Genomic DNA, 81,549 nt, shown 5'->3' on the forward strand with positions numbered 1-81,549 from the left:
TTTCCTGTGAGTCCTCTTCGGAAAACCGGAGGGTAAGTTTGTGTGGCGGGGCACGTCGCGACCGCCCCGCCACACGACCTCGGCACCTCTTACTGGATGCCTTCTTTCACGAGCCGCCACTGCTGGCAGGTAGCTCCGGTCGGTCCCCACTGCCGAGCCGCCGCACCGTCTGCGGTCGAGCACCCGGCTATCTCCAGGAGCTTCCCGCTGTTCACGTTGGTGATGGTCCAGAAGCCCGCACTGTTCGGTGCGAGGTTCCAGCGCTGCGTGGCATTCCCCGTCGGCCCCCACTGCGCAGCGCCCACTCCGTCGCCGGTGGCGGCGCCGGGGATCTCGAGCAGCTTCCGGCTGTTCTTGTTCACGAGTTGCGTACTCCCGCCGGTGGCCGGGTCGAGCTTCCAGATCTGCGTCGCGTTCGCCGTGGGTCCCCACTGGCCCGCGGGAGCCCCGTCGGTGAGGAGTGCCGACGATATCTCGAGGAGCTTGTTGCTGTTCCTGTTCTGGATCCTGAACGTCGGCGATAGCGAGGTTCCCGTCTGCGAAACCTGGATCTGGTCGATCTCTGCGAACGTCCCCTGGTAGGCGAACCGAATCGTGTTGGAGCCGGCGTTCAGCGAGGCCGTCGTCTGAGCCCAGAGGTATCTCCCCCAGTTCGCCGTCGCCGGGTAGCTCACCGAGGTCGCCGAACCCCCGTTGACCGACACGGCATGGCTGCTGGTCGCCCCGGTGCCATCGGCGTACCGCACGTTGACGGTGTAGTTGCCTGCTTGGGGAGCCTCGACGGTGAAGGTCACCGTACTGTTCGCGAAGTTGATGTTCCCGATCTTCGATCCGTTGGATGCGTCGCCGTGAGCGACCACCGCAGTGTTCACGTTCGCGGCGTTCTCGGCCTCGTACGCCGTCGCGGTCAGCGGGATGGTGCCGACCCGGATGTCGTTGTACAGGTACGTCTGACTCGGGTTCGAAGGGTTCGGCCGATAGTTGTCGACGTTCGTCGCCTGGTACAGGGTTCGCCCGTCGGGGCTGTAGTCGATGCCCTGCGCGAAGCCGGTGATGGAGCTGGGCCCGTTGAAGGTGACCGCGAACGGAAGCCTTTCCCACGGGCCGACGCCGAGGTTGTAGTTGACGAAGAAGTTCTGCCCGCCGTCGAGGTTTCCGGCCGCATCCAGACCCCATTTCGAGGCAACGACGACCATCCCCTTCGGCCCGCCGGTGGGGACCCACTTGAGGGTCGGGGAAGAGCCGATTCCTCGACCGTCGGCCAGCTCGACCGGCGTACCGAGGCTCGTGGTCGTACCCCAGTTGAGCCCATCGGGCGACTTCTTGAAGAACACCGGCGATGCGTTGGAGAACGCGTAGCCGGTCGCGTTCACAACCTCGTAGGTGGCGATGTACGAACCGTCAGGGAGTTTGTCGACGGTGATCATTCCGGGCCGGTGGTTCTGGTCGGTCGGCGCCGAGACGTTCGCGAGCGCCCCCCAGGTTTGCCCCCCGTCGAGGGAGCGGCGGTACGAGACGGCCTGCAAGACACCGTTCGCCTTCTGCCTTTCGTCGGAGAAGTAGGCCACGAGACCTCCACCGCCGTCGACGGCCAGCGTCGGCTCCCACACCGTGGTGGTGGTGGAAGTCGATGAGGGGTCGTAGACAGCGGGGCCGCCCGTGTCGATCGTGCTGACGTAGGTCCAGGACGCCCCCTGATTCGTGCTCTTGTAGACGACCAGCTTGGTGATCGACGAGGGCGCGTCACGGTCGGCGGCGCGCACCTGGCCAGTGAGAAGCAATGTGCCGGCGCTGAGATTGCCCACGGTCTGCGGCACCTCGAAAAGGAACGGCTGCGCGAGCCGGTCGAGCTGGGTGACGTCCTCTTGACCGGGCGTACCCGGAAATTGCAGGCCGGGGTTCACCGCCGAGATCTTCGACCAGCTCGCACCCTGGTTGGTGCTGCGGAAAATGGGCCACTCTTGGTGACATGCCAGCGCGGGGTTCGCCAAGCACGCCTGAGTATCCGTCGTCGGGTTTGTGCTGGGGTTCACGTCCTTGATGAGGCGCCCGTCGTCGAATGTCGAGATGAGGGTGCCGTTGGAGGATCCGGAGTACTTGAGAGCGACGATTTTTGCGTAGGCGGTTCCCGTGGCGTCACCGCCCTCGTCGTTGAACGACGATCCGTTCGGCGGCGCGTAGACCAATGCACCGTTCCCCGTCGTCACTGCCATCGCCGGTGCTGCGCTCAGGCCCGCGACAGCCATACAAGCCGTCGCAGCCAGGGCCGCGAGGCCGGTGAGCCTCTTCCGCACGTGCCTGTTCTCGTTCCGCGTCATTGCGTCCTCCGTTGGGTTGTGGCGGTGATGCACAACCGCGCAACGCGGCATTTGCATCGTTGTAAAGGAGGGTTGCACAACGTTGTAAAGGCGTCAAGCAACGTTTCGGCTCAGCGTCGCGCGTGCTGAAGGAAGGCGTCGGCGACGGGCGTGCGGTGCCGCTGAAGGACTCCGTTCGCGTCTTCCCGGAGCGCCCAGAGTCCCATGGTCAGCAGGTAGTCCATCGGCGGGCCGTCGCCAGGCCGGTAAGACCACTCCATCATGTCGGTGATGCACCACCAGGTGTACCCGATGACGTCGACTCCGCGGGCCCGGAGGTCGTGGACCTCAGCCACGGATGCGTTCATCCACGCGATTCGTTCGTCGACCGTGCCGGTGTAGCTGGTCTCGGTGAGGAAGACCGGCTTGTCGTAGCGCTCTGCGAACGAGGTCAGCACGTCCGACATGCCCGCGACGCCCGCGTTGAGCCGCGGCCGGAGATCACGCGGACCGCCGGATCGCACGACCCCCTCCTCGAAGATCTCGGTCGAATGCTGCGGGTAGTAATTGACCCCGACGACATCGGGCTGAGCCGTGTGACTGCTCGCCCACTCCAGGTCATTGTCCGAGAACCCGTGCCGACGAAGGTAGGGCTCGAGAGCGTGTCCCGGCCCGACGCGCCCCATCACCAGATCCTGGACGAGGAAGGCACGTTCGCGGAGGTGTTCGTGGGTGGCGGTATGGGCGTGCGTAGCGCCCGCGAAGCGGAAGGATGCCTCGACATGGACGAAGTCGGCAGCCGCGTCGACCTCGGCAATGGCCTGCTGGGTCGTGACGATGCCGCGGGAGATGCCGCGAAGAACGTCTACGAAGCCGGTGTCGCCCGCGCGGTAGGGAGGCCACTGGGCGAACTCACCGCAGTACATGATGTTGAGGAGCGGCTCGTTCAAGGGCGTGTAGTGGGCGATGCGCCCGGCATACCGTTCGGCAACCGCTGCCGCGTACTCGGCGACGCGTTGGGGGTAGTCCGGGTTGACGAACTCGTCGGTCAGCCAGAGCGGGGTGCCGTAATGAACGAGGTCTGCGACGAGGTCGAGTCCCAACTCGTTGAAGCGGTCTACGACCTCGTCGAGCCAGCCCCATTCCCACTGGCCCGGCTGGGGGTTCACCTTGTACCAGGGGATTCCCCATCGCACCATGTCGCTGCCGACCTCGGCGCAGTAGCCGAGGTCTTCTCGCCAGAAGCGGTAATGCTGCATGAGCTCGTATTCGTCCAGAGCCCGCTCCCCCGGGCGGATCTGGGGAATGAAAGTATCCTCGACCCCCATCGCGAACCGCAGACGGCCGTCCTCGTACCACTTCACTTCATCACCGTTTCATCTCGTTGTCGTTCGTACCGGCACACGTCGCCGGGCAGCCCACGACCCGCATCGAGTGCGCACTCGATGCGGGTCGCGAGGCTTCCATCGTCAGCCGGCGAGGGCGGCTTCCATCTCGGACTGAGCCGTCGCCAGCAGTTCGGCCGGGTCGCCACCGGCGAGTGCCTTCTGCGTTGCCGTATCGAGCGCGGTGAGCACGTCCGTCGACGCAATGACACCCGGCAACAGCGCGACACCGTATTCAGACTGATCGGTCAGTGCGGCGACGACGGGGTTCTCCGCCACGTCTTCCGAAGTGACGTCCGATGTGAGGGGCGGCCACCCGGAGGCGAGCGACCACGTCACCATGTTGTCTTTCTGGTAGAACCACGTGAAGAAGCTCTCAGCCGCGGCCTTCTCCTCGTCGCTGGCCTGCGCGGTGACACTCATGTCCACGGCGAGCGCAGACGCTTCGACGCCCGAAGGACCCGCGGGGATGGTCGCGATGCCGTAGTCGATCCCGGCTTCTTTCGAGACCGTCGCCATCCACGGACCACCGAGGGTCATCGCGACCTTTCCCGCGCTGAAAAGACCGTCCGCGTCAGCCCCGGTCACCCCGGTGGGCGAGAACTTCCCGGCTTGGACCGCGTCCGCCCAGAAGGCGAGGGTCTCCACGTTCTCCGCCGAATCGATGACGACCTCGCCGTCACCGGTGACGACGTCACCGCCGCCGCTCTTGAACAGCGACGGCCACACGCCGTTGCCCACCGTCACATTGTCTTGCAAGGCCAGACCGTACTGCTCGGGCTCGCCGTCTCCGTTGGTATCGACGGTGAGGGTCTTCGCCGCGTCGACCCATTCATCCCACGTGGTGGGGACGGAGACTCCCGCCGCCTCGAACATCGTCTTGTTGTAGAACATCGTCAGCGGCGTGAAGCTGAGCGGCACGCCGTACCTCTCACCGTCCACCACACCTGTTGCGACGGCGCCCTCATTGAGGACGCTGGCCCCGCTGTCTTCCCGGTCGTACCAGTCATCGAGTGGCTGGAGCGCATTCTTCGAGGCGAAGACCGGAATGTTCTCCGGCGGGATGGCCATGAGCTGTGGTCCGTTACCCGAACTGAGCGCAGGCAGGGCCGAGTCGAGGAGTGTGGCCCACGGCTTCACGGTCGGCGTGATGACGACGGCGTCCTGCGAGCTGTTGAACTCCTCCACGAGGTCGTTCAACACGTCGCCGTCCGCCTCCGTGTAGCCGTGCCAGAAGGCCAGCTGCACGGGGCCGTCCGACGATGGCGCGGACGCCGCGCACCCGGACATCGCCACGGCCGCGACGCCGGCTATTGCCAGGGCGGATAGTGCTTTCTTCATCAGGGGAATCCCTCCACAGGTCGACTTCGCTGTCGGGTGTCGAGACGGAGTCTCGCTCACGCTTATACAACGTTGTAAGTTACGTACTGAAGCAAATATTCATCGATGCGTGCGTCGTTGTCAAGACGGCCGGAACATCTGCGGGTGGAACATCCTCCACTGCTCGCCTCGCCGACTTGACGACTGTCGGCCGGCGTATCTACTCTGACGTTACAACGTTGTAAGAGAGAAGCAGCAATGACCGCTACCGCCTCCCGGCCCGTCCGCAAGTACCGGCCCCCCGCGCCGCTCGGCGGCCGCGCCCCGATCGGAGGATCCGCGAAGCGCCGGCTCACCGTGGTCGCGTTCCTGCTCCCCGCGGTGACGATCCTCGCGCTCTTCGTCTTCTGGCCGATGCTCTCGGCGCTGCAGCTGTCGTTCACGGACGCAAGCGGGTTCGGCAACGCGGAGTTCGTCGGCCTGTCCAACTACATCGAAGTGTTCTCCGATCCGGAGATCATCCGCGCGATGGGAAACACGGTCGTCTACACCGTCCTGTTCACACCCCTGGCGGTCGGGGCAGCGCTGCTCTTGGCACTCGCGCTGAACAGCCCGTTCCTTCCTCTGCGCGGCGCATTCCGCACCTGGCTTTTCCTGCCGTTCATCGTTTCGCTCGCTGTCGCCGCTTTCGCGTGGCAATACCTGCTGGACCCCCAAGTGGGCCTGCTGAACTACTGGCTGCAGATCTTCGGCATCCGCATCGGCAACGTACTCCAGGACCCCGTCCTCGCCATGCCGACTGTCGTTCTGGTAGCCGTCTGGAAAAGCTTCGCGTTCTACATGATCGTGTTCCTCGCCGGGCTCCAGGACATCCCGGCGAGCCTGTATGAAGCAGCTCGCATGGACGGCGCGGGACCCATCGCGCGATTCCGTCACGTCACCTTGCCCCTGCTGGGCAACACCACGGGATTCGTCCTCATCATCGCGACCATCGCGGCACTGCAAGCCTTCGACCAGATCTACGTTCTCACCGGCGGCGGCCCCTACCGCAGCACCCAGACGGTCGTCATGCAGATCTACCAGTCCGGCTTCCGCGATCTCGAACTCGGGTTCGCGTCCGCGCTCTCCTATGTTCTCCTCGTTGCGACGCTGATCCTCAGCCTGGTCCAGTTCGCTCTCACCGGTCGCCGTGCGAAGGACGCAGCCTGATGACTCTCACCGTTCCTCGTCGCCCCACGCCGGCCTCCGTGCAGGTCGGGCGAGGCCTCTTCTTCGTCGCCATGCTGGTCGTGTCGGCGCTGATCCTTCTGCCGATCCTCATCATCGCCTTCACGGCGTTCAAGCCGGTCGGCGAGGTGAACGCGTTCCCCCCTTCCCTCCTCCCCGCGCAATGGACGCTGGACAACTTCGCGCGGATCTTCTCCGATCTCCCCTTCGGGCGACTCATCCTGAACAGCTTCGTCTTCGCGGGCGGTGTGACGCTGTGCGCCTTGGTCTTCGATTCGCTCGCCGCCTACGTTCTGGCCCGCATCGATTTCCGGGGCAGCCGGCTGCTTCTCGTCATCATCGTCGCGAGCCTCATGATCCCGTTCCAGGCGACCCTGATCCCGATCTATCAACTCGTCTCCGACCTCGGGTGGGTCAATACGTTCTGGGGCCTCATCATCCCGAGGGCCGCCGATGCCTTCGGCATCTTCTTCCTCCGACAGTTCTTCCTGTCCCTCCCCCGCGATCTCGACAGCGCCGCACGAATAGACGGCGCATCGGAGTTCCGCATCTTTCGGAGCATCGTCATCCCCAACGCGGTGCCCGCCCTGATGACGCTGGGCATCTACACGTTCGTCAACAACTGGAACGACCTTCTCTGGCCGCTCGTCTTCACGACCGAACAAGACATGGGAACCATCACCTCGGGGCTGACGCTTCTCACCGGACCGAGCGGCATCATCCCTTACGGCGTCATGATGGCCGGCTCGCTCATCGCCGTCATCCCGCTCGCGGTCATGTTCCTCTTCGTACAACGCCGCTTCATCGAGAGCGTCGCCAGCACCGGCCTGAAATAGACCGAGCGCCCGCGCCGTCGCCGGCCGACCCACCTCACTTCGCAGAACCTGACCACGAAAGGCTGACATGGCCACCGCACGACTGATCTTCGACACCCGCCGACCCGTCGGCCCCGTCAACCGGCGCGTCTTCGGATCCTTCATCGAACACCTCGGACGAGCCGTATACGACGGAATCCACGAGCCCACCCACCCCACGGCCGATGCCGACGGATTTCGGAACGACGTCAAAGACCTCGTCCGCGAACTCGGGGTGAGCGCCATCCGCTACCCCGGCGGCAACTTCGTCTCCGGATTCCGGTGGGAAGACAGCGTCGGCCCCCGAGAAGACCGGCCGCAACGGCTCGACCTCGCCTGGCACTCCACCGAGAGCAACCACGTCGGTCTGCACGAGTTCGCGAGCTGGCTCGAAGCCGTTGACAGCGAGCTCATGCTCGCCGTCAACCTCGGGACACGCGGCACCTCGGAAGCACTCGACCTGCTCGAGTACTCCAACCTCGCCACCGGTTCCGCCCTCTCGAGCGAGCGCGTCGCCAACGGTCGGACTGCCCCGTTCGACGTGCGCATGTGGTGCCTCGGAAACGAAATGGACGGCCCGTGGCAGCTCGGCCACCGATCCGCCGACGACTACGGAAAGCTCGCCGCCCAGACCGCCCGCGCCATGCGCATGTTCGACCCGACCCTGGAACTCGTGGTCTGCGGATCATCCGCGCGCGACATGCCCACGTTCGGCGAGTGGGAGCGGGTGGTCCTCTCCCACGCCTACGACGACGTGGACTACATCTCCTGCCACGCCTACTACGCAGAGAAGGACGGCGACTTGGGCAGCTTCCTCGCCTCCGCCGTCGACATGGACTCTTTCATCGAATCGGTCGTCGCGACCATCGATCATGTCAAAGCCGTGAAGAAGAGCGACCACGAGGTCTTCATCTCGTTCGACGAGTGGAACGTGTGGGACACCGCCCGGTTCGAGAACGTCGACAAGATCACCGGTGTCGACAACTGGCCTGTTGCTCCGCGCCTCCTGGAAGACGCCTACACCGTGGCTGACGCGGTCGTCGTGGGCAACCTGCTCATCTCGCTGCTGCGCCGCGCCGATCGCGTGACGAGCGCCTCCCTCGCGCAGCTGGTCAACGTCATCGCGCCGATCATGACCGAGCCGGGTGGCATCGCATGGAAACAAACCACCTTCTTCCCCTTCGCGCTCACCTCGGCACTCGCGACGGGGCAGAGCATCCCGACCGAGGTCACGTGCGATGTCTACGAGACGCAGAGGTACGGCGCAGTCCCCCTCGTCGACGCGGTGACCACCGTGGACGAGGAGCTCGGACGAGCGAGCATCTTCGCGGTGAACCGCTCTCAGACCGATGTCGTCCAGCTGCGGATCCCCGTATCGGACTTCGGCGACATCACCGACGCCTCCGCGCAGACCCTCTCCGATGACGACCCGTACGCCGGCAACTCCCTGACGGCCCCGGAGCGGGTCGACCTGCACGCCAACGCGACGCTTCGCACCGAGGGTGACGAGATGATCATCGACCTTCCACCTGTCTCCTGGTCCGCGATCTCGCTGACCCGCGGGGCCCAGGCACGCTGACCTCCGGGGTTGGTCGTGGATGACCCACACGGGCCACCGGTCGGCTCAGCGCCGCGATAGGGACCACGTCGGCAGCTCCACCTCTGCACGGAGTCCTGCGGCGATCTGTGCGCACGCGACGCCCTGGTCGAAAAGGGATTGGCGGATGCTGGTGAACCCCAGCGATTCCGCGATGTCGCTGTCGTCCCATCCGGTCACGGTGATCGCGTCTCCCATCGCGTCGAGGGCGCCCGCGGCCAGTTGATCGCTCATCGTGATCACGACATCGGGGCGAATGAACTCCGATGCTCTCGAGAGGGCTCGCTCGCCGTCATGCCGGGTATTGCGGGACACGACAGCCACGGGGATGTCGTTCCATCGGCGACCCGTCTGTTCGACCGCGTCGCGGAAACCCGCGAGCCGCGACCGCGTCACGGGGTACGTCGCCGCTGCTTCGGGCCCCCAGAAGAAGCCCTCCTCGCGATCTCGAGCGAAGGGCAGAGAGACCACGAGCGGTGACAGCGCTCGTGCGAGAACGTGAGACGCGATGCTTCGCGCGGCTTCGCGATCGTCCGCCGAGACGGCGAGTATTCCGGCGCTCGCGGGCCCTCCCTGGATGGCGGCAGGCCGACCGGTTGCCGCGACGGCGTCCAACACCGGATCACCGACCACCGTGGTCCAGAGCACGAACCCGTCCACCGCTGCTTCTCTAACACGGTCCGCGTCGTCCTGCGCTCCCGTGGCGGGGATCAATACGAGGCCCAGCCGATTCTCGACGCACACCCGCGAGACACCGGCGAGAAAACGGGAGGCCTGCGCGTCTTCGAAGGCGTAGGTGAGGTGCTCACCGAGAATCACCCCGAGGTTGCCGGTCGATCCACTGCGCAAGGAGCGGGCCACGGGGTCGGGGCCGCGGTATCCGAGTCTGGCGGCAGCATCCAGCACCTTCGCCCGGGTGCCGGCGGCGACCCGGTCGGGGCGCGTGTAGGTATAGCTGACAGTCATCGGTGCGACGCCCGCTTCAGCAGCGACTTGTCGCATCGTCACCTTGGGGTTCGCCACACGGAGAGTCTACCTGTGTATCGTTACACACATGCGCGCCACCTCTGCTCCGTATATTGCATTCGCCGGATTCGGCATCTTCTGGGGCGCCTGGGGGGCGAGCCTTCCCGGTCTGCGAGATGCGGCGGAGCTCTCCGACGCGCAGCTCGGCACCGCGCTCCTGTACGTGGGGATCGGTGCAGTCCCCGCGATGGCGCTGACGGGGCGGGCAGTGGATCGGTTCGGCGTACGGGTGGCGGGGCTCGCACTCGTCGCGCTCGCACTGAGCGGGGTCGGCCTGGCCGCGTGGGGACGCGATTTCGCCGCCCTCGCCGTGGGGATGCTTCTCGTGGGAGCCACGTCCGGCGCCGCCGACGTCGGCGCGAACTCTCTTGCCGGGTTGGCCGAACGGCGCTCAGGGAGGCGAGTGATCACACTCGCCCACGCCGTCTTCTCTTCCTTCGTCGTGGTCGGCAGTCTGGGGGCCGGAACGATGACCGCAGCGACCGGCGGGACCGTGCCCACCTTCACCCTCGCCGGCCTGCTGATCGCAGCATCCGGCGTGTGGGTGTTCCGGTTCGGAACCGGCCCGCTGCCTCGCCATCGAGAACAGCCGCCGCAAGAACGCCGCCGACTATCCGCCGTGCTGCCGTTCGCGGCGGTGGGCGTGGTCGGAGCTCTCGGCTTCGCCGCGGAGAACGCCCACCAGAGCTGGGGCGCGGTCTTCTTGACCGACGAGCTGCAGGCCACTCCCCTCGTCGCCGCCTTTGCCCCCGCCGCGTTCGCCGCATTCGCCGCGGTCACCCGCTTCGGAGTGGGCACGTCGACACGGATTCCGGAGCGCGCGATCCTGTGGGGAGGGGCGGGCACTGCGGTGATCGGCACGGTGCTTCTGGCAGGGGCACCGACCATTCCCGTGGCTCTCGCGGGGCTCGCGATCGCCGCGGTGGGGACGTCCGTGTTGTTCCCTACGCTCCTCAGCCGGGCGACCCGCGACGTCACCGACGTCGCGCGGGGACGAGCAACATCGATCATCGGAACGACCGCATACCTCGGATTCGTCCTCGGGCCGGTGTACGTGGGGTATCTCTCGAGTTCCCTCGGCCTCCGCGGCGCCCTGATCGGCGTGGCCGCGCTCTGCCTCGCCTTCGGCATTCTCGCCCCCCTCCCCACTCGGAAGACGCCTTCGGCAGGCCCCGCGACCGCGCCTGTTTCTCAGAACGGGGCCGCGTGATGATCTTGCGATGAGATTCGCGCGCGGCGCGCTCGCCCCTGAACGTGCGGCGGGAAACGAAAAAGGCCACCGGAGTCCGGTGGCCTTTTTCGATGTCGTCGTTCTCGTACAAGCACGAGCACTGAGTTCTGGTGGCGAGTGAGGGATTCGAACCCCCGAATGCTGAGCAGTCTGATTTACAGTCAGATCCCTTTGGCCGCTTGGGTAACTCGCCAGGTGCGCACCCGCCCGGCTTTTTCAGTCGACCAGAGGCGCGAGAAACCATATTACTCTGACGCGCGCGCCGCACCGAACCACCTTCGACGGGGCTCGGACTCGCGGGTTCAGGATGCTGTCGAGCCGCCCGCGCCCGACACTTCGGCACCGGCGTGCTCCAGCACTCGCTCCACGAAAGCCTCTGTGCGGCGACGGGTGCCGTCGATCCGCAGGTCGACGCTCGCTCGCAACTCGCTGGGCGCGAGGGGCATCGCGAGCCGCACGTTCTCGTGGCATGAGAGGTCGGCGCAGATGTAGGTGCCGATACTGTCGCCCGCCTCTCCGGACCGCCCGGCCTTGCGGGCGGTGAAGAGCGTGACCTGGTCGGCGGGCTGCATCGTGTGGCACAGGTTGCACAGCGCCGAACGCGCCCGCGACGACCCCTCGGCCCCGCGCAGCACGACGCCGACCGACGCGCCGTCACTCTCGACGACGATGTACCCGCGGCCGCGGGTGTTCGGGTCGCGCCAGGCCAGAAAGTCGAGGTGGTCCCAGTCGAGCAGCATGAAATCCACGGGCATCGCCGCGATCCGACGCTCGTCCGTCGTCGCATTGACGAAAGAATCGCGCACTTCTTCTTCGATCAGGGCTCGCACGGCCACTAGTCTACGAACCCCCTCGGGAGCCGGGGCCGCAGCATCCGCCTCTCCCCGCCTTCTCCGCACTAACTCAGGCTGGTTGACCACAGCCCTCGCCAGACCCGCGTGATTCCGCCCGACGTCCCCGCCCGTTTCGGATTCAGCCTGAGTTGGTGCGGCCTAGGCTGAGCGAGTGGTTGACGCAGCGGATGCCGACGACTGGTCGGACGTCGCAACCGGCTGGGCCGAGCTGTGGGGAGCTGTCGCCCGGCCCGCGCAAGACGCCATCGTCGCCGCTGCGGGCATCGGCCCGGGCACCCGTGTCCTCGACGTCGGATGCGGCACCGGCGAGTTCCTCCGGGTCCTGCGCGACGCGGGCGCGACGCCGATGGGGGTGGACCCCGCGCCGCACATGCGCGCCCACGCCCGCGGCGGAGGCTTCGACGTCCGCGAGGGCGATGCCGAACACCTGCCGTTCCCCGACGCGTCGTTCGACGTCGTCACCGCCGTCAACGCCCTGCAGTTCGCCGACGACACCGCCGATGCGCTCCGCGAGTTCGCCCGCGTACTGATTCCGGGTGGCCGCATCGCCGTCGCGAACTGGGCCGAGGGCGCGCGCAACGACATCGACGTGATCGAGCACGCGATCGCCGAGGCCGACGAGTCCGACCCTCTGCCCGACGGCCCGCTGCGGCCGCCGGGAGGGCTGGAGGCCGCTCTCGCCGACGCCGGCCTCGCGGTCGTCGCTTCGGGGCACATCGCCGTCCCGTGGACCGCGCCCGACGCCGACACCCTCGCCCGCGGCATCTTGCTCGGCGAAGATCCGGCGACCATCGACACCCTGCGTGCCGCCGTGATCGAGGCGGCCGCGCCGTTCCGCAGCGGCGACGGCTATCTCCTGCGCAACGTCTTCCGCTGGGCCGTCGCCGAGGCCTGACCCGCCCCGCAGCCGCCCGCCGTCGCGGCTAAACTCTCGGCATGGCTGATTCCTCTTTCGACATCGTGAGCAAGGTCGACCACCAGGAGGCCGAGAACGCCCTCAACCAGGCGCACAAAGAGGTCGAGCAGCGCTACGACTTCAAAGGCACCGGCGCCTCGATCGAGTGGAGCGGCGAGGCCGTGCTCATCAAGGCCGGCACCGAAGAGCGCGCGAAGGCGGTGCTCGACGTCTTCCAGACCAAGCTCATCAAGCGCGGAATCTCGCTGAAGAGCCTCGAGAGCGGCGAACCGACGCCGAGCGGTAAAGAGTTCCGCATCACCTCGACCCTCAAAGACGGCATCTCGACCGAGAACGCGAAGAAGATCGGCAAGATCATCCGCGACGAGGGGCCCAAGGGCGTCAAGTCGCAGATCCAGGGCGACGAGCTGCGCGTGCAGTCGAAGAGCCGTGACGACCTGCAAGAGGTCATGCGCCTGCTGCGGGCTGCCGACCTCGACCTCGACCTGCAGTTCATCAACTACCGCTAGGATAACCCTGTGACCTGGGCTTTTGTGGTCTGAGTCCGCCCAGAGTCCGTCGAAGTCAGCACGGAGCTCATGAACTCCGCCGTCGCGGCGCGCGTCTTGTCCTCCGCAGAGGGCCACAGGTGCGCGTACACGTTGAGGGTGATCGACGGTTGAGCGTGCCCCAGTGCCCGCTGCACCGTCACGACGTCGCACCCTGACGCGATCAAGTTTGAGGCGTACGTGTGCCGCAGCGTGTGAATCGTGACATCATCGCCGACGCCCGCAGCGGCCCGGATGCGCCGCCACTCCCCCGCCGCGCTGTTCCGGTTCCACATCTGCCCGAGCGGCGTCGTGAACAGCATCTCGTCGTGAGCCTTCACGGCGTGCCGTGCGACGTGCGCCGCGAGGATCTTCGTCAGCTCGTCAGGCACGAACACCGTGCGCTCCGAACCGCACTTCGGAGGAACCAACGTCGAGGCCTTGATAGTCGAGCCCTGCACCTGTCGCTCGACCCGGATTGACCGGCCGAGGAAGTTCACATCGCGAAGCTGCAGGCCGGCCGCCTCGCCGAGGCGCAGGCCCGCGAACGCGCACACTGCGATGAACGCACCGAAGTCCCCCGCACCCTCGAGCGCAGCGCGGACCTGCTCAGCGCTGAGCAGCTTCATCGCCGCCTCAGCCTTCCGGGTCCGCGGCGCCTTCACGCTCAATACCGGGCTTGTCGGGATCACCCTGTCGATCGCCGCGGCGCGGAACGCCATCTGCACGTAGTTGAGACGGGTCTTGATGGTGGAGGCGGCGAGGCCACGCTTTGACTCCCCCGTGACCCAGGCCTGCACGTGCGAGGCCTTCACCGACGCAATCGGCTTTTCGCCCCACGGTACTGACGAGAACGCAGTAGACGCCGCTTGACGAGTCCCTTCGACCCACGTCTGCCGGTCCATCCACGACTTCACCCAGACCGACCACGTCACCTTGCCGGCGCGCGGGTCCGCGTACTGCCCAGTGACAACCGCCGCCGTGACCTCATCGAGCCACCGCTGCGCGTCCCGCTTCAGGGGAAAGTGGCGGGCATGCTCGTGTCCGTCAGCATCCTCGTACCGAGCGCGCCACGAACCGCTAGGCCTCTGCTGGATGCTCGCCACGTTTCACCTCGCCCAAGTAGCCGCCCCCCGTGACGTATCTCCATTTATCGACGTCGGCGAACAGGGCACGCATAGCGACCACTTCGCTGACGAACCGCTTGTAGCTGGCCACGGCCGCGGGATCAACGCCCGGCGGGTGGTCCAGACCAAGCCCCAGAAGGTGCTCGACCCCCGCTGGGATGGACGGGCCATCCTCGTGCCAGTGCGGTCGGTGCAGCTCAATTCGCTGCACTAAATTGCCCGCTGTCCATCGGGCCCGGTTCACGAACGTGATTGCCCCGGCAGGCTTCTCAATCTCGCTCTGGACGAAGACATCGGGGCCCTTCCTTCTGGTGTCGTAGGCAAAGAGAAGTTGGACAATGTCCTGCTCGAGTTCGTGGACGAGCCTGTCGATTTCAAGGCATGAGATCGCGCGGCTGGTGAGCACGAAGCGGTCGGATGATATCTCTTGTCGCTCGGGAGTGAGCGTGGCCATGAGCGCGTCCGCGCTGCGAACCGAGGCGCCGGGGCGTACCTCGACGATCTCGCCGGGGGGATAAAGAAGATCCAGAACGTTCGACCCGAGCGCCGAAGCGTAGGTCTCTAGTTCGGACGTTGAGAGCGACTTGCGCTTCCCCGCGAACAGGCTGTTGAGGCTTGCGACAGTGACCCAGTCCGCGCCAGGCATCACCTCGTTGCACCGTGCTGCCAGCTCCTCCGTCGGGAACAGCAGCCCTGGGTGCATCCCGGAAGCCCTGTACTTCGACGTGCCACTTCCGGAGGTGGACCGTCTTCTGGCGCAGGCCGATGAGAAGCAGCGCCACGGTACTCCCTGACGGAAGCACACGAGAACGCCCTCTTGGTCTCGCTACGGCGGGGTTCGAGGGGGCGCTTTTCTCGTTCATCACCGACACGGCCCCGACCAAGGCGGATCTGTCATACTCGCTGCATGGAAAACGGGGAATTCGCGGCGCAGCTTCAGTGGGTCGGAGACATGGTTTCGCCGCCTGCTCCGGTGAATCAGATTCTGGTGCTCGCCGATTCGCCGGTCCAGGGCTCGGACAGGCCAGACACTCACGTGTTGGTGTTCGGGTACGTATCACCGCCAGCGATTATCGGTGAACTCACGCCGGAGCAGATCGCTCAGATCATCAGCCAACCGCTTCCGGTCATACCGCAGGGGCGTTTCGTGCTGTCGACCGCGCGACTGCGCGAATTCCGCGACGTAATCAACACCCACCTGCATCGCGCGGGCATCGAGCAGTGACTTCCTTCCGGCTGATCGCCGCGGAGGTGACTGCCCTCGCCCTGGCGGGGACGCCGAACGGTGCTCCAACCCCGAGGTTCGACATCTCGCACGTGCGTCTCATGGACGAGCGAGGCCACATCGGTTCGACTTCGGAGCACGCATCCGCAAGGGTCTTGCCGCCAGCTGCCAGGTGGGGGAGGATCTCTGCCATGGTCGCTCGTGCACTGGCAGCCGCTCGCGACGATGGGTCTCCCATTGCGCTGTCAGCTTGCCGTCTGGGATACGGAGTCGCTGCTTCGTTGAATGCACCGGGCGCGCCCGCGCCGACCATCACCGACAACGAGCTCGGCGGCATCGTCTTCTACTGGAAGGGGATGCACCGAGAGATCCAAATCGAAATCGACGCTGACAGCACGTACTTCATTCGCGTTCGCGGAGCCGAAGGCACAGTGGAGTTCGCTCGAGAAGGGTTTGGATCGGTGCCCATGGACGAGATCAACGCTTCTCTTCAGAGTTGGGCAGCGGAACGCCGCAGCAAGTCCCTGTCGTTCCGGGCATGAGCCCACGCCCCGACATCGCGCCTCTTCCAGACGGGGACCCAACTCACGTCTACGTGCGCCGCCTGCTGCCCTCCTGCGTGACGAGGAACGCGGATACTGACGCTGTCGAGATGGTCCCGCACAAAGCGTTCGTGTTCAACCCAGACCTGTCAATCCATAGCGAGGGCATCATCATCCGGATGGGTTCCACCGTGCCGGTGGAATACGTCATGCCCCCGAACGGTGCGATCGTGGTGCCCGTACGCGCGCTGGTGTCGGGCGGAGCGCACTTGAAGCACACTCCTCATTCGCTCGAACCAATTCTTGGGCCAGCCCACCACTCGCTCTACGGGGCAACGCTCACGCCAACGAAAGCGGACAAGGCAGACATGCGCGACGCGCTCATCGCGCAGAGCGAGTGGGTTGGGGACCCTCCGCAACCTGAACCCCCGCTGGACTAGGTGGTTCTGCGGCGGGTAACTGCATTCCTCCACACGGTGATCTCCCAACCACCACCGGGCCCGTCGACCCAGACGAGCGCGACCGCCGGTTTGGGTGTGGGTGCAGTTCCCGCACCGGGTGGCCGATGCAGATGCGATCGTTGTAGCCCTTCACGTAGCCGTGCACCCGCTCGCGCGGCTGCGGAATACGATTGGTGCTGTGATGGGCGATCGTAGCGGGACCGGCGTAGACGACGTCAATGGCGTCGGTGCTGTGTCCTGGTCTGTGCGATACACGCAAGCCGGCAGCGGCGCCTGGTCCAAGCAGTTCGAGACCGCGGCGCACGCAGACGGCCGCGCACTCACTCCCGACGAACTCCGGATCGTGAAGGCCTTCCTCCACGTGAACTGAGGGAACAGCGGCTCCGGTATTCCAGGTAGCCCTTCCAGCACGGAACAACGCCCCCTCGGGCTCGCCATCACGGCGAGCCCGAGGGGGCGTTTTTCGTTTCAGCCGCGGCCGTCGGCGGCAAGATCTTCGGGAGAGATGCCGGCCTCTTCGTCGCCGAGGTCATCCGCTTGGGCGTGCAGGTCCGAGTAGCTCGGAGGACGAACGTACATGGTGTCGTCGCTGACCTCGGGGTGCTTCGATTGCCCAAGTCTTACGAGCGATGACTCGTCCGTCCCGACGAACCCGTAGATCGTGTAGCCGTACTCGTCTCTATGAACGACGTCGCCGCCCCATCGGAGGTCGTAGTTCTCACGACGGTGCGTGTCGAGGTGGTTCTGTACGCGATCGGGGAGCTCTTCAACATTGAGATCGTGGATCTCGCCAGAGCGCTCTCCCCTTCCATTGGTGCTTCCTTGCAGTCGGATAGTGATCGCCATGCCGCAGATCGTACCCGTTCACCATTCAGACGGTGAGGATCGCGGAGAGCTCGACCCTGCTGCGCGAGGCGTCATTGGGGACACCATTTGGTTGGATCAACGTCGGGAAGTACGTCGCCCGCCGGCGCGAACTGACGCGATCTCAGACATATGGAAGGCCTCTAGGGGACGACCCGGCGCCCCCGGGAGCATACTGACCACATGCGATTCACTCCGGACGAGATCGTACAGATCGCCGACATGGTGTCCCAGCGCGTTCTCGGAACCGTGCACAAGAACGGCTTCACCCGAGATCAAGCTGCTGAGTACACGGGGCTCAGCATCTACAAGATCAAGACCGCGATCCGCGACAACACTTTGCCTGCACGGCAGCACGGGAAGGACATCATCATCCTCCGCGGCGACCTCGACTTGTGGATGAAAACCTGGCCGGTTGCCTAATGGCCAGCAGCCCAGCGTGATCGGTCTACGGGCTTGGGCTACCCCCACAGGTCGAAGGATTCCTGCGGCACCTCGTGCGGGTGGTGCGAGAGGTGTGTCATGGCCGACGTCCCACTTGCGTGGAGGTGGCTCGCAGTCCGCCGAAAGTCCGCCGTATTTCCCACCCGGCACAGTCAACGCCAACCCGTTGCAATCGCCTCTGGCCTGATCAGGAGTCAAATGCCGATCAATCTGAATTCTGCCCAATCACTATGTTGCAGTTCATCAACTACCGCTAGAAGGCGGGCGGATGCTGCGGATCGGTCGCTGAGCCGACCGCGCACAACGGCCATCGGCACGCAGCTCCGCACGCGCGAAGAACCCCCGAGGATTTCCCCGGGGGTTTCTCACGCGGTGCGAATCAGACCGGGGTGTTCTCCGGGTCGACCGTGAAATTCTGGCCGCAGTACACCGGGTCTGAGCCGTGCTGCTGCTTTCCCGTCGGCACGGTGCGCTGCGCGCCGTTGATGTAGTGCGTGTCGGTCGAGACGTAGTCGCTGCCGAAGCTGTCCATGATGTCGACGCGGATGCGCCCCTCTTCCACAGCCATCTCGGTGCCGACGGTGGCAGCGTTCTTCTGGCCGGTCTGAGCGACGATCTCGCGGTTCACTCCAGAGGTGGTCGTCGTCGACTCGGAATACGAGGCGTTGCCCTCGAGTCCCATGCCCCCCCACGAGATGCCGAACTTGCCGCCGGCGGTCCAGGTCTGCGTGAACGAGCGTGACGCGACGATGGTCAACTTGACCTCGCCGAACGGGTTGTCGCAGTTGCTCACCGGGTCGCCGTAGCGGTTCCAGATCATGTTGTAACTCGACACATGGTCGGCCTCGAACGTGCAGTGCACGCTAACGCCGACCTCGTTGATGCCATCGGCACAGGCCGAGGCGAGCTCTCCCTCGGAGGTGCCGTATGCGCTCGCGGGGCTGGCGGGGCCTGCGAGGCTGAACAGTGCCAAGCCGGCCACGACGGTGGCGGTGCCGATTCCGAAACGGGTGCGTGTGGAGGTCTTCATCGTCTACCTTTTCTCTCGCTCATTCGGTTTCCGCCCCCGCGTTCAGGCGGCATACGTCCACGTTGGCAGGGGTCGGGTACGGGCGAGAGGGGCTCCGCGCAGCCGTTAGACCTTCGTCTAGTGGTCGTCGCGAGGTGGTGTTCGTCGGGCGACGAGAAAGCCACGCAAAAACGCGGCGGTGACGAGGGCCGCCCGGTTCTCAGCGTTCCAGCGGCGCATGAGTCGTCCGAGGTGCCATTTCACGGCCTGGGTGCTGTAATCGGTGGCGGCCGCGATCTGTTCCGTCGACTGCCCGATGGCGGCGAGCCCCACCATCTGCAGCGCCGGGTCGGCTTCCCCGTCGACGGCGACGACCGCGACGGTCTCGGTCGAGGGCGCGGCGAGTTCGGGTGCCTCCCACGCCTCCATCCAGTGGGCATGCGCTTCTTGCACGAGGATCGCCGCACGACCGACGAGCACCGTGCATTCCTGCGCCGTCCATCCGGGGTCGGCCGTCTGCAGCAGCGTCGCGAACGCGCGGATCGCGGGAGCCTGGGCGCGCAGCACCACGGCGCGATCGACGTCGTCTCCCCTCGCGCGTTCCGCCAGCTCACGGATGCGGTCGAGCACCGCAACGCTCATCGGCCGCCCCTCGCCGATGGCGCAGAGCATGTCAGGCAACACCGCGGGCACCAGCTCGGCGTACCGCTCCCGCAACCAGCACTCATCGGCGGTGAGCACGGGGCGGTTCTCGGCGGCGTAGATCGCCGGCGAGGCGAGCACCTGCATCACGTGTTCCGCACACGGCGACAGATCGACGAAGACGGCGGGCTGCTCCGTCGAAGCTCGGTTCAGGATGCTGCGCCCCCTTCGACGTCGCGTCGACGTAGCATCCACGTCACAGACGACCGTTTGCTAGCGCTCGGGCGTACGGCGGGTGAACCGGGCGAGCGACGACGCGCCGCGGACCCCTCGACAAGCTCAGGAACGGCTCCCCCGCGGCAGGTCGCTCAGCCTGTCGAAGCGTCCGGCGACACCCCGGGTCACGCGCGGGGTAGGCCCGACAGGGCCACGCGCAGCGCCGCCACCGTCGATTTCGCGCGCGGGCCCCACACCTGCCCCGACACCATGACGACCCGCCCGTCGAGCACGACCCACACCGAGCGGGCACCTCCCGGTGCAGCGTGAACATCGACGAACTCCAGGTCGGTCGCCCGCGCGAGCATCTCGACGGCATCACGGCGCGCCGCCAGCGCGTTCACGAACGACGCGGCCCGCAGTGCGACGGTGAGCCCGTTCTTGCTCTGCAAGCCCCAGAACGCCCCCTCGCGCACGCCCACCGCGCCCATCGGACCGGGGAGCAGAAACTGCTCGCCCGAGACCGGTGTCATCGCGAGCAGCGCACGCCGCACCGCTCCGCGACCGGCGTGCCTGCCGGGGTCGGTCGTCGGGTCGAAAACCTCGACCGGCAACGGCTTCGGCGAGACCATCGCCGGGCGATCACCGGCAGGCGGCGGGTTCGTCAGTGAGCTCACGCGCGTCCTCCTGGAATGAGCCGCATCCGCGCCCCTCGGCGCGGTGCGGGGTATATCGGTGCCATACCTGCGCGCAGCGACAGCGCCCAGTGTTCGGCGCGGCTGAGAAGCGGCGATGACAGAACGGATGCTGCGGCCCCGCCGTCGGCGAGCGACGACGGGTCGGCCGCCGCCTCCGGCACAGGCCGGGAGTGCGCCCAGAGCCAAGCTTTCTGCCATTCGCGCTCTTCGACGTCGGTCTCGGACAGCACGAGAAACCAGGTCGCAGACGGGTCGAACCGGCGTCGGTTCAGACGTTCGAGCTGGGCGCACGTGGGCGCAGCGAGCACGATGCCGAGCCCGGGGCGTTGCGCGACCGGCCCGGGGTGGGTGCCGTCGAGCGCCAACACGGTTTCGAGCAACGCCCGCGCGTGCACCGAACGATTCGCCTGCGCTTCGGGTCCGGCGATGAGTGCACCGAAGCCGAGATCGATCAACCAGAGGGTGGCAGCGAGGTAGGGGTCGAGGTCTGCCGGGGGCAGCACGATCGGCCACGGTCCCGGCGGCAGCGGGCTGGGCGCTGCCCGAGCCCGCAGACGCGCGATGAGGTTCTCGGGCCGCCGGTCGCTCATGGCCTCGACTCCGCGGGTGGGGTCGCAGCCGGGGTGGTCGGCACCGGCGACGGAGGTGTCGGCGAAGGGACGGCGATGACGAGGGTGAGGGTCACTCCGACCCGCAGCACGGTACCCGCCGCCGGCTGGGTTGCGGTGACGGTGGCGTCCGGTGACGCGCCAGCGCGGTCGGGGGTCGGCACGAAGCCCGCCGACTGCATGAGCGCGATCGCCGAGGCCTGGCTCATGCCGATGACCTGCGGCACCACGTTGCTCCCAGATGCCACCGTGAGGTTCACGGTGCTCGCGAGCTGCACGCGTTCGCCCGCAGCGGGGTTCTGCGCCAGCACCCGGTCCAGGGCGTCGGCCGACTCGACGCGTGTGACGGTTCCGAGCGTGAGGCCCGCCGCGCGAAGGGCGGCGTCGGCCTCGGCGAGGCTTCCGCGCAGGGCCGGCACCGCCGCATCCGTCACCGTCGGGGGGACGACCGGAGGCACGGATGCTGCGACGGTCGGAGTGAACGAAGGGGTCGGGGTGCTGCTGGCCGACGCCGAGACCGAAGGCACCGGCGGCGATGTCGTCGTATCCGCCGCCAACGGGGCACCCGGTGCGGCCGCCGCGGCGACGACCGCCCAGCCCGCCAGCGCGAGGATGATGAAACCCGCGACGCCGGCGGCCATGCCACCGTTCGCGCGCGACGACCCGGCGTTCGTGGCGGGCTCGGCCAGCGCTGGGGAGAGGTAACCGAGCGGCTCTCCGCTGGCCCACGGAATCATGCGCGTCGCGGGGTCAGCACCGGGGCCGTCGCCCACCCCGACGGCCCCGGGCAGGTCGATGTCCCCCCGGGCATCGACCTTGCCGGAGGCGTCCGACGCGCCTCCAGCAGTCCATACATCGCGCACTGCGGCGCGGAATTCTTCGGCATCGCGAAAGCGATGCGCCGGCGTCTTCGCCATCGCCCGCGTCACGACGCGGTCGAAGGGGCGCGCGGCCGGGTTCAGTGCCGACGGCACCGGCGGCGGCGCCGAGACGTGCGCCTGCAACACCTGCTCGGTCGTTTCCCGCGGGAAGGGCGCACGGCCGGTGAGGGCGAAATACAGCACGGCTCCGGCCTGGTACAGGTCGCTGACCGCACGCACCGGCCGCCCCTGCGCCTGCTCGGGCGACATGAACGCCGCGTTGCCGACGACTCCCTCGTTCGCGGAATCGGAAGAGCCAGTCGCCGAACCGCCCACTCCTGTCGCCAAGCCCCCCACCCCGGTCGCTGAGCCCGCCGAAGCGTCCGGACGCCGAGCGAGCAGCACATCTGACCCCAGAGTCGAGCGCCCGGTGACGTCGGCCAGGCCGAAGTCGACGATCCGCACCATCTCGGGCGTCAGCGCTTCGCCGCGCTGCCGATCCTGCACCCCGTGGAGGATCACGTTCTGCGGAGAGATGTCGCGATGCACGATGCCTGCCGCGTGGGCCGCCGCGAGTCCGTCGAGCATGCCGTCGGCGACGGCTGCGGCATCCGCGGGCGAAAGCCGCCCGACCGAGTCGACCCACTCGCGCAGGGTGGGTCCCTGCAGCAGGTCGAGCGCGATCCACGGCATGATCACGCCCGCCGCATCGTGCAATCCGGCCGCGTGCACCCGCACGACGTTCCGGTGCGACAGCGACATCGCGTGCGCGGCTTCGCGAAGAAAGGCGTCGCGGGATGCTTCGTCGGCGCACAGGTGCGGATGCAGCAGCTTGACCGCAACCTCCCGCGGCACGCCCGCAGCCCCGGTCCCCGCAGAGCCGGTCCCTGAGCTTGTCGAAGGGCCCGGCACCCGAGCCGCTTCCCGCGCCGCACGTCGAGACCCGGTGCCGTCGACCGCTCCGCCAAGCTCAGGGGCCGGTTCGGCACCCGTCTCCGTAGACCCTGAGCTTGGCGGAACGGCCGCCGCCTCATCGAACGAGTAATCGACGGCGGCGAACACCGAACCGGTGCCGCCCACGCCGAGCAGCTCGCCGAGCGCGAAGCGCCCGCCGATCAACTCGCCCGAGGTGTGGTCGCTCATCGTTATCCGAATCGACCGTTCACGTAGTCGTACGTGCGCTCGTCTTGGGGCTCCGAGAACATCGCGTCGGTGTCGCCGTGCTCGACGATCGAGCCGGGCGTGCCCTGCGACGCGAGAAAGAAAGCGCACTGCTGCGACACGCGCTGCGCCTGCTGCATGTTGTGCGTGACGATCACGATCGTCACCTCTTTCTGCAGCTCCCCCATCGTCTCTTCGATCACGCGCGTCGAGGTGGGGTCGAGGGCCGAGCACGGCTCGTCCATCAACAGCACCTTGGGCTTCACCGAGAGCGACCGCGCGATGCACAGGCGCTGCTGCTGGCCACCCGACAGCCCGCCGCCGGGGGCGCGCAGACGATCCTTGACCTCTTTCCACAGACCGGCGGAAGTCAGCGACCGTTCGACGAGCTCGTCTTTCTCGTCGCGCGACGCGCGCACACCGGTGAGCTTGAGACCCGCGATGACGTTGTCGTAGATCGACATCGCCGGGAACGGGTTGGGCTTCTGGAAGACCATGCCGATGTGCTTGCGCGCATCCTGCAGCTTCTTCTTACGGTCGTAGATGTCATCGCCGTCGAGCATGACCTCGCCCGCGAGCGAGGCCGACGGCACGAGCTCGTGCATGCGGTTGAGAATGCGCAAGAAGGTCGACTTGCCGCATCCGGACGGTCCGATCAGCGCGGTGACCCGGCCCGCGTGCATCGTGAGCGAGACGCGTTCGAGCACCTTGTGGTCGCCGAACCATGCGCTGATGTCTCGGGCGTCGAGGGCAGAGAGCGGATGCTGCGGGGCCAGAGTCTGTTCCCACGCCTGCGCGATCTCGGCCTGAGCGAAGCGCTCGGTCTCGGGCCGGGCGGGAGGCAGCACGGTCGTCACCTCGCGGTCGTCGGTCGGGAGGGACAGCGAGGTCGTCACGTCGTCCATCGGCATTCGCGCGGAGATGAGCTGCGCTTCGGCCGCGACGATCGACGTCTCTTCGCGTCGACGCGTGCGCTGCTCGCCGGCCGCGGGCGAAACCGGGTGCAGTTCGGTGATGTCGTCGGACGGGGTCGCGGTGTGGACGGTGGTGATGTCGTCGGGCTCAGTCATGGTGTTTTCCTCGGGGTGGGGATCAGAGAAGGTTCGGGAGCGCGCTCATCACGAAGTCGGCGGTGACGACTCCGAGTGCGACGAGGACAGGAAGGCCGACGAGCCAGGCATGCCAACGACCCCAGTTGCGCCAGAGCCACCACATGCCGATCGCGGCGGCAACCAGAAAGACGAACGAGAAGAAGGCGGTGAACCAACTGTCATCGTTCTGCCCCATCGCTCGTTCTTCGGGGGGCAATGCGGGATAGCCGAGCACCCGCGAGGGGGTCGACTGCACCTCTGAGACCAGTTCGGCGTCGACGTGCAGCACACCAGACGGGAACAGCGCGAGGCCGTCGGCCGTCTGGAGCTCGAGTCGGCCCTCTCCGGGGTCGAGCGCCTCGGGCAGCGGGTCGCCCTCCCGGCGAAGACTCACGACGCGGAAGGTGCTGGTGGCCTGACCCGTCGTCACGGTGATCTCGTCCCCCGGAACGAGCCGGTTGATCTGCGAGAAGGGCCCGCCGTAGGCGAGTTGTCGGCCGAGGATGACGGCCGTGCCGCCCTGTCCGGGAATGACACTGTCTCGGCGGTGGCCGACACCCGACCGGAGCACGTTGGACGTCGACCCCTCGAGGATCACCTCTGACAGCCCGATCGCCGGAGACTCGATCAGTCCCAGCGGCGTTCCCAGGGGCGTCATGACGTTCTCGCCCTCGCGCCCGTCCTCGCCCTGCTCCAACCGCAATTGCCCGACGGGGATGGATGCTTTCGCCATCGTCTCGCGCATCTCGTTGTACGCGAGCGTCTGCGCCCGGTGGTGCTGGGCGGCAGAGAACACCGCGACGTGCGCCACGAAGGAGAGCAGCAACACAGATACGGCGAGAAGCGCGGCACCTGCCCACCACGTGCCCTCGCGCGGAGCCTTACGCCGCGGCGCGGGTGCGGGTAGCCGCGGCTTCTTCGGCCGAGTGGCTCGCGGCGGCCGCACTCCGCCCCCCGAAGAGCGGGGAATGCGAGGCGCACCGGCCCGGGGGATGACCTCGGTGACGGCCGACCGCGACCGGTCGCTGCCGGGGCGCGGTGCGGCGTGATTGTCGTCACGCGAGGGCGGCGCGGTCACATCCTGCACTTCGGGGAGCGCTCGCTCAGCGGCCTCGACACTCACGCGGTCACAACCTCTGGCCCGGTGTCGGGCATGCGCATCGTACGAATCGCCCACCACGCCGCGGCGACGAGAAGGAGCAGGCCGAGTCCGCCGCCGATCCACCATGCCCAGAACGGCACGCCCTGCGGCCCTGCCGAGCTGGCGCCGTTCGTCGAACCGACGAGTACGTCGACCGCCGAGATCGCCCCGCACCACCCGGTGAACTGCAGCGTGTGGCTGCCCGCGAGGGTTTCTTCGGCGATCGCGAACTGAGCGGTCACGGCGCCCGTCGTATCGGCGGCGAAGGTGCCGACGAGCGCGGGTTCGCTGAAGAGTACGAGCTGCACCTGCTCGCCCGGCCCGAAGCCGGCCGCGGTCGCCGTCACACTGTCACCGATCACGTAGACGTCCTTATCGACGGTTGCGTCGCCCCCACCGGTCGTAGGAACCGTCGGCACGGCCGGCTCCTTCGGCACGCACGGCGCCGACGTCGTTGCTCCGCCCGCAGGACTCTCGACGCCGGTTGCTGCGCCGCCGGTGCCGCTCGAGCCCCCGGGAGCGACGCCGGGATTCCCACCGGGCGCGGTCGCACCGGTGGTGTCGGTGCTTTCGGGCACGTTCGTGGGGTTGGGGGTCGTCGAAGGCTCGGCCGTGGGAGTCGCGGCCGGCACCGAAACGGTCACGTCGGTGTTCTCGGTGATGGGCTGGGCGACGGCGGTCGTCGGGCTGAGCCAGATGACGGCGGCGAGCGCCGCCGCAGCGGCTGAGCCCAGGGTGCGTGCGGTCGGCGATGTCATCGCAGTACCTCGCTTTCATGTTGCGGGGTGGATTCGAGAAAAGGATCATGGGCGACGCCGGCCGCACGCTCTTCGGCGCGGATCTGCTCGGCGTACGCAGCCAGGTCTTCGGCGAGCAGCGCACGCGACCGTCGGCGCCGCCAGACGAGCAGCGCGATGGCCCCGCCGATCGCGCCGAGAGCCGCCAACAGCATCCACGGCACCGCCCAGGCCACCGCCGACGTGTCGACCGCCGGCGGAAGCGGATCGGCCGCGGCGATGCCGTCCGCAGCGATGGGCGTGAGGGTCACGTCGGCGGTGACGAGGAAGAGGGGCGGGATGCCGGGCAGCTCGGCCTCGACATGGGCGACCCCGCCGGGCACGATATTGCGCACCGGTTCGAGCGCGAAACTTCCGAGACCCATGCCGAACGGGCCGGTGAGGCGCACCTCGGGTTGCACGGATACCCGCGTGTTGCCGAGGTTGCGGACGTCGAAACCCGACCGGGCAGTGCCGCCCGCAAGGGGATTGAGCGATCCGGTGTACCCCGCGACCGCGCCCTGCACTCCGACCCCTGGCGAGAGCGGGCCGTCGATGCGCAGGTAGATGCGGGTGCCGACGCGCTGTTCGAGGGTGACGCCCGTGCCGCCTTCGGTGGCGGTTCCGGAGACCAGCGAGGCGACGATACCCGCGGCGTGGTCGCCGGGGGTCGCGTCTTGCGGAACGGTGAGGGTGAAGGGAACGTCGACGCGCGCGCCGGGCTCGAGGGTGACCGAGGTGCCGAGGGTCGCCGCGCAGGCGCGCTCGGCCTCGTCTTCGGTGTCGGCGCAGACCGCGGGCCCGCCGTCGATCGTGGTCCACGCGCCCGCTCCGGTTGACGCTTGATCGGCGTTGATCAGGGTGAAGGCGGCCGTGTCGTAGTCGGTCATGGCGTCGGCGGCGTAGACCCGAAACGTTGCCGAGACGGGAGAGTAGTTGGTGACGGCGACCCAGTCGGTGATGACCGATCCCGGTGCGACCTGGAAAGGAAGGTCGGCGCGCCCGTCGGGTCCGGTGGGACTCGAGGGCTGCACGCCCCACGAGAGGTCGCCCTCAGCAGCGGAGGCGGGCGGTGTGAACCCCAGGGCGACGGCAGCGACGGATGCTGCGGCGCACGCCATGGCGAACCGCACACACCGCCCGGTCGTCGAGCGCGACGCGAAGCGACGAGACGAGACGCTTCCCGAGCCCGCAGGCCGGGTCGGCATCGAAGTCGAGGCGTTCATGTCGGACTTTCTTGATCGAGACAGCGAAAGAGAGAGGTTCTGCCACGGTTCCCCGTCGGCGAGTCGCCGACGGGGAACCGCCTCGTGCAGGTTGCGTTAGATCAGCGTGAGCGTGAGCGTCGACGTGTAGTCGCCCGCGACGGCACCGCTCGGAACCGTGAGAGAGAGCTGCGCACCCACCGTCGTCTTCACGTTCGACTGACCGGTCGCCGCGGTACCCCGAGCGAGTTCCTTGGCTGCAGAAAGGTTCGTCGCGGGGGCGCCTGCGTCGCCGTGCGTCGTCCCGACCTCAGCGGGAGCCCAGCTGAGCTTGTCGGCACCGATCTCGTTGGTACCGGCTTTGAACGCCGACGCAGAACCGCTGAGAGTCCAGCCCGTGGTGGCGGTGCGGCGGTCGTCGTTCACCGTGACGGCCTCGAGCGAACCGGTCGCGACCCAATCCTGACCCTCGGTGCGGGGCGAGCCGTTCGCGAGAGTGACCTTCGGCACGGGCTTCGTTTCGATCTTGAGGCCCGTCGGTTGGGTGCTCGGAACCGGGGGCACGTTCACGCCGATCTCGGTCGTCACCATCTCGACGGGCGTCACGGCCGGCAGAGTTGTCACCGCGTATGCGGCCGAGGCCGAGGCCTGGTGGGTGGTGTCGCCCGAGTACTGCGCAGTGAAGCTGTAGGCCGTCGCCGCCGTCAGCCCGGAAACCGAGATCGACGCGGTTCCGGCGGCGGTGACGGGCGCCGGCGCCTGAATGTTCACGCCATTCTGCGCGAACTGCACCGAGCCCGTGACGCCGGCCGGAGCGACAGTCGCCGTCAGAGTCGTGGAGTTGGCCGTGGTGCCCGCGGCGGCGAGGGTCGTCGTCGTCGATTCTTTGGTCGGCGGTGCCGTGCGGTCTTTCACATGCCACGCGTTCGGGATGACGCCACTACCCGCGCCCGCGATATCGAGCACGATGGTCTCCGAGAAGTAACGGTCATCGCCTACCGGGCGCTTGGTGGCGTTTTCGTCATAAAAGTCGTCGCAGACGATTATCACTTCGGCCTCCGCGCCCGCCGGAAGACCGGCGAAAGGAGCCGCCCAACGCGTCGGAGTTGGTTCTACGAAGACGGGCTTGTCGTACGTGTATGAGTCCAGTCGTACTTCACCCCGCAGGGTGTGTTGGGTGCCGTCGGCGAGAAGCACTACAGCGCGGTATCCGCCCGCAGCTTCGGGGTTCACGTCGGGGCACGCCGACTCCGTCGTGATCCGGACGGGACGGCCGGAGCCGTCCACATCGAAGACGAGACCACCGGCGCGATTCTCAGGGATCAGTGTTTCGGCGTGAGCGGGCGCAGCCGCCAGAAGGCCCGCGCCCAGGGCGATGAGGGAGACGAGAGCGACGCCCATCAGGCGTCGTCGGCCGCGCGCGGGGTGAGCGCGCTTGACGATGTTCAGGGACATGAGTTCTTCTTTCTTCAAACGAAGGAGCCGGGTGCGAAGATGCGGAAAAGGAGAGGAATAGCGCGCGCCGCGTTGGTCATAGGGTCCTGCGGCGCAACAGGAAGGGCGCGCCGACGATGCCCGCGAGGCCCGCCACGAGAGCGGCACCGAGAGCACCCTGAACCGGTGATGATGCGCCGGCGGCGGTGAACTGGGGTGAAGACGCCGCGGCCGACGTCGTCACGGTGCTCGTCGTCCCGGCAGGCGCAGACACCGGCGCTGCGGGTGCCGCCACGCCCCCGCCCGCGGGTGCTGCCGCCCCGCCGACCGCTGCCGGATCGGGGACGGGCGCGTCGGGCGCGTCGGGGGCGGCGGGCGACTCGGGCAGCGGCACCCGCAGCAGGTCGGCGAGCTCAGAAGCCGCGGAACGCTGCGCCTGTGTCAAGGGCGCGTAGCCCGTCGGCAACTGACCCCGCAGCGATCCCGGCGACTGCCCCGGACCGGCCGCGAAATCGAGCATCTGGGCGTAGCCCGCTCGTCCGTCGTTGCCCAGATCGGCGTTCGCGAGGTCGACCGCGCCGTACAACGTCTGCGTCAGCGGGTATCCGGTCGTCCCCAGAGCAGCGAAATCGGTCTCGACCACACCCGTGACGGGATCGGCGACTCCCGCGCCAACACCAGCGCTGATGCCCGCAGCATCGGGCGCCACGAACGCGTCGGAGTTGGGGACCCCCAACGCGGCCGCCTCGAGACCGAACCGGTCTGCGGTTGCCGCGTCGGTGATCCCTAGCAAGAAACGCTTGCCGACGGTTCGTCCGTCCGAGACGAACGCTCCCGCGTCGCCGGAGGAGTTGACGGCGTAGGGGTACCAGCTGTACATCGAACCCGGAGTCCCCGTCGCGACACGGCGGGCCACGCCAGCGAAGTTGCTCGCATACGGGCTCATCATTTGGGAATCGATCTGCTGACCCTTGTAACTCTTGACGGCCAGTTCTTTGCTCGGCGCGAGAGTCTGATCGGCGCGAGGAATGGTCTCGATGTCGTCGGTCGCAAGGTCGAAGGGCAGCCCTGCCCCGTCTGGCGCAGACGGATTCGTCGCGGGAAGAAAATACGGGTTCACGACCATGCCGTTTTCATCCGGCATGCCCTGAAGCCACTCTCGAGCCGAGTCATCCGACCGAATCCACCGCCAGAGTTCACGAATCGCGTCGTCGCCATGGGGCCCGGCCACGACCAGCGGCGAGCCCCCGGATATCTGTGGGCGGTAGCCAGGATTCGCGGCTTGGAACTCGGGATCGTCCTCGATGTGTTCAGGATTGGCCTTCAGATGCTCAGGAGGAACATAGTCGACGCCAGACAGCCTCGGAGCTTGAAACTCATACGACGTCGTCAAGAGCTTCGCCATGAGTCTCGGAGTGAGATTGAGTTGCGTCGTCGCCGTGTCACTAGAGTCCAGGATGGAGAAGGCCACGACGAGGGCGGTATTCGCAACGGGTGCGTATCGCACATCGAGCGGCTGCGAAGCATCGAGCTGCGCCTCCTCGCGTTCCCCCTCAGTGACGGCTCCAGTGACCAACGCGAACTGCGAAAGCCCCGTCAGCAGCTGCGAACGCACGGTGGAACCGGGGTTGGTCGTCAGGCTGAACACCGAGCCGCCTTGCTGTTTGCAGAGGTTCTCTTGCCACGACGTCATCAGGGCGGCGCTCAATTCGCTGCCGTCGATGCGCTGCGTCGATGTTCCCGGAGGACACGAGGCGGTCGTCGGCTCGAAGTCGAGCGGCACGACGACGCGGTCGTCCCAGTAACTGCAGGCGGAGTCGAGTGGCGACTGCTCCTGATAGGGGCTTTCCTCACCGAACTCGTCGGTGTACCCTGCCTCCCACAACGGAATCGCCGGCGCGCACTTCTCGGTCGCACCCTCCAAGGTGCCGGAGTGAGATCCTCTGGGAACGACGACCAGCCAACACCGATTTCCGGCGGCGGCGGGGTTGCCGCATCCCAGGTAGGGCCCGGTGGTGTTGTTCTGCACCTCGAATCGCGTCGTGGTAGTTCCGTCACCCAGCCTCGCAAGGGGTAACTCGTTCGACGAATCGGCGGAGAAGAAGGTGCCGATGCCATTGATAATGACATTTCCCGTTGCCGCAGCCTGGGGTTTGTTCACCTGGCCGTAGGGGGTGCGGTACGGCGCACCCTGTCGCTCCACCCCCTCGACGACGGTGGTCTGGCGCCCGCGATCGATGAGTTGGACCGGGAATTCTAAGTATTTTGCGCCAGCGTTGCCATAGCCTGCCTGCGTACTCGACGCCCCGAACTGACACGTCTCGCGAAAGTCGGCGGCGGTCGGGTCGGGACCCCAGCACTGCATCACCTGCACGAAGCTGCTCAGTCCTCCTCGGTCCCTCGTTTGAACTCGGGACGTCGGGCCCAGTCCAGAAAACGAAACGACGAGGGACTGATCGCGCAGATTCTTCGTCTGCGACACCGACACCTCGAAGTCTTTGAAATCGAGCCACTTGCCCGAGCCGTCGGCGTTGTCGCGCTTGTCCTCCCGGTCGAGCTGATACCGCTGCACCTCGGCGGGGTTGTCGCCGGCCCATTTGACGGTCACGGCTGACTCCTGCTCGACAGCGACCGCGGGGCTCCCGACCATGAGCGAACCCGCGACGGACGCAACGACGAGGGCGAAAGAGGCGACGGCGAGAGCGCGCCCGACCACGACGCGGCTCCGCCACGAGGGGCGGGTGGGGGGGGTCTCGGTGTCGGTCATCGGGTGCCTCCGGGGGTGGGGGTGGGAGCGAATACGGGACGACGAGCACGTCTGCCGAGCAGCGGGGGCACGACTGCGGCGGCGAGGAGTCCGCCGCCCGCGCCGAGCATGGCGAGTCCTGGCAGCATCCCGCTCTGTGATACCGGCAACGTCTGAGGCGTGGCATTGGTCAAGAGGGGTGCGGCATCAGCAGCGACCGTCGCCCCGTCTGGTGTCGAGCCTGCGGCCGCCCCGGCACCGGCTGCGCCAGCCACCTGTTCCGCGGCGCCCGCAGCTCCTCCTCCGGCAGCCGGGCCTGAGGCTGCCGCGGCGGCGGCACCCGCAGAATCGCCGCTCGCCGGAGTCTCTTGATCTTGTGCGCCGCCTGTTCCCTTCGCGCACTGCGTGGGGCCTTGCTTATCGCACTCCGGCGGGAACGGCGCCTCGTTCGCCAGCCGGTTGGTGCCGTCGGGCGAGAAGGTGGGGTTGTTGCAGTCCCCCACGGGGTCTTTCACCGCCGGGTTTCCGCCCGGCACCTTCAGCACCTGCTGGTAGCCGCGGGTGACGAGGTTGATCGGCAGGGGTGAGTAACCGAGCACTTCTGCGGATTGCTGGCCCTCGCAGAGGAAGTACGAACTGAAATCGGCGAGCGTGAGTCCCTTGTCTTCCGTGAAGTTCGCCTGCATATCGGTGGGGAGGATGATGTAGCTGTAGCTCGACAGCGGGTAGGTGCGCGAGTCGGGCGACCCGTATACCTGGGTCAGGTCTTGGGTCAAGTAATCCAGCGAGTTCGAGTCTTCGTTGATGCGTGCGGAAAGAAGCGCAACGGCGACATTCGCCGCCGTCGGCTCGGTGTAGTAGCCCGCCGCGTTCAGCATTTTCACGACGGGGTACTTCGCGTTCAGCGCGTAGGAGTACTCGACGAAGGTGATCGCGCCCACCGCATGGGATTGAGCGACGTAGCCCGCGACGCCGTTGGCTCCCGAACGCGCTACGAACCCGCTTCCCTGTGCGACCGGGTAGTTGCTCGTCACACCGCAGTGCCCGTTCACGAGCGGCCGACCGACGACGCCGCAGTACGCGTCCCACAGGGCGGTCTGGGTCTCTCGCATCCACAGCGAGAACTGCGCCGACGTTCCCGACCCGTCGGAGCGCACGACCGGCACGATGGGAGTTGCCGGCAGGGCGAGCTGCGGATTGTCCGCGGCGATGGCCGGGTCGTTCCACACCTTGATCTGGTTGGTGAAGATCTTGGTCAGCGTCTCACCCGACAGGCGGAGGTTCGTGACCCGTCGCCCGCCGATCTCGAGGTTGTACATGAAGGCCGTGCCGCCCGCGACGACCGGCATGTACGCAAAGCCGCGATTCGGCCGCACGTCGCCCTCGTTCGAGTTGCCGATCGCGTAGGGAATCTCGCTGATACCGAAATCGGCGGTGCCGTTCTTGAAGTCGTTCCGCCCCTGCGTCGACCCCGACTCGGAATAGGTGATCGTCCACTGGTAGTTCGCGAAGACGTTTCGGATCCACGCCTGCAGCGCGTTCGCCGACCAGGTCGAGCCGGAGCCCACGATCGGAGCGTGGATTACACCCACAGCTTGAGCGGGGGTCAGACTGCCGAAGACTCCGAGGACGATGAGCGTCAGACCGATGAAAGCGGCCGTCAGACGCGTGGGGGTGAAACGGCGGATCATCGGCCGACTCCGTTCGTGGTGGCGGATGGCGGGTCAGGGGGGCCGACTGGCCTTTCAAGGGGCTCGGAGGCCGGCCGTCTGCGCGCCGCGTCTTTCGCCGCGAAGCGCCCGGCGTCTCGAGCACTGGCCGCCTTGGCCAGCGCGAGGCCTCGGGGCGAGAGCATTCCGGCACCGCGTCCTCCGATGATGCGGGCCATCAGAAAGAGGAAGAAGACCAGCACCATCAGCACGGCGGCGGCACCGAAGCCGCGGGCGATCTGCACCGGCTCCGGGCTCTTGACCAGGGTGAACGTCGCGAACGGCAGCGACACCATCGGTCCCTTGAACGGATTCGCGTTGAGGAAGGTCGTGTAACCGGCGGTCAGCAACACGGGGCTCGTCTCACCGATGCCCCGGGCAGTGCCGAGCACGATAGCGGTCATGAGGCCCGACTTGCTCGTGGGGAGCACGACGTGCCAGATGGTCCGCCAGTGACTTGCCCCCGTGGCGAGCGAGGCCTCTTTGAGGGTCTGCGGAACGAGCCGCAGCACGACGTCGGCCGAGCGGATGATGATCGGCAGGATCATGATGGTGATCGCGAGGCTCGCCGCGAAGCCGGACTTGTCGAGACCGAAGATGAGCACATACGTGGCATAGATGAAGAGACCGCAGACGATCGACGGGAGGGCCGTCATCGCCTCGCACACGGTGCGCACGATGCGCGTGAACGGGGAGGGAAACTCTGCGAGGCACACAGCGGTCAACAGCCCCAGCGGAATCGCGATGGCGAGCGCAATCGAGATCATGATGAGCGTTCCCAGGGCGGCGTGCGCCATGCCACCGACGGTGAGCGGGTCGAGGGGCCCCGCCAGCGAGAGATCTTGAACCCAGAAGTTGGGTTGCAGGAACGCCTCCGAACCGCGGCTGATCGTGAAGATGACGACGACGGCGAGCGCGAGCAGCAGCACGGCGGCGGCGGAGTGGATGAGAACGCCCCAGACCCGGTCGCGGACGGTGATCTTGTCGTCGTCGAAACTGATGAGGATCACGAAGAACGTCACGAACAGGGCGTAGGCGATCAGCGTGAAGGCGACGGGACCCTCGAACGGAACGATCTGCAGAAACAGCCAGGCCGTGGCCGCGATGGCAGCGAGAGCCGAGCAGACCACCCGCAAGACGTCTTCGCGACGGAGGGCAGATATGTTGCGCCGCTCTTCCGGGCGAGTCTGGTGCGGGATGCGGCCACGACCGGGTATCTGGGTGCGCGTGATGTGGCCGGCCAGAGTGGCTCGGCGGTGCGTGCGGGCGTGAGGGTCGCCCGTGACGGTGATCTGATCGGTCATGGCTCGACTCAGCTCGAGGCCCCGGAGCGGGACCGCTGGATGATGAAGCCCGCGGCGAAATTCACGAGCATGGTGATGAGGAACAGCACGAGACCGGCGGCCATCAGGCCGGAGAGCTCGAATGCCGACGCTTCGCCGTACCGCAGGGCGACGAGCGACGAGATGGAGTTCGTCCCCGTCGTCAGCACGTTCCAGTTGATGACGAAGATGGGCGAGATCACGAGATAGACGGCAATCGTTTCACCGAGGGCCCGCCCGAGCCCGAGCATCGTGCCCCCGATGATGCCGCCGAGCCCGAAGGGGTAGACGACGGTGCGGATCATGCCCCACTTGCTCGATCCGAGCGCAAGGGCCCCCTCTCGCTCGACGGTGGGCGCCTGACTGAACACCTCGCGCATGATCGACGCGGCGATCGGGGCGACCATCATCGACACGACGAGCCCGGCGAGGAACGCGGAGGCCGTGAAGACCGTGGGGGTCGCGAGCGGATCGTCGGGGTTGAACTGAGGAGCCGCGAAGATCGGGATCCACCCGAGGTAGGTCGAGAGCCACTCGGCGATGGGCAGAACCTGCCCTTCGAGCCAGAAGAAGCCCCACAGTCCGTAGACGACGGAAGGAATCGCGGCCATCAGATCGACGATGCCGACGAGGAATCGGCGCAGACTCTCCGGTGCGTATTCCGAGATGTAGGTCGCCGTGCCGATCGCGAGGGGAAGAGCGACCGTGATGGCGATGACAGCGATCGTCACGGTGCCGAACAGCACCGCGGCGATGCCGAACCGGCCGGAGTTCGGTTCCCAGTCTTGCTCGGTGAGAAACGCCCAGCCGGCCGCGTCGATCGCCTCGAAGCCGCGAATGAGCAGGAACAGCCCCACGAGCGTCATGATGCTGAGCACGATCACGCCGCCGCCGTGGGCGCCCCACTGGAAGATCCGGTCGCCGGTGCCTCGACGGCCTACCAGGGTGCGCTTTCCGTCGACCGGGGCGGTGCGCGGCGCGGGCGATGACTCGAAACCCAGCAACCGCATCGACTGCCGCTCTCGCTCGAGCTCAGCAACGGTGGCATCGCGATCGGGCACGCGGGCGCTGTCGTCCCCGCTCGCGTCGGGGCGTTCGGGCGGAGTCATGTCGGGTGCTCTCAGTGGGGGATGGAGCGGCGCCAGATCGGGTGGGCGCCTCACACATGCTGCGGCGCAACCGGCCCCGCGACCAAGCTCGCTCGACGTCGAGAGCAGGCAGACGCGCGGGAACGAAAGGGTAAACAATCGGTGTCGCACAGAACCGTGTCCCCCGGAATTTCGCGGCTATCGTCGACGTCCTCTTCTCCCACCCGCCGACCGCCTTCTCTCGACAGGATGGTCGGGTCAGAATCATCAGCGGGTACGACCACCCGAAAGGAGGGGCCATGCGGGAAGGCGAGCGCACGCGCGGACGGCGATCGCCGCGGGTCGCGTCCCGGCTGGCGAGGTCGATCGTCCCGCTCGCCCTGGGGGGAAATGCCGGTGCGTACCTCCTCGGGCTATATCTGGTCGAGTACGGGCGATCGGCAGCCGACGTGCAGAACGACGCCTGGCAACTGGTCACGGTGCTCGCTCTCGTCAGTTTTCAAGCGGTGTGGCTCGTATGGCTTCGTTCCCAGCCCATCGGCACGCTCACCGGATCTCTGGTGCTCTGGATCGCAGCGGTATTCGTGGGCGGCTACGAGCCCGTCGCGGTTCAACCCGGCCTGTTGTTCGCGGTATTCGCGTTCATGACAGAACGGACGGGGGCGATACGTTCGCTCGCGATCGCGTTCGGCACCGCGGTGAGTACGATCGCGCTCGTGGGCGCCTACGCGCTGCGAGCACCGGCACACGCTCCGGCGTGGAACTCGCCGGCTCTGATACTCAGCTGGCTCGTTGTCGCCCTCGCGACGATCGCCCTGCCGGCGCTCGCCGGCAGCTGGTACGCCAACTTGCGCGACCGGGCGGAACGGATCGCCGAACTCGCAGAGCAAGTCGCGAGCGGCGAGGCCATTCGCACGGCGGAAGCGGTCGCGGCGGAGCGGCGGACACTCGCTCAAGAGCTCCATGACACCTCGTCGGCGCACCTCGCCGCCCTGCTGGCGCTGAGCACCGCCGCCGAGACCTCGGCGCTCGGGGGCGGGCGGAGCCACAAGCGCGTGGTCGTGCACATTCGCGACGAGGGTCAGCGCCTGTATCAGGGGTTCGAACGGATGCTGAACAGCATGCGCACAGAAGACCGCACCGTCACCGAGAGCTTTCAGTCGGGGTATCGCCCGGGCCAGCACAGCGTGCGCGAGATCTCATCTCTCGTCCAAGAGCACCGCGAGCTCACCGGCGCCCCGGTGAGCTTCGAACACGACCCGGAGCTCAGCGAGATCGACCAGCGCATCGGGCCCATGCGCGCCCATATCGCCTACCGCGTCGTTCAGGAAGGGCTGAGCAATGCACGCAAGCACGCACCGGGCGCTGAGATCATCATCACGATGGAAGATGACGGCGCGACGCTGCTTCTGCGCGTGGAGAACGGCGCGCCACCCGCTCCGACCGGAAAAGCGGCGGGCGTCGGCGCGCGAACCCTGAGCCTCGGGTACGGCCTTGACGGAATGCGAGATCGACTGCTCGCCGCGGGCGGAAGCCTTCGCACCGGGCCGCGCGGCGCGGGCGGCTGGAGCATCAACGCTCTGGTGCCGCATCCCCCCCATCAGCGAGCCGCCGAGCGGTCTCGGCTCTCTTCTCATCATCTGTCCGGTGCACCAGGACCGGGTCCGGACTCCGATACCGATCTCTTCGTCGAAGAGGTCGTTCTGCCGACCGTTGCTCCTGAGAAACGAACCGAGGGCCTCGCTTCATGATTCGTACGCTCATCGTCGACGACGCACGAGCCGTGCGGAAAAGTCTGCGCGTGCTGCTGGAGACCACCGACGACATCGAGGTCGTCGGTGAGGCGGAGAACGGGATAGATGCCGTGCGAATAGCGCGTCACCTCTTGCCCGACGTCGTGCTCATGGACTTGCGCATGCCCAATGGCGACGGCCTCGATGCCATCGAGGCGCTCAGCGGGATCGGCGTCGAAGAGCCGATCCCGGTCATCGTTTTCACCACCTTCCACCTCGACGAGTACCTCTACGGGGCCTTCGAGCGCGGAGCCGTGGGATTCCTGCTCAAGAAGAACCCGGGCGACATCCCCGCCGCGATTCGCGCAGCCGTCAACGCCGGCGCCCTGCAATCGCCCACCGTGCGCCAGCGGATGATCGCCGAGTACGCGCGGGGCAGCACCCGCGCGCGCACCCGTGAGAACACCCGCGGCACGCGCCGACCGGGCACGCAGGGCGATGCAGGGCGCCCGCTCGACCCGCAGCGACCGGTCGCCACTCAGTCAGCCCGGCCGCCGTCGGGCATGAGTCTCGTCGACGCACTCACGGAGCGCGAACTCGAGGTGGTGTCGGCATTGGCAGACGGTCTCAGCAACAAACAGATCGCGGCTCGTCTGGGCCTCGGCGAGAATACGGTGAAATGGCACATCGGGAACATGCTCGACAAGACCGGTGCCTCCGACCGCACCCAATTGGCCCTTTGGGCTTTTCAGCGTGGTCTCAACCCGTGATCTCGGTCATCCGGAGTAGTCGCCCCACGGAGGCCGCGTCTTCAAGACCGCGACGGCGCGTTGTGCCGAACGCACCGTCGCGCCGCGCTGGGTGGGCAACCACACCCGCGAGGTGACGAAGACCGGCTCACTCCCCCGCACCAACCACCACGACAGCTGGCCCGTGTCGGGGTGCCGCACGTACGCCGCACGAACCGGACGCGGTGAGCCGAACAACCTGTCGGCGTCCCACCGCGCCTCGGCCTCATCGTCGAAATCTCGCGCCCGTACCAGGAGCGAGCTGTCGTCGGCGAGCAGATACTCCCAGTGCACACCGCTGGGCCGAGACACCAGGCGCCCATCGACGTCTTCGGTGGGATCGACCGGCCGCATCGCCAGCATCTGTTCGCGGCGCCTGCGCCGGCCGTCGTGGTGCGGGTCCGTCGCCCCGAAGAGCACGAGCCGCCCTGCCTGATCACCGTTCGCGGTCGGGCGACCATGCGGTGCATCGAGCACGGCGACCCACCTTCTCGAGAGTGATGCTGGCGCCGTCTCGGCTGCGCCTACCGGCCGCCACCATAAGACCACGGCGAGCTCGAACCAGATGCGCCTCCCCCTCCTTTCGGGGGGACGAGCGGCGACCGATTCCACAGATCGCGCCACTCCGCCGACACGAACCCCATCCGAAAGTATGGGGTTCGTGAGCCGTCCGGCTCACGACGGGGTGACGTAATCGCGGACGACCGAAGCCGGGGAAGGACTCGCGTCCTTCCCCGGCTCCTTATTCGGTTACGCGTTGTGTCCTGGGGTCAGGATTCAGGGCACGTAGTTGGAGCGCAGCGAGTTGTCAACAAGGCCGGCGGTGGGGTTGATGGCGAACCCGTAGTCGGTGATGACGTTGCCGGTGATGGTGGCGTCGGGTGCGGTGTCCGCGTCCGATCCGTCGGGGGCGGTGGTCTGGTTGTAGGCCAGACCGGTCGAGCCGACGAACACCTGAGCCAGCTGCGAGCCCGAGTTCGCACCCGTGATCGCGGAGTTGGCGACCACGTTGTAGACCGAACGACGAACCGGGAAGTCCGGGTTCAGCGCACCGTCCTCGATCGGAAGCTCCGCACCGATGTTGCGGAGTTCAGCGCTGACGCGGCGGTTGGTGACCGTCACGCCGTACTTGGTGGTGAGCGCGGCGGCACGGCCCTGGGCGATGAACTGCGAGATCGAGAACGGCACGATGGCGTTGCGCGCCACCGGGTTGCGGTTTGCACCCGTGCCCGGCGAGACGACCTGACCGTTGTGCTCCTGCACGTCGCGAGTCACACCGGTGCCGTCGACGAAGGTCGACGAGACGTGGGCGGGCGGGGTGGTGTTGTTGATGCCCACCGTCGTGGCCCAGAACGAGCGGGTGCCCGACCCTGCCTGCGGGAGGTAGGGGTAGAGCTTGATGACGGTGTTGGCCGGGGGGAACGCTGCGTCGAGCGCTGCCTGGTCGGCGTAGGCGGTGCCGGCGTAGAACTTCTGGCTGGTGCTGACGGCGGGGTCGACCTGCACGAAGCCACCGTTGTAGATGTTGCGCAGCGTCAGGGGAGCCGGTGCGGCGAAGGTACCGGTCGGCGACGTGGTGGTGCCCACGATGATGCCGTTCGGAACCCGGGTCGGCGTCGAGCCGGTCGTGGGCGAGGTGGCGTAGGTGACCGCGTCGATGCCCATGGGGATGTACTGCAGCGGGCCTGTGGTGCTCGCGAGCGACGACGAAACGCCGCTCGACGAACGAGCGAACTGCAGGTCGGTGCTGCTGAGAGTGGTGCCGCCGGTGGCCGGGTACGAGGTGCCCTGCAGAGCGGCCGACAGAGCGCGCACGCCCTCGGTCGAGCCGTTCGGACGCTGGAAGGTCGCGCCGGTCGACTTGGTCTTGATCGTGGCGGAGCCGGTGGCGTTGTACGAGCCGATGACCTTCGTGCCCGAGATCGTGAGGCTCTGCGACAGACCGTTCAGCACGTCCTGCGTCGTGTCCGAACCAGCACCCGCGAGGCTGCGGTACGTGGGCGAACCGAGCGGCTCGGCGTTCGCGGGGAGAGCAGCGCCGAAGGCCAGGCCGGCCACGGCGACCGTCGCGGCGAGACCAAGGCCCGCGCGACGAATGAGCGATTTGCTCATGGTATTGTTTCCTTTCATTACCATTTCGCAGAAGCTCGGTCGAGCCTCTGTATCACCCCCGGGCCAGCTGCAACTGACCGGGGTTTTTCCTTTGCCTGGGCCAACGACGCCCGGCACGGAAACTTGGAGAACGACTACGTCGCGGGGCGAATCCCCCGAAGAAGGGCGAGGCTCGGCGACATGGGCCGGCTCGAGGCGGAGACGAATCGGAAGGGCGCGACGCTGGTCGCGGCCGCGGTGAGTCCGCGGGTGAGGAAGCGGGCCGCACCTGCGCGGCGAGTGGTGTGCAGATCTGACATTTCAGTCATTTCCCCCGAGTGTGTCGAGGCGGTGGAACCCCGACAGACAGATCATGCAACGCCCCGCTCGCCGCCGCATCCGATGCGGGTACCGGCATCAGAGAACGGCCGAAACCATTCCGGCGAACAGTCGATGAACGCTGGGACGGGTTTCTTGCGCGCGGGGGCACCACGCTCGTACTGTGAGCACGCCCCCTCATGTTTACGTGAGGAGCCCACGGAATCACGCGGAATGAGCCGCACACCGCGCCCGACAGAGGCAACCGGCTGAAAATGGTCCAGATTTCGTCCAAATGGACGAGATGCCCGTTGCCCGAGGTGCGAGACGATTGCGGTCGCCACCGAGTGAGAGCATGTCTCGGTGGACGACCGGAGGGCACCCACCCATGACGATCCACCCGAACGCTGCGCCATCAGCCGTAGCCGACCCCGATGACGTCGATGACGCCGACGACCGCGTGACAACGATCCTCGGCACCCCGCGTGCTGCGCTGACCTTCGGCGCGATCATCTTCGTCATCACCTCGATCCAAGGACTGGCGAACCCCCTTGCCCTCGTCATCGACGGGCAGGCCGCATGGACGCTTCCGCTGTCGTTGCCGACGGTGATCGTGCTGGTCACGTTCGGATCGGCAGTGCAGGCACTCGCGCTCGCCCTCAGCGCGCGACGTCCCCTGGTCGGCCTGCTCGGAACACTCGCGTGCTACCTGCTGCTGGTCATCGTCGTCGGCGTTCCGCTGTGGCTTTCGGGCATGCAGTTGGTCGTCGCCATCGCCCTGTTCTTGCTCGCGACGCAGCAACCGACGGTCGTGTCGGCCGGGTGGTTGGTGGTGACGCTGATCGTCGGCATCGGCACCCTGACGGCGTGGGCCGCCTCGACGGGCGCCGACCTCGGAGCCATCACGAGCTTCGTCACTTCCGAGGGACTCGGGTTCATCGCGCCCGCGGCCGGCGCCACCGCTCTCGGTGTCTGGTGGCGCGCCCGATCCCGACGAGTAGCGCAAGTGCGATACGAGGCCGAGGCCGCGACGCGCGAGTACGAAGTGCGCCTGGAGAAAGCGCGAAACGCCGAGCGCGCGCGCATCGCGCAAGAGCTGCACGACGTCGCCGGGCAACACCTCTCGGGCCTCATCGCTCTCGCCGACGCTGCCGTCGCCATCGGCCCGAAACGGCCCGGCGACGCGCTGCAGCTCGTCGAGGACGTACGGGCTGAGGGCCGATTCGCGGCGGCCAGCGTCTACAGCGCGCTGTCTGACCTGCGGGCGGTGGGCGGGATACCGATGGGCGCAACGCGCGACCTGCGACAGACGCAAGATCTCATCGACTACTGGAATCGGCGAGACATGACCGCGAGTCTGCACGTCACCGGCGACCTCACCGATCTGCCCGCGGTCATCTCGACCAGCGTGTTTCGCGGGGTTCAAGAGGCCCTCACCAATGCGTCCAAACACGCTCCCGGAGCGTCGGTCGATGTGGCTATCGTGTGGAGCAGCAATTGGTTGCAGGTGGTGATCGAGAACGGCCCGCCGCGCTCGGAGTACGCCGCAGCCGAGCCGATCGGCCTCGGTTGGGGCCTCGACGGGCTCCGCGACCGCATCACGATGATGAGTGGATCCGTGACCGCGGGTCCGACCGACAGGGGAGGGTGGAAGGTGAGGATTCGCATCCCCGCGCCCGAGCCCGACCCCCGCGACGTGCGCTGATGGCTCGCCCGCGCAGCATCCGCGTGCTGATCGCCGACGACAACCGCGTCGTGCGCAAAGGATTGCGGCTACAGCTCGAGCAGGCCCCCGGGATCACCGTGATCGGCGAGGCCGCGAACGGTCGCGACGCCGTGGCACTCGCTCGCAGCGAGCGAGCGCATGTCGTGCTCATGGATCTGCAGATGCCCGTGATGCACGGGCTCGAGGCCACTCGCCAGCTCGCCGGGCTCGAATCGGACGGCCGCGTCGCGGTCGTCGTGATGACGAGCCACGCCGGCGACTCGCACGTCTTGCAGGCACTGGATGCGGGGGCCGTCGGGTACCTGCTGAAGGGGCACGACGCCGATCAGTTGCTGCAGGCCATCGAGGCGGCCTTCCGCGGCGAGGCCATCGTCTCGTCACGCGCGACGATGCCCGTTCTGAAAGAGCTGGCCCGTCGACGACCGTCGTCGGCCGACGCGGCCGCGGCCGCTCTTCTGAGCCAGGCAGAGCGGCGAGCCGTCGGTGCCCTGAGCGGAGGCTTCACGACCAATGAGCAGATCGCCGACCATCTGCACGTGTCGGTGAACACCATCCGTTCGCAGCTCCACACAGCGATGAAGAAGATCGGCGTCGAAGACCGCACCGGCCTCGCCCTCTGGGGAGTCCGGAACCACCTCGACACACCGTCTTCTTAGTCCAAACGGATGAAATTTCGCGACTAATTTGACCGCGCCGCGACGACACATGTAGACATGAACGACCCTGGGTCGGCGGCGTAATCACGCCCCCCACCTCAGACCTCGGCACGTCTGCTTTGCTCGCGCGACGCCTCCCGTCTTCGCGCCGGTCATCTCGTTCGCACGCTCGCCATCCGCGCGTCACTTCGCGCGCTTCGTGCGCGGTACCGCACCCCGCACGCGGGGACCTTCCCCCGACGCACAATGACGGCAGCACTCCGAGCCCGCGCTGAACATGGGGGAAGCCGTGGACCCGATCTACCCGCGATTCGCGGTCGCCGACGCGGCCTTCTACGACCACCCGATGCGAGCGACACGCGCGCCGTCGCTGCGCTACGCCCTCGATGAGACCGTCGACTGGAGCGGGTGGGATAACCACGACGACGGCAACTGGTCGTTCTGGCACCCGCGCTCCGCGACACTGCCCGACCAGGGCTGGAAGATCCACGTCAGCGCGGTCGCGTCGGGCGCGAACGATGTGTTGCGCCTGGTGTCGACGTATTGCCACCGCGCGGAGCTCGCCTTCAAGCACCTGCCGCACCGCGACGCGCTCACGGCGGCCAACAGCAAAGACGCCGAGAGGTCGTCGGCCGGTAAGTTCCTCACGATCTACCCCCGCTCGGAGGCGGAGCTGCACGATGCGCTCGTCGCCCTCGACGAGCTGATCGGCGGCCGGCCCGGGCCCTACGTCTTGACCGACCTGCGGTGGAACGCTGGGCCCCTGTCGGTGCGGTACGGCGCGTTCGTCTCGCAGACCCTCGTGCGCGACGGAGCCGAGGTTCTCGCCCTTCGAGACCCCGCGACCGGCGAGCTCGTCGAAGACGTGCGCACCACCGCGTTCGTCCCCCCCGCCTGGGTGACGCTGCCCCCTTTCCTGCAAGCCCAGCTCGATGCGCTCGGCGACGGGCGCCCTCCCGAGGGCTTCCCCGACATCACGGGGGCGCTGCACCACTCCAACTCGGGGGGCGTGTACACCGCCGACGATGACGGCGCCCCGGTGGTCGTGAAAGAAGCTCGTCCCGCCACCGGCTTCACGCCCGACGACCGCGACGCCGTGGCCCGCCTCCGTCACGAAGAAGAGGTGCTGCGCCGCATCCGCCTCTCTCAGGCGCCGGCGGTCCACCGTTCGCTCGAGGTGCACGGCCACCGCTACCTCGTCATGGAACGGATCGACGGACACGCCCTGAACAAAGAAGTCGTGCGGCGAAACCCCCGCATCCAGGCGGGGTCGACCGCGGCCGATCGTCGCGCGTATCGCGATTGGGCTCTCGGCGTTCTGGCGCAGGTGCGCACCGCTGTCGACGAGCTGCACGCGGCGGGGTACTCGCACGGCGATCTGCACCCCGCAAACGTGATCGTCCGACCCGACGGGCGGATCGCCCTTCTCGACTTCGAGATGGCGCAGCCGCTGGCCGACGACACTCCACCGTTCGTGGGAGCCCCGGGCTTCTCACCGCCCGACCGCCGCGGCGGCGCGCGTCACGATCTCTACGGTCTCGCGTGCATCGAGCTGTTCGTCTTCATTCCTCTGCTTCCGCTGCTCGAACTCGACCCCCTCAAAGCGGGCGACCTCGCCAGAGCGGCCGCCTACGAATTCGAGCTTCCTGCCGAATGGGCGCCGCGCGTGCTCGCCGAGTTCGACACCGACAGCCCGCCGCAGCCGGGCCCGGGCCATGGACGGGCAGACCGCGCCCTGCGCCGGTTCGAACTCGACGCCGTCTCTGCCGTCGGCCCGGCGATCGAAGCGACCGCGACGCAACTCGTCGCCGACGCCGACTTCGCGCGCGACGACCGCGCGTGGCCGGGCGACCCGCGGCAGTTCGCCGAACGACCCTACGGTCTGGCCCACGGCGCCGCCGGGGTGCTCGTCGCCCTCCACGACGCGGGTGAGCCGGTCGATGCACGCGCCACGGCGTGGTTCGGCACCGCCCTCGCCGCCGACACCGAGACCGCCCTCGGCCTCTACGACGGCCTGGCCGGCGCGGTGTGGACGCTGCGACGGCTGCACCGCCACACCGAGGCCGACCGCGCGCTGGTCCGGCTGCGCGCCGCGGATCCCTCGCGACTCGGCGACGACCTGTACTCGGGGTTGCCCGGCGTCGGGCTCACGCTGCTGGCCGAGAGCGACGCGGATGCCACCCTCACTCCCCTCGTGATGGATATCGCCGCGCGAGTGCAGGCGGGCTTCGACGCGCGGGCGCGGCCGATCACCTCGCAAGTCGCGACTGGCAGCGGCGGCCTGCTGCGCGGTCGCACCGGCACCGCGCTCTTCGCCCTGCGCTTGTACGAGCGAACGGGCGACGCCCGTCACCTGCGACTCGCCGAGCGGGCCATCGACGATGACCTCGCGACGCTCACGCGCTCCGAAGACGGCAGCCTGCAGGTCGACGAAGGGTGGCGGGCGGCCCCCTACCTCGCGTCGGGGTCGACCGGGATCGGCGCGGTCATCACCCTGCTCCTCGCCCACTCCCCCGACAACGGGCGATACCTCGAGGCGCTCGACGGAATCACCCGCGCGGCGATCACCCGCTTCTGCATCCAGTCGGGGGTGTTCGCCGGGCGCGCAGGGCTCATCCACTTCCTGCTCATCCTCGCCCGTCGGGGGCTGTCGACTCCGGAATCGGATGCTGCGCTGTCACGCCATGTTCGCGAGCTGCGGTTGAACGCCATCCGTCGCCCCGATGGCCTCGGCTTCACCGGCGACGGCCTGCTGCGCCTGTCGTGCGACCTGGCCACCGGCTCGGCCGGAGTGCTTTCGGCGCTCACGGCATATCGCTCGTTCGTCGCGGGCGAAGAACCCGCCGACAGCGGACTGCCGTTCCTGACTCCCCCCGCAGTGATCGACCGCGTGCGGACCCCCGTCACGCCGAGCATCGAGAGGGGGTGAACACTATGGGCTACTTGCTCTCGCTCCAGAACCTTGACCAGCGCGAAGCAGACCGCGACTCGTTCCTTTTCGGAAGCGTCGCCAGCACGACCCTCTGCCAAAGCACCGCGTCGACGACGCTCTGCCGCTAAGGGTGATCGCGGGCGCCCGTTCACGCGGGCGCCCGCTCTCGCTCACTTCCAGGCGGTGATGCCCTCGGGATCAGGGGGCAGGAGCGCTGCCACGGGCACGCCCAGTACCCCCGCGAGGGCGACGAGGGTGCGCAGTCGCGGATTCGCCGGCGTACCGGGGTTCGACTCGCCCTTCTCGAGCTTGCGGTACGAGAAAGCCGCGATCCCTGCGGCGTAGGCCACTTGCTCCTGCGAAAGCTTTCGCGTCGCTCGAGCGCGGGCCAGCGCCACTCCGAGCGCTTCGGCGTACTGCACCCAAGCCTGATTCACGTCGTCCTGCATGGGATCGAGACTGACGCACGAAGCATGCGTGCATGAACACGTATACATTTGCATTTCTCCGGGATCGCCCCGCCGTCGGGTCGATGTGCACTATCCACGGATAAGTGCAATAATGCACTGTGTGACCGATAGTGCACCCACGGTACGGGATCGTCGTCGTCAAGACACGTCCCGCGCCCTCACCCGCGCGGCCCGTCTTGCGACGGCCGAACACGGGCTCTCGGGCTTCACGATAGAAGACCTCTGCGACACCGCCGACGTCTCTCGGCGCACGTTCTTCAATTACTTCGCGTCGAAAGAAGACGCCGTCCTCGGGCTGCCCCTGCACCGCGGCGACGAAGATGCGGTCACGGCCTTTCTGGCCGGCGGCGAAGCATCCGGGCACCTCTCCCCCACCCTTCTCGCCGACCTCGCAGAACTCACCGAGGCGCGGTGGCGCACCCTCGACATCGCACCCGAATCGGTGCGCGAGCTCATCGCCGCGGGCGATCGCGAACCGCGATTGATCGGCCGGATGCTCGAGCACGGCATTCGTGACGAACGCGCCGACGCCGCCCTCGTCGCGCAACGCGAGGGATTCGCCCCCGGCGATCTGCGCGCCGAGGTCGCCGCCCAACTCGTCGGAGCCCTGTGCCGGGGCGCGACGGGCGAGTTCCTCGCGCCGGGCAACACCGACGCGTTCACCGACATCTTCGCGCGCCGCATCGGGGCGGCGTCCGACCTCTTCACTTCCTCCCTGCGCTGACCGACCCGCGCTGAATACCCTCTCGACCCCGAACTGGAGAAACCGTGACCGCTACCGCGTCCACGCCGACCGTCCCCGCAGCGAACACGCTGCTGCTGACGAAGCGGCGCATCTGGATCATCTTCTCGGCGCTGATCGCCGGGATGCTGCTGTCGAGCCTCGATCAGACGATCGTCTCGACGGCCATGCCGACGATCGTCGGTCAGCTCGGCGGCGTCGAGCACCAGGTCTGGATCACGACCGCCTACATTCTCGCGACCACCATCGTGATGCCGATCTACGGCAAATTCGGTGACATCCTGGGGCGGCGAAACCTGTTCCTGCTGGCGATCGCGATCTTCACCCTCGCCTCGATCGGGTGCGCCTTTGCGACGGACTTCTGGATGTTCGTGGTCTTCCGCGCCATCCAGGGCCTCGGCGGCGGCGGACTCATCATCTTGTCGCAGGCGATCATCGCCGACATCGTGCCCGCCTCCGAGCGGGGCAAGTACCTCGGCCCGCTCGGCGCGGTCTTCGGCCTGGCGGCCGTGGGCGGCCCCCTCCTCGGCGGATTCTTCGTCGACCACCTCACCTGGCAGTGGGCGTTCTACATCAACATCCCGGTCGGGATCGCGGCGTTCCTCATCGCGGTGTTCGCGCTGAAGCTGCCGAGCAAGCGTGCGACCAAACCGATCGACTGGCTGGGCGTGCTGTTCCTCTCGGCCGCGACCACGTGCCTGATCTTCTTCACCGACTTCGGTGGCGACAGTGCCTTCGGCTGGAGCTCGCTGGCGACCTGGGCCTGGGGGGTCGGACTCGTCGTCGCCGCCTCGCTGTTCATCTTCACCGAATCGCGGGCGGCCGACCCGATCATGCCGCTCTCGCTGTTCCGCAACCGCGTGTTCGTCAACGCCACCGCGATCGGTCTGGCTCTCGGCATCGGCATGTTCGCGGCGATCGGCTTCGTGCCGACGTTCTTGCAGATGTCGTCGGGCACCTCGGCCGCCGCATCCGGTCTTCTCATGCTGCCGATGATGGTCGGGCTCATCGGAACCTCGATCGCGTCGGGAGTCCTCATCTCGCGCACCGGCCGCTACAGGATCTTCCCGATCGTCGGCACGCTGCTCACCGGAGCGGCGATGATCGCGATGACGACCCTGTCGGCCTCGACCCCGATCTGGCTGATCTGCGTCTTCTTGTTCTTCTTCGGATCCGGCCTCGGCCTGATCATGCAGGTGGTCGTACTCATCGTGCAGAACGCGGTGCCCGCCGCCGAGATCGGCACGGCGACGAGCACGAACAACTACTTCCGCGAGGTCGGGGCCGCCCTCGGCACCGCCGTGTTCGGAACCCTCTTCACCACCCGTCTGACCGAGAACCTCACCGCCGTCTTCACCGGCGCAGGTGCCTCTGCCGAGCAGGCCGGGGCCGCGACCTCGACCATCGACCCGTCAGTGCTGAGCACGCTGACGCCCGAACTGCGGTCGGGTGTCGTCGATGCTTACGCCGACGCGCTCGCCCCGGTGTTCTGGTACCTCGTGCCGTTCATCGCGATCGCGTTCGTGCTGGCGCTGTTCTTGAAGCAGATCCCGCTGTCGGACGTCTCGGGCCTCGTCGCTCGCGGCGAAGCCGTCGGGGGCGAGGAAGCCGAGCGCCTCGAGAAGCTCGAGCGCGCCGCGCGCGCCGGTCGCGGGTCGGATGCCGCCGCGGGCCCGAACGCGGGTGGCGCGAACGGAGGCTGACCCGTCCGCGCCGAAGCCGGTCCCTGAACCTGCCGCCGGTCCCTGAACCTGTCGAAGGGCCCGGCTTCGGCCCGCCAGCCGGTCCCTGAGCCTGTCGAAGGGCCCGGCGACCACCGGGTCAGACGGCGAGCAAGCTCCCGATCGTGGCCATCGCGATCCACAGCCCGTTGTAGACGACGTGCGTGACGACGGCGGCCCAGAGCCGGCCGGTCAGCAGCACGAGCAGGCTCGCGACGAGGCCTACGAGAGTGAGCGAGACCACGGCATCCCAGGCGAGCGGAGCGAGAAGGGTGTGCGCGATGACGAAAAGCGCGGTCGAGGCGATCGCCGAGGCGAACATCGCGACCTCGCGCCCCGCCATGCGCCGCACGGCCGTGTAGACCGCGACGAGCACGAGTCCGCGGAAGAAGAACTCCTCGAGCACCGGGGCGATCACGACGCCCGTGAGAAATTCGTCGAACAACCAGCCGCCCGGAAGCGACCCCGCCACCCCCGGATAGCTCGGCCACGCACCGGTACCGCCGGCCCGCACTTCGAACCAGCCCTGGGCGACGCGCAGCATCCCCCCGAGAACGAGGCCGAAAAGCAGGTCGACAGGGCGGAAGCGCAAGAGTCCGCGAGGCCGTGCACGCGCGAGGGCGAGCACCACCGGCACCGCGAAGGCGCCCCAGAGGATGAGCTGGCTCAGGAGGGCTCCGATGTCACCGCCGATGACCTCGGTCGCCACCGTCGCGCCGAGCACGCCGACACCGAGGGCGAGCACGGCCCAGCCGACCAGCTCCCAGCCCCATCGGCGCACCGAGGTGCCGCCCTGGCGCCAGGTGCGGCGCGGCCTCGACGAATCGCCCGAGCTTCGACGGCTGCGACGGGGTCCGTCTTGCGCCGATGATTCGCGTGCGTCGTCGTCGCGCGCGGGCTCGCCGGGGGCATCGTCGACAACCGTTCCCGAAAGGGAAACTTCGCGACTTGTCGCCTGGCTAGAATCGCTCATCAGCGCCCACGTTACCGTCATGCCCGGTCGATCCGGGAGCGGGCGGGACGAGGCATCCGCACATCCGCACGCGCTGGGGGACACGTCATGCTCGATCTCGACCTGAGTTCGATGTTCCGAGGTGGAGGGAACGCCAGTGCGAGCCCGACGATCGAGATCCTCACCGTGTGCACGGGCAACATCTGCCGCTCGCCGCTGGCCGAGCAGGTCCTGCGCGCGGCACTCACCCCCCTCGACGTCGAGGTCTCGAGTGCGGGCACCCACGCCCTCGTCGACAGGCACATGACCCGCGAATCGGCGAAGCTCGCCGCGTCGTTCGGCGTGCCGCACGCCGACTCGAATGCCCACCGGGCGCGGTGGCTGACCGAGCTGCACCTCGCCGGTCCTGACCTGGTGCTCACGATGACGCGCGAGCACAGGTCGCACGTCGTCGGGCTCGCTCCCGCGCGCCTGCGTTCCACCTTCACGGTGCGCGAATTCGAACGCCTCGCGAAAGACGTCGCCGACGACGACCTCCGCGCTGTCACCGAAACCGCCGGCGCCGATACCCACGCGCGCGTGCGCGCTGCGCTGACTCTCTTGCGCACCCGCCGTGACCAGGTCGAGGCCCCGACCGACCCGGCCGACGACGACGTGGTCGACCCGTACCGCCAGTCGTGGGAGGTCTACGAGCGGTCGGCGGAGGAGCTCGCCCCCGGACTCGCCGAAGCCACCCGCGTGATCCGCATCGCGATCGGCTGACCCCCGCAGGCCCTTCGACGAGCTCAGGGACCGCTCGCCGCTGACCGCAACGGTGCGGGCGAGCGGATGCTGTGCCTCCGCCCGGGCAAAGCGAAACGCCCCGGCCAGAAGGCACGGGGCGTTTCGCGGTGAGGAGAAGGCTTACTTGAAAGCGTCCTTGACGTTCTCGCCGGCCTTCTTGAAGTCGGCAGCGGTCTGGTCGCCCTGGCCCTCGGCTTCGAGGCGCTCGTTGTCGGTGGTCTTGCCGACGGCTTCCTTGGCCTTGCCCGAGATGTCCTGAGCGGCGTTCTTGATCTTGTCGTCGAGTCCCATGAGGGCTCCCTCCGTCTTCGATCCGGGTGTCTCCCGAAAGGTGATTCCACCGTACGACCCGGGCTCCGCGCGAAGCCGACGCTGGCGTTGTCGCCCGTTTTGCGCTAGCACGACCCGGCCCGCGCACGAGAAACGCCCCCGGCACGAGGCCGGGGGCGTTTCAGGAACGGGGCTTTACTTGAAGGCGTCCTTGACGTCTTCGCCGGCCTTCTTGGCGTCGGCCTTCACCTGGTCGGCCTTGCCCTCGGCCTCGAGGCGCTCGTTGTTGGTCGCCTTGCCGATGGTCTCCTTCGCCTTACCGGCGATGTCTTCGGCTGCGTTCCTGATCTTGTCGTCGAGTCCCATGTCGGACTCCTTTCTCTGTGGTGATACCGGTTTCCCGGTTGTGGGCCCGGTTTCCCCCGGGTGGTCTTCCCGGTCTCCCGGGGGCGATGTCACGCCAATTCTCGGTGCTCCGGCGCCATCCGCGCCCTAAGTCCCGTACGAATCGACACATAAGTAGGCATGTCTCGTCCGGTCAGCGCGGCGAGGTTCGACGCCAGCCGGTCGACTTCGAGTGCGACGACGCGCGGCGAGGTGTTGCGGTGCGTGGTGACCGAGACGTGCAGCACGGTCTCTTTCTTCACCTCGGCGGCCGTGACCCTCGCCGATACGATGTCGGTGCGAGCCGAGAGCGTGCGGGTGAGGGCGTCGGAGGCGAACGAATCTTTCACCACCACCCGGCCCAGCGCGTTGTCGTCGGCCGAGGTCTGAAGAACCGACCGCGAGCGTCCGCCGCCGAGTCGGGCGAGGACCACGATCAGCAGCACCAGCACGACGACGATCGCGGCGAGCGCGCCGACGGTCACCCACGACACACCGCTGTCGCCGACCGGGCTGGCCTGCGCGGCGGCTGTCGCGCCGTCGTTGAACTGCCCGGCGGTCGTGCTCCAGACATCGGTGGCCACCGGCCAGACGACGGCGGTGATCAGCGCGGCGCCCGAGGCGAGCAGCACGAGCCCGATGATGAGGAGCAGGATGCGGTTGAGCGCACGGTTCGTCTGATTCATCGGTCCATCTCCGGCTCTTTCGGGCGTGCGATCTTCACGACGGTCTTCACCGAGGGTGTCAGGCGGTAGCCCGCCATCTCTTCCTCGGCGATCACCCGCACACGGGAGGCGTCGATCGGCAACCCCGCGTCGGGGGTGAGGACGACATCGACGACCCGATGGGAGACGCCGACGGTGATGTTCTCGCGGGGGATCCCCGCCTCGTCGCTCACGCGCTGGGCGAGCGCTGCCGCCAGCACGCCGTTGTCGACGACGACGGCGCGGTCACCGAGATCCATGCGGTGCTTCGACAGCCGGCCCGGGGTGAGCGCGAGCACGACGAAGACGAGTCCGACGATCGCGATCACGGCGCCGACGGCGACGACCGCGGCGGGCGGCTGCAGGCGGGGCACACCGGCGAGTTGTCCGACCGCGTCGGCGGGAGCGATGACGAGCGCGGGCTGCGCGAGCACGTGCAGCACGATCTCGACGCCGACGTAGATCAGCCCCAGCATGACCACGACCACCGCGACGATCATCGCGACCGTGCGCGGGGAGTGCGTCTCGCGCCGCACGACGCGAGAAAGAACGCTGTCGCTCATCGGACTCTCCTTCGCGGGGGAATGATCGCGCCGGTCACGGTGACATCGACGCGGGTGACAGCACGACCGGTGAGGTCGGCCACGCTTTCGTGCAGGTTCTGCTGGATGCTGTGGATGCGCTCGATCACGGTCGGCCCGGCGTGCACGGCCTCGGTGTCGTCGAGGTCGGGAACGGGGAGCGGAGACGACACGCGAAGCGCGAGGCCTCCGGCCGACGATCCGAGCTGCACCGACACCTGGTCGCGCTTCACGCCGAACGCCACCGCGGTGGCCTGTTCGGCGACGGCGCGCAACGCCCGGTCGGCGATGGTGGTGCGGCCGGGCAGCGCCGTCGGTTCGGCGGTCGCCGCAGCATCCGCGTCACTCGATCTCGTGGCGGCGACACTGCTGCCGCCACGAGACGCTGCCGTGATGCTCATGACGTCCGTCGGCCCGAGAAGGCGTTCGCCAGCCCGCGCACGTCGAGCTTGCCCGACGCGACGCGTCCGAGGAGCGCTCCGATCCCCATGAAGAGGGCGACGAGCAGGAATCCCCAGAACCCGAACACGAGGGCCGACAGAGCCAGGACGGCGCCGATCAGGGCGCCGGAGATCGTGGCACTCATGCGACGCGCGACTCGTTCTGGTCGTCGTCGTCGTTGTCGTCACCGGGGAGGTGCACGTCGTTGACGTCGACGTTCACTTCGACGACCTCGAGGCCCGCGAGGCGGGTGATGGCCGAAGCGACGGCGGTGCGGACGTTCGCGGCGACCTGGTGGATCGGCTGCGGGTAGTCCACGACGATCACCAGGTCTGCGGCGGCCTGGGTCTCGCCGACCTCGACCTTGACGCCCTGCGTGAGGTCGGTCTGGTTCATCGCGTCGCGGATCGCGCCGAAGGCACGGGCGCCGCCGCCGCCGAGGGCGAAGACTCCGGGAACCTCGCGCGCGGCGATGCCGGCGATCTTGGCGATCACGCTCTCGGCGATCTGCGTGCGGCCACCGGCCGAGTCGTCGTTGTTGGTCGATGCCGCGCTGCCGACGCGGTCGACGCGACCGACCGTTGCGGGCGTGGCCGGGGTGACGGCGGGGGTGGTCTTCTCTTCGTTAGCCATGCGTTTTCTCCTAGCTGTTTCGAGTTCGCGACGCAAGAGCACGCGGCATCCATAGCGCTGCGCGTTAGCGTCGCTCATCAATACGAGGACCGGCGGGCCTCATTCGTCACAAAAAAGTTCAACGGAGTTTTCATGGCGCGACGCGACGGTGAGGCCGCCACCTCACTCGGGGACCTCTCCGACCGCATTCTGGTCGAGCGCGCGAGCGACGGAGACGACCTCGCGTTCGGCGAGATCGTGCGCCGGCACAGCGGTCTGATGCGGGCCTATACCTCACGGATCGTGGGCTCGCTCTCCGAGGCCGACGACGTGGTGCAAGAAGCGTTCGCGATCGCCTGGAAGCAGCTGCCGACGCTCCGCGACGGATCGGCCGTGAAGGCGTGGCTCATGAAGATCGCCAGCCGCGAGGCGTTCGCGCTCCTCAAGAAGAGGACGACGGATGCTGCGCTCGATGACGAGATCGACGCCCCGACCGTGGAATCGACCAACCCCGAATATGTTGCCGTGCACAACGCTAGACTCGCCGCACTCTCGAGGGCCCTCGACGCTCTTCCCGAGGCTCAGCGCACCACGTGGCTGCTCCGGGAGATCGGCGGTTTCAGCTACGACGAGATCGCCGAGCAAGCGGAACTCCCCGTCAGTACCGTTCGCGGCAACCTCGCCCGCGCGCGAGCCAGCATCATGATCCAGATGGAGGGATGGCGATGAGCGAAGCGCATTCCGTCGTGCTGGACTGCGGCAAGACCGTCGACGACCTCAGCGATTACCTGGCCGCCGATCGCCAACCGTACGACGCCGACATCGAAACCTGTCCCGAGTGCCTCAATGCCCTCGACGCGCTCGAGCGTGTCAGCGCGCTCTCACGGAGCCTCATCGAACGTGACGCCCGCGAGCTGCCCCCTCCCCCGTCGACCTGGTTCGATCGCATCATGGATGTCGTCCGCTCCGAGATGCGCGCCGGACGCAGCCTTCCGGTGCAGCATCCTGACCCTCGCGTAGAGGTCACGATCACCGAGGGTGCGGTGCGCGCGCTGGTGCGTGCGGTCGGCGATGCGATCCCCGGGCTGTACGTCGGCCGCGTCGATATCGTCGGCGACGCCGAGGTGGCCGACGCACCGGTCGAGGTGAGCCTCACCGCCACGATCGCCTGGGATCGCTCGGTCGTCGAATCGGCGGCGCTCCTGCGGTCGGCCGTCTACGAGGCCCTCGCCCAGCACACCGACCTCAACGTCGCGGCCGTCAACGTGACCGTCGAAGACGTGCACGGGTTCACGAACACGAAGGATGCGTCATGACCGCTCGCGATGGCGACCAGCTGACCGAGATCGTGCTCGGCGTCGAAGGCGTCGTCGATGCCTTTCCGCCGCCGTCGATTCCCCAGCTGATCGCTGCCGCGGCGGGTGAACTCGAGGCGTCGCGACCCCTCGCTCCGACGCACGAAGGTATGCGCGTCGACGCCCGCATCTCAACGCGCCGCACCGGCCGGAGCGCCGACATCGCCCGCGCCGTCGCCGACGCCCTCGCCGGTCGGTATGCCGATCCCGACGCGCGGATCAGCGTGCAGATCGCCCGCATCCACTGACGCGACCTCCCCGTCATCGGCGCGAAACCGGCGTATGGCAGGATGAACCCGTACTGAACCCCCGGAAGGTGCCATGGAGCTCAGCGACTACATCCGCATCCTGCGAAAGAACTGGCTCGTGATCGTGGTCACCACTCTGGTGGGCATCGCGGTGGCGGCAGGGTTCTCTCTCACCCGGACCCCCCAATTCCAAGCCACGAGCGGTGTGTTCGTGTCGACCCAAGCGGGCGCCACGGTGTCCGAACTGCAACAGGGCTCGAACTTCACCCAGGCGCGCATCGCCACCTACGTCGAGTTGGTGAAGGAGCCGTTCGTTCTCGCCCCGGTGATCAGCAGCCTCGGCTTGGCAATGGGCCCTGACTCCCTTGCCGGACGCGTGACGGCGTCGAGCAAACCTGAATCGTCGATCATCAACATCACCGTCTCCGACGCAGATCCCGCGCGGGCGGCGCTCATCGCCAACGCCGTCGGGGCGAGTCTTGCTTCGTCCATCGAAACGATCGAGACCCGCGATGGCCAGGAAGTGAGCCCTCTTCAGGTCACCCGCGTTCGCGAAGCGCAAGCAGCACGCCTGCCCGTCAGCCCGAACGTTCCGCAGAATCTCGCCCTCGGCGCGCTCGTCGGTCTGGCGCTCGGCGTCGGTGTTGCCGTGCTGCGCGCGGTGCTCGACACCAAGATCCGCAACCCCCGCGACATCGAGGGTCTCACCGACCGTCCGCTCATCGGTGCGATCCCGTTCGACCCGAAGGCGAAGGAACGGCCCCTCATCCTCGAGGCCGATCCCCACAACCAGCGCTCCGAGGCCTTCCGTGCGCTTCGCACGAACCTGCAGTTCCTCGAGATGGACGGCGGCAACATCTTCGTCGTGACCTCGAGCCTGCCCAGCGAGGGCAAGTCGACCACGACCATCAACCTCGCCGTCGCCCTCGCCGACGCCGGCAAGCGCGTGGCGCTGATCGACACCGACCTTCGCAAGCCCAAGGTCGCCGAGTACCTCAACATCGAGGGCGGCGCCGGACTCACCGATGTGCTGATCGGCCGTGCTCGCGTGGCCGACGTCATGCTGCCGTGGGGCAAGCGTCCGCTCTATGTGCTGCCGGCGGGCAAGGTTCCTCCGAACCCGAGCGAGTTGCTCGGATCGAAGCAGATGGGCCAGCTGCTCGAGGCCCTCGGCAACGAGTTCGACATCGTGCTGTGCGACGCGCCGCCGCTGCTGCCGGTGACGGATGCTGCCGTGCTGTCGAAGTTCACGGCCGGCGCTCTCCTCGTGGTCGCCGCGGGCAAGACCACCACGCACCAGTTCAGCGGTGCGCTCGACGCCCTCGAGACCGTGGGCTCGAAGGTCGGCGGTGTCGTGCTCACGATGCTCCCCACGCGCGGGCCCGATTCGTACGGATACGGGTACGGCTACGGCTACGGCGGCTACGGCACTTACGGGGCGGCGCCCGCGAAACAGACCCGCCGCGAGCGCAAGGGCGGAACGCCCCCCGCTGCGGATCCCGTTTCCGAAGATCTCCTGCCCTGACCTCGGAGCGAAATGCCCTTGAGACGTCGTAGCGTCAGCGCCCCCACGAGATTGCTCGTGGGGGTGCTCGTCGCTGTGCTCTCCATCGCGACCGTCGTTCTCGTCGTTCTCGCGCTGCAGAGCGTGCGTCCGACGAACGTCGATGGGGGCGCTTCGCCTCAGCCGACCTATTCGTTCGGGTCGGATCCGACCCCGAGCGCGTCGACGACGACCAGCCCGGCGCCGACGGCGTCCACCGCCCCGACCACGACCCCCTCGGCCGCTCCGGGTGCGTCGTATCCGGGCGCCGAGACACGATATCTGTCGATCGGCTCGAACGGATGGTGGCGGGCGACCGCCGGTGAGTGCGGCGGGGCCGCCCCTCTCGTGGAGCACTCCACCGACGCCGGACGCACCTGGGAAGACGTCACCCCGTATTACCGCGGCCTCGCAGAAGTCGCCTCGCTCGACGCCTTCGCCGGGTCGGAAGCCGAGATGGTCGCCGCCGTCGGCGGAGCCTGCGAGGTGCAGGCCCTCCGCACCTTCACGCAGGGAGAGTTCTGGCAGCCCTACCCCGAGGTGCTCGCCGCCTCCCGCTACCTCGACCCCGCAGACCCCGCCTCTGCCGTCGTGCGCGGCACCCGCATGGCTGCGCCGTGCGCCGAGCCGGCGTCGTTCCGGGCGGCTGGCGATGTCGTCGCGGTCGACTGCGACGGCGCCGTATCGGTGCTCGGTTCGTCGAACGCGTGGCAGCCGCTCCCGGCCACGGGTGCGGTCGCTCTGGCAGCGACGGGTGAGACCGTGCTGACCGCCGCGCCCGCCGAGGGTTGCGCGGGCGTCGCGGTCACGCGCTGGTCGGGCGAGGGCTTCGCAACGACGACCCCGTTGGGCTGTGCGGCCGATGTCGACCCCGCCGCTCCCCTGGCCGTCGCCGCTCTCGACGACGGCGCGGTGGTCTGGTCGGGCGACCGCGTCATCCCCGTCGGCTGAGGTTCGTCGCGCAGGCTTCACCCCCGGTTCGCGCGGCTGTTTTGCGGATCGCGCGGCTCTCCTGTGGCGCGCGCGGCTGTTTTGCGGATCGCGCGGATCTTTTGTGTGACTCGCGCTACTCATTTGTAGATCGCGCGGCCGTTGTGTGCCGACGCGGTCCATATATGCGCAGCGTCAACCGAAAAGGGCAGCGCGAGCCGCTCCGCGCCCGCGCCGACCCGCGCCCGACACGCTCGCAGCATCCGCCCGCCCGCCGCGGTGAAACCGCCCGGCGCACAGCACCCCCCGAGCGCGAGCGGATAAAGTCTCGGCGGGAGGAAATCGGATGCTGCATACGCCGCTCGCACGGGTGCGTCCGGCCGCGGCCACGGTCGGGCGATGGTGTCGCGCTCGGCCCGTCACGCTGCTGATCACCGCCGCGGTCATCGTGCTGAGCTTCACCGGGTTCATCGCGTCGCCGACGGGGTGGGGCTGGCAGGTGCTCGACGAGGGCGTGCCCGAGGTCTTCGTGCAGCGGCACTGGTGGGGAACCATCACCTCGCTCTTCGCGGTGGCCGACCTCGCATCGCTGATCGGCATCGTGCCTCTCCTGCTGATCGTCGTGGGGGCGGCGGAGCGGGTGATGGGCAGCATCCGCACCCTCGTCTCGTACGTCGTCGGCGGCGTCGCAGCGTCGTTCCTCGGGCTCGGGGTGGGGCTCCTCGAAGAGCGTTACCTCGCACTCCTGCCGCTGAACGCCCCGGCGGTCGACACCCTCTCGCCGATCGCCGCCCTGATCTGCACGGCGATGGCGGCGAGCTCGTTCACCGGCGCGCTGTGGCGACGGCGCACGCGACTGCTCGCGACGCTCACCGCCGTGACCTTCTTCCTCTACGCCGGCGGCGCGAACGACCTGTTCTCGCTCCTCGCCCTCCCCCTCGGGCTCGGCCTCGGTTATCTGCTCGGCGGCCGGCGCTCCGGCTTTCGGCTCGTGCGCAGTTCGCACCACGAGAAGCGCGTGCTGCTGGCCGCGCTCACGTTCGTCACCGCCGTGGGCCCGGTCATCGCGACGTTCGCGGGAACCGGCGCGGGGTTGCTGTCGATCTACGGCTTTCTCTCGGACGACCCCGTCACCCTCGTCGACGGTCAGACCTGCGCGTTCGGCTCGCCCGCCGCTCCCTGCCCCGACGCTTTCGATTCGTTCAGCGAGTTGCAGCCCGCTTCCGGATTCATCGCACTGCTGCCGGTTCTCGTCGCCGTCTTGGCGGCCTGGGGAATCCTCAAGGGCCGACGCGCCGCGCTCTGGCTTGCGGTCGGGCTGAACGCCGTCGTCTTCGGCGGCATGCTCTACGTGTTCTCGGTCATCCAGCCCGAGACGGTCGCGGAGATCGCCGAGGTGCGCGACACGGCCGCCGAAGACTTCGTCTGGCAGACGCTCACGAGCAGCCTCGTCGGCGCCCTCGTGCCGCTGGCCGTGGCGATCGTCCTCATCGTCTTCCGGCGCGACGTGCGCGTCGCTTCGACCCACGCCGCGCTTCGTTCGTTCGGTCTCACGGTCGCGATCGCGGCCGCCGCCAACCTCCTGCTCGCCTTCGCGGGGGGCGTGATCGCGTCGAGCGGATACCGGCCGCATCTGGCGGTCGGCGATGTGCTGATCGGACTCCCGCTGCGGCTGCTTCCGCCGACGCTCCTTCCGTCCGACATCCTCACCTTCATTCCCGCCAGCGGCTGGGCGCAGGTGTTCTGGTACCTGCCGTCGCTGCTGTTCTGGGCGACCGCGGCCGTGGCCACGGCGCGACTCGTGCTCGATCCGGGCACGATCAGCGGAGCCTCCGACAGAGCGCGTGCGCGACTCGTGCTCGAACGGGGCGGCGGTGACACCCTCTCGTTCATGACGACGTGGTCGGGCAATTCGTATTGGTTCTCTCCCCAGGCGGATGCTGCCGTCGCCTACCGCGTACGCGGCACCGTGGCCGTCACGCTCGGTGGCGCTTTCGGGCCCGACGCCGCGCGACCCGAGGTGGTGACGGGCTTCGTGGAGTTCTGCGGCGACAACGGCTGGACCCCGGTGTTCTACAGCGTCGACGACCGCGACGGCTCGGCCTATGCGCACCTCGGCTGGCAGCGCATGCAGGTCGCCGAAGAGGCCCTGCTCGACCCGGCCACGTGGAACACCTCGGGCAAGAAGCGCCAGGACATCCGCACGGCGACGAACCGCGCTTCGCGCGAGGGCATCACGGCCCGCTGGACGAGCTGGCACGAGCTGTCGATCGCCGAGCACGCGCAGATCCGCGAGATCTCGGAGGGCTGGGTCGCCGACAAGAGCCTGCCCGAGATGGAGTTCACCCTCGGCGGGGTCGACGAACTCACCGACCCCGCGGTGCGGCTCATGCTCGCCGTGCACGAGAGCGGTCGCATTCAGGCCGTGACGAGCTGGCTGCCCCTGTTCGAAGACGGATCGGTGCACGGCTACACGCTCGACTTCATGCGCCGCCGCGCCGACGCGATGAACGGCATCATGGAGTTCGTCATCGGTGCGGCCGCCGACCACCTGAGAGACGACGGGCTCGACCGCATGAGCCTGTCGGGGTCTCCCCTGGCGTCGATTCACGGCGACGAGGGGGGCGAGCGGGCTCCGATCACGCGATTGCTCGACCGGCTCGGTGCGCTCCTCGAACCGGCCTACGGGTTCCGTTCGCTGCTGAACTTCAAGCGCAAGTTCCAGCCGGAGTTCGTGCCGCTCTGGGCGATCTACCCCGATGCGACCGTGCTGCCGGCCCTCGCGATCGCGCTGGCGAGGTGCTACCTGCCGACCCTGACCCTGGCCGAGGCCGCGCGCATGGCCGGCACGCTCCGCGAGCCCCGCCCGGCGGTGCCGGCGAAGTAACGTCGGTCCCTGAGCCCGTCGAAGGGACGACCGATGCCGCGTCAGCGGTTGAGCCCCCAGTGGTCGGAGATCAGGCCGAGCCCCTGTTCGAAGACGTACGACCAGGTCGCCGCGTCGTGGGCGTTGCCGGCCGACTCCAGGTAGGTGGCCTCCATCCCCGCCGCCTGCGCCTCGGTGTAGAGCGCCTTCACCCCGGGCAAGAACGCCGTGTCGGCGCTCCCCACCCCGAAGACGGCGAACATGTCGTCATAGGGCTGATGTGCCGCCATGATGGCCGCCGGATACGCCGCCGCGTACGCGCTCTCGTCGCCCCCGAAGCCCTGGTCGATGGTGGTCTGGCGGTCGCCGAGCGTCGGGTATTCCTCTCCCGAAGCATCCAGAATCGCACTGAAGAGTTCGGGATGCTGTGCGCCCAGCTGAATGGAGCACGTGCCGCCCTGCGACAGCCCGCCGATTCCCCAGTCGCCGGGAGACGCCAGCACGGGGAGGTTCGCGTTGATCCAGTCGGGCACGTCGGCGGTGAGGTAGGTGGCGGAGTTGCCGAGCGGTGAGTCGACACACATCGGATTCGCGTCGGGGCTGCCGAGCTGGTCGGGCGACACGACGATCGGCGCGAGCCCCTGGTGCGCGGCCGCGTAGGCGTCGAGGCTCTGCTGCAGGTGCGCGGCGGTGAAGACGTCGTCGGGCGAGCCGGGCTGGCCCGACATCATGATGAGCACGGGCAGAAGCGGCGGACTCTCGGTGAGGGCCGCGGGCGGGAGGTAGACGACGGCGTCGCGCGCGTCGAATCCCGACTTGGTGGCGGGGATGGTGACCGACGAGATCGTGCCCGCGGCCGGAAGGTTCGCGGGGGCGGTCCAGTTCGCGATCGTCGGGCGGTCCGACGCATCCCCACCGAACTTCGGCAGGGCGTTGTCGGAGAAGGCGCTGAGGCCGAGCACGCTGCGCACGGTCGTGTACTGGCCGAACGCGATGTTGACGCCCATCGCCCCCGCGGCGACGAAAACGACGATCGAGAGGGGCACCGCGATGACGCGCCTCCAACTGGCGCGCCAGAGCGAGGTCAGCGCGACGGCCACTCCGGCGCAGGCGGCGGCGATCCACAGGCGCGAGGCGAGAGTGAGGTCGACCCCGAAGAGATCCATCTGGTCGGCGAGCACCCAGGTGAGACCCGCGCCCGCGGCGGCGCCGGCGACGGCGGCGATGAGCGCGCGGACGATCCAGCGCCCCCGCTTCCATCGGCCGCTCGGGCGCACGACGACCAGCAGCATCGCGACGACGCCCGCGACGGCGAACACGATGAAAACCGCGGGGCCGGAGAGGATTCCGATGTCGAGCAGAGCGTCCACGCATACCTCAATTCAGACGAGATGCATTAGCATCCTCTCGCCATCTATGAGGATGCCGCAACGGATCCGCCGCGGCATCGAGCGCCGTGCTGCGCCGCCCGACCGCCGCCAGCGGAGGAGATTTCAATAACGGAGGGCGCTGCGGGCAGAATTCATCCTCCGCTAGTGATTTCTCCTCCCCACGACGGGCGGACGGATGCCGCGGCCCCCGCCGGATGCCGCGGGCCAGGCTCAGCCGCGGAGCGGGGGCGAGCCGGCGTTGCGCTCGCGTCGCGCGACCGCGTCGACTACCTCGGCCAGCGCGTCGAGGGAAGAGACGGCGGGCTGCCACCCGAGTTCGTCCCGGGCGCGGGCCGTCGACATCACGGGAACCTGCGTGCCGATGTCGACCCACCCCGGATCGGTCGCCTGCAGCCGCAGCCTCCAGGTGATCTCGACCAGCAGCCGGGCCACGCGCGCACGCACCGGCACCCAGTGCTTCGCACCGATCACGCGGGCGATCGTCGGGGGGTCGAGCACCGGTTCTGCGGCGATGTTGAACGCGCCCGACGCGCGCCGATCGACGATGCGCCAGAATGCGTCGGCGAGGTCGTCGGCGTGCACGGCCTGAAAGATGCCCTGGCTCGGGAACGGCAAGACCGGCGGACGCCACCACCGCAGCACCCCGACGGGTACGAGGGGCCCGAGGAAGAGCGCGGCGAGCTCGGCGCCCGCACCGCCCTGGAACACGAGCCCCGGGCGCACACGGCTCACGAAGATGCCCGGGTGCCCCATCTCGAACGTGTCGAGCAGACGCTCGTTCGCGGCCTTGTGGCGCGAGTAGTGCGCGGTGGCGATGCCACCGGTGGGCCACGATTCGTCGACACGACGCCTCTTCGGCCCGAAGCTGTAAGCCCCCACCGACGACGCGACCACGACGTGGGGAACGGATGCCCCCGCCACCGCCTCGAGCACCCGCTCGGTGCCGTCGACGTTCGTCGCCCGCATCGCCGCCTCGTCGCGGTTCGGCTGCAGTGCCCAGGCGAGGTGGATCACGGCATCCGCCCCCGCGAACGCCTCACGCAGCGGCGCAACCGACCCGACCAGCCCGATGTCGATGCTGACCCACCGCACTCCCGAATACGGAACGACGGATGCGTCGGGCGTGCGCCGCGCGACCCCCACGATCTCGTCGACCCCGGCCGCGTGCAGTCGGCGCAGCACAGCGGTGCCGACGTTGCCGGTCGCGCCGACGACGACCACCTTCACGGACGGCACCGGGCAGCGTCGACGGGTCGTTCATCTTGCAGGGGCATGCCCTCACGGTAGGCCTGGCCGTCGACTTCGCGAGGGGACTTGCGCTCACCCCCTACACGTTGCAGACCCCGCGTCAACCTCTTCGACGTGAGCGCGGATCGGGCTTGTGATGGCCCCTCCCCTACTGATCGGAACGAGAAAATGTCCGCACGCAACACCCTGGTCCGTGCAATGCATGACGTCGGCCTCGCCGCCTGGTTCGGTGGCACGCTCATGGGCGCTGTCGGACTCAACGGCGCCACCGCCAAGGCCGACAAGCCCGCCGACAGACTGCGCCTGTCGTCGATCGGCTGGGCCAAGTGGGCACCGGTGCAGCTCGCGGCGATCGCCGTGCACGGTGTCGGGGGCATCGGCCTCATCGCCGGCAACAAAGCGCGCCTCGCCGGGCAGCCCGAAGCCCGCACCAACACCAACATCAAGCTCGTCGTCACGGGTCTCGCCGGCGCTGCAAGCCTCTACTCCGCGATCCTCGGCGCGACCATCGCCAAGCACGCCGACGAAGGCGGAGAGGGTGTCACCGAGCCCGACGAGCAAGCATCCGCCGCCCTCAAGGCCGCGCAGAGCAAGCAGAAGGTCATGCAGTGGGCGATCCCCGCTCTCACCGGCGTGCTCATCGTGCTCGGGGCCCAGCAGGGCGAGCAGCAGCGCCCGGTCGCCGGCTTCCTGCACAGCCTGACCCACCGCTGACCCCGCCCGACGCTTCGACGAGCTCAGCGACCGGCTTCCCGCAGCGGTCCCTGAGCCTGTCGAGGCCGCGGTCGTGTCGGCGCCGAGCGGAGGAGATTTCGCCAACGGAGGACGTTTCGGGCCGAATCCTTCCTCCGTTGGCGTTTTCTCCTCCCCCAGGAACGAGCGAGCGGATGCTGCGCCCCGTGCAGCACGCGTCGGCAGCCTCAGCGACCGGCTACCCGTAGCGGGCGGCCTACGCGCCGGCCATCATGCGGTCGGCCGTGCGCAGCGACATCGCCATGATCGTCGGTGCGGGGTTCGCGGCGAGGGCGCTCGGGAACACGGAGTTGTCGCTGATCCAGAGGTTCGGGATGTCGTGCGACCGACCGTCGGCGTCGACCACGCCGTCACCCGGATCCGTCGACATGCGGCACGTGCCGATCGTGTGGGCCGTGCGCCCGAGCACGATCGTCTCGCTCGCGCCCGCGGCGCGCATCACGTTCTGCATCACGTCGGTCGCGTGTCGATCGAGGGCCTGCTCGTTCGGTCCCGAGGTGAAATCGATGCGCGCCCTGGGCATGCCCCACTCGTCGAGCTCGTCGACGAGTTCGAGCCGGTTGGCGTCGGACGGCAGGCAGTCGCCGTTGATTCCGATACCGGCATAGAAGCGCGCATTCAGCGCGCGATCGACGAGGTCGCGCCCCCACATCCCGCCCCCGCGGGCGAGCGTCGTCGCGAACGTGAGGGGCATCACGCCGAGACTCTGGATCAGGTAGCCGCCGGCGAAATCAGCATCCGCGGGTCGTCGCATGTCTTCGCTGATGAGCGACGACGGATACCCGCGGTACCCGCGCACCGGCTCGTCGAATCGACCCCAGACCTGCGTGGCACCGTGCGCGAGGAAGTTGCGTCCGACCTGCCCGCTCGAGTTCGCGAGTGCGGTGTGCAGCAGCAGTCGCGGGGTCTCGATCCCCCCGGCCGCGAGCACGAGGGTGCGGCACCGCTGGCGGCGGTCGACGCCGTCGCGGCGGTAGACGACCGCGGCGACCCGGCCCCGGGCGTCGAGTTCGATGCCGTGCACCATCGACTCGGGGCGGATCTCGGCCCCGTAGACGACGGCCGCCGGAAGGTAGGTGTTCGCCGTTGTGGCTTTGGCGTCGAAGCGGCACCCCTGGTGGCAGGCACCGCACGAGACGCACGCTCCGCGCTGCGACGCGTGCGGCTGCAGGCGGGCCCGGGTGAGGACGGCGGCGGGCGCATCGGCCGTGCGGATGCCGACCGCGGCCGCTCCGCGCGCCACGATGTCTGCCGGGGCGTTTCGGCCCGGAGCCTTGTAGGCGTAGGAACGCTCCGGGTCCCACGGATAGGGCATCGGACCCGACACCCCGATGTCGCCCTCGACCCGGGCGACGTACCGCAGCAGTTCGTCGGGGTCGACCGGCCAGTCGCGGCCCTCACCGGTCTCGGTGCGCAGGCGCAGGTCGCGGCGGTCGGGCCGTGGCGCGAACGCCCCCCAGTGCAGGGTCGACCCGCCGACCCCGATGCCGCTGTTGTTCGGACCGAAGGCGGTCGGATCCTCGCCGCCGCTGATCCGCTCCGACATCCAGTTGATGCGCGTGGCCTCGGTCTCGTCGGGCGTGAAGTCTTCGGGTTCGAAGTCGCGGCCCGCCTCGAGGGCGACAGCGCTCAGCCCGCGGCGGGCGAGCTCTGCGAGCAGCGGTGCCCCGCCCGCACCGGTGCCGACCACGACGACGTCGACGATCTCGTCGTCGGAGTAGGTGCGCATGTTCTCGAGGTTCATGCCGGCACTCCCGTCACGCTCGCGGGTTCCCAGGCTTCTCGTCGCCCGGCCCCGAGCTCGGTGAAGCCGCGCAGCGGCAGCGCGGTTCCGCCGGTGGCGAAGCCGTCGAAGCCTGCCCGCGCCGCAGTGGCGGGGTGGGCGAGCCACTGGCGGACGAGATCGACGCGCACGTCTTCGAGCCAGATCTTCAGCTGGGCCGCATCGAAGGGGCCAGCGGTGTCGAGTTCACCCTCGATGGCGGCGCGCAGTGTCCCTTCGGGGTCGTTCCCGGGCCACGATGCCGCCAGCGTTGTCAGCCCCGCGCGATACGCCTCCGGGTCGGGCGGCAGCGCCGCGTGACGCCACCCGTCGCCCTCGCCGCGGGCGAGTTGCGCGTCGACGCGGGCCGCGAGGTCGATCGCCGGGCCATCCTGCGGCAAAACGAGGTCGGCGATCTCGCGCAGCAGCCCGAGCTGCGCAGCATCCATCACCCGCGGCGCATATTCCACGTCGTCGGCGATGGCACGGCGGGCCAGGATGCTGCGCACCTCGACGTCGGTGCGATCCGACGCGATCAGCCGCCCCCACTCGCCGGGCACCTCCGGCGCAGGCTCGATCTCGCGCGCGACGAACGCGTCGAGAGCCTGGCCCGGCTCGTCGGCCGGAGCATATCGGGCCCGGGGGAAGACGCTGCCGACTGCGCCGTGCACAACTCCTGCAGCACGCCCACCCGCAGCCTCGCCCGGGCCGTTGCCCGCCATGGATTGCAGGGGTTGTGCGGGGGTGCCCGACGACAGACCCGGCTCGAGCACGAGCGCGGGAAGATCGAACGACCCCGAGCCCACCTCGGCGGGCCGCACCAGCACGACCCCGACGAGGCCGAAGACCGGGGCTTCGCCGCTCAGCAGCCGATCGACCGCAGCGGCAACGACCGCGCCGGCCTCGCCGGCGCCCCCGAGGAGGAACGGGGCCCCCCGATGCGTCGCGAGCGCGGTCACGACGCCGTCGACGGTGGCGTCGCCCAGGCTGACGACATCGACCCGCCCCGGCAGGGAGTCGAGCTCGTCGCCCGAGGCGTGAACAAAGAAGAGAGTAGCCATCCGCCTACGGTCGCCCACTGCCGTGAATTCGCGGGCGGCTTGCGCCCGAAGCCTCGATACGCAAGACGGATGCTACGGCGTGACCATGCCGCCGTTCACATTCAGCGTTTCGCCCGAGACGTAGCTCGACTCGGGCGACGCGAGGAACACATACGCGGGGGCGATCTCGGCGGGCTGACCGGCGCGCTGGTAGGTGCTCTCGTCGTCGAACGCCTTCATCTGCTCGTCCGAGACGCCGCCGCTGACCTGCAGCGCGGTCCAGGTCGGCCCGGGAGCCACGACGTTCACGCGGATACCGCGGGGAGCCAGCTGCTGGGCGAGTCCCTTCGACAGGTTGTTGATCGCGGCCTTCGTGGCGGCGTAGTCGAGGCGATCGGGCGCGGGTGTGTACGCCTCGAGCGAGGCGGTGTTGATGATCGTGCTCCCCGCGGGAAGGTGCGCGAGGGCGGCCTTCGTGATCCAGAAGTTCGCGAACACGTTCGTGCGGAACGTCTCTTCGAACTGCTCGTCGCTGAGGTCTTCGACGCGTTCGACGGCGACCTGCTTGCCGGCGTTGTTGACGACGATGTCGAGCCCGCCGAGCGCCTCGACGGCCTGGGCCACGAGCTCGCGGCAGGCGGCAGCCGTGGAGATGTCGGTCGCGATCGAGACGCCGGTGCGGCCCGCGGCTCGCACCTCGGCGAGCACGTGGTCGGCGTCGCCCTGCTCGTCAGGGAGGTGCGCGATCACGACGTCGGCCCCTTCGCGGGCGAACGCGATCGCGACGGCGCCGCCGATGCCCGAGTCGCCGCCCGTGATGAGGGCCTTGCGGCCGGTGAGCCGCCCGGTTCCGCGGTAGGTCTTCTCGCCCAGGTCGGGCACGGGCGTCATCTCGGCCTGCACCCCCGGCTCGCTCTGGTGCTGCAGCGGCGGCTCGACGCGGGCGTAGCGGGTGACGGGGTTGTCGAAGGTGAATTGATCGGCCATGCCCCGAACGTTAGGCCGTCGGCCTCACCTGCACCCGGGCCTTGCGCCGGCGCCGTGCGACGGTCGCTAGCGCTTCACCGCCTGATCGAACGCCCCGCGCCGCGAATCGACGATCTGCTTGCCGAGGGGCATGAGCGACACCGGCACGAGCTTGAAGTTCGCGATGCCCAGAGGAATGCCGATGATCGTCAGGCACAGCAGCACGCCCGAGATGATGTGCTCCAGCGCGAGCCACCATCCGGCGAGGATCACCCAGACGACGTTGCCGAGGAACGACCCGACGCCCGCCGTCGGCTTCGAGATCACTTCGCGTCCGAATGGCCAGAGCACGTACCCGGCGATGCGGAACGACGCGATCCCCCACGGAATCGTGACGATCAGCACGCACAGCACGACGCCCGCGGCGACATAGCCGAGGAAGAGCCAAAAGCCCGACAGCACGAGCCAGAGGACGTTCAGTATGGTGCGCATGCGTCGATCATGCCCCCTGCCGAGGGGCGCCGGGTAGGTGCAGCGGTCTGGATCAGCGGCGAGGCGGCTGCGTGGGGCCGTTCTTCGCCTGGCGCGAGCGGAAGAACTTGCGCGCGATCGGCAGCAGGATGGGGGCGAAGCGGAGCAGGATTCGGAACACGGGTACTCATTTCACAGGGGGTCAAGGTGCCGGCTCACGCTAAGTCGCCTTCCCCGGCGCAAAGCCGGGCTTGCGGTATGGGCCCGCCGCGCGTATCGCGCGACCCCGCCCCTACCGATCCCACGGCGGACCGCAACCACCCCGTGCGCCGCCCCACGTCACGGTTAGGGTTTCGGGATGTTCCCCCGCACTCCTCCCCTCTTGTCCTCCGCACGCACGCTGCGCCCCGCTGCCGCGCTCGGGATGTTCGCGGCCGGCGCCCTTCTCTTGGCAGGATGCGCAACCGGACCGCAGCCCGTCGACCCGGCCGTCTCATCGGTGCCCACCGACGCGGCCTCACCCCGGGTGAGCGAGTCGACGGATGCTGTGGCCACGGGCAACGACGCAGCCCTGGCGGCCATCGCCACGGCCGAGAACGAGACCGGCGGCATCGCCTACGAGATCGACCTCGATGACGAGGACTTCTGGGAGGTGCACCTGGCGGTCGGCGACACCGACGTGGAGGTGCGCACCACCGCCGACGGCGCCTCGGTGCGCTCGACCGACACCGACGACACTCTCGACGACGACGACCGGGACGCGGTCGACGCCGCCGACGTGACGTTGATCGTCGCTCTGCAAGCTGCCGTCGTCGAGCACGGCGCGGATTCGCGCGGCGGCGGTGCGCTCGTCGACGAGATCACCGTGAGCGACGACGCGGGACCGATCGCGTGGGAGGTGTCGTTCGAAGACGATGTCGATGTCTACGTGAACGTCGTCGATGGCGCGATCATCCGTCTCGACCGCTGACCTCGTGGGTCAGCGCGCGACCCCTTCGAGGCTGCCGACCGTGCGCACGTTGGGCTCGTAGATCACGCACTGCACGACGCGGTCGCCGCCTTCGGTCCAGCTGCCCTCGGTGGGCGTGTAGGGGTACCAGTCGAGCACCGACTCGGCGTAGGCGAGGCCCACGAACGTGTCGAACTGCGGTGCGCATTCCGCGTCGGCCGCAGCCGTGATGGCCTCCTCGCCGGGGAATTCTCCGTCGGGCATCGTGAACTCGTAGTAGATCTCGTCGTCGTGCGGCTCGGAGCAGGGAACGGCCGGAACTTCGGTCACTTCTTCGGCGTCGGGTTCGTCCATGCAGTCGCCGACCTGCAGCGAGAAGACGTCGGCTGTGCCGGCCTCGGTGACTTCTTGCGTTTCAGCGTCGCGGGCGACCGGGTCACCGCCTCCGATGAGCCCCTGGATCGCCGAGCAACCGCCGAGGGCGACGACCGAAGCGAGGGCGATGGCAGCGAACGTGGAACGGGCGAGAACGCGCATGTGAGTCTCCTGAGGTTTGGCCGCTCTCACCTTAGCGAAACGACTCCCCGCTCGCGGAGCCGTCGCCGCTGACGGCCACACCTCCGCGCAACCTCTTGTTAACGTCACCCGTTATGCCGCCGACACAATCCCCTGCTAGTTTTCAGAAACGGGAGATTCTTCAGGGGAAAGGGATCGACAAACTGTGACGTCGCACCTTAGGGTCGACGCGACATCGACGTCGCAGCGAGCTACCCACATGGATACTGACCGTTCCCGGCTGCCGAGCGATCTTCTCGAGCAGTCACCGACGACCGGCGTCGGCAAGCCGCTCAATGTCCAGGCGACTCCGGGCGCAGACCCGGGTCGCGCGTCGGCCAAGCCGCAGGCGTGGCGCCGCCAGTATGCATGGCGGCTGTGGGTCTCCGACCTGTTCGTGCTCGTCTGGGTGGTCTTCGGTACTCAGATCGCGTGGTTCGGCCTGGGGAACGCACAGGTGTCCATACGCGAGGATTACCGCCTGACAGACGTGTCGTACTGGACGTTCTCGTCGGCACTCGTCGTGGTGTGGATGTGGACCCTCTCGCTTGTGGATTCACGCAGCCACCGAGTCATCGGTACCGGCTCGACAGAATACGTCCGCATCGCGACCTCGAGCTTTCGCCTCTTCGGAGTGATCGCCATCGCCGCTTTCCTCCTGCGAGTCGACGTCGCGCGCGGCTTCCTTCTCATCAGCCTTCCTGTGGGAGTCCTCTTCCTCGTCCTCGACCGGTGGCTGTGGCGCCAATGGCTCCGAGCCAAGCGGCTGAACGGCGAGTATTCGGCAAGGGTGCTGCTCGTGGGTTCCGAGCAGTCCGTTTCGCAGGTAGCGAGCGAACTCGCCCGCCACCCCTACGCGGGTTACCGGGTCGTCGGAGCGTGCATCCCCTCGGGTCGAATTGCGAGCGTGATCGAGGGCACGTCGATCCCGGTGATGGGCTCGGTGTCGGCCGTCGACCGGGCCATTCAAGCGACGGACGCAGACACCGTCGCGGTCACGAGCACGGACGAACTCCCGGCGAACAAAGTCAAAGAGATCTCCTGGGGACTGGAGGCCGGCCGGCAGCACCTGGTTCTTGCGCCGAGCATCGTCGACATCGCCGGGCCTCGCATCCACATGCGGCCGGTGGCCGGCCTGCCCCTGATCCATGTCGAGACGCCCCGGTACTCTCGCGGGCAACGTCTGGTGAAGCGGGCATTCGACCTGTTGCTCAGCGGATCTCTCATCGTCGTCTTGGCACCGGTACTCATTGCAGTTGCGCTTGCCGTCGTTCTGACCAGTCGCGGCCCCATCCTTTACCGCCAGGAGCGCGTGGGCCAGCACGGTCGACCGTTCTCCATGCTGAAGTTCCGTTCGATGCGACAAAACGCCGACCGAGAGCTTCAGTTGCTCCTTGCGGCGCAGGGCACCGAAGAGCAGCCACTGTTCAAGATCACCAACGATCCGCGCATCACCAAGGTCGGCCGCTTCATCCGCAAGTATTCGCTCGACGAGCTCCCGCAGCTGTTCAACGTCCTGACGGGGACGATGAGCGTGGTCGGACCCCGTCCGCAGATCGCGGCAGAAGTCGCTCTGTACACGGGAGCCGCGCATCGGCGACTTCTCGCGAAGCCGGGAATGACCGGCCTGTGGCAGGTCAGCGGCCGCTCGGCACTCTCCTGGGACGATGCGGTCCGTCTCGATCTCTACTACGTAGAGAACTGGTCGCTGCTCGGCGATTTCGCCATCCTGCTCAAGACCGTTCGGGCGGTGATCGCACCTGGCGCGAGCGCCCACTGAGCCCCGACGCCGATGCCCACCTACACCCACAACTTTTGGACTCACATGGACTTCCTGACCCTCGAACGCTTCGGTTCTCAGGCCATCGAGGCGGTTGTCGCTCGCGCAGCAGACGAACGAGGTCTGACAAACGTCTTCAACACCAGCCTCGTCATCCGTGGCGCGTCTACCTTCGTCTCATTCAGAGCCGAAGCGACGCCGGGCGAGAAACCCTTTCGTGCCTATCTTCTTCACCACCGGCCGGACGGCGACGACGATCTTGTCGATCTGAGCGCGCGAACGGCCGAAGCGGGCATCGGCAAGACAGCGGATCCGAAACTCGTCACTCTCAACGACGAGCTCTACGTGACATTCAACACGGGAACCGTGCACCAGGGCGAGAACAGCATCTACCTGCAACGGGTGCACCCGACGCTGGGTCCCCCGCAGCGATGCGTGCTCGCGCCGCGTCGAATGGTGGAGAAGAACTGGGGCTTCTTCTCCCTCCCCGGAGGGGAAGTGGGAGCGCTGTACTCCGTCGCGCCCCTCACCCTGCTGCGCCTCACGGCGGGAACGTTGGGGACGGACGACGAACTGATCTTCACCACCCAACAGGAAGTCGCGATGCCGAGCCGCTTCCCCCGTCTGCATATCGGCTCTCAACCCCTCGTCGGGTCGTCCTCGCGTGCGGTCATCGCCGTCAATCAGCAAAGGCCCATCCCGGGTCTGCCACGAAAGATCTACTTCGGACGAGCGGCCGAAATCGACCTCCACACGGGTCGCCTCACCCGGTTGAGCCGCCGGGCGCTCATTCACTCGTGGCGAGCGATGTTGCCCCAGCGAAACCGGCACAACCCCGGGCTGTTCTCTGCAACGTACTTCGCCGGGCTCGCGCGCGCGGACGACGAGATCCTTCTCAGCTACGGAATCAACGACCTCGACTTCGGAATAGCGCGAATACCTGAAGACCAGGTCTGGCGGTAGTCGCTCATGTCTGAAGGCGGTGGACTCGGAAAGAAGTTCGTCGGCTCGGCCGCATGGGTCTTGCTCGAACAGTGGTCTACGAAGATCGTTTCGCTGCTGCTTTTCGCGATCCTCGCCAGGCTCCTCACGCCGGCCGATTTCGGGCTTGTCGCCCTCGCCACCGCTTTCATCGCCATACTCCAGGTCTTCGTCAACTCCGGGTTCTCCAAGGCCCTCATCCAGAAGCGGACTCTCGACCCGAAGGACGCGAGCACCGCCTTCTGGACATCGATGGCGATTGCCGTCGTGATCTACGCGCTGCTTGCTTTATCGGCAGCCGCTCTCGGCGAGCTCCTCAATCAGCCGGAACTGGCGTTGGTCCTGATCGTTCTCGGTTCGATCATCCCGTTGTCCGCTCTCTCTCGGACGCCGGCGGCCCTGCTGGCCAGAGAATTCTCGTTCAAGTCTCTTTCGGTGCGCACGATGGCGGCCACCGTGGTGGGTGCGGCGATCGCCCTCCCTCTCGCCCTCCTCGGCGCGGGAGTCTGGGCCCTCGTCGCACAGGCCATCGCCGAGGCGGCAGCGGCAGTCATCGTGCTGTGGACATCGACCTCGTGGCGCCCCCAACTCACCTACTCTCTGACGTCCCTCAAATCGCTGTGGCGCACGGGCGTCAGCCTTCTCGGAATCGAACTGCTGGACGCCATCCAGTCCCAAGCGGACAAATTGGTGGTCGGGGTGCTCTTCTCCACCACCGACCTCGGCATCTATTCGCTCGCCCAGAGACTCGGGGTGATGCTTCAGGAGTTGGCGAGTTCGGTGATCACTCGAGTCTCGTTGACGACCTTCTCCCGCGCCCAGGACGATCTGGGTCGGGTGAGTCGCATCTTCCGACAGCTCACTTTCGCGGCCGCTACGCTGAGCTTCCCGGTTTTCGCACTCGTGGCAGTCCTCTCGCCGCAGATCGTCCCGTTCCTGTTCGGTCCCGGATGGGACGCAGCGATTCCGCTGATCTGGATCATGGCGGGGGGCTGGGCGTTCGCGGCCATCGCGATGTTCGACCGGTCGGCTCTCGTGGGCACCGGCCATGCGGCTGCAGCCCTCGGTCTCGCGGTCATACAGAACGTGATCTCCATCGCTCTGGTCTTCGTGTTCGCGCCCCTCGGACTGATAGGCATCGCTTTCTCGCGCTTCGCCCGCATCACGACCTGGCCCATCCGCCTCGTCGCTCTCCATCGGTACATCACCCTGCCCGTGTGGCGATATGTGTGGCAGATCGTGAAATGTGCCCTCGCGGTCGGCCCCGCGGTACTCGCCATCGCCTACTTGCAGACGACGCCGTGGGCGACGGTCCCCCACAGTTTCTGGCTCTTCGCCGTTCCGCTCGGCGTGCTGGGATTCGCCCTGAGCGCTCTCCTGAACTATCTCTTCGCCGACCAGGAGAGCCAGCAGGCCCTTCGCACCCAGATTCGATCGCTGCTCAAGCGGAAACGAGGAAAGTAACGATGCCCGAAATTGTGCACTGGAACCCGAAGCGGTGGGGACGACACGGCAAGGGGCCGGTCTCACGATGGGTCCCGAGCCGAAAGGGGTTCAACAACTTCGGCGACCTCCTGGGGCCCCTGATCGTGCGTCGCCTGCACGACCAACTCTCACTCGGGCGACAGATCGGTAAGAGCCCTCGCCTGCTCGCGGTCGGTTCGATCATGCGCCTCGGGCACGCCGGCGATGTCGTCTGGGGCTCGGGCATCAACGGCAAATCGGTTGACTTCGCTCAGTTTCCGGTCATGGACGTGCGCGCCGTCAGGGGGCCTCTGACCGCGGAGGTGCTGCGCTCGTTCGGCAACGAGGTGCCGAACGTCTTCGGCGATCCGGCACTGCTGATCCCCCGCCTATGGAGCGACGAGGAACTGGGGATCCGGCGAGGCACAGGCGGAGTCGTCCTCATGCCGAACTACAACGATGCGCGGAGCTGGCCGTCCTCCGCGGTCGACCCGCGGGGAAACCCGCTCGAGAAGATCCGAATCCTCGCTTCGGCAGAACGCGTTGTGGCGAGCTCCTTGCACGCGATCGTTATCGCCGAGGCCTACAACGTTCCGGCCGTGCTGGTGACGTCTTCGAAGGAGCGCCCCTTCAAGTACGAGGATTACTACGAAGGAACGGGCCGTCGGATGCCGGTTCCCTCAGACAGCTGGGAGGCGGGCTTGGAGGCCGAAGCCGCCCCGCCCCTGACCGAATGGGATCCTGAGGCGCTCCTCGCGGCCTTCCCCGCCGATCTTTGGCGGGCTCGGGGGGCGACCAAGTGAGCTCGCGTCCCACGGTTTACGCCTGGATCACCGGTGAGCGGACGAACGTCGGTGATTCGCTGCTGCGTCGGCCCTACATCGCCGCATTGAGCCTCATCGGCCCCTTGCACCTGTGGATCAACAAGAGCACTCCGGACTTCCTGACGAATCTCGCACTGCCGACCGAGACCGATCTCCACCGCCGGTTCGCGTCGTGGTACGTCCGACTCCTCGCGAGTGCGGTCCGGAGACGCACCGTGCTCGTCCTCAATGCGGGCGAGTTCCGTGTGCGCCCCAGCGGGGCGGCACTGTTGGCGCTCCTCCTCATCGCCGCCCAGCTCGTACGGCTGCGCGGCGGTGCGACGATCTGGGTGGGCGTTTCCGTCCCGCAGTCCGAGCGGAAGCTCTTGTCGATCCCCTACCGATGGGCCGGTCGCAACCTCGATTACGTCCAGTGGCGCGAACCTCGGTCGGTCCAGACTTCAGCCCGACGGGCGGTGGGCCCCGATTGGGGCTTCGCGGAGGGCTCACCGACCGCGAACTGGGATGACGCGCTGCGTCCCCTCTGCGCCTTCGTGCTCCGCGGCGACCGCGCCCTCCCCAGCGATGAATGGTTCAGATGGGCGCGCGACCTCTGCGCCGACCTCGGGCTACGCCCCGTGGTCGTCGTGCAGGTGCGACAGGACACCGATCGGGCCCACGAGGTCGCGGCCGTGCTGGAGGCGCAAGTGATCGAATGGGACCCGGCCTCGGATCACGTCAGCCAGGAGCTCCGAATCCGGGAGGTCTATCGCGAGAGCTTGCTCGTTGTCGGCGATCGACTGCACGGACTGGTCATCGGGGCGACAGAGGGAGCCGTTCCACTCGGATGGGTCGAGTCGTCCAGAGGAAAGATCGATACGCACTTCACTGCCGTGGGATTGGCATACCCCGGCGCAAGCGAGGGCCGCACCGCAGCAGAGCTTCGACGCGTGACCACGTCAGACATCACGAACTGGCGCGATGAACTGGTCTCGGCGATCGAGGAGGCGCGCCGCAGCATCCGTCACACTCAGCGTGCCTTGTCTTCTTTGGCGACGGCGCAGTCTCCCGCCGAACTCGCCCCGCTCCGGCGGCCATAACAGCCGCTCGTCGGTCTACTCCGAAGCGTCAGCGGCGACGGGCAATGTCCCGGGTCTCGCGAAACGCCGCGGAGTAGGCCGCGCCGACGAGCTGCCAATCGCGCCGATCGAGCTTCGGCGCTGACGATCGCGACCCCGATCGAACCGTGGCAAGTGCAGCATCCAGTCCCGCGGCGTCCAGGTCGCCGTGGTAGCGGATGACCCAACCGGGCCCCACTTCTTCGTCCAAGGCACGGGTGGACGGGGTGTCTGGGACGAGGACGGGTCGATCGAGCGAAAGCGCCACGAGCATCATCCCGGAATTGTGGAGCTCACGGTAGGGCAGGCACACCAGTTCGGCAGAACGGATCTCCCCGACGAAGTCTTCGTCGGGGACGAACTCGAGACGGGCCGACAAGCGCGTCGGGTCTGCGGCTACCTTCTCTTCGATGAGACCCCGGAACTCCGGCGTCGGCTTCCCCACGACACGCAATGAGGCATCGGAGGCATTTATCCCGTCGAACGCATCGAGAAGTGTCTCCACACCCTTGTACGGGCGAATGAGACCGGCGTACAGGAGGCGCCCGCGCTGAGCGTCCGGCTTCTCATGGTTGGCGAAACGGTCACGGTAGTGGCCGTGAGGAATGTACGTGGAGTTCGACCGCGCCTCCGTCGTCGTGTTGATGGTGACGTACTCGTCTGTGGCATCGTCGAGACGTCGGAGTGAACGCTGCACGACGGGTGTGACCCCATCGTGCGGCTCGAGATTGTGCAGCGTTCGGAGAATACCGATACGACGCCAGCGGAGCGCCCGAACCCAGAGGTCGAACACCAGACACTTCGCGCGTTCGAGAAGCGTGATCCTGTGCCGCAGGATCATCTCCGGCCAGTGAAAATGCACGACGTCGTAGTTCATCCGCGCCATCTTGAGCGGGGAGATGTACGAGAACTCGATGTCATCGTCGGCGAACTCGACCACCTGATCGATGTACCGAGTCGTTCCGTCCGGCGGGTTCACAACCTCGAGCACGCGCAGCTTTTCAGGAGGCATGGGAAAGTCCTGTCGTTCGTATGCGCGCACGGCCCGGCCGGGCCGGTGCGGAAAGTTGTCTGTCGCCCTCAGAACGAGCACGTTGAGCGCTGACCAGGTACCCGATTGCGAACAAGAGGAGCACGAGGAACTGCCCCCTGATCAACCCCCAACCGGTCGTGGCGATGACCACGATTCCGGGGGATCCCGCAATCAGCGCCAGCGCATAGCTGCGGGTGGGGGAACTCCTGCCGACGTTGCGAATCGAGTAGACGACCGCCGCCACCAACGGAACCAGGAAGAGCGCGAAGCTGAGTATTCCGACTTCGGCTATCGCCAGAAGAACCGCGGAGTGCACCGGCAAGCCGCCAGCGGTGAGCAGATCGTATTGCCCGACGTAGTTCAGGTAGTTGTTCGTTCCGACCCCCAACCAGGGCGTCTCGGAGATCTGACGGAGCGCTGTCTCGGTCAAGATCGGACGAGATCCGCCGTCGGGGTCGTACTCGTTGCGCAAGACCAGGGTGTCGATGATCGGAAACGCCAGCACGATTGCGACCGCGGGAATCAGAATTCGCTTCGCGAGGGTGATTCCGGCGCCCAGCAACAGCCAGATCGCCAGCAGGGCCGCAATGGCGACCGTGTTGGCGCGACTGTAACTCAGCCCGGTCAGCAGGGCGGCAACCACAATGGTGGCGATCGCTACTCGCCGCGCGAGACGGTCGGCTGACCGGGTCACCGGCAACAGGATCAAGATGAGGCAGAACATGATCTTGCCGACATTCCCCGACGCACCGGCGAGGCCGCTGACGCGCGCAACTTCTGATGCGCCGACCTCAATCGACCTCACTGCGCGTCCGCCGAACAGTTGAAGCGCGACGACCGCTCCGTGCCACCCCACAACGACGGCGATTGCGAGGGCGATCAGCCTCTCAGTGGGCCGGTGGGAGCGGTGCGAGGCTTCGGCGATCGCGCCGCCAACCCCCCACGCAGCCACCGCGCTCGCCCACTGAACCATGCCACTGACGGTGTGCGGAGCCACGAGGTCGCGGGCCACGGTGAGAACGACGACAGCGATGAGGAAGAGGAAGAAGACAGGAGGTGTGTTCCGCAAGGCCTGCGTGGGCAACGCGATGAGAGCCCCGACAAGAGCGAGGTGGTAGGTGGTGAAGGTGATCGTGGGAGCGGCCATGGCCGCGATGGTCGTCGGCTCGCCCCACGACATCAGCGTGATGGGTGCGAGCGCGCAGCCGCCCAGCATCGCCAATACCGCCGCCGATGCGCCGCCCTTGAAGTGCCACACAGCGACGAACCCAACGACGGCCGCAGCGATCAGGAGTCCTATCGGCACGCGGCCCACCCCATCAACGGCTCCCGGCGATGGTTGTCCGGCACGGGGAGATCCCCCTCCGGAGAGGACGCGAAGGCCGACCCGCGGGGCACGCTCACGATGGCGCGCCCCTTCGTGCTCGCGTCATCAGACCTTCGAAGCGGGACCGCGGGACGACTCCCGCGAGGCCCAGGGCGAGCGGGCCGACAGCGGGAAATCGACGTTTGCGGCGAACGGCCCTCAAGACTTCGGATACCCCGCTCTGCGACCGTGCGTTGAGGGCGTATCGGAGAGTCTGGCCGATGAGAAAATCGACATAGACCGCGTCATCGGTCAATGTTTCGTCGGCCCATGACTTCGACGCCTGCCAATCGGCCCCCGATGAGATCGACCGCGCCGAGCCGGTCTGAATGCGCGCGACAACCTCGGGGGCGTGCGCGAACGTGACACCGTTCACCTCGCCGACGCGAACGAGCCAGTCCCAGTCCTGGTGACGAGGGAGGTCTTCTCGCCACGGCACCTCTCTCGCCAGAGCGCCGCTGCACAGCAGTGTCGACGTGTACATGGACGCTCTCCCGACCGTGGGACGCCGGCGGCGGAAAAGATAGGCATCGACCGGTTCGCCCGGTGCAATGAGGTGATCGGGACCCGGGCGGGAGGAGGCCCCGGTCTTCTCGGCGGTGTGGACATGGCGTCCGCTGACGACGACCCGGCTCGGGTCTGCCGCCGAATCGAGGATCTTCATCTGATCCGACAGCTTCGACGGAAGCCACTCATCGTCGTCATCGAGGAAGGTCACATATTCGCCGGAGGTCGCGTCGACTCCCGCGTTTCTCGCATGGCCACCCCGCCGCCCTCCCCCGGTCCAGAGCACGCGATCGGCGTCCAACCCGTCGGTGGCGGACTGATCGCGATGGTCGTTGACCACCACTACCTCTACGTCGAAACCACGCTGTGCCCTCACGCTCCGAATCGCCCTCACGATCTCGGGCCGGCCGATCGTGGGAATGACCACGGAGACAGACGTCCGGGTCATTCGGAACCACGCTCGGAATCGCAGCCATTCCGCGGGCAGCTGCGCGGGCCCGTAGGGCGGGGAGGTCTCGTTTTCAACATCCTCAAGCTCTCGTTCCATGCGTGCACTGCGGGGGTAACGGCTGAGACGACGCGCTCACCCTAACAGTCCACTATTTCGGGGCGGAGACGGAATCACACTCACCCGATCCCCACTGCCTCCTCGATCCGGTCAGCCAGCGACGGGCCGATCGTTCGGGAGTAGGAGGCCGTCAGATGGTGCTGGTCCCGATACACGATCGTGTTCCCGATCACCATCGGACAGCTGTCCAGCACGCAGTACAGGTCATCCGTCTCGACGAGGTGCGCGCGCGGCTCCAACTCCACGGCTGTCGCCATGGAGTCAGGGCGCTCGTAGGCCTGGTCCTTGTCGATGGTGCAGGCGTCGCCCCGCAACGCGCTCTCCGGATGCTCGATGACGCAGTCGGTCATCTCATCGGGAACCAGCGGGTTGTCGGCTACAGCAACGACTGCTGTGCCTCCGTCGATGACCGGCGACCATGCCTCGGCGCGCGCACTCGCCACGAGATCGGCTCGCTGGGCGGTCGTCTCACGACCGCGGAACGCGGTAGTCACGATGACGTCGTATTTCTCTTCGAGGAAGCGGTCTTGGAGAAGGACGCGGTACGCGGCGCATTGCGTGTCAAGATCCGCCGTCGTCCACGTGCATCCTCGGCCGATGTAGGTATCGAGGCGCCAATTCCGCTCTTCCAAGAGGGGCAATAGCGCGGGAAGCAACATCGCCCCGTGAGAATCGCCGTTGATCGCCACGCGGAGGGCATCGTCTCTCTCCGAGCCGTACGAACAGGTGCGCATCGTGCCCTGCAAGGTTTCGGTGTTCGAGCACGCATACGCCCCGCCGTTGTCCTGCTTGAGAGAGGCAAGACCCGGTAGCAGCAGGTCACCGAGCCCGTCCCCTTCGCCGCAGGACGGGTCAGAGAGCGCCGCCGCTCCGACGCACTCTTCGTCTCCGGCCAGATACGCCTTGGTCGTCGCCTGCTCGGATATCCTCTCCGCCCGCGCGATTCCCCAACCTGCCAGCGGCAGGACCAGCGCGATCACCATCGCAGCCGCGGTCACGATGAGACTGACTCGGGGCTTCCGCTCGGTCAGAGCACGAATAGAGCGACCGGGGTCCTCTACGAACCGTTTCGTGAGTCCTGCGAGAAGAACCGAGATCGCGAGAAGTATCCAAGGATCCAAGGGGTTCAGCGGCCGGCCGAGTGCGTAGGGTGCGATCACGATCAACGGCCAGTGCCACAGATAGAGGGAGTACGAAACGTTACCGAGGTAGTGGACCGGGCGGAGGCGCGAAAGATGCGCCGGGGACCACACCTGTGCGGTCGTACCTGCCCAGATAACCGCTGCCGTCGCGAGCACCGGAAGAAGTGCGGTGTAGCCAGGAAACGGCACGGACGCGTTGTAGAAGAAGCCGGTGATGACAATGCCACCGACCCCTGCCCAGCCCAGAACTGCGCGCAGCGTCATCGACGCGATCGCGGGCAGGAAAGCGAGCAGCCCGCCGACTCCGAACTCCCACGCCCGAGTCGGCGTGACGAAGTACGCCATGGCGGGCTCGCGGATGGTCATGACGACAGAAATCCCGAACGAGACGACGGTCGTCACACCGAGCACGACCGCAATCGCCCGCCGCCGCGAGAACCGCTTCCCCGCGAACAGAATGGCGAGAAGGATCAGCAGAGGCCAGACGAGGTAGAACTGTTCCTCGACCGACAGCGACCAGTAGTGCTGCACCGGAGAAGCGTTGTTCTCGGCACCGAGATAGTCGACGGAGTCCACCGCGAGCAGCCAGTTCAGCACATAGACGATGGCGGCCGCCGACTGCATGAAGAAGTCTCGCCAGAACGTGATCGGAACGAACACCAGGGTGCCGATCGCGGCGACCACGATCACCAAGAGCGAGGCAGGAAGAAGACGTCTCGCTCTGCGCGCCCAGAAGGCGGTCAGCCGCACCCTGCCGGTCTTCTCCACCTCCCGGAGGAGATGCGCGGTGATGAGGAATCCGGAGATGACGAAGAAGACGTCGACGCCCGCGTAACCACCGGGAAGCACATCCGGCCACAGATGGTAGACGACGACGAGCATGACTGCGACAGCACGCAACCCCTGGATCTCGGGCCTGACACCCTGCTCGGGCGGACTCAACCAACGGCGCATATCGGGCCTCTCAGGCTCGGTAGCCCTGCCGGTGCGGAGCTTCCCGGGCAGCACTGGATCAGCGTGAACGTGCAATGCAAAACTAGCGGTTTCCGGGGCCATCAATGCAATCCGACCCGTATGCGTCGCGCGGGCTCACCGCTACCCTGAGCGCATGGCTTCTCACCCTCTCGATGACTTCTATGCCGTGATCCCTGCTGGGGGTATCGGTAGCCGGTTGTGGCCGCTCTCGCGCGCGGAGGCCCCGAA

Annotated in this window: 77 protein-coding genes and 1 tRNA gene; 32 read left to right on the plus strand and 46 right to left on the minus strand. The window is 67.6% G+C overall.

The genetic code is table 11. The features are described 5' to 3' along the window. Positions 1-89: 89 nt before the first annotated feature. The 3 genes from ACFXQA_RS14425 to ACFXQA_RS14435 all read right to left on the minus strand — a co-directional run bounded on the left by ACFXQA_RS14425 (position 90) and on the right by ACFXQA_RS14435 (position 5,023). A complete protein-coding gene (locus tag ACFXQA_RS14425; protein WP_394520574.1) occupies positions 90-2,294 on the minus strand; it encodes an RICIN domain-containing protein in 2,205 nt (734 codons plus the stop codon). 134 nt (positions 2,295-2,428) lie between these two features. After that, the gene (locus ACFXQA_RS14430; RefSeq protein ID WP_394520575.1) at positions 2,429-3,661 is read right to left on the minus strand and encodes a family 1 glycosylhydrolase; all 1,233 of its coding nucleotides are present in this window, start codon (positions 3,659-3,661) and stop codon (positions 2,429-2,431) included. Between the two features lie 105 nt (positions 3,662-3,766). Continuing rightward, on the minus strand, positions 3,767-5,023 hold the full coding sequence (locus tag ACFXQA_RS14435) for an ABC transporter substrate-binding protein (protein ID WP_394520576.1): 1,257 nt from the start codon (positions 5,021-5,023) through the stop codon (positions 3,767-3,769). Between the two features lie 237 nt (positions 5,024-5,260). Here ACFXQA_RS14435 and ACFXQA_RS14440 point away from each other — a divergent pair, with 237 nt between their 5' ends. The 3 genes from ACFXQA_RS14440 to arfA all read left to right on the plus strand — a co-directional run bounded on the left by ACFXQA_RS14440 (position 5,261) and on the right by arfA (position 8,662). Next, the gene (locus tag ACFXQA_RS14440) at positions 5,261-6,211 is read left to right on the plus strand and encodes a carbohydrate ABC transporter permease (protein WP_394520577.1); all 951 of its coding nucleotides are present in this window, start codon (positions 5,261-5,263) and stop codon (positions 6,209-6,211) included. Further along, a complete protein-coding gene (locus ACFXQA_RS14445; RefSeq protein ID WP_394520578.1) occupies positions 6,211-7,065 on the plus strand; it encodes a carbohydrate ABC transporter permease in 855 nt (284 codons plus the stop codon). The genes ACFXQA_RS14440 and ACFXQA_RS14445 overlap by 1 nt, the downstream gene beginning before the upstream one ends. A 67-nt stretch (positions 7,066-7,132) precedes the next feature. Next, positions 7,133-8,662 carry an arabinosylfuranosidase ArfA gene (gene arfA / locus ACFXQA_RS14450; RefSeq protein WP_394520579.1) on the plus strand — a complete coding sequence of 510 codons (1,530 nt, stop codon included), beginning with the start codon at positions 7,133-7,135 and terminating at the stop codon, positions 8,660-8,662. 45 nt (positions 8,663-8,707) lie between these two features. Here the strand turns inward: arfA and ACFXQA_RS14455 are convergent, their stop codons facing one another. Next, complete coding sequence (locus ACFXQA_RS14455; protein WP_394520580.1) at positions 8,708-9,703, minus strand: LacI family DNA-binding transcriptional regulator; 996 nt, start codon at positions 9,701-9,703, stop codon at positions 8,708-8,710. Between the two features lie 31 nt (positions 9,704-9,734). On the opposite strand from ACFXQA_RS14455, the gene ACFXQA_RS14460 reads away from it, so the two are divergent. Continuing rightward, positions 9,735-10,916 (plus strand): MFS transporter, encoded by a 1,182-nt coding sequence (locus ACFXQA_RS14460; protein ID WP_394520582.1) that lies wholly within the window; start codon positions 9,735-9,737, stop codon positions 10,914-10,916. A gap of 129 nt (positions 10,917-11,045) precedes the next feature. On the opposite strand, the gene ACFXQA_RS14465 is transcribed toward ACFXQA_RS14460, so the two are convergent. Then, positions 11,046-11,130, minus strand: a tRNA-Tyr gene (locus tag ACFXQA_RS14465). Positions 11,131-11,239: 109 nt separating this feature from the next. Beyond that, complete coding sequence (locus tag ACFXQA_RS14470; RefSeq protein ID WP_394520583.1) at positions 11,240-11,767, minus strand: FBP domain-containing protein; 528 nt, start codon at positions 11,765-11,767, stop codon at positions 11,240-11,242. A gap of 175 nt (positions 11,768-11,942) precedes the next feature. On the opposite strand from ACFXQA_RS14470, the gene ACFXQA_RS14475 reads away from it, so the two are divergent. Both ACFXQA_RS14475 and ACFXQA_RS14480 read left to right on the plus strand, forming a co-directional pair. Next, positions 11,943-12,686 (plus strand): class I SAM-dependent methyltransferase, encoded by a 744-nt coding sequence (locus ACFXQA_RS14475; protein ID WP_394520584.1) that lies wholly within the window; start codon positions 11,943-11,945, stop codon positions 12,684-12,686. A gap of 41 nt (positions 12,687-12,727) precedes the next feature. Further along, positions 12,728-13,216, plus strand: a complete 489-nt coding sequence (locus tag ACFXQA_RS14480) for a YajQ family cyclic di-GMP-binding protein (RefSeq protein ID WP_394520585.1) — start codon at positions 12,728-12,730, stop codon at positions 13,214-13,216. Here the strand turns inward: ACFXQA_RS14480 and ACFXQA_RS14485 are convergent. Further along, positions 13,213-14,340, minus strand: coding sequence for a tyrosine-type recombinase/integrase (locus tag ACFXQA_RS14485; protein WP_394520586.1), 1,128 nt, complete (start codon positions 14,338-14,340; stop codon positions 13,213-13,215). The two genes, ACFXQA_RS14480 and ACFXQA_RS14485, sit on opposite strands and share 4 nt — an antisense overlap. Then, complete coding sequence (locus tag ACFXQA_RS14490; protein WP_394520587.1) at positions 14,315-15,064, minus strand: hypothetical protein; 750 nt, start codon at positions 15,062-15,064, stop codon at positions 14,315-14,317. The genes ACFXQA_RS14485 and ACFXQA_RS14490 overlap by 26 nt, the downstream gene beginning before the upstream one ends. A 204-nt stretch (positions 15,065-15,268) precedes the next feature. Between ACFXQA_RS14490 and ACFXQA_RS14495 the strand changes: the two genes are divergently transcribed. From ACFXQA_RS14495 to ACFXQA_RS14510, 4 genes are all read left to right on the plus strand, one after another. Beyond that, complete coding sequence (locus ACFXQA_RS14495; RefSeq protein WP_394520588.1) at positions 15,269-15,586, plus strand: hypothetical protein; 318 nt, start codon at positions 15,269-15,271, stop codon at positions 15,584-15,586. Between the two features lie 191 nt (positions 15,587-15,777). Further along, complete coding sequence (locus ACFXQA_RS14500) at positions 15,778-16,128, plus strand: hypothetical protein (RefSeq protein WP_394520589.1); 351 nt, start codon at positions 15,778-15,780, stop codon at positions 16,126-16,128. A 110-nt stretch (positions 16,129-16,238) separates the two neighbouring features. Next, positions 16,239-16,568, plus strand: a complete 330-nt coding sequence (locus ACFXQA_RS14505; protein ID WP_394520590.1) for a hypothetical protein — start codon at positions 16,239-16,241, stop codon at positions 16,566-16,568. Between the two features lie 253 nt (positions 16,569-16,821). Continuing rightward, positions 16,822-16,959, plus strand: a complete 138-nt coding sequence (locus tag ACFXQA_RS14510; RefSeq protein WP_394520591.1) for a hypothetical protein — start codon at positions 16,822-16,824, stop codon at positions 16,957-16,959. Between the two features lie 98 nt (positions 16,960-17,057). On the opposite strand, the gene ACFXQA_RS14515 is transcribed toward ACFXQA_RS14510, so the two are convergent. Next, entirely contained in the window at positions 17,058-17,435 is a 378-nt protein-coding gene (locus ACFXQA_RS14515; protein WP_394520592.1) for a hypothetical protein, read from the minus strand. 201 nt (positions 17,436-17,636) lie between these two features. On the opposite strand from ACFXQA_RS14515, the gene ACFXQA_RS14520 reads away from it, so the two are divergent. Continuing rightward, positions 17,637-17,876 (plus strand): helix-turn-helix domain-containing protein, encoded by a 240-nt coding sequence (locus ACFXQA_RS14520; protein ID WP_394520593.1) that lies wholly within the window; start codon positions 17,637-17,639, stop codon positions 17,874-17,876. A gap of 400 nt (positions 17,877-18,276) precedes the next feature. On the opposite strand, the gene ACFXQA_RS14525 is transcribed toward ACFXQA_RS14520, so the two are convergent. From ACFXQA_RS14525 to pstC, 14 genes are all read right to left on the minus strand, one after another. Beyond that, entirely contained in the window at positions 18,277-18,927 is a 651-nt protein-coding gene (locus tag ACFXQA_RS14525) for a hypothetical protein (protein ID WP_394520594.1), read from the minus strand. Between the two features lie 117 nt (positions 18,928-19,044). After that, positions 19,045-19,803 carry a helix-turn-helix transcriptional regulator gene (locus ACFXQA_RS14530; protein ID WP_394520595.1) on the minus strand — a complete coding sequence of 253 codons (759 nt, stop codon included), beginning with the start codon at positions 19,801-19,803 and terminating at the stop codon, positions 19,045-19,047. Positions 19,804-19,949: 146 nt separating this feature from the next. Next, positions 19,950-20,441: a hypothetical protein gene (locus ACFXQA_RS14535; protein WP_394520596.1), complete on the minus strand. Its 492-nt coding sequence runs from the start codon at positions 20,439-20,441 to the stop codon at positions 19,950-19,952. Then, the gene (locus tag ACFXQA_RS14540; RefSeq protein ID WP_394520597.1) at positions 20,438-21,052 is read right to left on the minus strand and encodes a hypothetical protein; all 615 of its coding nucleotides are present in this window, start codon (positions 21,050-21,052) and stop codon (positions 20,438-20,440) included. The genes ACFXQA_RS14535 and ACFXQA_RS14540 overlap by 4 nt, the downstream gene beginning before the upstream one ends. Next, positions 21,049-23,073, minus strand: coding sequence for a serine/threonine protein kinase (locus ACFXQA_RS14545; protein WP_394520598.1), 2,025 nt, complete (start codon positions 23,071-23,073; stop codon positions 21,049-21,051). The genes ACFXQA_RS14540 and ACFXQA_RS14545 overlap by 4 nt, the downstream gene beginning before the upstream one ends. Before the next feature lie 2 nt (positions 23,074-23,075). Then, a complete protein-coding gene (pstB, locus tag ACFXQA_RS14550) occupies positions 23,076-24,002 on the minus strand; it encodes a phosphate ABC transporter ATP-binding protein PstB (protein WP_394520652.1) in 927 nt (308 codons plus the stop codon). Positions 24,003-24,183: 181 nt separating this feature from the next. Then, a complete protein-coding gene (locus tag ACFXQA_RS14555; protein ID WP_394520599.1) occupies positions 24,184-25,305 on the minus strand; it encodes a sortase in 1,122 nt (373 codons plus the stop codon). Then, positions 25,302-26,081: a hypothetical protein gene (locus tag ACFXQA_RS14560; protein ID WP_394520600.1), complete on the minus strand. Its 780-nt coding sequence runs from the start codon at positions 26,079-26,081 to the stop codon at positions 25,302-25,304. The genes ACFXQA_RS14555 and ACFXQA_RS14560 overlap by 4 nt, the downstream gene beginning before the upstream one ends. Next, complete coding sequence (locus tag ACFXQA_RS14565; RefSeq protein WP_394520601.1) at positions 26,078-27,325, minus strand: hypothetical protein; 1,248 nt, start codon at positions 27,323-27,325, stop codon at positions 26,078-26,080. Before ACFXQA_RS14565 ends, ACFXQA_RS14560 begins: the two co-directional genes overlap by 4 nt. Positions 27,326-27,421: 96 nt before the next feature. Beyond that, positions 27,422-28,759 carry an Ig-like domain repeat protein gene (locus ACFXQA_RS14570; RefSeq protein WP_394520602.1) on the minus strand — a complete coding sequence of 446 codons (1,338 nt, stop codon included), beginning with the start codon at positions 28,757-28,759 and terminating at the stop codon, positions 27,422-27,424. A 76-nt stretch (positions 28,760-28,835) separates the two neighbouring features. Further along, a complete protein-coding gene (locus ACFXQA_RS14575; protein WP_394520603.1) occupies positions 28,836-31,505 on the minus strand; it encodes a hypothetical protein in 2,670 nt (889 codons plus the stop codon). Beyond that, a complete protein-coding gene (locus ACFXQA_RS14580) occupies positions 31,502-33,175 on the minus strand; it encodes a phosphate ABC transporter substrate-binding protein PstS (RefSeq protein ID WP_394520604.1) in 1,674 nt (557 codons plus the stop codon). The genes ACFXQA_RS14575 and ACFXQA_RS14580 overlap by 4 nt, the downstream gene beginning before the upstream one ends. Further along, positions 33,172-34,497 (minus strand): phosphate ABC transporter permease PstA, encoded by a 1,326-nt coding sequence (gene pstA / locus ACFXQA_RS14585; protein ID WP_394520606.1) that lies wholly within the window; start codon positions 34,495-34,497, stop codon positions 33,172-33,174. The genes ACFXQA_RS14580 and pstA overlap by 4 nt, the downstream gene beginning before the upstream one ends. Before the next feature lie 8 nt (positions 34,498-34,505). After that, positions 34,506-35,624, minus strand: a complete 1,119-nt coding sequence (gene pstC / locus ACFXQA_RS14590; protein ID WP_394520607.1) for a phosphate ABC transporter permease subunit PstC — start codon at positions 35,622-35,624, stop codon at positions 34,506-34,508. Positions 35,625-35,902: 278 nt separating this feature from the next. Here pstC and ACFXQA_RS14595 point away from each other — a divergent pair, with 278 nt between their 5' ends. Continuing rightward, positions 35,903-37,354 carry a histidine kinase gene (locus ACFXQA_RS14595; RefSeq protein ID WP_394520608.1) on the plus strand — a complete coding sequence of 484 codons (1,452 nt, stop codon included), beginning with the start codon at positions 35,903-35,905 and terminating at the stop codon, positions 37,352-37,354. Further along, positions 37,351-38,106 (plus strand): response regulator, encoded by a 756-nt coding sequence (locus ACFXQA_RS14600; RefSeq protein WP_394520609.1) that lies wholly within the window; start codon positions 37,351-37,353, stop codon positions 38,104-38,106. The genes ACFXQA_RS14595 and ACFXQA_RS14600 overlap by 4 nt, the downstream gene beginning before the upstream one ends. A gap of 6 nt (positions 38,107-38,112) precedes the next feature. Here ACFXQA_RS14600 and ACFXQA_RS14605 read toward each other — a convergent pair whose 3' ends face one another. The 3 genes from ACFXQA_RS14605 to ACFXQA_RS14615 form a co-directional block, all read right to left on the minus strand. Continuing rightward, positions 38,113-38,601 (minus strand): hypothetical protein, encoded by a 489-nt coding sequence (locus ACFXQA_RS14605; protein ID WP_394520610.1) that lies wholly within the window; start codon positions 38,599-38,601, stop codon positions 38,113-38,115. Positions 38,602-38,901: 300 nt separating this feature from the next. Next, positions 38,902-40,236: a hypothetical protein gene (locus ACFXQA_RS14610; protein ID WP_394520611.1), complete on the minus strand. Its 1,335-nt coding sequence runs from the start codon at positions 40,234-40,236 to the stop codon at positions 38,902-38,904. Positions 40,237-40,370: 134 nt separating this feature from the next. Beyond that, entirely contained in the window at positions 40,371-40,544 is a 174-nt protein-coding gene (locus ACFXQA_RS14615; RefSeq protein WP_394520612.1) for a hypothetical protein, read from the minus strand. 377 nt (positions 40,545-40,921) lie between these two features. Between ACFXQA_RS14615 and ACFXQA_RS14620 the strand changes: the two genes are divergently transcribed. The 3 genes from ACFXQA_RS14620 (at position 40,922) to lanKC (ending at position 45,844) form a co-directional block, all read left to right on the plus strand. Then, positions 40,922-42,238 carry a sensor histidine kinase gene (locus ACFXQA_RS14620; protein ID WP_394520613.1) on the plus strand — a complete coding sequence of 439 codons (1,317 nt, stop codon included), beginning with the start codon at positions 40,922-40,924 and terminating at the stop codon, positions 42,236-42,238. Next, positions 42,238-42,915, plus strand: a complete 678-nt coding sequence (locus ACFXQA_RS14625; protein ID WP_394520614.1) for a response regulator transcription factor — start codon at positions 42,238-42,240, stop codon at positions 42,913-42,915. Before ACFXQA_RS14620 ends, ACFXQA_RS14625 begins: the two co-directional genes overlap by 1 nt. A gap of 289 nt (positions 42,916-43,204) precedes the next feature. Further along, positions 43,205-45,844 carry a class III lanthionine synthetase LanKC gene (gene lanKC / locus ACFXQA_RS14630; protein ID WP_394520615.1) on the plus strand — a complete coding sequence of 880 codons (2,640 nt, stop codon included), beginning with the start codon at positions 43,205-43,207 and terminating at the stop codon, positions 45,842-45,844. A 173-nt stretch (positions 45,845-46,017) separates the two neighbouring features. On the opposite strand, the gene ACFXQA_RS14635 is transcribed toward lanKC, so the two are convergent. Beyond that, positions 46,018-46,296 carry a helix-turn-helix domain-containing protein gene (locus ACFXQA_RS14635; protein WP_394520616.1) on the minus strand — a complete coding sequence of 93 codons (279 nt, stop codon included), beginning with the start codon at positions 46,294-46,296 and terminating at the stop codon, positions 46,018-46,020. Between the two features lie 112 nt (positions 46,297-46,408). Here ACFXQA_RS14635 and ACFXQA_RS14640 point away from each other — a divergent pair, with 112 nt between their 5' ends. Both ACFXQA_RS14640 and ACFXQA_RS14645 read left to right on the plus strand, forming a co-directional pair. After that, the gene (locus ACFXQA_RS14640; protein WP_394520617.1) at positions 46,409-47,041 is read left to right on the plus strand and encodes a TetR/AcrR family transcriptional regulator; all 633 of its coding nucleotides are present in this window, start codon (positions 46,409-46,411) and stop codon (positions 47,039-47,041) included. Between the two features lie 44 nt (positions 47,042-47,085). Continuing rightward, positions 47,086-48,762 carry an MDR family MFS transporter gene (locus tag ACFXQA_RS14645; protein WP_394520618.1) on the plus strand — a complete coding sequence of 559 codons (1,677 nt, stop codon included), beginning with the start codon at positions 47,086-47,088 and terminating at the stop codon, positions 48,760-48,762. A gap of 118 nt (positions 48,763-48,880) precedes the next feature. Here the strand turns inward: ACFXQA_RS14645 and ACFXQA_RS14650 are convergent, their stop codons facing one another. Then, positions 48,881-49,774 (minus strand): CPBP family intramembrane glutamic endopeptidase, encoded by an 894-nt coding sequence (locus ACFXQA_RS14650; RefSeq protein ID WP_394520619.1) that lies wholly within the window; start codon positions 49,772-49,774, stop codon positions 48,881-48,883. Positions 49,775-49,840: 66 nt separating this feature from the next. On the opposite strand from ACFXQA_RS14650, the gene ACFXQA_RS14655 reads away from it, so the two are divergent. Beyond that, a complete protein-coding gene (locus tag ACFXQA_RS14655) occupies positions 49,841-50,494 on the plus strand; it encodes an arsenate reductase/protein-tyrosine-phosphatase family protein (RefSeq protein WP_394520620.1) in 654 nt (217 codons plus the stop codon). A 141-nt stretch (positions 50,495-50,635) separates the two neighbouring features. On the opposite strand, the gene ACFXQA_RS14660 is transcribed toward ACFXQA_RS14655, so the two are convergent. The 7 genes from ACFXQA_RS14660 to ACFXQA_RS14690 all read right to left on the minus strand — a co-directional run bounded on the left by ACFXQA_RS14660 (position 50,636) and on the right by ACFXQA_RS14690 (position 53,528). Next, positions 50,636-50,806, minus strand: coding sequence for a CsbD family protein (locus tag ACFXQA_RS14660; protein ID WP_394520621.1), 171 nt, complete (start codon positions 50,804-50,806; stop codon positions 50,636-50,638). A gap of 174 nt (positions 50,807-50,980) precedes the next feature. Continuing rightward, a complete protein-coding gene (locus ACFXQA_RS14665) occupies positions 50,981-51,151 on the minus strand; it encodes a CsbD family protein (protein WP_394520622.1) in 171 nt (56 codons plus the stop codon). A gap of 89 nt (positions 51,152-51,240) precedes the next feature. Beyond that, the gene (locus ACFXQA_RS14670; RefSeq protein WP_394520623.1) at positions 51,241-51,855 is read right to left on the minus strand and encodes a hypothetical protein; all 615 of its coding nucleotides are present in this window, start codon (positions 51,853-51,855) and stop codon (positions 51,241-51,243) included. Beyond that, positions 51,852-52,436 (minus strand): Asp23/Gls24 family envelope stress response protein, encoded by a 585-nt coding sequence (locus ACFXQA_RS14675; RefSeq protein ID WP_394520624.1) that lies wholly within the window; start codon positions 52,434-52,436, stop codon positions 51,852-51,854. The genes ACFXQA_RS14670 and ACFXQA_RS14675 overlap by 4 nt, the downstream gene beginning before the upstream one ends. Further along, positions 52,433-52,855 carry a hypothetical protein gene (locus tag ACFXQA_RS14680; protein ID WP_394520625.1) on the minus strand — a complete coding sequence of 141 codons (423 nt, stop codon included), beginning with the start codon at positions 52,853-52,855 and terminating at the stop codon, positions 52,433-52,435. The genes ACFXQA_RS14675 and ACFXQA_RS14680 overlap by 4 nt, the downstream gene beginning before the upstream one ends. Further along, positions 52,852-53,040: a DUF2273 domain-containing protein gene (locus ACFXQA_RS14685; RefSeq protein WP_394520626.1), complete on the minus strand. Its 189-nt coding sequence runs from the start codon at positions 53,038-53,040 to the stop codon at positions 52,852-52,854. Before ACFXQA_RS14685 ends, ACFXQA_RS14680 begins: the two co-directional genes overlap by 4 nt. After that, entirely contained in the window at positions 53,037-53,528 is a 492-nt protein-coding gene (locus tag ACFXQA_RS14690; RefSeq protein ID WP_394520627.1) for an Asp23/Gls24 family envelope stress response protein, read from the minus strand. Before ACFXQA_RS14690 ends, ACFXQA_RS14685 begins: the two co-directional genes overlap by 4 nt. Before the next feature lie 132 nt (positions 53,529-53,660). On the opposite strand from ACFXQA_RS14690, the gene ACFXQA_RS14695 reads away from it, so the two are divergent. From ACFXQA_RS14695 to ACFXQA_RS14720, 6 genes are all read left to right on the plus strand, one after another. Beyond that, the gene (locus ACFXQA_RS14695; protein WP_394520628.1) at positions 53,661-54,236 is read left to right on the plus strand and encodes an RNA polymerase sigma factor; all 576 of its coding nucleotides are present in this window, start codon (positions 53,661-53,663) and stop codon (positions 54,234-54,236) included. After that, entirely contained in the window at positions 54,233-54,823 is a 591-nt protein-coding gene (locus ACFXQA_RS14700; RefSeq protein ID WP_394520629.1) for an Asp23/Gls24 family envelope stress response protein, read from the plus strand. The genes ACFXQA_RS14695 and ACFXQA_RS14700 overlap by 4 nt, the downstream gene beginning before the upstream one ends. Then, entirely contained in the window at positions 54,820-55,110 is a 291-nt protein-coding gene (locus tag ACFXQA_RS14705) for a hypothetical protein (RefSeq protein WP_394520630.1), read from the plus strand. Before ACFXQA_RS14700 ends, ACFXQA_RS14705 begins: the two co-directional genes overlap by 4 nt. Before the next feature lie 73 nt (positions 55,111-55,183). Continuing rightward, positions 55,184-56,635, plus strand: a complete 1,452-nt coding sequence (locus ACFXQA_RS14710) for a tyrosine-protein kinase domain-containing protein (RefSeq protein WP_394520631.1) — start codon at positions 55,184-55,186, stop codon at positions 56,633-56,635. 57 nt (positions 56,636-56,692) lie between these two features. Next, positions 56,693-57,604, plus strand: coding sequence for a hypothetical protein (locus ACFXQA_RS14715; RefSeq protein WP_394520632.1), 912 nt, complete (start codon positions 56,693-56,695; stop codon positions 57,602-57,604). Between the two features lie 325 nt (positions 57,605-57,929). Further along, the gene (locus ACFXQA_RS14720; protein ID WP_394520633.1) at positions 57,930-60,470 is read left to right on the plus strand and encodes a phosphatidylglycerol lysyltransferase domain-containing protein; all 2,541 of its coding nucleotides are present in this window, start codon (positions 57,930-57,932) and stop codon (positions 60,468-60,470) included. Positions 60,471-60,511: 41 nt separating this feature from the next. Here ACFXQA_RS14720 and ACFXQA_RS14725 read toward each other — a convergent pair whose 3' ends face one another. Together ACFXQA_RS14725 and ACFXQA_RS14730 are read right to left on the minus strand one after the other, a co-directional pair. After that, positions 60,512-61,819: an alpha/beta hydrolase gene (locus ACFXQA_RS14725; protein WP_394520634.1), complete on the minus strand. Its 1,308-nt coding sequence runs from the start codon at positions 61,817-61,819 to the stop codon at positions 60,512-60,514. Positions 61,820-62,050: 231 nt separating this feature from the next. Beyond that, entirely contained in the window at positions 62,051-63,067 is a 1,017-nt protein-coding gene (locus ACFXQA_RS14730; protein WP_394520653.1) for an NAD-dependent epimerase/dehydratase family protein, read from the minus strand. A gap of 189 nt (positions 63,068-63,256) precedes the next feature. Here ACFXQA_RS14730 and ACFXQA_RS14735 point away from each other — a divergent pair, with 189 nt between their 5' ends. Continuing rightward, positions 63,257-63,802 carry a hypothetical protein gene (locus tag ACFXQA_RS14735; RefSeq protein ID WP_394520635.1) on the plus strand — a complete coding sequence of 182 codons (546 nt, stop codon included), beginning with the start codon at positions 63,257-63,259 and terminating at the stop codon, positions 63,800-63,802. A 235-nt stretch (positions 63,803-64,037) separates the two neighbouring features. On the opposite strand, the gene ACFXQA_RS14740 is transcribed toward ACFXQA_RS14735, so the two are convergent. The 4 genes from ACFXQA_RS14740 to ACFXQA_RS14755 all read right to left on the minus strand — a co-directional run bounded on the left by ACFXQA_RS14740 (position 64,038) and on the right by ACFXQA_RS14755 (position 68,101). Further along, positions 64,038-65,585 (minus strand): GMC oxidoreductase, encoded by a 1,548-nt coding sequence (locus ACFXQA_RS14740; RefSeq protein ID WP_394520636.1) that lies wholly within the window; start codon positions 65,583-65,585, stop codon positions 64,038-64,040. After that, positions 65,582-66,664, minus strand: a complete 1,083-nt coding sequence (locus ACFXQA_RS14745) for a hypothetical protein (protein WP_394520637.1) — start codon at positions 66,662-66,664, stop codon at positions 65,582-65,584. Before ACFXQA_RS14745 ends, ACFXQA_RS14740 begins: the two co-directional genes overlap by 4 nt. 72 nt (positions 66,665-66,736) lie before the next feature. Beyond that, a complete protein-coding gene (locus ACFXQA_RS14750; RefSeq protein WP_394520639.1) occupies positions 66,737-67,630 on the minus strand; it encodes an SDR family oxidoreductase in 894 nt (297 codons plus the stop codon). Between the two features lie 66 nt (positions 67,631-67,696). After that, entirely contained in the window at positions 67,697-68,101 is a 405-nt protein-coding gene (locus ACFXQA_RS14755; RefSeq protein WP_394520640.1) for a YccF domain-containing protein, read from the minus strand. A 337-nt stretch (positions 68,102-68,438) separates the two neighbouring features. Here ACFXQA_RS14755 and ACFXQA_RS14760 point away from each other — a divergent pair, with 337 nt between their 5' ends. Beyond that, on the plus strand, positions 68,439-69,050 hold the full coding sequence (locus ACFXQA_RS14760) for a hypothetical protein (RefSeq protein WP_394520641.1): 612 nt from the start codon (positions 68,439-68,441) through the stop codon (positions 69,048-69,050). 9 nt (positions 69,051-69,059) lie between these two features. Here ACFXQA_RS14760 and ACFXQA_RS14765 read toward each other — a convergent pair whose 3' ends face one another. Continuing rightward, on the minus strand, positions 69,060-69,566 hold the full coding sequence (locus tag ACFXQA_RS14765) for a septum formation family protein (protein WP_394520642.1): 507 nt from the start codon (positions 69,564-69,566) through the stop codon (positions 69,060-69,062). Positions 69,567-69,804: 238 nt separating this feature from the next. On the opposite strand from ACFXQA_RS14765, the gene ACFXQA_RS14770 reads away from it, so the two are divergent. The 5 genes from ACFXQA_RS14770 to ACFXQA_RS14790 are packed head-to-tail and all read left to right on the plus strand — an operon-like array spanning position 69,805 to position 75,712. After that, complete coding sequence (locus ACFXQA_RS14770) at positions 69,805-71,364, plus strand: sugar transferase (protein WP_394520643.1); 1,560 nt, start codon at positions 69,805-69,807, stop codon at positions 71,362-71,364. A 45-nt stretch (positions 71,365-71,409) separates the two neighbouring features. After that, a complete protein-coding gene (locus tag ACFXQA_RS14775; protein ID WP_394520644.1) occupies positions 71,410-72,327 on the plus strand; it encodes a hypothetical protein in 918 nt (305 codons plus the stop codon). A 6-nt stretch (positions 72,328-72,333) separates the two neighbouring features. Further along, complete coding sequence (locus ACFXQA_RS14780) at positions 72,334-73,809, plus strand: lipopolysaccharide biosynthesis protein (RefSeq protein WP_394520645.1); 1,476 nt, start codon at positions 72,334-72,336, stop codon at positions 73,807-73,809. A 2-nt stretch (positions 73,810-73,811) separates the two neighbouring features. Continuing rightward, positions 73,812-74,612, plus strand: coding sequence for a polysaccharide pyruvyl transferase family protein (locus ACFXQA_RS14785; protein ID WP_394520646.1), 801 nt, complete (start codon positions 73,812-73,814; stop codon positions 74,610-74,612). Next, the gene (locus ACFXQA_RS14790; RefSeq protein WP_394520647.1) at positions 74,609-75,712 is read left to right on the plus strand and encodes a hypothetical protein; all 1,104 of its coding nucleotides are present in this window, start codon (positions 74,609-74,611) and stop codon (positions 75,710-75,712) included. The genes ACFXQA_RS14785 and ACFXQA_RS14790 overlap by 4 nt, the downstream gene beginning before the upstream one ends. A 28-nt stretch (positions 75,713-75,740) precedes the next feature. On the opposite strand, the gene ACFXQA_RS14795 is transcribed toward ACFXQA_RS14790, so the two are convergent. The 4 genes from ACFXQA_RS14795 to ACFXQA_RS14810 all read right to left on the minus strand — a co-directional run bounded on the left by ACFXQA_RS14795 (position 75,741) and on the right by ACFXQA_RS14810 (position 81,402). Beyond that, positions 75,741-76,742, minus strand: coding sequence for a glycosyltransferase (locus ACFXQA_RS14795; RefSeq protein ID WP_394520648.1), 1,002 nt, complete (start codon positions 76,740-76,742; stop codon positions 75,741-75,743). Further along, positions 76,732-78,069 (minus strand): O-antigen ligase family protein, encoded by a 1,338-nt coding sequence (locus ACFXQA_RS14800; protein ID WP_394520649.1) that lies wholly within the window; start codon positions 78,067-78,069, stop codon positions 76,732-76,734. The genes ACFXQA_RS14795 and ACFXQA_RS14800 overlap by 11 nt, the downstream gene beginning before the upstream one ends. Before the next feature lie 94 nt (positions 78,070-78,163). After that, positions 78,164-79,084, minus strand: a complete 921-nt coding sequence (locus tag ACFXQA_RS14805) for a glycosyltransferase family 2 protein (RefSeq protein ID WP_394520650.1) — start codon at positions 79,082-79,084, stop codon at positions 78,164-78,166. A gap of 179 nt (positions 79,085-79,263) precedes the next feature. Next, a complete protein-coding gene (locus ACFXQA_RS14810) occupies positions 79,264-81,402 on the minus strand; it encodes an acyltransferase family protein (protein ID WP_394520651.1) in 2,139 nt (712 codons plus the stop codon). Positions 81,403-81,549 lie beyond the last annotated feature (147 nt).

Origin of the sequence: Microbacterium shimangi (assembly GCF_043556445.1) — a bacterium.
Classification (GTDB): Bacteria; Actinomycetota; Actinomycetes; order Actinomycetales; family Microbacteriaceae; genus Microbacterium.

Bases quoted from the DNA above. Each gene is read 5' to 3' on its own strand.
- ACFXQA_RS14435 (WP_394520576.1), bottom strand. From the start codon at position 5,023: ATGAAGAAAGCACTATCCGCCCTGGCAATAGCCGGCGTCGCGGCCGTG.
- ACFXQA_RS14440 (WP_394520577.1), top strand. From the start codon at position 5,261: ATGACCGCTACCGCCTCCCGGCCCGTCCGCAAGTACCGGCCCCCCGCG.
- ACFXQA_RS14445 (WP_394520578.1), top strand. From the start codon at position 6,211: ATGACTCTCACCGTTCCTCGTCGCCCCACGCCGGCCTCCGTGCAGGTC.
- arfA (WP_394520579.1), top strand. From the start codon at position 7,133: ATGGCCACCGCACGACTGATCTTCGACACCCGCCGACCCGTCGGCCCC.
- ACFXQA_RS14460 (WP_394520582.1), top strand. From the start codon at position 9,735: ATGCGCGCCACCTCTGCTCCGTATATTGCATTCGCCGGATTCGGCATC.
- ACFXQA_RS14480 (WP_394520585.1), top strand. From the start codon at position 12,728: ATGGCTGATTCCTCTTTCGACATCGTGAGCAAGGTCGACCACCAGGAG.
- ACFXQA_RS14490 (WP_394520587.1), bottom strand. From the start codon at position 15,064: ATGCACCCAGGGCTGCTGTTCCCGACGGAGGAGCTGGCAGCACGGTGC.
- ACFXQA_RS14495 (WP_394520588.1), top strand. From the start codon at position 15,269: ATGGAAAACGGGGAATTCGCGGCGCAGCTTCAGTGGGTCGGAGACATG.
- ACFXQA_RS14500 (WP_394520589.1), top strand. From the start codon at position 15,778: ATGGTCGCTCGTGCACTGGCAGCCGCTCGCGACGATGGGTCTCCCATT.
- ACFXQA_RS14505 (WP_394520590.1), top strand. From the start codon at position 16,239: ATGGTCCCGCACAAAGCGTTCGTGTTCAACCCAGACCTGTCAATCCAT.
- ACFXQA_RS14515 (WP_394520592.1), bottom strand. From the start codon at position 17,435: ATGGCGATCACTATCCGACTGCAAGGAAGCACCAATGGAAGGGGAGAG.
- ACFXQA_RS14520 (WP_394520593.1), top strand. From the start codon at position 17,637: ATGCGATTCACTCCGGACGAGATCGTACAGATCGCCGACATGGTGTCC.
- ACFXQA_RS14525 (WP_394520594.1), bottom strand. From the start codon at position 18,927: ATGAAGACCTCCACACGCACCCGTTTCGGAATCGGCACCGCCACCGTC.
- ACFXQA_RS14540 (WP_394520597.1), bottom strand. From the start codon at position 21,052: ATGAGCGACCGGCGGCCCGAGAACCTCATCGCGCGTCTGCGGGCTCGG.
- ACFXQA_RS14545 (WP_394520598.1), bottom strand. From the start codon at position 23,073: ATGAGCGACCACACCTCGGGCGAGTTGATCGGCGGGCGCTTCGCGCTC.
- pstB (WP_394520652.1), bottom strand. From the start codon at position 24,002: ATGCCGATGGACGACGTGACGACCTCGCTGTCCCTCCCGACCGACGAC.
- ACFXQA_RS14560 (WP_394520600.1), bottom strand. From the start codon at position 26,081: ATGACATCGCCGACCGCACGCACCCTGGGCTCAGCCGCTGCGGCGGCG.
- ACFXQA_RS14565 (WP_394520601.1), bottom strand. From the start codon at position 27,325: ATGAACGCCTCGACTTCGATGCCGACCCGGCCTGCGGGCTCGGGAAGC.
- ACFXQA_RS14570 (WP_394520602.1), bottom strand. From the start codon at position 28,759: ATGTCCCTGAACATCGTCAAGCGCGCTCACCCCGCGCGCGGCCGACGA.
- ACFXQA_RS14575 (WP_394520603.1), bottom strand. From the start codon at position 31,505: ATGACCGACACCGAGACCCCCCCCACCCGCCCCTCGTGGCGGAGCCGC.
- ACFXQA_RS14580 (WP_394520604.1), bottom strand. From the start codon at position 33,175: ATGATCCGCCGTTTCACCCCCACGCGTCTGACGGCCGCTTTCATCGGT.
- pstA (WP_394520606.1), bottom strand. From the start codon at position 34,497: ATGACCGATCAGATCACCGTCACGGGCGACCCTCACGCCCGCACGCAC.
- pstC (WP_394520607.1), bottom strand. From the start codon at position 35,624: ATGACTCCGCCCGAACGCCCCGACGCGAGCGGGGACGACAGCGCCCGC.
- ACFXQA_RS14595 (WP_394520608.1), top strand. From the start codon at position 35,903: ATGCGGGAAGGCGAGCGCACGCGCGGACGGCGATCGCCGCGGGTCGCG.
- ACFXQA_RS14600 (WP_394520609.1), top strand. From the start codon at position 37,351: ATGATTCGTACGCTCATCGTCGACGACGCACGAGCCGTGCGGAAAAGT.
- ACFXQA_RS14610 (WP_394520611.1), bottom strand. From the start codon at position 40,236: ATGAGCAAATCGCTCATTCGTCGCGCGGGCCTTGGTCTCGCCGCGACG.
- ACFXQA_RS14615 (WP_394520612.1), bottom strand. From the start codon at position 40,544: ATGACTGAAATGTCAGATCTGCACACCACTCGCCGCGCAGGTGCGGCC.
- ACFXQA_RS14620 (WP_394520613.1), top strand. From the start codon at position 40,922: ATGACGATCCACCCGAACGCTGCGCCATCAGCCGTAGCCGACCCCGAT.
- ACFXQA_RS14625 (WP_394520614.1), top strand. From the start codon at position 42,238: ATGGCTCGCCCGCGCAGCATCCGCGTGCTGATCGCCGACGACAACCGC.
- ACFXQA_RS14635 (WP_394520616.1), bottom strand. From the start codon at position 46,296: ATGCAGGACGACGTGAATCAGGCTTGGGTGCAGTACGCCGAAGCGCTC.
- ACFXQA_RS14640 (WP_394520617.1), top strand. From the start codon at position 46,409: ATGCACTGTGTGACCGATAGTGCACCCACGGTACGGGATCGTCGTCGT.
- ACFXQA_RS14650 (WP_394520619.1), bottom strand. From the start codon at position 49,774: ATGACGGTAACGTGGGCGCTGATGAGCGATTCTAGCCAGGCGACAAGT.
- ACFXQA_RS14655 (WP_394520620.1), top strand. From the start codon at position 49,841: ATGCTCGATCTCGACCTGAGTTCGATGTTCCGAGGTGGAGGGAACGCC.
- ACFXQA_RS14660 (WP_394520621.1), bottom strand. From the start codon at position 50,806: ATGGGACTCGACGACAAGATCAAGAACGCCGCTCAGGACATCTCGGGC.
- ACFXQA_RS14665 (WP_394520622.1), bottom strand. From the start codon at position 51,151: ATGGGACTCGACGACAAGATCAGGAACGCAGCCGAAGACATCGCCGGT.
- ACFXQA_RS14670 (WP_394520623.1), bottom strand. From the start codon at position 51,855: ATGAATCAGACGAACCGTGCGCTCAACCGCATCCTGCTCCTCATCATC.
- ACFXQA_RS14675 (WP_394520624.1), bottom strand. From the start codon at position 52,436: ATGAGCGACAGCGTTCTTTCTCGCGTCGTGCGGCGCGAGACGCACTCC.
- ACFXQA_RS14680 (WP_394520625.1), bottom strand. From the start codon at position 52,855: ATGAGCATCACGGCAGCGTCTCGTGGCGGCAGCAGTGTCGCCGCCACG.
- ACFXQA_RS14685 (WP_394520626.1), bottom strand. From the start codon at position 53,040: ATGAGTGCCACGATCTCCGGCGCCCTGATCGGCGCCGTCCTGGCTCTG.
- ACFXQA_RS14690 (WP_394520627.1), bottom strand. From the start codon at position 53,528: ATGGCTAACGAAGAGAAGACCACCCCCGCCGTCACCCCGGCCACGCCC.
- ACFXQA_RS14695 (WP_394520628.1), top strand. From the start codon at position 53,661: ATGGCGCGACGCGACGGTGAGGCCGCCACCTCACTCGGGGACCTCTCC.
- ACFXQA_RS14700 (WP_394520629.1), top strand. From the start codon at position 54,233: ATGAGCGAAGCGCATTCCGTCGTGCTGGACTGCGGCAAGACCGTCGAC.
- ACFXQA_RS14705 (WP_394520630.1), top strand. From the start codon at position 54,820: ATGACCGCTCGCGATGGCGACCAGCTGACCGAGATCGTGCTCGGCGTC.
- ACFXQA_RS14710 (WP_394520631.1), top strand. From the start codon at position 55,184: ATGGAGCTCAGCGACTACATCCGCATCCTGCGAAAGAACTGGCTCGTG.
- ACFXQA_RS14720 (WP_394520633.1), top strand. From the start codon at position 57,930: ATGCTGCATACGCCGCTCGCACGGGTGCGTCCGGCCGCGGCCACGGTC.
- ACFXQA_RS14735 (WP_394520635.1), top strand. From the start codon at position 63,257: ATGTCCGCACGCAACACCCTGGTCCGTGCAATGCATGACGTCGGCCTC.
- ACFXQA_RS14740 (WP_394520636.1), bottom strand. From the start codon at position 65,585: ATGAACCTCGAGAACATGCGCACCTACTCCGACGACGAGATCGTCGAC.
- ACFXQA_RS14745 (WP_394520637.1), bottom strand. From the start codon at position 66,664: ATGGCTACTCTCTTCTTTGTTCACGCCTCGGGCGACGAGCTCGACTCC.
- ACFXQA_RS14750 (WP_394520639.1), bottom strand. From the start codon at position 67,630: ATGGCCGATCAATTCACCTTCGACAACCCCGTCACCCGCTACGCCCGC.
- ACFXQA_RS14755 (WP_394520640.1), bottom strand. From the start codon at position 68,101: ATGCGCACCATACTGAACGTCCTCTGGCTCGTGCTGTCGGGCTTTTGG.
- ACFXQA_RS14760 (WP_394520641.1), top strand. From the start codon at position 68,439: ATGTTCCCCCGCACTCCTCCCCTCTTGTCCTCCGCACGCACGCTGCGC.
- ACFXQA_RS14765 (WP_394520642.1), bottom strand. From the start codon at position 69,566: ATGCGCGTTCTCGCCCGTTCCACGTTCGCTGCCATCGCCCTCGCTTCG.
- ACFXQA_RS14770 (WP_394520643.1), top strand. From the start codon at position 69,805: ATGGATACTGACCGTTCCCGGCTGCCGAGCGATCTTCTCGAGCAGTCA.
- ACFXQA_RS14775 (WP_394520644.1), top strand. From the start codon at position 71,410: ATGGACTTCCTGACCCTCGAACGCTTCGGTTCTCAGGCCATCGAGGCG.
- ACFXQA_RS14780 (WP_394520645.1), top strand. From the start codon at position 72,334: ATGTCTGAAGGCGGTGGACTCGGAAAGAAGTTCGTCGGCTCGGCCGCA.
- ACFXQA_RS14785 (WP_394520646.1), top strand. From the start codon at position 73,812: ATGCCCGAAATTGTGCACTGGAACCCGAAGCGGTGGGGACGACACGGC.
- ACFXQA_RS14795 (WP_394520648.1), bottom strand. From the start codon at position 76,742: ATGCCTCCTGAAAAGCTGCGCGTGCTCGAGGTTGTGAACCCGCCGGAC.
- ACFXQA_RS14805 (WP_394520650.1), bottom strand. From the start codon at position 79,084: ATGACCCGGACGTCTGTCTCCGTGGTCATTCCCACGATCGGCCGGCCC.
- ACFXQA_RS14810 (WP_394520651.1), bottom strand. From the start codon at position 81,402: ATGGCCCCGGAAACCGCTAGTTTTGCATTGCACGTTCACGCTGATCCA.